The organism is Natronomonas amylolytica, from assembly GCF_037031205.1.
In the GTDB taxonomy this organism is placed as follows: domain Archaea; phylum Halobacteriota; class Halobacteria; order Halobacteriales; family Haloarculaceae; genus Natronomonas; species Natronomonas amylolytica.
Genome location: NZ_JAYEZM010000002.1, coordinates 115,344 through 225,838 on the forward strand (window position 1 = coordinate 115,344; position 110,495 = coordinate 225,838).

Sequence of the window (110,495 nt, forward strand, 5' to 3'; positions counted from 1 at the left end):
ATGGTTTCATCAGGAACGTAGGTGACTGCGAACTCCTTACGTTGAGTCCCCTCCAGAAGCCCGAAGTTACGAAGAGCGGTAAGGTACTTCGTCGCTGCTTCATTAATTGTTGATTCCGAGCGCTCCCGCAAATCCGCATAGCCCTCTTGAACCGATTTGATGAACTCGACGATATCTACTGCCTGAACTGAGAGGGTTCCACGCTCGAATTCAGGGAAGAGGAAATTCACCGTGACCAGACGGATGAAGGGGTCTTGAGCGAATTCATAGTAGAGACACCAGTCGGCGACGTCAGTACGGACATCCGCAGCCATAACCTGCATCAGCGGTGTTTCGGTGTATTCCTCTTTGTCGGGAATATGGCGACGAGTGACCTCGCGGAGGATGTTCGTCCGATACTCGTCGGTATTCTTGTTCAGTATGTTTTCCTCTACGACTCGGTGCTCCAGTTCTTCATACGAGCTACACTCAACGTAAGTCCGAAGGATACGCTTCGTTTCGTCGATATACGTACTGTGATGAGCAATCTTGGGGTCGATACTCTCCTCTGGTTCGTCCCCATCTCCGTCCTCCGATTCGATATGCTCGTTACTCATACGAATGCATCACGCGTTCTCCGATTTAAGCTCTGACTCCAGAGAGTAGTACGGTACTCGAAGCTGGTCGGTACAATATCCATATGCTTGCAAAAGTGTCGTGAGAAGTCTCCATTTCTCCGGCTCGATCTCGTCCTGCGTATATCCGTTCTCGTTAAGCAAGAACGATTCACCATCCCCTGGCTCCTGAAAGGAGTCCGAATCAGGTGCGCCTGAAATATTCGCTTCTGTTTCTGCTATGACCCCAGCAGTCCAGCCTTCGTCGAGTGTGCTAACAGAGAGGTCTTCTAACGCCTCTAGCGTGAGTTCGTCGTCACTCTTGATTTCCTCGATAGCAGCGGTAAGGCGGGATTCCATTTGCGGCCCGAAGGAGAACAACGAGATGGAGTCGTCAGGGAGTCGATCTGCTTCTGCTTTGCGTCCGACTTTGAATGCCAAGTCAATCTGAGCTTTTAGCTGTGTTTTCGGAGTTACTTCCGAGAGCCGAGCACGGCCAGTCTCCGATAAAACCCGGGACTCCCACCAGTCTTGGTTGTTCGACTCGCCGACTCGTTCTATCAGAAGCCGCGAAGCGACAAGATCCAGGAAGAAGTCGTCCTCTATCCCTACGTCATAGAGGGTCTCCTTGGTTGAAATGAATGCATCAACGATGGCGGTCGAGGTCATACGAGTCCCCACGATTGGGGAGGGTATAGAACCAGCGTCTCCAATTACTGGAGGATAGCCCGGTAGGTTAGTGGAATCGCCGGGTTGATACCGACTGACGGTGTCGAATTGGAACACACGATGGGTTCTGGGAATGAATTGACGGAGCTCTATGATTGTCTGTCTGTATTGTATGATTCGCTGCCGTCTGGGACGGATTCTGAATGGGAACTCGCGGTGAAGTCCGTACTGTTCGGGGGAGAACTATTAGCTGAAGATGCGTCGAGTTACGGGAAGCAGCAGAACGAACGAAACCTGGGTAGGCGGAAGGATTACGCGCGGCGGCATGGAAATGGAGATCGGGTTACTGACTTCTCGGCGATTTCAGTAGGAGAGCCAAGGCCGAAGGATCAGCGTTACGTGCCGTCTGGTGCGGTACTTCCGGTTGCCCCTACGTCTGGAGAAGTTCTTCCCGTAATAGTGTCTGAGGATGAGGTCGATTATGCGATTTCGTTACTCGCTGAGCTCCCGGCTGAGCCATCGGCTGACCGTCCCGGTGACGGTGTCGACGAACTGCTTAACCCAGATCGTGTTCGCCAGGCCCGGAAAAATATCGGTGGACGCACCGCGAGTAAGGAGACGACAGTATTGTTCGTGAGTGATACGCACCTTGGGTATGAGAATCGAGTAAAAACGGGGAGTGGGAGTACCGTATCGTGGGTTCGTGATATTTCGAGTCGAGAGACGTTCGAACGAATTCTACAGATTGCTACGGAACAGAGTGTTGATGCTATCATTCACACGGGAGATATCTTGGATCATGAAGTGGATGAAGCCACGCTGAGTACTACCGAATCGTTCCTCTCGGCGTTATCGGCGCTTGATATTCCGGTATACTGTATTATTGGGTCTCACGACCATAACTCGGCAGATCCACAGCATCCGAATTCTGTTGATGGAATTGCTTGGCTCAAAGAGCAAGTCAATCAAGGGCATCTCGTAGAGTTAACGACCGACCAGACGCCTGTAGCTGGTGGGCCGCTCGATGCGTATGGAATCTCCGCTGAGAATGTGGGTATCGATGACGTGGGGAAATACCACTCTCGGGAATGGTCTCCCTCCGATATCACGTTCGGTGTCGCGTCATCAGGGCCGAACGTGCTATGCCTGCATGATGGGTTCACGCCCTACCGTAGCTCCAAGGCCGATGTTGATTTGAATCACTTACTCGCGCAGGCACGGGTGTCTTTTGACTGTGTAGGCTCTGTTGAAATCCTCTTCTTTAGACATGTGTTCCCGTGAATCTACTGTACACTACACATGCATATTGAATGCGGATCGCTGGCTGTCACTCGGATAATCAAACATCAAATCTGTGTGAAAACCTTCGGGGTTAATCCGTTTTCAGAACCGAAGTATAGCAACTCATGACAGAGAACAACATTCCAGAAGATGCATACCGTAATGACCCTGTTTCTACCGATGAGGACGTTGCCCGACTCCGCCTCCAGCTCAAAGATCACTCTCTGGAGCAATTAGAGGCCATTGGGTTAGTCGAATGGGACAGAGAGGCCAACATCGTACGTAAAGGCCCAGATTTTGGAGATGAGAAATTGACTGAATAAAGGGGAAATACAGAGTGATACGTGGCCTCTCAAACTACCTGCAACAGTCGTTCGCTGAAGACTGCGGATTAAACCCGCCATGGTGCACAATGCCCAGATATTATCCTCCTGTGCGACAATCGGTTAATAATGAGAAGACAAGGACCGACAACGAAAGAAGAACTCCGTCAATCTCTGGATGAAATCATCCAACAGGCATATAATAATGGTGTAGACCTGAACGACGGTGCATATCCCCTTCAACATGATGATCAAGATACACCAGACTTTGAACTCATGCTCTTTCAACTGAAATCATAGCGCTTCGGAGCAGACACTCCGTCGCCTCACAGTGTGCGGTTTATCACTTGCACTGGTCGTTAGATTGCTTGGTCAAGATTGTGGACAATACACGCAAGTGCGAGTTCACGGAACTGCTTCCACCAGCGTCGTGAACGGACGAACGCGCCGTACTTCCGCTTGAGCGTTGAGTTAACTGTCTCTGATTGACTCCGTTGGCCGTAGAGGTCAGCGTCTAAGCGTGTATTCCATGCCTTGTGAAGCGATGTGAACTCACGATGCTTGATTAGTGGCCGAATCTCGTGTTGACGGGCAAGCCGTCTGATCTTCTGGTCGTCGTAGCCTTTGTCACCGAGCAGGATGTCGATAGTCTCGGGGTTGCGTTTGATCAACGAAGGAGCGATCTGGCTATCGTGTTTTCGTGTCGTCGTCACGTGTAGATCAAGGATTGCGTTCACTTTGGAATCGACTAGCAGTGTTACTTTGAGTTGCTGAATCGTGAGTTCGGCTCGTTTCGTGTAGTGTTTGGAAGCGTGACTGCGGTCGAATCCCGAAGCATCGATCCCCGCAACGCCATTGGTCGGGAGCAGTGATACAGAGAGATTGAGAAGCACTCGCCAGACAGCCATATCAAGTCTATCGAACGCTTTGCACAGTGTCGATGGGGCAGGCAGTTCAGTGAGATTGATCGCGTTCCGAATACGGGGCATCTCGATGAGTTCGTCGAGAAGTGTTCGATACGTCGTATCCTTTCGAACTTTGAGACACAGGAGAACGATGTGCTGATGGAGCGTGTAGTGTTGCTTCGAGAACTTCGAGGAGTATCGAGATACGGCACGTTGCGCTAACTGAAAGGCTTCCTCGACAAACCGGAGCAACCGAGACTTTGGGAGGGTCTGCATCTACTCAAGCTATCGACTGAACCTGTAACTCACTAAGGATTTCAACAGAGCCACTGTGTACTGATTGGCGACGAGCATCGACCGAAAAAGAAGGACTTCGATGATGGGTATACGTTCGAATCAGATGATGGGACACCGGTATTCTATACCGGGCCAGCGATACGGATTAGTGGACCGTACCGAGACCACGATGCGTTCGTGACGGAGCTTAGGATTTCTGCTGACGGAGTCACGGCGAAGCGGCATACAATATAACCGAAGCCGGACTGTTGGTGACTACAGAGACGATGCTAGGACGGCGTAGAGTAATTCTGACCAGTCCTCAACGAATCAGACTATCATAGCTCATTCTCGAAGTGCTCGTGTGCCCGATGGAGTGAGAATAATTCGGGGCGAACAACCACAGTTTGGGCACGATTGTCGTAATCAATCACACCGACTCCATCGTCTACCGAGAGTACCCCTAAGTGATTCTGGTGTAGTGCTACATAGCATGCGGTACGGTTCTGCCCGTCTGAGAGTCTATCTGCGAGGGTACTGACCGAGACTTCTGCCCCGACCTCGTACTCGGCGAGAAACTCCACAACACGGCGTCTGCGGTCGTTCGATAATACGTAATATGCATCATCAGAATCGATAGTCGACCTGTTCGACGAATCTTGCTTGGCGACGGTGTCTTTCAGCTTTTTGAGCAGTTGCATCGACTGATTCCTATCCGCAACTGCTCAAGGCGGTGGTATAAAGGCGGAGACCAGAACGATTTCTCACTCGCCCGACGCGACCATCTCATCTGTCGCACACACGGGACAGACTACTGCATTTTGGGCCTCGACATCAACCCCATGTCGAGGCGTTTTGCCACCAAGATGTGACCAACCTTGCTCGGTGATGTGAATGTATTCGTGAGCCATTCCTGGTTGCTTGACCATGTTCAACTCTTTCAGATTCGTTAGCGCGGTTCGGTGCCTCTCAGCATCGTACACCCCATCGATGCGTTCTTTAACGAGATGTTTGAGCATATGATAGTCGACGGGATCGTAGTAGGCGACGGTTTGGAGCATCACGCGTTCGACTGGTTTAGGTACTGAAGGCACACACGAGGCTCGTTCTGCTACGGTATCTATACGATGGGGCTAAAAATGTCAAAAACATGTTTTGTTTGTGCCTAGTTATAACGTAGGAATGGTGATACCTAACACGATGTCTGAGTTGGCCGATATCCATCCAACGATACAGCTAGATGAGACCGTGGAGCGGAAAAACGAGTCAGAACATCATTGGGCAATCAAAGCGGCTATTACGCATAGATTTCGCTCAGACCCAAGATATGTCGGTACTATTGAGACGGAAAAGAAAACGGCAGATTTGATTGGGGATGTCCGCTGCCAGCTCTCGGAGTCGCCGATAGATGTACCACGGCAATTCGTCGTCGAGGTGGAACGCTCTTCCTCGAATAAAGACCGACTTCGAGCCACAATCCAACATTTGCGCTTCGGATTTGACGTGTATTGGATTTTCACCGTTGACGCAACCGATGCGCGACGCCAAACAGAGTCACTCTTGGGAGAACATATGTCATCGCCCCCTTCCCTTGGGGTCGCTTCACTACCGGATGGCGAAATCTCTCTTGGCTCGCCAATTACCTGGGATGAGTTCGAGATTCCATCGCCATTTCTCGGTCAGCATGAATTCTACATACCGACGTATGACCGGGGTGTCGACTGTTTTGATCACGGGGACTTCCGGGTCGGCGACGAGGACGTGACGGTTTACAGCCGGCCCGAAAGAAATGGTGTGTACGTCTCTCGGCGTCTTGATGGGGGCCAACGGACACTCCCCTGTCAAGCACCATGGGATATGGATGAATTTCTTGAGGAATTGAGAAAGGGAGATATCAAACGGATATCCCCCGTTCGAGGAGCACCATAGTCAATCTGCTCAAGAGCCGGTACCGTGATGTACAAGATATAGTTGGATTACTGCCACAAAATAGAGAGACCGAAATAATCTCGTTATGCGCATCTATGTTCGCACTATGCCTACTCAGCGCGACAAAATTTGGTCTACAACATTGCGGTTGATAGAGTCTCAGCGGTCATTCACAGCGTCCGATATTCAAATAGAAATAGAGACAGAGCCACCGTCGAAAAGGACGGTACAAAATACTCTGGATGCGATGGAAACGCTAGGTTTTCTTCAGAGTGAGGGCGGTTCTGGAAGTGCACCAAAGGTTTTCTTTCCCCGAAAACCAGACTCAACGATTCAAGCTGGAGGTTATTCGCCCCGATCCAGTTCCACATCTAGCGTGTTTCCGTATCCTGGTGGAAAGGGTCACATCTCTGAGTGGATTATTGACTTGATGCCCCAGCACGATACCTATGTAGAGGTATTCGGTGGGGCAGCGGGTATTCTCTTCAATAAGCGTCGGTCAAAGTATGAAATCTACAACGACCATAACGAGGATTTGACACAATTCTTCTCGATTCTCCGTAACCGGGAGGAGGAACTTGCGGAGTGGCTTCAATCAGTTCCCTATTCGAGATCGCAGTACGAAGAGTGGGTAGCAGAATTTTATGACGGAGTACGGCCAGATGACCCTATTGAGCGAGCAGGCCGATTCTTTTCTATCCGCTATATGCAGTACATCGGAGTCTCATCATCACCGAACGGGTTCAAAACCAGAGCAAAGAGATCGCCCGCACGTACATTCGATAATGCTCGAAAACGAATCCATTCCCTAGCTCAGCGGTTCCGTGAAGTAACAGTCGAGAATCAGGGTTACCAAGCAATCCTAGAGAAGTACGACGATTCCTCTGTCGACGTTCTGTACTACCTAGATCCGCCTTACGTCGGGTCAGAGGGCCAATACGGAACTGAGTTTGAGTATCCGACCTTTGTCGACCAACTCCACAGCGTAGAGGGCGATTGGATGATGTCTTGTTCTCAAATCCCAGATGGTCTTGGTGACTACACGATTTTGGAGCGTACTGCCAGGCATCAGATGAAACGAAGCTCCGACGGTGTACGCGAAAAAGTCATCTGCAATTTTAACCCCAATGAACGAGTTCCCTTCATTACCGACAAAGGTACGTAATCGATATCCAGACGACCTCGCGGATCTGCAATATCTTCCGAATTTCATCGAATCGAGTAATGCTCGAATCACCTGCCAACAATCATGATTGACAACTCAGGGTCTATCGCCCCTACTGTAAGTCAGTTATAGTATCCCTGTGGAACCCAACCAATTCGGGCTTCATATAATATTTCTTTCATAGAGCGCTGGGTCGCGCTGCTCCCCAAGAAAGTACGCCCATTTTTCATATTCTGCATTGCATGATCCCCCAAACTTTGGGATGGTTTTGCCGACCATGCACGACCGATCGAGAGAGTATTGGGTGGTTTCGAGGAGTCAGCTGCTCAGATATTGGCTAAAAAACGATATATGAAAACTGTATACATTTGTAGCGGCCCAGGTAATGGGCTCGATGGGTGGTTTCAAGGCGCCTACGGCTCATTGCTTGTTTTATTCACGTTTTACTCTAGTGTGAAAACAACACAGTTTACGGAAGTAGCGAGATCGGCAGCTCAAAAAGTCCACAAAAGAGGTATCTGCGCTATAGGCGTGTTCAAATGTACTATCACTTCGGTAGTCAAGTTTTCAGCGACCTCCGACAGATTTTCCGAAGAATCGACGAGAAGATATTGATTGGTAATTATACCTACATGTGTTTCTAACGTCGGGATACCCCGACCATGATTCTTATCAGCCGATACAAATTCGCGTCAGATTGGGTGACGACTTCTGAGTCGAAGAGAGACTATTCGCTTGAATCTGTGCTTTGAGTAGACGCTGAGAGAGGAGTAACTCTTGGACATCTGCACCGGTCTTCGGGGCGAGTTGACCCCCTCCGTTTCGAGTCCAGCGGCCCGGAACCGAAGCCTCGTACTGGTGGGTCTTTCCCTCGACTAAGAGACCGACATCATCTAACCGACTCCTGTGCCGTTCGTACGATGACAGGGAGATATCGGCTTTCGAAAGAATCTCGGAGCGTTGCAGGGGAACCGCAGATCCGAACAGGGCACGCATCAGTTCTCGTGCAGACGGAGGTAGCCATGGATAGAGCTTCCGTGATGAGATACCACCTAACCCCTGCAGTAACGTCGATAGAGAGAGTGGGTTATTTGCTGGAGCGAGGGAATCAGCGGCGATCAACGCTTCTGCAATGTCGAACGGCGAGCACGTCAGAGATTTATGCGAGACATCACCAAACGCGTAGAGATAGGTTCGGGTGAGCGTCGACACATCGAGGTGACTCACCAAGTCTCGCTCTAGTCGGTCAAGCATTCCTTCAACGGTCTGCCGCAGACTCGCGTATGTATTCGCAGTCTGTACCTCGATCGGAATACAGATTCCCGTTTTCGTCCCCTTGGCGAACTGCCTACGGGGCGAGACTGAACGAAGTGTCTCGACGATATCCGCTCGGAAGCTCGTGACATCCGGGCCGACGATTACCCAGTTCGCACAGAGCGAAGCTTCCCGGTTGTTGCGATCAATCTCGACCGGCAGCCGATAGCCGAGTTTGTCACCATCCGTCTCCAATAGCATCCGAGAGGCGGAATTACCGCTATATGCCGCGTTTTTCGGAACCGTATTCTGAATGAAGTCGATGAACTTCTTATATCTCGCATCGTCGCGGGCCAACTGGTCGGTGTCCGGGAGTCGGATGTGGATCGTAAGGTCAAGTCCCGCGGTATCGTAGAGATTCGTGGCGGTAGCTAGTAGTCCGTGAGCCTCACAACACAACCTCTTCCAGACTGCTTGGCTGCTGCCCCTGGTACTGAGTCGACTGAGTAAGGAATCACCAACACGCCCGTACCGTGCCCGCAGGTTATCGTAATCCTGCTCGGCGTCCGACAGCCAGCCAAGTTGGCTACCGAGACGGAGAGTGTGGAGAGCCATTCCTCCCGAAAGGAGCGGATCGACTCGCGTAGGCGTCAGGATTTGGTCGAAGGCGTGGTTACTGAGTAAGGTAGCACCAAGACGCACGAGGGTAGGAACAGGGCCTCCCCATTGCACAGCCACATGTACCTCTTCGCCCGCCCGACCTAGGTACGTGGAACGTCCGTCAGGAAATTCCGAAATACGGTCATTGACGAGCGTGATACCTTCAGCGGACTGGCCAGCCGAGAGCCGATCTACCAGTTCCTGCTCACTCATCCAACAACCGACCGGCGATAGCTTGCGGGTGCTGGGCTGTCCGAAAACTCCGGCTGTGGCTTCGAGGCTGTCTTCGAAGGCCATACCCCCTTTAAAAGAGGTGGATGGATTCGCTCGTGACACTAGCCTTGTTTGCGGTTGAGGGGGGTCGAGGAACTGCCGCCGAGCTGGGATTGCTGGGGGTGGCGAACGTGAAGGTCTTCGGTCAATAACTCCTGAGCGAACCGACCTGAAGGAGTGAGACTCACCGAATTGTAGCGACCTCGCTCATCGACGGTCAGCAAACCGTGTTCTTGCTCTAGTTCACGATAGTACCGATCGATGGTACCAGCACTCAGGTCAAGCTCCTCCTCTGTCTTCAAATCTCGAACCTCCCGAGTGTATTTCTCTCCATCTGGGATTGCAGCGAGCAGTTGAATTCTTCCACCGGCTGGTTTGAACTGGCCAAGGATATCGAGGACTGCCTCGGGGTCAACATCCTCGTTGGATTCCTCAGAGTGGGGGTTCTGCGGGTGGGGAGTATTATTGCTCTCAGTAAGGTGGACATCTACCCATTCTGGGTGACGGTTTCTGAGGAACTCTTCGAACTGTGGTGGAACGATCAGCTCAATATCGGATGTTTTAGATAGTATACCGATGGTTTCGAGACCGCGTTCCCGCTGAGCGCGCTGGGTGTTCCGCCACACAGGGCCATCCAGAGAGAGGACGATGTGTGGAGTTTCTGTTCCGATTCCGATCAGTCGTACCGGCCCCGGCTCCAGTTCGTCGATATCAGAATTGAATTCGTCAGTTCCGGTTCCGATTCTGGTTAGTGTTCGGAGTGACGGTGGTTGATCATCCTCATCGGAATTGAGAGTTGGCCAATCTGCAGGAGATTTGTCACCCACACGAGCCGCGAATTTTGTAGCGGCGAAGGCGTACCAGCCGAATAGGGCTTCGACGTCGTATCGGTCGTCGAGAACTACAGGGATGACACCCTCGCGTTGTCGGCGGAGGAGTGCCGGGTCATACTGGTAGGATACTTCGCGGACGGCCTTGACCATCCAGGGGAGCATTTCTTCGAGTAGACTTGGAAGCCAGTCACGCCGTGCGGGCGTGATGTGCTTTTGGACGATATCTGGTTGGCTATCTGTCGCGTGCGGTGGTGCAAACCGAATCCCGCTTTGGGATTTTGCCCGCGACTCGTTCGTATTTTTGGAGGGCATATTGCAGTTGAAGAAACCACTCGGGGTATTTAACGGCACGTCAGACAAATGTTTAATATATATCATTTATTCCCGGAGTTTTAAATAGGGCTGCGTCAAGATTGTGGCGGTCTTCATGACCCAAAAGAAAGCGAATCACGGCCAAGAGAAGAATAGTTCACCAACCAAATCGGATCTCGGAGTCCGAGTCCCGTCGACAGTCTATGCGCAACTGGAAGCGCTCAAACAGTCGGGTATCGTGAATATGTATACAGAAGTCCGGGAAGGACTTCGTCAGTTCGGGCTCGACGAGGCGCATGACTGGCTCGGTGCCAATCCTGAGATGTACGCCATGGGGCTCGAAAAAGGGTTCACGCCTTCCAACCCCGAAGCTGTAGAAGAAGTCGATCCGGATGCGCTCAGAGCCTCGATTCCGGACGAGAGGAAGGAACCGACCCGCAATGACGCAGAGACGGTACACGAACAGCGGATATTGGATAATCTCCAGAGCATGCGTCAGTTCTCGGAGGTGGCTGACGAGTACTACTCCCGAGGAGAGTGGGGGGAGACGGCGTCTCTGACAGATGACGGACGTGAATTTGCGGAGTTGTTCGATCAAGGGTTCGGTCGTCAGCAGCGAGCATGCTACCGCAACGCGCTGTTATCAACGGCGACGTTCGGTACTCAGTACGATGTCACGTACGTCGAGGGCTACGTAATGGCAGATCCGCTGGGAACCCCCATCGCTCATGCCTGGGTAGAAGTCGACGATCGGGTCGTCGAGATGACCTTCCCGGAAGGCCCGAAGCCAGATTCCAACGCTGCGTATCTCGGCGTTGAATTCTCTCTTGATGAAGTGAAGTCGAAGGTGTTCGATGATGAAGTGGTCGAACCTCTCGTTCCCGATGAGCTTCAATTCCCAAAATAGATCCAAACGATCCACTTGAGTCTCCAAAAGAAAGACTACTAACCGCGATTATCCGGCACTAAATCTTGGTGGCGAAATGAAACCGGCAGCTCTTCTTTTGTTTCCATGTCTTCGACAATATAGGAGTATGCATCTGTAGCTCGACCGGTTTCTATATCGAGATCATCGCTGAGAATATCTACAACCTCGCAGACCCGCCCGTGGTATTGCGAATCAGGATCGCCAGAGCTGACATAGACCCATACTCGATCACCAATTGAGTAAGGTTCAGTTGGAGGTTGCGGGATATCTTCCATCAATGAATTTTGGCTCTACCAACTGTCTCAGTCCATCGCTCTGTTCGCACACCTGTTTTCAATATTGCCAATTTACGGTAGAACCGTCGGCCAAAGGTAGGTTAACCAGCATACGGGGACTGACTGAGAGTTGCCTTGAGAGAATATTCTTCGATCCCCTACATCGTTGTCCGATATCGGGCGAGGGCGTTCCTCTCTTCGATAAAAATTGAATGGCCAGACTAGTTAGAACGCTGGCGGTAGACGGTCTGCAGTTCGCCGTCTGCCACGTGTCCGACTGAGGGTTAAGGCGGTCTAGAAGAGATAATGTGATATGAATGAAATGAATGGAACGAGCGGGGCGAGTGAAACGCCTGTCCTCGCGCTGATTAACCAGAAGGGTGGCGTCGGCAAAACGACACTCACCGTCCACGTCGCAGGCGCGCTCGCCGCGCGCGGGCTGGATGTCCTCGTTGTTGACGCGGCGCCAGAAGGTGCGCTTACGTCGATTCTCGGCTACGATGTCGCCTACGAACCAAACCGAGACGTAACGCTCCATGAACTAATCCTCGAACCTATCGAGTACGCCGACCGTGTCGACGACATCATTGAGTCCGGCGAGGAATTTGATCTCTTACCAGCGAACGAACGCATGGTCGATAACACCGCAAAGTCACTCGAAGGAGAGCCGCGGGCCCGCGAGCGCCTTGAAATGGTGTTTGACACCATCGACGGCTACGATATCATCGTTGTCGACAACGCTCCGTCGGTGAATACGCTGACCGACAATGCGCTCATCGCCAGTGACAGCGTTCTCGTGCCACTCTACGCCGAAGCGCTCTCCGTTCAGGGCCTTGATCGTCTTCAGAAGCAAGTGCAAGGAATCGAGCAATATTACGGCGATGTTACGATTCTCGGGTTTGTCCTCAATCGCGTCGAGCAAAACAACCAGTCGGATGCGATGGTCGAACAAGTCCGAGTGAACTTCGGCAACGCCTTCGAGATTTTCGAGATTCGGAAGCGTGTCGCGCTGCAGCGTCCGCTTGCCAGCCAGCAGCGTTCTGTGTTCGCCGTTGAGGAATCGACAGATATGGAGGCCGTCTTAGAGAACATCGCTGCGCTCGCCAAACGTGAGCTGCTCAAGGAGGAGACTACCAATGTCTGATGGCGAGAAAAACGAGGAACTGGGTGAGACGACGGAGAAACTGGGTGGCATCGCTGGTCGGTTCGGAGATGATGCCGATACCACAGATACACAGGAAACAAACGAAATGACTGAAACGAGCGAAACGACGGGAACGCCGGTGCCGGGCGACGACGAGTTTCGCATCCGGGAGCATTGGAACGGGCGGACGGTCTACCTCCCTGACGGCGTCGTCGACGACCTCGACATCCGCTATCAAGAGCTTTCTTTAGAGTGGCAGAGGGAGTACGGCGAGCAGCTGCCGAAGAACGAGCGGTTCTATCCTGCGGTGGTGGAGGCAGCGCTTGAAGGCACGTCGGTTAGATCGTGTCTCGGGCTTGACGATCGGTAGCTTGCAGTATTGATATGCTAAAATGGGAGAATCAGGCTCTGTTAAAGCCTTTATCGACTGATTCGACCAGCGTGCTGAATGCAGTATCCGGAATCAGCAGGCCAGTCTTTAATCAAGGAGTTCCGTCTAAGCCAGTTGTACGTCCGCTTGCCGAGGAGATGAAGTCATGAACTCCTTCTTCGAATTGTCAATATTTTCTCGCCAGATTGAGACCGAGACAGAGGCAGACTGCGAGAAGCCCTGAGATGACGGCACAAACGCATATGTTGCTGCTGTTGGTAGGGGTTGGTACATGATTTTCTCGGTGAACCAAGAGGATGCAAAATTGGAGCGCCTTCCAGAAGAGGAATTCACGAAGCTCGATATTCTTGAACGGGAGGATCTTCAGGAGTGGGCGATTGAGGAGCCTCAGGTGCTTGGTGAGGAGTTACTGGTTATCACATCAGAGTATGCGAAATTTGCGGACTTGCGAGAACGACTCGATATTATGGCGATCGACCCGGATGGGAAATTGGTCGTTGCAGAATTGAAACGCGATAAAGCAGATCGGACAACCGACTTGCAGGCGATTAAATACGCCAGTTACTGTGCGACTCTTACTGCTGAGGAAGTTCAAAAGGACTATCGAGAATTCTGGAGTGATCGGAAAGACGACGATCTAACGCCGGAAGAGGTGGGAGAAACGTTCGCTGAGTTCCTGAATCAGAGCGTGATTGACGATGTACCGTACATGGATGATGGGTGGGCGAACTTCGAGCTTGACGACACGCCGCGGATTCTGCTGGTCGCGGGTAGTTTTGGGCCGGAAATCACATCGCCAGTCATGTGGCTGATTGAAGAATATGACATGGATATCACTTGCACCCGTATTCAAGCATACAAGCATCGCAATCGTGTAATTTTGAATAGCCAGCAAGTGATCCCGATTCCAGAGGCGGAAGAATATCTGACGAAACGCCGAGCGAAACAGGAGAAACAAAAACAGTCGTCAGTCACGTTCACGCTGCCTGCGCTATTAGATCGCGGCGTCTTGGAACCGGATGATATCGTCATCTTCGACGAGAGCAAAGTTCCTGAAGGAGCTGATCGTGAATGGGATTTAGATGACGACTACTGGCGGGCTCGCGTAACGGGGGAGACGGGTCAACAAAACAATCTTGAGTGGCTGCATAATGGAGAACTGTATTCGTTTACCGGGTTAACCAGAGAGATTCTCTACCAGCAGGTTGGACGGGACAAAAACGATCCACTTAACGGCTATGCGTATTGGACTCATCCTTCGTTTGATCACCGGACACTCCTCAGCCTCCGCGAAGCGGATGTGACCGGCGAAGACCGAACTAATGGGTAGATGCCTCTCCAACGGGTCGCACACACTACTACTCGCCACTCCGGATTGCTCAACACAGACAAGAAATGATAGAACCCCTTCGAATTCTCTATCAAACTTCTTCCAAGTGCGACGATATGAATCAAATCTTTCAGTAGCGACCGTGAGACGAGCCTATGACCAGTATTTGTGAATTCTTAGTGTGAAAGCTCTCTGTGAAATGCGACTGTGAATGATACGTCTCACAAGTCGTAACTCTTCGTGATTGCTGGTACAACTATCTGTTCGCATGCTTTAATGTCGATATGGTCGAAAACGGGAAAGAACCGTATCCGGACGTTATTGAAGAGACGACGATAGGCTGGCCGGACGACGATGAAGAACTTGATTTTGATGAAGACGCCGGCCCAGAGGAAGGCAAGGAGCCGTACCCAACCAACGATATGGAATAGTCATATCGATCTTACCTCTGATTGAACCGTTCGGGCAGACTAGCTTTCCCAAATGAAGGGCAGTATGAGCTCCGAATTTCGGAGGCATACCGTTGGATAGACGAGATTCGACATGGCCAATCCATTATACGTAGTTGAGGCTCTCGTCAAATCGGAAAACAGAGCAAATCTCTCCTTGAAGAATCTCTGGAATTACTATCGGACACCAAACCTATCGGGAGCAGTACTTATTTACATCCGGCGACGGCAGGATTCGTACCTTGGAACCATTAGAGCCAAATGAAGATATTGGTGAGCTATTGAATATTCAGTTTTCTTTGACTTTTCTTGACCAAGCGAGGGGGAGGGTCAGTGGTGCAACAAGCCGAGCGTTCGCCACCAACGAGACAGAAGAAGACGAAAAACGACTCCAGGAAGCTATCGATGAAGGGTGGGAAGTTGTCTATCTGTCAGGAGATGGTGAAATTGACAACAAAAATGGTGTTCCGACAGTAGCGCCCAGCAGTGATGCGGTCGATCTCGAAATTTGTGTATTCAAAAACGGGTGGGTATACCGTCAGCTTGAGTGGCTCCACGATGAGCAATTGGTCGAGTATGTAGAAGGCCGACAGGAGAACATTGATCAATTAACAGAAACGGTCACGGAAGCTATAACTGAGGAACTTGATGAGTGGCCGAAGGTCACACAAGTGACGAAGGACGGTGAACTGGTGCCAGGCAAATATACCTTCGAGAAAACGGGCTTCGTTGGTAGTGCGTCGGAAGCTGTCGCACACGCGTCTGGATATAACCGGGCAATCAAAGAGGTTCTACAAACTGAAGAATGACAATCATTACGCGGACATCACCGATCAGATCGGCGAACCCGTTATCACTACGGACTTAAAAAGCTGTAGGGCGAGTCTTTAAAAGTGACAAGTGGGGTATTCTGGGTGCAGTATGAAAGAAGAAACGAACCACGCTGATCAGTCAGCGCACGCAGACGAAGATATCGTATTGGAAGCACAGACACTTCGACGGCTGAATTCGATTCAAAAGGCTGACGAGAGCTGTGATGACGTTCTCACTCGGCTACTGGATAACGCGGTCAAGAATGTCCCCATCGAAGAGATCATGACAGACCTTCTCGACCAGTTCGAGGAGGCTGTAAGCATCAACGTCGAGCTCCCACCTCAGCACCCGAACCCAGGAAAAATGTTCATCTCGGTGCATACCGGAAACGTCGGGCTCGAAGAATACGTCTCGCTCTACGACGGCACAGAATCTCGTGCCGTAATCGAATCCAACGCCGGCGACCAATTCTGCCTCCTGTTCGACGTCATCGCCACCTGCGACGGGCCTAAAATGGAGACGATGAGCACGACGCCCATCTATGCGACCAACAGCATTCTCGGGACAGACTCGATCTCGCTCGACGAAGGACTCGACCAATTGCGATCAAAGATTGGAAAGCCCAGTGAAGAGCTCCGAGACCTCGTCAACGATTATTAGGTCGCCCATCCGTTTATAACGCAAAAATCGGTATTTTTGAAACGCTCAGTTATGGACACCTCGTGAGCACCGAAACGTCCAAGCTCTGTATATCCCTCGTGTCCCACAGGGTGTTTTCATCTGAAAAGTTTTGAATCAGCCTCAAGAACGAGCGTGCGAATAGTTCATCTTTGAGTCAGAACGCCTGATGAATCAATATCAAATGCCTGATTATCGTCATCAGTGGGATAATAGTGGACGTGGTTTTGGTCGGTTAGGAAATTGTTGTCCTCATAATCTAGCCATTACCTGTTTCGGCGGCAGATATGTCTAAAGAATAGGATTTCAACAGAGCCAAATATTACAATTTGAATCACGAGTTCTCACGACTCTCTATAAACATTGCCTTGGCAGACGATTCTCCTTTATTATATGAAAGAACCTTAGCCAAAATAATATCCCCTGTATCTATATCCTCGGGTATATCCTGGACAAATATCTTGAACCCCTCTACCTCACAAACAGCATCTCTTCCTCTTTGATGGTGGGGTGTTATATCAAACACACCCATCTTTCTAACATCTCCAATATCAACCGGTGGTGCACGTTTTGCTGCATCTTTATGCGCTTGTTGGGATTCTTCAATTTCAGTTAGATCTAATCCTCTTTCTATACCCCATGCGACTCCATTCTCATTTTGGGGCGAAAGACGCCAATACTGCACATTATCCTTCCTATCAAATATATTGTCTTTTATACCGTGGAATATGCTGTTGTCAATGTCCCTCGACAATTCTAGTCGAGGCTCAAGGTCAGACTTCTGCCCTATATAATCTATAGCACTCTCTTTCTCCTGTTGTGGCTCATCACTATAGAAATGTACATGGAACCTTCTATCTTCGGTTGTTAATGTTGCCCGCTCTGATCTTTCCTTATAGTATAAGATTTCTTCAATATCTACGAAAGGTATCTCGGCAGATAGTACCCACTCAGAACTCTTAGACAATTCTGATATTCTGTGACTTAGTGTAAATACTAAAATGCGCTTGTTGGTAACGATTATCCTAGAATAGTCGCTAAGATCTATATCCCAATCCCCACCTTCTTCGCTTTTTTCTATTACTTCACTTTTACCAGTATCATAGTCAATTTCTTTACTCATCTTCATCTCCGGTCTTGCTCTAAATATATAGTGTATTGTTTCTTCAGATATATTGTCTGATAATTTATTAATGAAATTATTGAATAGCTTATCTTCTAATATCGTTGGTTCTTGTTCTAAATGATCATTTCTACTATCCCCGTCAGATGATAAGATATTTTTCGATAATTTTGATAAAATACCTCCACTAGATTCATCTGATTTTTTATCTTGTAAGTAACCATCTAATGTCCCCTCGTAGTCACTATTCCTTCTTATATAGTATAGAGCATGTAATTTGTCAATATCTGCAGATTTACTCCTCGAATCTGATAAGAGCTCGTGCACCCTTTCTAACTCAGTATTATTCATGGTATTTTAACCGAGATCATTCACTTAACATTATTGGCGTATTCAGATTGATTCCTATACTGCCTCTATTAACCGATTCGTCCGGCGTCTGTGGGTTGGTTATGGTAGGGCCTTGTCGGCGACTGTTAAAGGTGCTGTAGGCTTACTCTGCCATGACGACCGTAATCGTGTAGGGGTAACCTTCATAGCGGAAATACTGCTCCGCGTGGCGAACTGAATCTGGGTCGTACTCGGAATAGGATTCGAACTCTTCTTGGATTTCGCGGAGGATTTCACCACCGAGGGGCTTCCCAACGAGAGCGGTACCACGGTCGTTTCTCGCTGTACTCGTCGGGGTTGTATATCTCTTCAATGACTTCCTCGTGCTTTTGACCCGCTTCTTGTAACCCATCAGCGACAGAGTCGAACGAAAGCAGGTTGGTCTCTTCGACCGGCGTAACCGGTACGTCTTCTGGGATTGGTTTCGTGAGTCCGATTTCCAAGACTCCGCTATCACCCCGTCAACGCCGAAACAGCCACCGAGTAGCGCGACCGTAAGGAGGGATAAACACTCACGCTGTTCCATACGACAATAATACAAATTGATATTTATTAACTGGGGAAATTTATTTATGCACCAGCGTGGGAATCGTTCACCAGCACGAAATACCGACGGATTTCGATACTAACCTATGGCATATACAGCGATTTACGAGGGTGAGGAACGGGGAGCGTTTGAAGTTCCTTTCCAGGAGGACGCGTACTGCATCGAATGTGGGGCGAGGATGCGTGTCTGGAGGGAAGCTGAAGATGGAACCGCCCGCCACTTCAAAGAAGTCGGGAATATGGGTGGCGGAGGTGGAGGCCACGCGGAGGGATGTGGCGGAGGTGAAAGCGACGATCACCAGAAGTGGAAGAACTTCGCCGCCGAGCGCCTGACCGAGGTGTTCGATAATGTCGCCGAGGTGTCCGTGGAGATGCCACTCGCGGCGCCAAAGACCGGCAAAGAACTCCGTTCAGCAGATGCTGCGGTGATGTTCGAGGAACGCGACAACCAGCTGGGAAGCGGGTTGGCTGTCGAAGTTCAACACAAGAACGAAAGCAAGGACATCGAGGCCACTACCCGAGACTACGTTGCACAGGATGCCGCCGTTGTCTGGCTTTCAGGCGACGACTTCCACGCAGACGGGTGTCGGTTGACTGAGGCTGACTTCAGGAAGCTTGCCGAACAGGCGGTGAGCATCTCGATGTTCAGGGATGAGAACCACAGAAGCGATTCTCGATTTACGGAATTTGAGATGCTGATGCACAAAATTCGGGTGGATCGGGAGTTGCTAAATGTCGAAGATTGCGACTATCACCTTGAACCCCGCGAGTCTCACGTACCCGCCACACTACCGCCCGAATGGCACGACGAAGAGGCACTCTCGATATGGCGATCCCAAGATTGGTCGTCGCTATTCAGCGGTTACGACTCCAAGGACTATATCGAGCGGTTCAGAGACCATTTCACGACCGAGGGGTGCCGTGCGACTGTCGAGTTTGAGTTGTTGGTTCCAGAGGAGAGTCTCCGGAAGTGGTACCGGAAGGGAGTCAAAGATAGTTCAACCAAAGGCAATCGATTCTACGTCACCTGCCCGAACTGTGAAAGCGTCTCCGGGCCATATAGCCCAATGATGTCCTCTGGTACCCGACAATGTAGCTGTGGCACTACGTTCAGGATCGATATCGATAATCACCGAGCAGGGAAAATCATCGAGTGACTTCGACAATCACAGTCGAACATGAGGACTGCACGTTCGGTATCCGAGACCACGACACCGGCGTCACGACGCAGGACAAACTCGAAGATCGAGGTACTGTTGGTGCTCGCAGATGCCCTCCCTGCCTACGAGGCGTCTGACGACGACCTCCTCGAAATGGCGACAGACATCTTTGTCGCCGACGACCACGAGAAGCAAGAGCTATTGCAGATACTGGTGCGGGATTTGGAATTAGTGGGAATCGACGACTGGGACGTCAACGATTCGGGCTGGGCTGACGACCTTCCAGACCTTAGCGAAGACGAGGACGATTCGGAGTGACCTCCAAACCGGCGTAACTTAGTTATCTCTGTATGCAGTCTGTATACACATGAGCACGTCCATCCGGGTTTCCGACGACACGAAGGAGATGCTGGAGCGGCTGAAACGGGAAGACGAGACGTTTGACGAACTCTTAGAACGCCTTGCACAGAGCGAGAAGCCCATCAACATCGGCGCGTGGAGCGAAGATCAGGCCGACCGCGCACGAGAGGCCGTAGAGCGCTCTCGGAAGAGCTTCGAGCGGTGACGTTCCTCGATTCCTCCGTCATAATCGATATGCTCGAAGGGGTGCCGGACGTCGTCGAATACGTCGAAGACCGCTCTCAACCCTACCTCACGTCCTCGGTCTGTGTCTTCGAGGTGATCAACGGACGAGTTGGGACGGGAGAGACGGACGTCGTCGATGTACGCCAGGAGTTCGGCGGTGTTCACTCAATCGACCTGAACGAGCAGATTGCCCTGGGGGCGGCCCGGCTCCAAGACCAGCTGATGGACGACGGGGAACGGATGGCTGCCCGTGACCTTCTCATCGCGGCGACCGCGCGGTCTACTGGGAGTGAACTTGTTGTCGCGGACACCGACTTCGAGACCCGATTTTTCACCGACATCATGGACGTCACGAACCTCCGAACAGAAGACTGAGGCCTGTTACTCACTCTCGTACTGTTTCTCGTTGTATTTCCTAAAGACCAGTCGGAGCTCCTACATCGACTAAATCAGGAATGGGATTATTCTAGACGCCGCGAGACTGAACCAGCCGTAAGACCGAGCCTGCATACAGAGTAAGTGATTCATCGAATGATAGCCGAGAAAAACGAGGTAGTTATGCTGAATACAGAGGCTTCATTCAGCACGATTGACTAGACCTATCACCGATAGACGGTTTCAATAAAGCCAGTCTATAATATTATCCCTGCATTTCTTTTGCTTTTTTGTAAGCATCAAACGCGACCAAAATAGCGATGATAGGATAAAAAACCGCCCCAACAACGCTTATCACAAATGTTGATCCACAGATAAATGCCACAATACCGCGTTTCCATAGTCCGAGATAGAAATGCCCGATTCCCGGTATTACACTCAGTACAAATGCTATCAAAGGCGAGTTCGCCATGCCCAAGATGTTGCTACTTAATAGTATAAAATTAATTAATCAAATGAAACCCATTTCAAGCAGGGCGCGGTCGAAGACCTGAGCCGACCTGGCCCACGGGACTTCTCCATCACCGAAGCCCATCTCCACTTCAACCAGTTCAACATCTACAACGACCGAACCACTATCTCGATAGATTTCTCACCATCTACCCCGCTCACAGCGAGCTCAGTTTGCATGATCTCGGCTCTCACCGAGATAAGGGATACGTTTATACCGAATTATTACCATATTTTATCCATGTTTGACCCGTTTGACTCGAAGGAAGAGCGAAAACGTCAGCAGGGACGGCGAAACCGGCTACGGGGCCAAATCGCGGAGGAACAAGCACGTGTGGACTACGAACTGAGCGGCTGGGAAACAGTAGACAACCACGAAGGATACGATTTCACCGCTCGTCGTCGAGATCCCTTCACTGGCGAAGTCCTCGAAGAGCGGAAAGTGGAGGTAAAATCAGGTAGTTCGGACCTCACGAAGCGCCAGCGAGAGGAGAAGCGTGGGAGCGATAACTACGAGGTTTACCGCATCGATCCGCCCTTCCTCTTCTGATTTTCCATTCTGTTGGCTGTACAAACGGATTACCCTTCCCTGAGGAAAGGGTACCACTTATTGAATATACTTTCAGCAACGGTTTTATTTTTGGTGGGCTCTGGCTGGCTGGTGTTATAAATGTCCCCCCAATAAGTCGTTTTTGTCTCCCCTTGAGTCATCCTCGGTGAAGACTTCGCTCCGTTTTTCGGTGGTATCTGTGGTGGTGTCTTGAGCCGTCCCTTGCCATTCGATTCCAGATTTTCTGTCGGTAGTGAAGTAGGACTTGTTCTGGATATCGTCTCGGCCTCGCAGTACTGTTGCCTCAATGTACCCTCCCTTGTCAACGACGTCGTCTGAGGTGATTTTGACCCAGAATTCGTCATCAACTTTTTTTGAGGTCTCGATATGAATGAGGTCGTGTCCTCGGTCGAGTGGATTTTTTGCTAATATTTTCTTGCCTCTCTTATTCGAGTGGATTTCGACTTTGAGGTAATCTTCAGTACGTGGTCGGTGTTTGCCTTTTTTGAGCGCTTTGGCACCATCATCTGTCTCCCTCACCCCGAGTACCATGTGATATTTGTTGTCATGGTTTGTTATAAAATCACGTGGAGGTGCTGATTGTCGGTAATCCTTTACCCCAGACTGTTGATGTTTTAGTTGCGTCCAGAATTGGTTGACCGGCAGAATAGTGGGTGTATGATTTTAGTGCGGCGTAATTGAGCTCGTATAAAAACTAACTGTGAGTCTGCAATACGTGGATGTAGTTCGGACTCGTTCCCCGGAACAGCGAAGAGGAGATAGGCGGATCAGATTCGGTATGAATCTGACTCGCCGTTGGAGTAATCTAAAGTCGTTTGCTTGTCGGAAGCGGTAGTGGCATCTTCCCACGCCTCTGCCCCTGTAGCGAGATCGTCCAGATCGCGCTCAAGCCGCTCGATATGCTCCGTTAGCTCTTCGGCGGAGAGTGTTCGTAGCCGGCGAAAAGCTGGGTCTATATCGGGGGTGATACCACCTCCACAATTGTCGGAACGCGTAGAAGCCAATCTGAATCCGAATTCGTGAGACGGGTTCTATCGGGGATCTTCTGGAATGCCCATCGGGATCGCGTATTCCATCGACTCAAACACCGGTTGATACCTTTTCATGAACCTCTCAATATACTCATCCTGAACATCTTCTACTTCACCACACTCACAACACCTTCTCATTACGTTCTCCGATCGGAAATCCCCATCAATGTATGGCACAAATGGTTCCTCACAGTCGTCGGAAAATTGACTATCACGATATCCAAAGAATAGGCATGAGGAACAATAGTTCGATCCGTACTCAGGAAGTCCGTCGCCACATCCTGGGCAGTATTCACCTTCTTGGATTCCTTCTAGGGTTTCTTCTTTCTCTCTCTTCGATAGTCCGGGCTGTTGATGGGCAAGTTGATTTTGAGTAACGTCTTCAGTAACCGGTGTACTTTCTACTGCTAACTCAAATACCGGTAGTGGTTGGTTTCCCCAACCTAACCGATGAGCGTGACTCCGAACGGCAGTCTCTCGCCATAGATTAATCCCATATTTGACGGTCTGATGACGTTCCCTTGCCGCCCACCAGAACACCTCCTCATCCTCCCGACGTCGGAACGAGATATAGTCCGCAAGGGCGACAGCGGTCACATCAGTAGCATATGCGACCATCGGGTTCTTTCGTGCCCCGATTGGATCTATGTCGGCCTCCTCCCGATTTTTGGGTTGCCTGAACAGATAGGGAACCGGCAGTTCACCCAAAGGTACTTTCTGGTTTCTGATTCGATCCAGTAAATCGAGACAGTCTGTACATACGTCAACGGGGCGATCGGGTATAGCAAGCCAGTCTCCGGCTAACTGGTAGTACTCATCAACTTGATCTCTGCTACTGAATTGGCTCTGAACGTGTTTCTGAAGATTTTGGTGTTGCTTCTGATTCTTTGGCAAGTTTGCGATTCGCCAATTAACCTCCGAATCACCAGCGATGTGTTCCCGAATTTGGTTTCTATTTGTCTGCCTACTTCGCTCTTTTCGATGAATTCCGGCGCCGCAAATCCAGCAGATGCTGCTGAATCCAGAGATAACTGCTTCCTCAATTCCTGTTCTGGCAAGGTCTCCGATGCTGTATTCGCTGTTCTTTACCGCTCGATGTATGTTGTCGGGGAGGCGGATTGAAGGAGTGTTCATGTGGCATGTGGCATAATTTGGTTAGCATCTCTGTGGCACCGACGTTTTGGGTTGTGGATTCGTTTTATCTGCTGCATATACGCGATTAGAGCCTCTTACTTGTAAATTTACCTAGGACAGTTTTATATACCCATAGCAATACATCAAGAGTGCCGCCGCTGGAAGTGCGGATTCCCGCCCGTTGGCGCGGGCGGGCCAGCACGGCCCCCCTTCTCGGGGGAAGCCGAGAACTCCGGGACATCACAACTGTCCCGGACTACACGAGATGACAGCATCAGACCACACAAGGCGTACGGGTAAAACCGTAACGCTGACGGCGGAAGTGCCGGCGGAGACGTCGGCTTCGACAGAGGTACAGCTAGAGGTCGATATAACAACTCGGAGGAAACGCTGCGAAGACGGCGGGGAATCCGAGCAGTCCGTAGCGTGCGAACCGGATACCGAGAAACCGCTGGAACAGCTGTTCGGTGAGTCGCAGAGCAGGAACGGAGGGGGTGACAACCGATGAGTACGACCAGCGCTCCCCGCATCAAGCTCTCGAAGCACTTTCGAGAGCGGTGGAGTGAGCGTAGGGATGGCCGCCTTCCGCGTGAGGCTGTCCGACTGGCCCCGAAGGTCGAACTGCTAAGCGGGAACGAAGAGGAGGATAACCGATGAGTACGACTGGTGCGTCCGCGCGGCACGGGAAGAGCGGCCTCGGCCCTCATCGCATCAAGCTCTCGAAGCACTTTCGAGAGCGGTGGAGCGAGCGTGGGGATAGCCGCCTTCCGCGTGAGGCTGTCCGACTGGCCCCAAAGGTCGAGTTAGTAGCAGCCGGTGACGGAGGTCGCTACGACGCAGAGGAGGTTCGCGTGTACGCACCCGGAGACAGTAGCCTCGAAGAGCCGCTGGCATTTCTCATCCGCGACCGAACTGCCGTGACGGTAACGCCCCTTCGGGAGGGCCTACGTCCGGTGGGAATGAAGCGCTGCGGCCAATGTGGGGGCGCCCACCTCTTCGTCGCTAACCGAGGTTGTCCGTACTGTTCGACAAGTATGCGCGGTATTCAGGAGGCAACATAACATGGCTAACATCAAAGCGGTTTGTGACGGGTGTACCGAGGAGTTCAATCCGAAGAAGAACGCGGCTTCGAAGAGAGCGATAACGCTCTCCGGTGCGGGAACCGGCGCAATGGCGGGGTCGAGTGTCGGCATCGCCGCCGGGCCGCTCGGTGCGATAGCGGGAACCGGGCCGGGAGCTGTCGTGGGTGCGATGGCGGGTCACTTCGTCGACGAAAAATGGGTGAAGTGCCCGCACTGTGACGAGACACAGCTGGTGTAGCTGAAACCCTCTTTCTCGTCTATCAATCGCGGCTTTTAGATATCGAATTCGCGCCGTACGCGCTCGGTGTGGCGATCGTCGCTCACGCGCCAGAGCCCTTGTGGCCAGAACGATTTCTCGTAGTCGAGTAGCTCGTTCACCGTCTCTGGCTCAACATCTATCGAGTCGTCATAGTCTTCGACGACATAGACATCAAGTGCTGGGCCGCCGCCCCAGTATTCGTCGCGGATATACTCGGTGTGAGCCATCGGCCCGACGCGTCCGGTTGCAGTATACCGACTCATCGAGTTGCGGTAAATCAGCAGCGAATCACCGGGTTCCATCCGTTCAAGATTGCGGCGGTTACGTTTCCAAGTTCCTTGTTCGGGATCGGTTCTGACACCCCAAACGCGAGCCGATTCTGGAAACGATTCCGGGCGCTCGTCCCATCCCGAGAGGTCGAGGGGCTCGGCGAGTGTCCGCTGGAAGGATGGCTCATCGACCGGAACCAACCAGAGACTCATGTGTCCTGCCTCAATCTGTGACATCAAAAATGATGTGCCCATAATACCGGCTTTTTGATATTCTAAACCCACGGAAGAACGTCTGATACATGGATTCATTGTCGTGATTCCGCCATTTGAGTTCCCCTACGGCATCTCTATGGGACGGTTTCTGAACGATTTCAAAGCACTAGTACATCTCCACATAACTGCTATCTCGGTTACGCGTCGCTGGAGCAGTACCGCGAGACCCGCGAGGAACCGCTCGAAACTGACTGGCATCCCTTCGACCTCCGGGCCGGCAAGCGCAACGCCGACGGCTCCATCGACCATTCGGTCGACGACGGCAAGGACGAGGCGTACTTCGAGGAGGCCCGCCGGAACGTCGAGCGCCTCGCCGAGAAGTACGACGCCGAGATGGCCCAGACGCTCGTGAAGGACGTCGACTCCTACGATGCCCAGCGCGTCGCGTGGCGCGCCCGAAACGACTACCCCGACGCCTTCGAGGCGTTCCATCGCAGCGTCTTCGACGCGCTCTGGGAGGAGGGCCGCGACATCGGCGACGTCGACGTCCTGAAGGACCTCGCGAGCGAGGCCGGCATCCCCGAGTCGTTCGTCGAGGAGACGCTGGCCGACGAATCCAGCGAAGCCGACCTCGAAGCCGCCTTCGAGAGCGCCCAGCAGACCGGAATAACGGGAGTCCCGACCTTCGTCTCCGAGGACGACCACGCCGCCCGCGGTGCCGTGCCGCCGGAGCAACTCCGGCGACTCGTCGAAGGCGCCTGACGCCGGATGGCGGCGGGGGATTTTTATACTGCCACCGGTTCTTGTGTCGTGCGAACGATGAACATGACGCTGCTGCATACCGACGACGGCGACCGATACGGGCAACTCCGACTCGACGGGACGCTCGTCGTCTACGACCGGGAGAACGCGAACGCGTGGGCGCGCGTCGCCTCCGCTACCGAGGTCCGAACCTAACACTCAACGCCGGTCGACTCCACCGAGATGTCCCACAGCCGTGCGGCCGTCTCCTCGTCGTACGAGCGGCCGCTGGAACGCTGTTCCTCCGGCGCTCCACGCATGTCGAGGAGGCCACCGGGGCCGACGTACTCGCCGCCGTCGATATCGTCGGCCGTCGCCGCGTACAGCATCGGCAGCGCGCCCTGTGCGGCCGACTGGGCGAACACCCGATTGAAGACGCCCATCAGCGCCTTCTTGAGCCGCGACCCCTCGGCTTCGGGGCCGCGATACTGGAGGTTCGTCGCCGCGAAGCCGGGATGGCAGGCCACGCTCGTCACCTCGTCGCCGTATCGACGGTCGAGTTCGTAGGCAAAGAGGACGTTCGCCAGTTTGCTCTGGGCGTAGGCGCCCCACTTGTCGTAGGAGGCCTCGCCGTGGAGGTCGTCGAAGTCGATTTCGCCGCGGGCGTGGACGCCGCTGGACTGGGTAACGACGCGCGGGCTCTCGGCGGCCCGGAGCGCGTCCAACAACAGGCTCGTCAGCGCGAAGTGGCCGAGGTGGTTGACGCCGAACTGCTGTTCGAAGCCGTCCTCCGTCTCGTCGCGCGGAATCGCCATCACGCCCGCGTTGTTACAGAGGACGTCGATTGCGTCGAGTTCCGCCTCGGCCGTCGCCGCGAACTCGCGTACGGAATCCAGCGACGCGAGGTCGAGTTCCCGCACCGAAAGCGAGGCGTCGGGGACGTCCCCGCGAACGTCGCTCGCGGCCGCGCCGCCGCGGTCGACGTCCCGGCACGCCAGCACGACGTGGGCGCCCTGCCGGGCGAACGCTCGGGTCGCTTCGAGGCCGAGGCCGCTGTTGGCGCCGGTGACGACGACCGTCTTGCCGGTGCAGTCGGGCATCTCGTCGGTGGTCCAGCCGGTCATATCGGGAGGTCGGCCGCCAGCGGGTTACGTCTTCGGAGACGGGAAACCGCCGCTGCCGATGTATAAACGGCGACTTCGCTCTCGTAACGCCCGCAGGGTATAGGCCCCCCGGGGACGAACCCCGAGCGAATGGCGGCGATTCAGACGCGCGAGTTGACGAAACGCTACGGCGACGTGGTCGCCCTCGACGCGCTCTCGCTTTCGGTCGACCGCGGCGAGTGCTACGGCTTTCTTGGCCCCAACGGCGCCGGGAAATCAACCACTATCAACATCCTCACCGGCCAGTTGGTGCCCGACGCCGGCGAGGCCCGCGTCGTCGGCGTCGACCCCGTCGAGACGCCCGTCGAGGCGCGCAAGCACGTCGGCATCCTCCCCGAGAGCGGCCGGCCCCCCTCGTTTCTGACCGTCCGCGAATACTTCGAGTTCGCGGCGGCGACGCGGGACCTCGACGACGCTACCGTCGAAAATCGGGTCGAGACGTGGGCCGAGCGACTCGAATTCGCCCACAAACTCGATACCCTCTGTACGGACCTCTCGCAGGGCGAACGTCAGAAGGTCCTCATCACGCAGGCGTTCCTCCACGAGCCCGAGGTGGTCTTCATCGACGAACCGCTGACGAACCTCGACCCCATCATGCAGGAGCGGGTCAAGCGCTTCTTCGAGACCTATCGTGAGGCCGGCAACACCCTCTTCCTGTCGACCCATTTCGTCGAGACTGCGGCCGAGGTCTGCACGCAGGTCGGCATCATCAATCGGGGCCACCTGCTGGAGGAGTTGCGGCCCCGCGGGATGGACGGCGACGAACTGCTCGACCGCTTCTTCCAGTCGGTCGACGAGGACATGGCCGCGGCCGAACTCACCCAGCAATGAGCCTCTCGACGCGCTACCTGCTCCGAATCATGGCCGTCGAGGAGTTCCGACTCCACGGCCGGCTGTTCGGCGGCCGCCGGTTCGCGCTGTTCCCGGTCTTCGTCGCGCTCGTGGCCGCCGGCACCGCCGCGTTCTTCGCGCTGGCGAACGCCGAAACGGGCCTGCTCGTGTCCGGACTGCACCTCGTCGTCGCCGCCCTCGGCCTGCAGGTCGGTACGGTCGGCCTCGTCGGCCGAGACGCCCTCGAAGACCTGCTCGGCGAGACGACGTTGCTGCTGTTTTCGGCTCGCACACTGCCCGTCTCCGCGAAGAAACTGCTCGTCGCCTTCCTCGTCAAGGACGTCGGCTACTACGCCGTCCTCTTCCTGCTGCCGCTGACGGTCGGTCTCGTCCCGCTGGTCGTGATGGCCGACCTGCCGGCCAGTCGCCTCCCGCTTCTGTTCCTGACGACCTCCGGGATGTTCGCCGTCGGCGTCGCGTCGAGTTTCGCGCTCGTCGGCATCCACACCCGCTCGCGGACGGCCGCCCTCGCTATCGCGCTGGGCACCATCGCCGCACTCGTCGTCGACAGCGGCCGCCTGCTCGTCTTCACGCCCTACGGCCTGCTGTCGGGAATTCGGCCGCTCACCGTCGTTGCCAGCCTCGCGCTCCCGCTCTGTCTCGGCGTCGTCGGCACCGCACTCTTCGAGTTCGACCGGCGGACGCCATCCCGGACGGCCGTCGACCGGTTTCGGGCGCTGCACGCGAAACTGGGTGGCGTCGACGAACAGGGCCTGCTCGCGAAATCGCTGCTGGACGTGGTGCGCTCGTCGGGCGGCCTCTGGAAGGTCGTCTTCTCGCAGGGGCTGGTCTTCGCCGTCCTCGCGGTACTGCTGGCCTACCTCCCCGACGTGGTGCCGGTCCGACCCGAACCCGGCCTCACCATCGCCGCCGTGCTCGCGTTGGGCTCGTTTACCACCTACAACTGGCTCTGCCAGTTCGACGATACGGCCTTCTACCTCCGGTTCCCCGTCTCCCTGCCCGCCGTCTTCCGGGCGAAACTGCTGGCGTTCTGCGGCCTCGCGCTGCCCGCGGGCTTTGCCTTCCTCGCGCTCGGGTCGGTCGTCTTCGGCACGGGGACGATGCTCGTCGGCATCGCGGTCTTCGCGCCGCTGTGTCTCTACGTCTTCGGCGTCACGGCCTACATCGCCGGCCTCGAACCGACCGAACTCCTCTTCGATACGCCCGTCTTCGCCGGGTTCACGCTGGCGATGATGGTCGTGCTCATCCCGCTGGTCGTCGCCGCCATCGCCTTCCAGTTGGCGCCGACGCGACTGGCGCTCGGCAGCGTCGCCTACGCCGTCCTCGCCGGCCTCGCCGGTCTCGGCTTCTATCGGCGTGCCGGCCGGCGGTGGGAGAAGAAGGCGCTGACCGGCGACGATTGAAAAGGGGGCCGGCTACCGGTTCAGCGTGTGGGTCGCCTCGCCACGAGCGTTGGCGGCGGCCTCGCCGACGGCCTCCGACAGCGTCGGATGGGTGTGAATCGTGGCGGCGATGTCCTCCAGTTGGGCGCCCATCTCGATGGCCAGTCCAACCTCGGCGATGAGTTCCGAGGCGTCGGGGCTGACGATTTGTGCGCCGAGGACGAACTTGGTTTCCTCGTCGGCGACGATGCGGACGAAGCCCTCGTCGGTGCCGAGCGTGAGCGCGCGGCCCGAGGCGCGCAGCGGCATCTCGCCGACGATGGGGTCGAAGCCCGCCTCCTCGGCCTCGCTTTCGGTCATGCCGACCGTCCCGATTTCGGGGTCGGTAAAGACCGCAGCGGGGACGGCCTGATAGTCGAGGGCGGCGGGTTCGCCGGCGATGACCTCCGCGGCGACGTGGCCCTCCTTGTAGGCCTTGTGTGCGAGCATCGGTTCGCCGGCGACATCGCCGACGGCGAAGATGTGCTCGACGTCGGTGCGGGCCTGATGGTCCGTCTCGAGGAAGCCGGCGTCGTTCGGTTCGAGGCCGGCGGCCTCGGAAGCGACCGTGTCGGTGACGGCCTGCCGGCCGACGGCGACCAGCACCTTGTCGGCGTCGTACTCGAAGGTCTCGCCGTCCTCGGTTTCGGTGGTGACCCGTGCCTGTCCGCCGACCTCCTCCCAGCCCTGTGCGGCCTCGCCAAAGGTGAATTCGACGCCCAACTCCTCGGCACGGCCGCGGACGATGCGCGTAACGTCGTCCTGATAGCCCGGCAGGATGTCGTCGAGCATCTCGACGACGGTCACCTCACAGCCGAGTTTGGCGAGGACCGTCGACAGTTCCATGCCGATGTAGCCGCCCCCGACGACGACCATCGAATCGGGGAGTTCGTCGAGGTCCAGCACGTCCTTCGAACTGAGGATGTGTTCGCCGTCGAACTCCAGTCCCGGCAGCTGAATCGGGCGGCTCCCGGTGGCGACGATGGCGTGTTCGAACTCGATGGTCTCGCTGCCCTGCCCCTCGCCGCCGTGGGCGACGCGGGCGGTGTTCTCGTCGACGAACTCCGCCCGTCCCTGCACGAGGTTGACGCCGTTGGCCTTACAGAGTTTCTCGACGCCGCTTGTCAGTTGGTCGACGACGCCGTCCTTCCAGCCGACCAGCCCCTTGAGGTCGACGTCCGCGCGGGCGTGGATGCCCATCGCCTCGGCGTTGTTGACCTCGTGGGCGAGGTTCGTTCCGTGAATCAGCGCCTTCGAGGGGATGCACCCGTCGTTGAGGCAGGTGCCGCCGTAGGCGTCCTTCTCGACGAGCGTGACGTCGAGTCCCAGTTGTCCGGCGCGAATCGCGGCGACGTAGCCGCCGGGGCCGCCACCGATAATCAATACCTCCGTCCCTGTTGCGATATCTCCGACGACCATTCGTTAGACAACCACTCGGCCGCCGGGGTTAAAAACTGGCAGGAATTGCCGTTGGGACTGCAAGCCCGGCCAACATCCCTGACCCGAACCGGACGTTTTGTGACCCCCGGACCCCCACAAGCAGTATGCTCATCGCCTTCGACTTCGACGGGACGCTCTCCGATTCGGAGATGACCGTCCTCCTCGGCGAGGAAGCCGGCGTCGCCGACGAGATCGACGAGATTACGGAGCGGGCCATGAACGACGAACTCTCCTACGCGGAGAGCCTCTACGAGCGGGCCGAACTGCTCGACGGCCTCCCCGAGGCGAAGGTCGAATCCGCCTTCGACCGCGTGCAGTTGCGCCCCGGCGCATCCGACGTCATCGCCGCCCTGCAGGAGGCGGGCCACCACGTCGCCATCCTCACCGGCGGCTTCGACCGCGGCGTCGCCAAGGCCCTCGAGGCCGAGGGCGTCTCGGTCGACACCATCGTCGCCAACCGCCTGCCGATGCGGAACGGGAAACTGACCGGCGACGCCGAGGGGCCGCTCATCGAGGGGACGAAGGACGACGCCCTCGACGACCTCGCCGCGGAGGTCGGCGTCGAGATGGCCGACACCGTCGCGGTCGGCGACGGCGCCAACGACCTGCCGATGCTGGAAGTCGCCGGCCTCGCTATCGGCTACGAACCCAAACCCGCGGTCGAACCGCACTGTGACGTCGTCGTCGAGTCGATGACGGACCTGCTGGAGTTGCTCGAAGCCAAGGGCGTCCTGTAGCGAGTCCTCCGGATGGTCCCCTGCGTCTGACGCGGTTTTATCTCGTCAGACGACCTACACGCGGCTATGGGAATTAAGGGAACGCTACTGTGGCCGTTCGCCAAAATCGCCGGGTGGGTCGACGACAACCCGCTGAGTGCGGTCGGTGTCGTCGTCGCCCTCGGGGCGGTGGCCGCGTTGCTCGTCTCTGCGAACCTCGTCCTGAGCGGTGGCGGACAGGCGATGACGGGAGGTACCGCCGCGACGGCCATCTCCGAAACCGTCCGCGCCCAACCGGCCTACGCCGTCATCGCGCTGGCCGGGATGGCCGTCTTCCTCTTCTACGACGGGTAAGTCAGGTCGCTTCCTCGATGGCCGCATCGAGGTCCGCGATGATGCCGTCGACGTCCTCCAGCCCGACCGACAGCCGCACGAGGTCGTCGGTGACGCCGCTTGCCTGCTTTTCCTCGTCGGTGAGTTGCTGGTGGGTCGTCGAGGCGGGGTGGATGATGAGCGTCTTCGCGTCGCCGACGTTCGCCAGCAGGCTGGCGAGGTCGGTCGATTCGGTGGTCTGCTTTGCGGCCTCGTAGCCCGCTTCGAGGCCGAAGGTTATCATGCCGCCGTAGCCGTCGAGATACTTCGAGGCGTTGTCGTGGGTTTCGTGGCTTTCGAGGCCGGGGTAGGTGACCCACGAGACTTCGGGGTGGTCGTCGAGGTACTCGGCGACGGCCATCGCGTTCTCGCAGTGTCGGTCCATCCGGAGCGGGAGCGTTTCGAGGCCCTGAATCGTCGTCCACGCGTCGAAGGGCGCCTGCTGGTTGCCGAGGTCGCGGAGGCCGCGGGTCCGGGCGGTGTAGGCGAAGGCCGCCTCGCCGAACGTCTCGGAGAAGTTGATGCCGTGGTAGGCGGGGTTCGGCTTCGCGATTTCGGGGAAGCGGTCGGCGTGCTCGTCCCACGGGAAGGAGCCGCCGTCGACGAGGATGCCGCCGATAGTGGTCCCGGAGCCGTGAATCCACTTGGTCGTGGAGTTCCAGACGAGGTCGGCACCGTGTTCGAGCGGGCGACAGAGTGCGGGCGTGGCGAAGGTGTTGTCGACGAACAGCGGGACGCCGTTGTCGTGGGCGATTTCCGCTAATCGTTCGAAGTCCGGCGTCACGAGGGCGGGGTTGCCGATGGTCTCACAGTGGACGAAGGCGGTGTCCTCGTCGATGGCGTCGGCGTAGGCCTCGTAATCGAGCGTGTCGACGAACCGGGTTTCGACGCCGCGGCGCTCGACGGTGTGGGTGAGGTAGGTGTAGGTCCCGCCGTACAGCGACGACGCCGAGACGATGTTGTCGCCCGCCGACGCGAGGACGAACGTCGCGAGGTCGAAAGAGGCCATCCCCGAGGCGGTGGCGATGGCGGCGACGCCGCCCTCCAGTGTCGCCAGCCGCTCTTCGAGGACGGCGTTGGTCGGGTTCATGATGCGCGAGTAGATGTTCCCCGGCTCCCGGAGCGCGAAGAGGTCCGCGGCGTGTTCGGCGTCCTCGAACTCGTAGGAGGTGGTCTGATAAATCGGTGGGGCACGAGCGCCCGTCGTCGGGTCGGCTTCCTGTCCTGCGTGCAGCGAGTCGGTGTGCAGGTCGTCTCTGTCGGCCATACCTGATTCGAGACGTGCCCGGGGATAAATACCGACCCTCGTGACAACGCTATCCGGAGTCTATGACGCGGTCATACGGATCGTTGTAGTCGCTTACCGGCGAGCGCCCGGTACAATCGGTGTCAGTCCGAAAAGAGGCTGGTGTGGACGGGCGCGAACTCGTCGCCGTCGTCGTCGCGTTCGACGGTGTCGGAGACGGCCTTCCCGCGGACGCCCGACGCGAGGAAGTCGTCGACGGGCGGGCCGACGCGGTCCGGTTCGACGAGGAAGGCGTCGTGGCCGTGGTCCGAATCGATGACGTGGTGGGCGGTGGCGGTGTCGCTGGCGCGGAACGCCTCCGCGAGCGACTCGGATTGTTCGGTCGTGAAGTGCCAGTCGCCGGTAAAGGAGACGAGCAGGGCCTCGCCGTCGAAGGCGGCCAGCGCGTCGGCGTCGCTCTCGTAGCCCGAGGCGAGGTCGTAGTTGTCCATCGCCCGCGTGAGGTAGAGATAGGAGTTGGCGTCGAACCGCTGGGCGAACTTCTCGCCCTGATAGTCGAGGTAGGACTCGACCTCGCGATAGGGGAAGAAGCCGGCGGCGGGGTCCGAGGGGAACGTATCGCGACCGGCGTCCATCCCGGCGGAGCGGCGGCCGAACTTGTCCTCCATCGAGGACTTCGAGAGGTACATGACGTGGCCGAGTTGGCGGGCCAGCGCCAGCCCGTGAGTCGGTGGGTCGCACTCGTCGCCGTAGTAGTCGCCGCCGTTCCAGTCGGGGTCGGTCGTTATCGAGCGGCGGGCGATGGCATCCAGCGCGAGACACTGGGGGTCCAGTCGCGCGGCCGCGGCGATGACGATGACGCGGTCGGCGTGGTCCGGGTGGCGTTTCGCCCAGTCGAGGGCGTTCATGCCGCCGACCGACCCGCCGATGACGGCGTGCAGGTTCGGAATCCCCAACTCGTCGAGCAGGCGGCGCTGGGCGCGCGTCCAGTCGCCGACCGTGACGGCGGGGAAGTCGGTCCCCCACGGTTCGCCCGTCTCGGGGTTGATGGTCGCCGGCCCCGAGGAGCCATAGCAGGACCCGGGGATGTTCGCGCAGACGACGAAGTACTCGGTGGTGTCGACGGCCTTGCCGGGGCCGACGATGTCGTCCCACCACGCGTGGGCCTGCCCCGCGGTGTCCGCGCGGCGGCGCGACCCGGCGACGTGGGCGCTGCCGGTCAGGGCGTGGCAGACGAGGACGGCGTTGTCGCCGGTAAACTCGCCGTAGGTCTCGTAGGCGATTTTCAGGTCCGGAATCGACTCGCCGCACTCGAAGGTGAACTCGCCGAGGGAGACTGTCTCCTGTGTCATAGTACGCTATCCAGATCCGCGATGATGTCGTCGACGTTCTCGACGCCGACCGAGAGCCGAATCAGGTCGGGCGTGACGCCGCTTGCGCGCTGTTCCTCCTCGGTCAACTGGGCGTGGGTCGTCGATGCGGGATGGATGACGAGCGTCCGTGCGTCACCGATGTTGGCGAGGAACTTCGCTACTTCGGTGTCCTCACAGACGCGCTTGCCGGCCTCGTAGCCGCCTTCGGGGCCGAAGGCAATCATGCCGCCGTAGCCCCCCTCCAGATATTTCGAGGCGTTGTCGTGGGTCTCGTGGTTTTCGAGGCCGGGATAGGTGACCCACGCGACTTCGGGATGGTCGTCGAGATACTCGGCGACTGTCCGTGCGTTCTCACAGTGGCGTTCCATCCGCAACTGGAGGGTCTCGACGCCCTGGAGGGTCGCCCACGCGTCGAAGGGCGATTGCTGGTCGCCCAGCGTGCGGGTCGCGCGCTGGCGGGTGGCCATCGTAAAGGCGCGGTCGCCGAACCGCTCGGTGAAGACGACGCCGTCGAAGGCGGGGTTCGGGCCGCCGATTTCGGGATACTTCTCCGGATACTCCGCGAAGGGAAAGGAGCCGTCGTCGACGAGGATGCCGCCCAGCGTCGTCCCGGAGCCGTGAATCCACTTGGTCGTCGAGTTCCAGACGATGTCGGCGCCGTGTTCGAGCGGCCGACACAGCGCCGGGGTCGCGAAGGTGTTGTCGACGACCAGCGGGACGCCGTGGTCGTGGGCCACGTCGGCGATGTCCTCCAGCGGCGGCGTCACCAGCGAGGGGTTGCCGACCGTCTCACAGTGGACGTAGGCGGTATCGGCGTCGATGGCCTCGGCGTAGGCTTGCGGGTCGAGGGTGTCGACGAAGCGGGCTTCGATGCCGCGGCGGCCGGCGGTGTGGGTGAGGTAGGTGTGGGTGCCGCCGTAGATGGAGGACGCCGACACGACGTTGTCGCCGTCCTCGGCGAGGACGAGCGTCGCGGCGTCGAGCGCGCCCATGCCCGAGGCGGTCGCGAGGGCGTCGGTACCGCCCTCAAGCGAGGCCAGTCGCTCCTCGAGCGCGCGGACGGTCGGGTTGGCGATACGAGAGTAGACGTTGCCATCGTCCTCCAGCGCGTACCGAGAGGCCGCGATATCGGCGTCCGGGAACTCGTAGGAGGTCGTCTGATAGATCGGCGGCGCGGCGGCGCCCGTCTCGGGGTCCGGCCCCTGCCCGACGTGCAGACACCGGGTACCGAACCCGAGGCCGTCGCCCCCTCGCTGCTGCTCGTCGTTACTCATGTATGGTATGCATATCGCTCGAATCTTCTATAACCGCGAGTTACGGCAAGAATTGCTTACCGTGGGAGGAAAGCGCACACGGTGCTGTGGGTTGCAAGCACGACTGTTCGGGTCGCGCTCCGAAGAAGAACCGGGACTCGTGATTTAAACGTTGTCGGGGGTTTCGGCGTCGTCCTCGACGGCGCGTTTCATGGACTCGCGGCGTGCCTTGGCGTCTCGGCCCGTGCAGTCGAGCAGGAAGTCGTTTTTCGCGTTGTTGGCGTCCTCGGCCGCGTCGACGTCGCCGGTTTCCATGAGGTCTTCGAGGTCACGCTCGACGAAATCGACGGCGAGTTTGTCCTTCTTGCCGGAGTATTCGACGGCACCGGCGACGACCTTCTCGAAGACGGGGTTGTCGGGGTCGCCGACGACGTGGAGGTCGCTGCCGTTGAACTCCTCTGTACCCGTAATCTCGCCGAACGTTTCCTCGATTTTCGCTTCGAGGTCGGGGACTCGTTCTTCGAGGTACTCCCCACGACGCATCTTGTACTCTTCCATGGGCGTCCTATCGTGAGCCGACGGTATACCGTTTTCGAGGTGGGAGGACTACTCGCCGTCCTCGACCAGCCACGCCCCACACTCGGGACAGGGGTCGCCGTCGCGATACGACGATTCCGCATCGACCGTGAAATCACACGCCGGACAGACGATGGTTCCTTCGGGGACCGTGATGCCGGCCAGTCGGTCCTCGTCGCTTGCCGACTCGGATTCGACGGCCGACGCCGGGTCGGCGTCGGCGCCCGCCGCGTCGCCGTCCTCGGGGTCGGTCGCCGGCTCGTGAGCGGCCACCACGTCCTCGTCGTCGGGCCACTCGCCGGGGTCGCGTTCCGGTTCGTCGTCGTCGGTCAGGATCTCGGCGTCCTCCTCCTCGGGGTCGCGGTCCTCGATGGCCGGTTCCTCTTCCTCGTCCGGGCTCTCGGCGAGTTCGTCGACCGCGGCCGCGGCCGCGGCGTCGGCGTCGGTCCCGTCGGCTTCCTCGTCGTCGAGGACCTCGGCGTCTTCCTCGCCCATGCTTCGGTCGACGACGCCGTCGAAGGCACTGCCCTCGCTCCCGCCCTCGGGGCTATCGGCACCAGCGCCGCCGTCGATATCGGCCGTCGTCGCGCCCTCGTCGATGTCTACCTCCTCGGAGTCGACGACGGCTGTGACTTCGGTCGTCTCCGAAACGACGCGCTCCTTGCCACAGCGCGTACACTCCTCTATCTCGCGGACGGTCGTGACGACCTCGCTGCCCTGCTCTTGGCGCTCCGTTTCGGTTCCGGTCGGCTCGAAGGCGTGGCCGAGTATCGAACATTTGAGTCCCATTGGGGGAGTGTGCCCGTGTGGAGGGCATAAAGGTTGATACGGACGGGTGTCGACCCATCGGCGAGCGGTCTCGCCGCGGCGAACGGTTAAGACGCACCCGGGCCAAGGCCGTCGTATGCAGGCAAAGCGGGAGTACCGGGACCGCGACGAGGCCGAGGTCGCGGTGCTCGATGCGCTCGTCGACCGAAGCGAGGAGGGGATGACGGTCTTCGAACTCCGCTCGGGCGTCGACGTCGACATCGATATCGACGACCTCGAAACCGCGCTCGCGGACCTCAAGGAGGCGGGCCTCATCGACGTCGAAAACGACGACGAGGCGATGCGCATCTACCCCGACGACCGCGTCGTTCCCGAACCGACCAACGACGACGACGAGGACGGCCCCTCGATTCTCGACCGACTCCGCGAGAAACTCGGGTTCTGACGCCCGAATTCGCGGCTGTTTTACCGCGCCGCCGCCTTTCGTCCCACAATGACTGTCGTCGAGGACATCCACGCTGCCCACGACGCGACGTTCACCGAGCGCGGCGGGCGACGCGTCGCCGCCCACTACGGCCGTCCCGAGCGCGTTCACCGCGCGGTCCGGAACGTCGTCGGCGTTATGGAGATGGGCTACGGCGTCGTCGAAGTCACCGGCGACGACCGCGTCGAGTTTGTCGACAACGCCGTCACGAACCGGGTCCCCGCCGCGGACGGGCAGGGCGTCTACGCCCTCCTCCTCGACCCGCAGGGCGCCATCGAGACCGATATCTACGTCTACAACGCCGGCGAGAAACTGCTCTGTTTCACGCCGCCCCAGCAGGCCGAATCGTTGGCCGACGAGTGGGCCGAAAAGACGTTCATTCAGGACGTCGAGGTCCGCGTCGCCACCGACGATTTCGGCGTCTTCGGCGTCCACGGTCCGAAGGCCACCGAGAAGATAGCCTCGGTGCTCACGGGCCCGGGGTCGCCCGACGAACCCCTTTCCTTCGTCCGTGGCACCCTCGGCGACTGGGGCGTCACCGTCGTCCGTACCGACGACCTCACCGGCGAGGAGGGCTACGAGGTCATCTGTGCGGCCGAGGACGCCGAAGACGTCTTCGACGCGCTCATCAACCACGGCCTCAACGCCGCGCCCTTCGGCTACGAGACCTACGAGAACCTGACGCTGGAGGCCGGCACGCCGCTTTTCGACACGGAACTCGAAGGCAACGTCCCGAACGTCCTCGGCCTCCGGAACGCGCTGGACTTCGAAAAAGGGTGTTACGTCGGCCAGGAGGTCGTCTCCAAGATCGAAAATCAGGGTCGCCCCTCCCGACAACTGGTCGGCCTCCGTCCCGAGGCGGTCCCCGAGGCCGGCGCCGCCGTCTTCGACGGCGATAGCCACGTCGGTGAAATCACGCGCGCGAGCGACTGCCCCACTATCGACGGCCCAGCGGCGCTCGCGCTGGTGGAGTTCGGTCTCGATAGCGAGGAACTCACGACGCGCGTGGACGGCGAAGAAATCGACGCCGAGGTCGCCGAACTGCCCTTCGTCGAGGGGTCGGCACAGTCGCGGCGACTGCCGCAGTACTGATTACTCCTCGTCGGTGTCGGTCGGGGCGTAGTAGTATTCGCCCTGCTTCTTCTGCTCGCGGTCCTTCTGTGACCCGGGCTTGTTGATGCGCGGTCGGCCGGTCCGCTCGTCGCGGCGGAAGGTGACATCGAGGTTCGAGAGGAACGTGTTCATCCCCTCGCGCATGCCCATCGGCCGGCCGGCGTGGCCGTGTTCGGCGGGCGTCCCCTCGAAGACCTGCAGGCGGTCGGCCAGCAGGTCGATCATGTAGATGTCGTGGTCGATGACCATCGCCGTCTTGTCGTGGGTTTCGGTGTAGCGCCGAATCGCACGCGTCGCGAGGACGCGCTGTTCGACGTCGAGGTGGGCGGAGGGTTCGTCCAGCAGGTAGAGGTCGGCGTCCTTCGAGAGACACGCCGCGATGGCGACCCGCTGGCGCTCGCCGCCGGAGAGGTCCGGCAGGTTCTGCTCCATGATGCGCTCCAACTGGAGCGGCTGGGCGATTTCGGTGTTCCAGTAAGAGGTGCCGAAATCGTCCGTGATGGACCGCAAAAAGGAGTCGACCCGCATCGGCTGGTCGATTTCGACGTACTGCGGTTTATACGAGATGTCGAGGTCGGCGTCGAAGGCACCCTCCTCGGGTTCGAGGCGGCCGGCGAGTATCTTCGCGAAGGTCGACTTCCCGATGCCGTTGGGGCCGACGATGCCCAGCACCTCGTTGTTCCGAATCTCGCCGCCGTCGATGTCGAGGTTGAACTCGCCGTCCCCGTAGGTCTTGGTCATGTCGGGGTACTCGACGAGGGTGTCACCGCGCGTCGCCGTCCGGGGGGCGTGTTCCTCGAACTCGATGGCCTCCGGACGGATGCGCATGTTCTCGTTTTCGAGGTAGCCCTCGAGGTACTGGTTGATGCCGCCCTTCGTGGACTTCGGCGGCGTGATGACACCGAAGGCGCCGGGCTCACCGTAGGCGACGTGGAGGGCGTCGGCCAGCAGGTCCAGCACCGCGAGGTCGTGTTCGACGACCAGCATCGAGCGGCCCTCCTCGGAGAGTTCCTGAATCAGCCGTGCGGCCGTCACGCGCTGGCCGATGTCGAGATACGGCGTGATTTCGTCGAGGAAGTAGAAGTCGGCGTCCCGGACGACCGTCGCCGCGATGGCGACCCGCTGGAGTTCGCCGCCCGACAGCGTGTCGATGGGCTGGTCGACGACGGGTTCGATACCGAGCCGTTCGACGATTTCGTCGGCGACGCCGCGTTCGTCGACGCCGTCGAGCAGTTCCTGTGTCTTGCCGTCGAACTGCTCGGGAATCTTGTCGACGTATTGCGGTTTGCGGGCGACGGTCACGTCGCCCTCCCGGAGGTCTTCGAGGTAATCCTGCAGGGCCGTCCCGCGGTACTCGTCGAGGACGGTCTCCCAGCTCGGCTCGTCGTTAAAATCGCCGAGGTTCGGCGTGATTTCGCCGGCCAAGATACGAACGGCCGTCGTCTTCCCGATGCCGTTCGGTCCGAGAATACCCGTGACCCGACCCTCCTGTGGGGCCGGCAGGCCGTACAGCGAGAAGGCGTTCTCGCCGTAGCGGTGGGTCGGCTCCTCCTCGAGTTCCTGCGGGAGATTGATGATCTCGATGGCGTCGAACGGGCACTTCTCGACGCAGATACCGCAGGTTTCGCCCAGACACAGCTCCTCGGAGATGGATATCTGGTCGGGGCCGCCCGCATACAGGTCGTCGTCATCGTAGCGTTCCTCGCGAGTGACGATACACTCCTCGCCGGTCCGGTTCGGGGGGCAGTAGTTCGCACACTCGTAGTTACACCGGTCCGGCTGACACCGGTCGAGGTCGACGACGGCGATGCTGTCGTCCGCCATCAGAGGCTCGCTCCGGTTTCGAGCAGGATTGCCCAGCAGACGAACCAGAGCGCGAAGGTCATGAACGCCACGTACAGGTAATCCTTCGCGCCGAAATCCTCGATGTCGAGCTCGAGGCCCGCCATCTCCAGTACCCGCAGCAGGGGGAACTGGACGATGATGGCGGCCGCGAGGACGTAGACGCCGAGCGTATCGCTCGCGCCGCTGGCCACCATCGACGAGACGACGGCGGCGACGACACCAGCGAGACACGCGACCGCGGTGACGGTCACACCACGGACATGCGCTGCTCGACGTTCGGCCGTATCCGTTGCCATGTTCATGCGTCCGCGAGCCGTCGTCAAAAGCCGTTCGTTCCCGTGACGTCGAATTCCTCGATTCTCGGACTCTCCTCAATCTTTATACGGTTGGATACCGTTCATTTCGGTACAGATGGCCGATTCTGACGGGGAAGAACTTACCGACCTTCCGCCCAGCGCGAAGCTCGTGTACAAGGTGCTTGAGTACAACGGGCCGATGACCCAGAAGGACATCGTCGAGGAGTCCATGCTCTCGGCTCGAACGGTCCGCTACGCGCTCGAACGGCTCGAAGACATCGAAATCGTCTCCGAGGACGTCTACTTCGCCGACGCACGACAGAACCTCTACGAGCTCGAAACCCCCGTAGAGGCCGCCGCCGACGGCGGGACGGATGCCGCCTGTTGTGACGACTAACACCCACTTTTTGCACGGCCGCTCGCCACCGGCGAGCGGCCGGCAAAAACGTGGGGAAAATATGCGCGCCTCCTTCCTGCCGCGAGCCGAAGGCTCGCGTTAGTCAGTCGGCGCTACGGCGACTCGCTTCGCTCGTCGCCGAGAACCGCTTCGAGGGGGTTCTTCGAACCCCCTCTCGCGGATGCTTTTATATATTGAATGGCCTGCGCTACGTCGCGTAGTAGTTAGTGTCCGACTGAGAGACTACGAGGCCGGCGTACATCAACCAACTGAACCAACCGTTTTATAGCATCCGCCGAGTAGGGCGTTTGAAAAACGCCCCCGAGGCGGTTCCCGCTGGCGACCGATAGCGAGACGCGACCGTAGGGAGCGTCTCGAAAAGGCGAACGGCGAACGAAGTGAGCCGTGAGCCAAGGGAGCCAGCGTAGCGCGCACGGACTGACGCGAGCCGAAGGCTCGCAGAAGGAGCGGGTTGCGGGCTCTGCCCGCAACCGCATGGACGTGACGGCGGAGCCGTCACGCAGCGCGCATATTTCCCCCACGTTTTTGCCTGACCGAGCGCGCCGGAGGCGCGCGAGGGAAGTGCAAAAAGTGGCTGCGTCTACTGCGGAACCACGGTGATCTGCTTGCCGCGGTCGATGGCGGCTTCGAGTTCGTCGGCGATGGCCGAGCCACGGGAGACCTGAATCTCGCCGCCGCGGGAGACGGTGGCGGTAAAGAGGTACTCGCCGTCGGCCTGCACCTCGACGGTGTCGCCGTGATAGTCGTCCAGCGGGATGATGACGTGGCGACTGGTCACGTCGGGGGTGACGATGTCGCCCTGCTGGCCACCGGAGGCACCGCTTGTGGTGCCGGACTTGCCGCCGGGGCGCTCGTCGAAGGTCTTGACGTCGATATCGATGCCGAGGCGGTCCTCGATCTGGTTGATGCGGCCGCCGCCCTTGCCGATGACATACGAGATGTCGTCGTCCTCGACGTAGACGACGGCGGTGTTGCTGCCTTTGAGTTCGACGTCGACGTGGCCGTTGGCGACCGAGCGGACCTCCCGCTCGATTTCCTGTTTCGCGACGCGTTCGACGCCGGTTTCGCTGCCTTCCTCGCCTTCGGCACCTTCCAGCGGGACGGTGACGACCTGCCGGTTGAAGGTGTAGATTTCGTAGGCGGGTTCGCCGGTCTCCCAGTCCTCGATGACGATGACGGGGCGGGCGAGGTCCTCCTCGACGAGGCCGTGGGGGACCTTCACCTCGGTCGTCACGTCGTAGACGGTGTGGACGTCGCCCTCCTCGATGTAGACGACGGTGTCGACGACCTGCGGAATCATGCCGAGTTCGACCCGGCCGACGAGGCGCTGGAGGGCGTCGATGGCGCGGGTGGCGTGGACGACGCCGATCATGCCGACGCCGGCCAGTCGCATGTCCGCGAAGGTCTCGAAGTCCGAGGTCTTGCGGACCTCGTCGTAGATGGTGTAGTCCGGCCGGACCATCAGCAGGGAGTCGGCGGTGTTCTCCATCGACCCGCCCAGTTCGGTGTACTGGGTAATCTCGGGACCGACCTGCAGGTCACGGGGCTTTTCCATCGTCTTGACGGCGAAGCCCTCGTCGTTGAGGAACTCGGCGACGGCCTGTGCGAACGTCGATTTTCCGGCGCCGGGTGCACCCGAGATGAGGACGCCGCGCTGGTGTTCGGTGAAGCGCTCGCGCAGGTCGTCGGCGTGCTCGTAGTCGTCGAGGTCGGTCTTGACGATGGGACGGACGGCGGTAATCTCGATGGCGTCCGCGAAGGGCGGTTCGGCGACGGCGATACGCATGTCCTCGATTTGGGCGATGGTCATGCCCGGATGGGAGAGTTCGATGAAGCCGTCGTTCGAGGACCGTGCGGTGTCGATGATGTCGTTGGCGTAGGTGCGCATCTCCTCCTCGGTCAGGGCCTCCCCGCCGATTTTCTCGTAGGCCATGTCGCCGATTGCGCCGCGTTTGGCCATCGGCCGGACGCCGGTCTTGAGGTGGACCGACATCGTCTTCTCGTCGAAGTAGGACTTGATGGCGAGTTCGGTCTCGTCCTCGGTTCGGGGTTCGACGTAGTCGACGTCCAGTCCTTTCGCGCGGGCGACCTCGGCCTGCACGACGTCGCTGGTCAGCAGAATCGCGCCGTGTTCCTCGGCGAGGTCCCGAATGAGGGCGTCGATTTCGCCCTCCTCGGCCTCCCGCTTCTCGACTGCTTCGGGCCGTCGGCCGACGTACTCGACCGTAATCGTCCCCTCGTCGGCGAGGTCGGCGAGTCGCTGTAGCTCTTCGAGGCCGTCCCAGCCGCTGTCGCGGCCGGCGTTGGCCTGTGCCTCCAGTTCACCGACGACCGCCTCCGCGATGTATACGGTGCCGCTAAAGCCGTCGGCATCGACGCGTTCCGACACGCGGCCGTCGATGACCGCGCTCGTGTCCGGCAGAATCTCCATATCAGAACTGGGTCCCGAACGCGTATAAAAACCGTGATGGGCGTGCGAACAGCCGTCATGCGACCACGAGTCTCAAGTCGCTGGCTGTCGACGCGCCGGTATGTCCCTCGCCGAGTTGACCCGCGACCTCGTCGCCATCCCCAGCCACGACGAGGAACGCGAGGCGGGCGCTTTCGTCGCTGACTGGCTCCGCGAGCATACTGATGCCGCCGTCGTCCACACCGATGCGGGAAACGTCATCGCCCGGCGGAACGAGGGTGCCGACACCTCGCTGGCACTGGTCGGCCACCACGACGTGGTGCCGCCGGACGACGACCAGACCGACGCCGATGGCTACGTCGTCACCGAACGTGACGGACGCCTCTACGGCCGCGGCGCCGCCGACATGAAGGGCAGTCTCGCCGCGGCGATGGTCGCCTTTCGCGATGCGGCCCCCGACTGTGAACTCGTCTTCGCCTCCTTCGCGGGCGAGGAGCAGGGCGGCGTCGGCTGCCGGGCCGCCATCGAGAACGGCTTCGCGCCGGATTACGCCATCGTCGGCGAGGGGTCGACGGGCTATTCGGCGGAGGGGGCCACCGACGTGGCCGTCGCCCACAAGGGCCGTCGCGGGGCGACGGTCACCGCCGAGGGCGAGGCCGCCCACGCCAGCGAACCCGAGGCCGGCGAGAACGCCATCTACCGGGCGGCAGACGCCGTCGATATCGTTCGTCACTTGCCGGCGCCCGATACGAGCGTGCTCGGCCACGAACTCTCCGGAAGCGTCGTCGTCACCGAAATCGAGGGCGGCAGCGGCTGGAACGTCATCCCCGAGGCCTGCGAGTTCACCGTCGACGAACGGACCGTTCCCGGCGAGCGGGCGGAGTTAGAGCAGGTCGAATCCGTCCCCGGCGTCTCGCTGGCCATCGACCAGGACCTGCCGCCGATGGCCTGCGACGACGCCGACTTCGCCGGGGCGGTGATGGAGGCCGCCGACGCCGCACAGGACGCCACGCCAGAGCAGGTCGTCAAACCCCATGCCACCGACGCCGGCTGGCTGGCCAACCGCGCGGGAACGACCTGTGTCGTCTGTGGCGCCGCCGAACCCGGCGAGGCACATACTGCGAGCGAGAGCGTCTCCCTCGACGTCGTCGAGCGGTGTGCGGACATCTATCGGCACGTCGCCGAGCGCGCGCCGTCGTGGTAGGCGCCCCGGGACTGCCTATCCTGCTTCCGTGACTTGATGTTTTCGCGGCACTCAGTATCGCCCATGGCAACCGACCAATCGTCGGTCCCCGAGGCCTACGACGACTTGCTCGAACAGTACGGGCGAGCGACGTACCTCGGCGACGCGAACATGGTCCTCTCGTGGGACCAGGAAGTGATGATGCCCGAGGGCGGCACGCCCGCCCGAGCGAAACAGCGCGGCGCCGTCTCCGCGGTCCAGCACGACCTGCTCGTTGACGACGACATGGGCGAGTGGCTGGACGAACTCGAAGCCGCCGACCTGCCCGCCGAGGAGTCGGCAGTCGTCCGCGAAATCCGTCGCCAGTACGAGCGGAAGGCCCGCGTGCCGACCGATCTCGTCGAGGAAATCAGCGAGGCCACCTCCGACGCCCACCCCGTCTGGCAGGAAGCCAGAGAGGAGGACGACTGGTCGACGTTCGCGCCGACCGTCGAGCGCCTGCTGGACCTCAAACGGGAGTACGCCAACCACATCGATTCCTCGGCGGACACCTACGAGGTTCTGTTCGCGGATTACGAGCCCTACATCGACCTCGACACCGCCGAGGAAATCCTCGAACAGCTCCGGGAGACGCTGGTGCCGCTCATCGACGAGGTCCGCGAGTCGGACGTCGACCTCTACGACGTCGAGGGGACCTACCCCGAGGACCAGCAACTCGGCCTCACTCGCGAGGCGCTGGAGACGCTGGGCTACGACTTCGAGCGCGGCCGTCTCGACACCGCGCCCCATCCGTTCTCCTCGGGCACGCAGTTCGACGCGCGCGTGACCACGCGCTTCGACGAATCGGACCCCCTCGATTCGCTCGGCTCGACCATCCACGAGTTCGGCCACGCCACCTACACGCAGGGGCTCCGCGATGATGCCTACGGCTCCCCGCTGGGCGAGCACCGCGGCCTGACCGTCCACGAATCCCAGTCGCGACTCTGGGAGAACCACGTCGGCCGCTCGCGTGCCTTCTGGGACTTCTTCGTCCCGCAGTTCAACGACCACCACGGCACCGACCTCACGCCGGAGCAGGCCTACGAGGCCGCCAATCAGGTCTACGAGGACAACCTCATCCGGGTCGAGGCCGACGAACTCACCTACCACCTCCACATCATCCTCCGGTTCGAAATCGAGCGTGACCTGCTGGCCGGCGACCTCGACGTCGAGGAAGTGCCGGCCGTCTGGAACGACAAGATGGAGGAGTACCTCGGCATCCGCCCCGAAACCGACGCCGAGGGCTGTCTGCAGGACATCCACTGGAGCCACGGCTCCTTCGGCTACTTCCCGACCTATTCGCTGGGCAGCGTCCTCGCGGCCCAACTCCACGCGGCCGCCGAAGACGACATCGACGACCTCGACGGCAAGGTCCGCGCCGGCGAGTTCGAGGACCTCCACACGTGGCTGACCGACAACGTCCACAGGCACGGCCAGCGCTACACGACCGACGACCTGATTCAGGAAGCCACTGGCGAGTCCTTCACCGCCGATTACTTCCTCGAGTACGCCGAGTCGAAGTTCGGCGACCTCTACGACCTCGACCGATAGAACGCTCTCCCATTTTTAAGCGACGTTAGCTTCGGAACAGCCGGTAGGCACCCATCCCGACGGCGACCTGTTTTTCCTCGCCGTCGGGCGTCTCGCTCATCACCTCGATATACGAGACGCCGACGCTGCCGCCGGCCCGGATGACCTCGGCGGTCGCCGTGAGGTCGCCGGTGGCCGGCCGGAGGTAGTTGACGTTGAGGTTGATGGTCGAGAGGTCGTCCTCCAGCGGGTCGGTGAGATAGGGCCGGAGGGCGATGCCGCCGACCACGTCGATGAGCGTCGAGGCGACGCCGCCCTGTATCGTCGGCGGGTCGGTCGGGTTGGTGAGTTTGTCGTCGAAGGGGATGGTCGCGACCAGCCGTCCGATGTCGAACTCCTCGACGGTAAAGCCGAGCCACGAGAGGAACTGGTGTTCGGATTCGAGGTACTCCTGCAGCATGGCGACGGCCTCGTCGGGCACGTCGTGTGGCTCTACGTCCGTCATGTGGCTTCGTGCCAACCGCGGCGGCTTGTATGCTGGGGTGGCCCCACCTCGTTTCGGGACCCCTGCTCCCCCGTCAACCCGTGGTCTCAAGTAATCGGGCCTTTTCATGGTATGTGTGAGCAAACCAGAACCCGGTTTCGATGCCGAGGCGCTCGCGGCGGGACTGGAGACGTTCGGCGGCGATTCCGAGGAGCGACGGGCGGTCGCTCGTCACGCCCGCGACCTCGCGGACAGCGGCCGCTACGAGGCCGACACCGACGTACCGCTGACGCCCGAGCACGTCGTCGTCCAGTTGGCCGACGCACCCGCGGGCGGCCCGGCCGAGCGATGGAACTGGTGGCTCGGCTCGCTGGAGTTCGCCTACGGGGGCTACGCCGAGTTCCAGTTGCGCCGCTGGGGCGCCGCTGGCCGGGAATAGCGCAAGGTACGGGCTCGGCCCGCGCCCATCCCGCCTGTTTTTCCGTGCGGAGCCTCTATTGTCGAGTGTATGGGCTTCGGAAGTTACGACGAATCCGAGCAGAAGGATCAGAACGTCGAGGCGGACGAGGACGCCGCGGTCAACGTCCACGAGAACGACCACGAGGGCGAGGTCGAATTCGAGTTCGAGGAAAGCGAGGAATCGCTCATCGACAAACTGCAGGACATGAAGGACGACTGACGGTCGTCTCGACAGGAACCACTGCTTCCCGTTCGTTTTCGCAGGCATGCAGCGGCGTCGAATAGTCGCTTCTCTCGACCAGTCTATCGACCCCACTGTCGCTCACCCGAGTCGAATCCCGGCCGCTGAGATTCGATGTCAGGGGTTTTGGCCTCGTGTGCCTACGTGTCCGTATGACGTTCGTGGTCCCGTTCGACGGGCAGGAACTCGCCGAGACCGCGCTCGTTCGTGCAAAGGAGTTCAACACCGTCCTGAACGAGCGGATAGTCGCAGTGTCGGTTATTCCGAAGGACAACCCCGAATACGCCAGAGTGCGGGGCTGGATTCGGAAAGGCGAACCGTTCGACCTCAAGACAATCGTCGCCAAACTCCACGAACAGGTGCTCGAACTGGCGCCCGAGGCCAACTTCAGACACACCGTCGTCAGTCGCTACGCGCCGACCGGAACGATAGCCTCCCAACTGCGCCGCCACGCCGAACAGGAGGACGCGTCGATGGTGTTCATCGGCAGCGAGAACGCCGGCCGCGTCGTCTCGACGGTGAGCAGCGTGGGGAACAACGTGGCGAGCGACGAGGACTACGACGTGGTCATCATCCGCAACCGGACGCCGTCGAAGATCGCCAAGATACGGAACAACTCGCCGCACCGGCGGCAGAAATCGGACTTCTACCTCCCCCGGTGATTCCTTCGGTGGCCCCGAACCGACGAAGGGAAACCACCCAAGCGAGTAGACGCTGGTAGTGAACCTGCAGTTCCTCGGCGGTGCCGGCGAGGTCGGCCGCAGCGCGATTCTCGTCAACGACTCGCTGCTGCTCGATTTCGGCATGAAGACCGCCGACCCGCCGCAGTACCCCGTCGGCGGCCTCCGAGGCGGCGGGCCCGCCCCCGACGCCGTCGTCGTCAGCCACGGACACCTCGACCACGTCGGGTCGATTCCGGCCCTGCTGTCCGGCGACGCTCGCCCGCCGATTCACTGGACGCCGCCGACCGAAGAACTGGCGCTGACGCTGGCCCGCGATACCCTGAAACTCCACGGCGGCACGCCGCGGTGTCCGTTTACCGAGGAGGACGTTCGCCGAGTCACGGAAGTCGCCGAACGCCACGGCTACCGCGAGACGTTCGAGGCCGCCGGCCACGAGGTGACCTTCTTCAATGCCGGCCACATCCCGGGTAGCGCCCACGTCCTCGTCGACGATGGCGAGACGCGCCTGCTCTATACGGGCGACTTCCACACCGAGAATCAACGTCTCGTCTCCGGTACGACGGCCCGCCCCGACGCCGACATCGTTATCACCGAATCGACCTACGCCGACGTGGAACACGACCCCCGAGACGGGGTCGAGGAGCGGTTCGTCGAGAGCGTCAAGACGACGCTGTGGGAGGGCGGCACCGTCGTCGTCCCCGCCTTCGCCATCGGCCGGACGCAGGAACTGATGCTGGTCTGTGCGGCCCACGACATCGACTGCTACGTCGACGGGATGGGCAAGGACGTCACGCGCATGATTCGTCAGTACCCCGAGTTCCTCCGTGACGGCGAGGCGATGCGCCGCGCGAAATCCAACGCCCGCTTCGTGACCGGCCGCGATGGTCAACGCAAACGCATCGCCGACCAGCAGACCGTCATCATCACCACCGCCGGGATGCTCTCGGGCGGCCCCGCGATGACCTACATCCCCGAAATCTACGCCAACCCGGTCAACAAGATATGTTTCTCGGGCTATCAGGTCGAGGGTACCCCCGGCCGGCAGTTGCTGGAGACGGGCAGCGCCGAAATCGACGACCGGCATCTCCGCGTCAGCGCACAGGTCGAGAGCTACGACTTCTCCGCCCACGCCGACAGCGGCGGTCTGCGGGACTTCTTGAGCGACTACGAGGACACGCCGCTGCTGGTCAATCACGGCGATTCCTGCGAGTGGTTCGCCGAGCAGTTGCGCGACGAGGGCCACGACGCGATAGCCCCCGAGTTGGGCGAGACGGTCGACGTCTGAAACTCGATTCACGATACCACGCCCCAAAGTGCGACTTAAGCCGTTCCAGCCCCAAATATCGGTAATGACGAACCGTCCGCTGTCCGCCGGGTCGACGCTTCTGGTCGACCTCGACGGCGTCGTCGCCGACCAGCTCCCGCGGCTCTGTACTTACCTCAACGACGAGCTGGACCTCGGCGTCGAACCCAGCGACATCGACGACTGGAGCTACGACGTGCCCGGCATCGACGGCCACGTCGGGACGGTCATCACCGAGTTGATGACCGACCGCCCGGAGTGGTACTTCGGCGGCATGGACCCGACGCCGGGCGTCGCCGACGCGCTCGGCGACCTCCGCTCGGAGTACCGCGTCGAAATCGCGACCCACCGCGTGCCCGAGACCCACGACGTCTCGAAGGCGTGGCTCGACGACCACGGCATCCCCTACGACGACTTCCACGAGCAGGTACCTTCGGACAAGGGCGCGGTGCCGGGCGACGCGCTCATCGACGATTATCACGGCAACGTCGCCAACGCCCTCGAAGCGGGCAAGACGGGCTTTCTGATGCGGCAGCCGTACAGCGACCCGACGGCCTGCGACGGCGCCCACGTCGTCGACTCGTGGGCCGACGTGCGCGGCCTCCTGCTGTAGCTCCCGGGTTTTTCCCCCTCCCGCCACAAGGCGGTGTATGGACACCTTCGATATCGGCGGCGAGTTGACCGTCCGACGACTTGGCTTCGGCGCGATGCGCATCACCGGCGAGGACATCATCGGCGAACATGACGACGTAGAGCAATGTCGCGAGGTCCTCCGCGAGGCGGCCGACCGCGTCGACCTCATCGACACCGCCGACTCATACGGCCCCGGCGTCTCCGAACGCCTCATCGGCGAGACGCTGGCGCCCTACGACGATGTGGTCGTCGCGACGAAGGGCGGTCTGCTCCGGTCGCCGGACGGCGAGTGGATTCCCCGCGGCGACCCGGAGTACCTCCGCAACGCCCTGCTGTGTAGCCTCGACAGGCTCCGGGTCGACACCATCGACCTCTACCAGCACCACCGTCCGGACCCCGACGTCGACTACGAGGAGACCATCACGACGCTGGCCGAACTGAAGGACGACGGCTTCATCGACCACGTCGGCGTCTCGAACGTCAGCGTCGAGCAACTGGAGACGGCACGGGACCACGTCGAGGTCGCGACTGTCCAGAACCACTACAACGTCGAGACGCGGGACACCGACCGCGTCGACGGCGACGGCCGCCGCGTCCTGGAGGCCTGCGAGGCCAACGACATCGGCTTCATCCCGTATTTCCCGCTTGCGGCCGGCGACCTCGATTCAGTCGAGGGCATCGACGAAATTGCCGACGCTCACGACGCGACGAAACAGCAGATTGCGCTGGCGTGGCTGCTGGAGCGCTCGCCCGTGATGTTGCCGATTCCCGGTACCTCCAGCGTCGAGCATTTAAAAGAGAACGTCGCCGCGGCCGACATCGACCTCACTGACGAGGAGGTCGCGCGACTCACGTGACGTGGCCGTCGTGGGGCCGCCCGCGCGGGCCTGCCCCCGAGTTGCCGCCCTATCGTCGTCAGTCCTGAACCTGTGCCGCTTCGACCTTCTCGGCGTGGTCCTCCAGTTCGGCGGCGAGTTGGCGGGCCTCGTCGGCCGAAAGGCGGACCGTGTCGGCGTGAGCCTGCAGATGCTCCAGTTGCGTGTTGTCGAGTTCGAGTTGCAGCGAGACGTGGTCGGGGTCCTGTCGAGGGCTGGTGACGTTGAGGACGGCGTAGGCCTCCTCCTCGAAGTCGTGGCCCTCGGCCTCGCCGTCGAGCAAATCGAGCGTCGTGAAGGCGTTGACCTTCATGATGCGGTCGGCCATGTGGGACGGAAGGCGGCAGGACGGGGTAAGCGTGACGCCCGGGCGGTGCTCGGCGAGCGTCGTTTATAGGTGCGGTCGCCCCCGTGACGCTGGGCTTTTCTACGCGCACGCCCACGAACGAGACATGACATCCGTCGAGGCCAAGCGGGAGGCCGCAATCGAGGACCTGCGGGAGTTCGATAGCGTCCTCATCGCGTTCTCGGGGGGCGTCGACTCCTCGGTGGTCGCCGCGCTGGCTCACGAGGCACTCGGTGACGACGCCGTCGCCTGCACCGCCAAAAGCGAGACGCTGCCCGACGCCGAACTGACGGAAGCCAATCGGATTACCGACGAGATCGGCATCCGACACGAGACGGTCTCCTTCTCGGAGTTGGACAGCGACGAGTTCGTCGAAAACGACGGCGACCGATGCTATCACTGTCGGTCGATGCGGCTGGGAAAGATGTTCGAGAAGGCCCGCGAACTCGATATCGGCGTGGTCTGCGACGGGACGAACGCCTCGGACCCCGGTGAGGGCCACCGCCCCGGCCTCCGTGCGGTCGAGGAGTTGAACGCCTATTCGCCACTTTTGGAACACGGCATCACGAAGGAGGAGGTCCGCGAAATCGCCCGCCACTACGACCTCTCGGTCGCGGATAAGCCGTCGATGGCGTGTCTCTCCTCGCGGATTCCGACGGGACTGGAGGTCACCGAGGAGAAACTCTCGCGCATCGAGAAGGCCGAGACGCTGCTCCGGACGTGGGGCTTCGAGCAGTTCCGCGTGCGGGACCACGACGGTCTCGCGCGCATCGAGGTGGGGGAGGCCGAACTGGAGCGGGCGCTGGACCCCGATTTCGCGGCGGCCGCGCGCGAACACCTCACGGATATCGGCTTCGACCACGTCACGCTGGATTTGGAGGGGTACCGGACGGGGAGCGTCTCGCCGGAAGAGACCGCTGACAACGTGCTGGACGCCCACTACCCGACGAGCGACGACTGACGCCGAGAGCGCCTCCGCCCGTCCGAGCGGCGAAACGGTTCAATGATATGGCACGGGTGATGACGTCTCCTATGGTTCCCACGCCGGTTCGGCGTCGGTCGTGGCTCCTCGTCGTCGGGTTCGGGGCGCTGTTGTTGGTCGCCGGCGTCTGGAATTTCGTCGCCGAGATAACGACCCACTCGCGTACTGCCGGGCACGTCGCCGCCTTCCTCCTCGATGGCGTTCCGGCGCTCGTTCTCATCTACGCCGGATACTGGCTTTCGAGAAGCGACTTCGACCCGGACGCACGACTCCGCATCAGCGGCTGGAGCCTCACGGGCGGGGCCGTCTTCGGTGGTACCATCGGCGCGACCATCGTCGTTCGACTCTTCGAGAACCGTCCCATCGGCGAACCGGCGTTTCCCCTGCTGGTCGCCCTCGGCGTGGGAAGTCTCGCCGGGTTCGCCGCGGGGTACTACAACGCCCGAACCCGGGCGGAGACCGAACAGGCCCAGTCGATGCGCGACGCGTTCGCCTTCGTCAACGACCTCATCAGACACGACCTTCGAAACGACCTGACGGTCATCAGCGGCTACGCCGACCTAATCGAAGACGAGGATTCCGACATCATCTCCGAGAAGGCCGAGGAGGCACTCACCCGAATCGAGGTCTCGCGGGCCATCTCGGAGACGCTGGTTGAGGGCGACACCAGCGGGTCCATCGATTTGGCCGGCGTCACCGCGGAGGTCGCCGAACGCATCGACGACACCTACGACGTGACCGTGACGACCGACCTCCCGGAGCAGGCGCGGGTGACGGCCAACCCCGGCATCCGGTCGGTCGTCGACAACCTGCTCGAAAACGCCGCCGAGCACAACACTGCGGAGGACCCCCGCGCCCACGTCACGATAGACCGCGATGACGAGACCGTCCGACTCGCCGTTCGCGATAACGGGGCGGGCGTTCCCGAGGACCGACAGGAGGGGCTCTTCGAGGCGCGGACCTCCGCATCCCGCGGCGGGCTCGCACTCGCGAAGGCGCTCACCGACCGGTACGGCGGCCACATTCGCTACGAGGGCGGCGACGCCGGCGGGTCGAACTTCGTCGTCGAACTCCCGCGAGCGGACGCTGTGACAACTGCATAGACCGGTCGGTTCTATCGGCCGTCTTCGCCGAGCGTGCCGGCTATCGCTTCCAGTTCGACCTTGGTGAACGCGCTGCCGTCGGCGTCCTCTCCCTCGTCCAGTCCCGTCCGTCGGCGGATGTCGGCCCGCATCGTCGTCTTCGATGGCCGTCCGCTATCGACGCTTCCACCGACGGCTTCGACGATGGCGGCGAGTTCCTCCTTCGTGAACTGGGCGGACACCTCGCGCTTGAACCGGCCGACGGACGCGCGAATCCCGTTTCGTAACTCGTGGACGGTCGGACTCATACCCGGACCGACGCCGAACGGTTCCCTATACCTTCGGGTTCCGAGGGTCGCCGTCGATGAGCCTCCTCGCCCGCGCGGCGCTTCCCATAGCCTTTGACCGTGGGCCTCCTGGTTTCGGTATGGACCCCGCCGACAATCATCAGAGTTGGGCCGACCGGTCCGGGGAGTTCTCGCCGGAGTATTACGCCCAGATCGGCCCCAACGAGGTGAGCGAGACCCTCGCCGAGGTGTTCGACCACTACGTCGAGACGGACGCCGCGGTGCTCGAACTCGGGTGTAGTTCCGGCCGCCATCTCGCGCATCTCCGCTCGCAGGGCTACGAGAACCTCACCGGCATCGACATCAACGACGAATCATTCGAGGTCATGGCCGACGTCTTCCCGGAACTCGCCGAGACGGGCACCTTCCATACGGGCGCCATCGAGGAGGTCCTCCCGGAGTTCGAGGACGATGCCTTCGACGTCGTCTACTCCGTCGAGACGCTCCAGCACGTCCACCCGGACAACGAGTGGGTCTTCGACGACGTCGTCCGCGTCACGGACGACCTGCTCATCACGGCCGAAAACGAGGGCAACAGCCCGAATCGCGGCCGCGGCGACGCCGAAGTGAGCTACGTCAACGACGACTTCCCGCTGTATCACCGCAACTGGAAGGACGTGTTCTCCGAGCGTGGCCTCGCGCAACTGCTCAAGGAACCCGGGAAACGCGACACGGTGCGGGTCTTTCGGGTGCTGTGACTCCGGGGTCGACCACTACACCCACGGCCGCTCGTTTTCTCGAACCACGCGCAGGCCCTCGCCTTCTCCGACGAACTCGTTGACGCCGCAGTTGTCCTGATGGTGTCGCTTCAGGCCCTCGTAAAGCGGGAGGTCCTTCGCGTACCCGAGCATGACGTGCAACGGCCCGCCGTGGGTGACGACGAGGACGGTCTCGTCGTCGTGGGCCGAGACGACCTGACTCAACCGGTGGGTGACGCGGTCGGCAACGTCGCGGAGCGATTCACCGCCTTCGGGGACGGCCATCGACGCCTCGTAGGCGGCCTCGCCCAGCGAGAACTTCGGGAACCGTTCCTGTACCTCGCCGTATTCGAGGCCCTGATAGACGCCGATGTCCCGCTCGCGCCAGTGGGGTTCGTGGGTGGCCTCGAACTCGGCATCGAAGGCCTCCAGAATCAGGGCGGCCGTCTCGCGGGTGCGGTCGAGGTCGGACGCGTAGACGGCGTCGATGGCGTACTCGTCGGCGAGCCACTCGCCGGCCGCGCGGGCCTGCTCGCGCCCCGTCTCGTTGAGCAACGTGGGCGCCCAGCCCTGCATCCGGCCGGTCCGGTTCCACTCGGTTTCGCCGTGCCGGACGGCGACGACGCGTGTCATTGGGTGGCCGTACTTCGTCGGGGGCAATGAGCCTTCGGCCATCGTTGCCGGCCGTCGTTCCGTTCTCGATGCGAGTGTGGCCGGCCTGCTCCGGGCGGAATCGATGCAGTATCGACGGCGAAACCGGGCGGCGTGATTACCGCTTGACCCAGCGCAACACGAGCAGCGTTCCTTCGAAGAGGCCGATCATCGTCGCCGCGACGATGATGGGCGCCATCCCCGTCGGGTCCGGGCTGAACAGGAACGCGATGCCGAGGAACGCACCCCAGAAGTAGAGGCGCTTGTCGGCCATCCACCGGCGGGTGGTCAGCCCCATCATGATGGCGAGCATGATGAACAGCGGAATCTGGAACACCGCCGCGAACAGCCCCATCATGAGGACGATGAGGTCGAACGTCTGGGTCAGGCCGAAGGCGATGGTCGCCGCGTCCTGCGAGTAGGTGAGGAAGTACGTGAAAATCGCCGGGAGGACGAGGAAGTACGCGAAGAGGACGCCGACGCCCGCCAAGACGAGGCTGGCGGGCACCGACGCGAGGTAGTATCGGCGCTCGTGTTCGTAGAGACCGGGCCGCATGAACAGGTAGGTCTGGTAGACGAACACAGGCAGCGCGATGACGAAGCCGCCCAGCGTGGCGACTTTCAACCGTGCGAGGATGAGCCCCAGCGGGTGGTAGACCCGGGGGCGGGCGACGTCGCCGCCCGGCAGCACCGAGTACCACAGGAAGTTGATGATGAACTCCGCGAAGGGGAAGATGATACCGGAGATGACGGCCATGACGACGATGACGATGCCGAGGCGGTAGACCATCTCCTCGATGTGGTCCGCGAGCGGCATCTCCTCGTCGCTGGCAGGGCCGTCGCCGACGAGTCCCTCGTCGACGTCGTGGCTCCCCTCCGGCGTCTCGGCCATGTGTTCCGGTCGGCACCCGCTGTTTGTAAGCCTTCTCCTAGCCACTCGTAGCCCACTTTTTGCACGCTCCGGCGGTTCGGCGCGCAAGGCGCCGAACCCGCCTCCGCGGCAAAAACGTGGAGAAAATATGCGCGCGTACTCCTTCCGCGCCCTTCGGGCGCTCCAGTCCGTGCGCGCTACGGCGCCTCACTCCGTTCGGCGCCGCGAACCGCCTCGGGGGTGACCTACGGACACCCCCTCGGCGGATGCCACTACCGGCTTCTTGTCAAGTCAGTTGTAGTTCTGTTCTACCCTGGAGGTTCGAGTTACCACCCTATTCCGGCCGGACACAGTAACAACGTAGTGAGTGTCCGCCGAGCGGGGCGTTCGAAGAACGCCCCCGAGGCGGTTCGCCGGACGAGGGCCCGTGGCCCGAGTCCGGTAGCGGGCGACGACTAACGCCGAGCGAAGCGAGGCGGCTGGAGGAGCACGCGCATATTTTCCCCAGTTTTTGCCGAGAACCGGGGTCGCGCCCCGAAGCGGGCGCGACCCGCGTTCTCGTGCAAAAAGTGGAAGCGAAAAGGTTGATAACTGCGAGCAGACAACCTTCCGGCGTGTCTAGTGCCGTCGACGACGATGTGAAGCGGACGGTCGCGGAGGGGCGACAACACCTCGGGACGCTCCTGCGGGGCCTCCAGAAGCATCTGCAGAAGGTCTTTATCGTCTTTCTGATCGGCTTTATCGGGACGTTCACGGTCCTGCGGCTCTACGTCTGGGAGATCCTCAAGCGGGACCTCAACGCCCACCCCGACATCGTCGTCGTCGCCATCACGCCCTTCGAGGTCATCCTCCTGCAGGCGAAGATCGGCCTCGTCGCGGGCGTCATCTTCGCCATCCCACCGATACTCTATCTGAGCCGCGATTCGCTCAAGGCACGGGGCCGCTGGCCGGAGAACCTGCCGCGCTGGAAGGCCATCGGCTTCGCCCTCGCCAGCGCGGCGCTGTTCGTCGGCGGCATCGCCTACGCCTACTTCCTCTTCTTCCCGCTGATGTTCGCGTTCCTCGCGGACAACGCCGTCGGCGCCGGCTTCCAGCCCACCTACTCCATCTCGATGTGGGCGCAGTTCATCTTCCTGCTGTCGATGTCCTTCGGGCTGGCGGCCCAGTTGCCGCTGGTGATGAGTTCGCTGTCCTACAGCGGCATCGTGAAATACGAAACCTTCCGCGACAAGTGGAAGTACGCCGTCATCGCCATCTTCGTCTTCGGCGCGCTCTTCTCGCCGCCGGACCCCTTCACGCAGATTATGTGGGCGGTGCCGCTCGTCACCCTCTACGGTATCTCGCTGTACATCTCGAAAATCGTCGTCACCACGAAACGCTCCAGCGACTCCATCGACATCCCCGGGACCGCCCGCGAGCGGTGGAACGCCGTCGCCGGCCTCTTCGTCGTCGGCGTCGCGCTGGTCTATGCTTTCTACACCTACGGCGGCTACGAACTCGTCAATAGCGTGCTCGCCGCCGTCGACTCCAGCTATCGGTTCCTGCCGGCCGGCGGCGCCTACGAGGTCGCCGAGACGACCTACATCGGCGTCCTCGGCGTGATATACGGCCTCATCTTCGCCGTCGTCGGCCTCGGGTACTTCGTCTACGACGGCCTCGAAGAACCCACCGGCAACCAGTATGCGGTTCCCGGCGGTACCCTCGGGGACCCCGCCGACATCGACCTCTCGCAACTCGACGAGGCTGGCATCCGCGCGGCGCCCGCCGCCGCCTTCGCCCGCCTCGAAGAGGAGGAGGCCCTCGGCCTCGCCAGCGAGGCGATGGACGAGGACGACCCCGAGCGCGCACAGGCCATCCTCGACCGCTTCGACGACGTGAACCCGCCGGAGGGCGACGTTTCGCCCAAAGAACACGGCGTGGGAGGCGACGAGGCGGCGGCCGAGGGCGGCGCCGCTGCCGGGGCGGCCGCCGGCGAGGCCGACGAGGAGGAGGGCGGTATCCTCGCGCGGCGCTCCGCCGGCATCCTCGACGCCTTCAGCGAGGACGAAATCGACGAGGACGACGTGGGCGGCTACGCCTACGATATCGCCTTCGTCGCCGACAGCCTCACCTCGAAGGCGTTCGTCCTCGTGGGCGTCTTCATGGCGGTCATGGCCATCACCTTCGGCGTCCTCTATCAGGGCGGCATCGGCCGACTCAGCGACCAGTTCGTCAGCCGGATGCCCTCCGAGTTCGCGGCCGAGCAGGTCTCTATCGTCACGCTCCATCCCGTCGAGGCGCTCATCTTCATGATAAAGGTCTCGGTCATCGCGGGCGCGGTCGCCACGCTCCCGCTGGTGCTCTATTATGCGTGGCCGGCGCTGAAGCAACGCGGCCTCGCTCGCGGCGACCGCCGGGTCCTCCTGGTGTGGGGCGGCACCCTGCTGTTCGGGTTGACCGTCGGGAGCATCGTCGGCTTCATCTACGTCGCGCCGGCGGTCATCTCGTGGCTCGCCGCCGACGTGCTCGGGGCGAACATGATTATCGCCTACCGCATCAGCAACTACGGCTGGATGATCTTCTTCCTCACCGCCGGCATCGGTATCCTCGCGGTCATCCCCGTCTCGATGTTCCTCTTCCACCGCGGGAACATCGTTCCCTACTCCGTGATGCGGAACCGCTGGCGGGAGTTCACCATCGCCGTCCTCGCGATGGGGGCGTTCTTCTCCCCGCGCGGCGTCTTCACGATGTTCCTGCTCGGCATCCCCGTCGTCGCCGCCTACCTGTTCGGCCTGGGGACGCTGTGGGCCTACACGCTCGGCGGCCGACGGACCTTCGAGCCCGCCGAAGGCGCGGACTAGACGACCGCTTCGAACGGTCGGCGCCGCGGCTCGAACGCGACTCGGCACGAGTTAGCTGATTCGCGAACGCTCGGTTATCCGGCGTATGTACTTCCTAACAAAGCAGTCGTGTTCCGTATGGTATGGCATGGTCTCCCTGAGAGCACTCCTCGTCAACGCCATCGTCGGGCTCATAATCCTGGTCGTCGCCAACGCCATCGGTCTGGGCGTCGAAATATCGCTTATCACGCTCCTGATCTGTGCGATACTCGGCGTGCCCGGGGCGATACTCGTCATCCTGCTCGCATTGCTCGATATCGCTTTCGCGGCGTCGATTGCCCCCCTGTTCCTCGGGTAGGTCGCCGCCGCCGCTCGATGTTCGCACGGCTACAGCAAAGGCGCTCCTTCGCGCCTATATGCCTCAGGTGCTCCCTAGATAAGTGTCCAGGAAGAACTTCGAGTCGTATATACCGCCGTGCGCGTAATCGGGGGATATGCCCAAGATAAGCGTCGAGATTCCGCAGGAACTGCTCGACGACCTCGACGACCACGTCGGGGATGACGGCAAGTACGTCAACCGGAGTGACGCCATCCGCGCGTCGATTCGCAAGAACCTCGACATCATCGACGAAATCGACGCCCGCCACGGCCGCTTGGAGGACGATGAGTAGCGCCCACGCACGTCAGCCGTCGCTTCCGGCCGGAGCGGTCGCGCTGACCGCGATGTTCGTCACCGCACTCGTCACCTCGCAGGTGACCGCCTCGAAGTTGCTGCTGTTCGAGTCGCCGGTCGGCTTGCCGGTGACGGGGACCGACCTCGTGTTGCCCGGCGCGGCGCTGGCCTACGCGCTGACCTTCCTCGCGACCGACTGCTACACCGAGTTGTACGGCAAACGCGCCGGGCAGGTGCTCGTCAACGTCGGGTTCCTGATGAACTTCCTGTTGCTCGCGCTGGTGTACAGTACCATCGCCGCGCCCGCGGTTCCCGGCCAGCCAATCGACCCCGCCTCCTTCGCGGCGGTGCTCGGACAGAGCGGCCCGCTGGTGGTCGCCAGCCTCACGGCGTATCTCGTCAGCCAGAACTACGACGTCGTCGTCTTCCACAAACTCAAGGAACTCACCGACGGCGAGATGCTCTGGCTCCGCAACATCGCCTCGACGGGGACGAGTCAGGCCATCGACACGGTCCTCTTCGTCGGGTTGGGGTTCTACGTCCTGCCGCAGGTCGGCTTCGGAGCGACCTACGAGGTCGGGTTCGTCCTCTCGCTCATCGTCGGCCAGTACGCCCTGAAACTCCTCATCGCGCTGCTGGACACGCCCTTCGTCTACCTAATTACTGGTGCGATTCGCCGCTCGAAAGCGGACGGTACCACCGCCTGAGACGCAGGAACGCTTTTGTTCCCGTATGCGGATGTCACGTCCATGCTGGCCCTCCAGTTCGGCGTCCCCGGCGGCCCGGAGTTGCTCATCATCTTCCTGATACTGTTCCTCCTCGGTGTGCCGATACTGCTCGTCGTGCTGTTCCTGTTGAGCAGAAACGGCGGAAACGACCGCATCGAGGAACTGGAAGCCCGTGTCGAGGAACTCGAAGACGAACTCGAAGAGGAGCGTTCGCGTTAGTCGACTCGCTCGGCGAAGCCGTACCGCGGCTTCACGTCGGTGACGGTCACCTCGACTGTCTCACCCGCCTCGGTACCCGAGACGAACAGCGTGTAGCCGTCGACCTTGGCGATGCCGTCGCCCTCGCTACCGACGTCCTCGATGTCGACCTCGAGAACGTTGCCCTCGCGGACGGGTGCCGTGATGCGGCTCTTGGCGACCATGAACAGTTCCGACGAGGAGTCCCGGGAGGCCTTCGGGTGGATGGTCCGGACGTACTCGAACTCCTCGTCGATGTCGGCCCGGAGGTCGTCGGTATCGGGCCCCTCGAAGACCTTCGCGACGAAGTCGCCGCCCGGCGCCAGCAGTTCGAGGCTGGTCTCGAAGGCCATCCGCGCGAGATGGACCGAGCGGGCGTGGTCCAGCGAGTACTCGCCGGTCATGTTCGGCGCCATGTCGGAGACCACGACATCTGCCTCACCCACGAGGTCGATGACCTTCTCCTGTGTTTCTTCTTCGGTCATGTCGCCGCGGACGGTCTCGACGCCGTCGATGGGTTTGATGCGCTGGAGGTCGACGCCGACGACCGACCCCTCGTCGCCGGCCAGTTCCGTGGCGACCTGCAGCCACCCGCCGGGTGCCGCACCGAGGTCGACGACGGTGTTGCCGGGATTGATGAGGTTGGCCTCCTCGTCGAGTTGCTTCAACTTGTAGGCCGCACGGGAGCGGTAGCCCTCCTGTTTCGCCCGGTTGTAGTAGTCGTCCTTACGCGTCATGCTTGCCTCGCCGGTATCGCTGGGGTCCCGCCCGGCGTTCGCGGGAGGAAAACGTTCGTTGCATGTGCATGAAAAGACGGTCGACGCGGATAGGCGTATCGCACCGGTACGACGAGAGGGTCAGCGCGCCGTGATATCGAGGCCCTCGGCGATGAGTTCGTGGGAGCGAAGCGCGTCCTCATGGCTGTCGTGAACGTGCTGTATCATCACCTCGTCGACGCCGACGCGGTCGGCGAGTTGCTCCAAGAGCCCTGAAACCGTCTCCGGACTGCCCGAAATCGCCCGCGGCCACTCGTTCTCGCCGAGCGTGGCGGGCGTCGGTTCCGGCACGTCGCCGAGTTCGTCGATGGCCTCCTCGATGGACGGGCGGGTCCCGACGACGCCGCGCTGCATCCGCTTGTAGGTCGCCTCGGCGACCGACCGGAGTCGCGCGGCCTCCTCGTCGGTGTCGGCGGCGACGGCGTTGACGGCAATCATCCCCTGTGGCTCGTCGATACTCCCGCCAAGTTCCGAGGGCTGGAAAGTCTCGCGGTACTTCTCGAAGGCGTGGGTCGCGAACTGCGGGCGGATGAAGGCCGCAAAGCAGAAGCGCAGGCCGAGTTCGCCCGCGATGGCCGCACTGGAGGGACTGGAGCCGAGCACCCACGGCACGGGCTCGTCGGCGCCCGAGCGAGGAATCTCGATGTCGCTGTAGGCGTGCTCGTCGGGATAGTCGTCGTAGAGGTGGTTGATGACGGCCGTTATCTTCTCGGCGTGGTCCTCGTCGGGGTTCTGGACGTGGCGGTCCGTCCCGAGCGCGCGGTCGACCGCGGGCGAGCCGTTGGCCCGGCCCAACCCGGCGTCGATGCGGCCGGGGGCGAGCGCGTCCAGGACGCCGAACTGCTCGGCGACTTTAAAAGGGCTGTAGTGGTTGAGCAGGACCGCGCCCGACCCGAGGCGAATCGAGTCGGTTTCGGCGGCGAGATGGCCGAGCAGGACCTCGGGGGTCGTCCCAGCGAGCGTGTCGGCCATGCCGTGGTGTTCGGCGACCCAGAACCGCTCGAATCCGAGCCGTTCGGCCTGCTGGGCGGCTTCGACGGTGTTGGCGTACGCATCCGTCGCGGTGCCGTCGTCGGGAACCGGAGAGAGGTCGACAGCGGAGAGCTTCATACCCGGAGTCGGGGACTGATACGGGTTATTGTAACGATTTACCGGTCATCGCCGATGCAGGGCTGGCGATGACCGGTAAAGGACTACAACAATCCGTATAAGGGAGATAACGGTTGGGCTACCAGCAGGTGCTTATCCGTCCTCTGGCTCGATACGGGCCAGCCGCATCGCGTTGCCCGTCACGCCGAGGCTCATGCCCATATCGCCGACCACGACGGCGACGGCGACGCTGACCAGTCCCAGCGGCACGCCCAGCGCGAGCAGGAACTTCACGGCGAGGCTCGCCCAGATGTTCTGTCGGATGACGCCGTTGGCGGTGTGCGACAGGCCATAGAGGTACGGCAGCTTGCCGATATCGTCGCCCATCAGCGCGATGTCGGCCGTTTCGAGAGCGGTGTCGGTGCCCGCCGCGCCCATCGCGATGCCGACCTCGGCGGTCGCCAGCGCGGGCGCGTCGTTGATGCCGTCGCCGACCATCGCGACCTCGCCGTAGTCGGTCTGCAGTTCCTCGACGGCCTCGACCTTCCCCTCGGGCAGGAGTTCGGCGCGGTACTCGTCGACGCCGACCTCCTCGGCGATGGCTCGGGCGGTGCCCTCGTTGTCGCCGGTCAACATTACGACGTGTTCGACGCCCATCTCGTGGAGGCGCTCGACGGCCCGCTTCGAGGCCGGCCGCACCTCGTCGGCGATGGCGACCGCACCCAGCAGTTCCGTCTCGGTCCCGACGACCACGACGGTTTTGCCCTCCCGTTCCAGTTCGGCGAGCGTGCCGTCGTCGAACGTCGCTTTGCTGTCTCGCAGCTTTCCTTCCGACACCGCCCCGCCGTCGGTTCGCTGGCCCCGGTCGAATCCGAAGCCCAACTCCTCGAAGAGCGCGGGCTTGCCGGCGTAGTAGGTCTCGCCGTCCAACTCGCCGCGGATGCCCTTGCCAGTCAGGCTCTCGAAGCCCTCGGCGGTCGGAACGTCGGCCACGCCCGCCTCCTCGGCGCGGGCGCGAATCGCGTTGGCGATGGGGTGTTCGCTCCGCCGTTCGAGGCCGGCGGCATAGCGGAGCAGCGTCGCCTCGTCGGTGTCGCCGACCGGCACGACGTCGGTGACGGCGAGTTCGCCCTTCGTGAGCGTGCCGGTCTTGTCGAGGGCGATGGCGTCGACCTCGCCCATCGCCTCGAGGTGGTTGCCGCCCTTGATGAGGACGCCGTTCTTGGCGGCGCTGGTGACCCCCGAGACGACCGAGACGGGCGTCGAGATGACGAACGCGCAGGGACAGGCGATAACCAAGAGGGTAAGCCCGCGAATGAACCACGTCGTCCAGTCGCCGACGAAGGTGATGGCGTAGCCGGCGACGCCGACCGAAAACGGCTCCGAGATGACGAGCGACGGAATCGCGGCGGTCAAGATTGCCAGCACGACCACCGTGGGCGTGTAGTAGCCCGCAAAGCGGTCGACGAACTGCTCGGTGTCGGTCTTCTTCGCCTGTGCGCCCTGCACCATCTCGATGATGTGGGAAAGCGTCGAATCGCCTGACGTCGAGGTGACCTCGATTTCGAGGTAGCCCTCCTCGTTGATGGTGCCGGCGTAGACCTCGTCGTCGACGGTCTTGTCGACGGGGACGCTCTCGCCGGTAATCGGCGACTGGTCGACGGCGCTTTCGCCCTCGACGACCACGCCGTCGAGCGGAATCTTGTCGCCGGGCCGGACGATTACGGTCTCGCCGATATCGACCTCGTCGGCGGGGACGGTCACCTCCTCGCCATCCCGCTGGACGGTGGCCTCGTCGGGCGACAGCTCCATCAGCTCCCGTAGCGAATCCCGCGCCCGGTCCATCGCGTAGTCCTCGAGCAGTTCCGCGATGCTGAAAAGCACCGCCAGCGTTGCGGCCTCGACGAAGTAGCCGATGCCGGTGGCGGCGATGATGGCCGTCCCCATCAGGAGGTCGATGTCGAGGCTCCGGTTCTTCGCCGAGTAGTAGCCGCTCCGGATGACCGGCAGGCCGCTCGCGACGACGGCGGCGAGAAAGAGCACGTCGGCCAGCGCCAGCGGATAGCCGAGGACGCTCGCCACGCCGACGTTCGCGCCCGTGAGGACGAACTCGAAGAGCAGGCCGACGGTCACGAAGACCGCACCGACCCACGTCTTGAGCGCTCGTGGACTCGTCCACACTTCGGACGGAGGGGCGACCTCGACGCCCGCCTCGGCGCCGCCCGCCTCGTCACCGGCCTCGGCGTCGGCGTCCGCATCGGACCCACCGACTACCTCGTAGCCGGCGCTTTCGACGGCGTCGATTACCTCGCGTTCGCCCACGCGGTCGGGGTCGTAGGTGATCGAGGCCGTGCCGGTCGTCGGCTGGAGAGTTACGTCGACGATGCCGTCGACGCGCTGGAGGCTCTTGTCGACTTTTTTTGCACAGGTCGGGCAGTCCATCTCGGGGACAGCAAAGCGGGCGGTGAGTTCCCGTCCCTGACCGCCCCCGGGGTTTCCTCCCGTCGCATCCGCGTCATCAGTCATTACGTGGCGGTTCGGCCCTCGACTCGATAAGCCTTCGTTGGAATATTCCAAAGCTGACGAGCGACCGGGGCGGCCCTTGCTACAGTGGCATCGAGGCGTCCGCCGTGAACTGCGTCTCGGAGACGTGCTGTTTCGCCAACTGCTCTTCGGCCCGCCGGAGCCGGTAGGTAAGCGTCGACCGCGGGACGCCGAGGTGGTCGGCGAGTTCACCGACGTCGACCTCGCGGGGCGACTCGTAGTAGCCGTGCTCGACGGCGGCCCGGAGAGCGGCCTCCTGTTCGGGCGAAAGGTCGTTCGACGCGCCGGCGGCCTCACCCGCTGGCGTGGCGGTGTCGGCTGTTCGCAGCATCTCGGTTCGGGCACAATCGCCGACCGCGGCTTCGAGGCTCTCGAAGAAGGCGGCCACGTCGCCCTCGCCGGAGTGGATGACCCGCCACGTGTAGTGGCGGCCCTCGTGGCGCGTCTCGAAGAGGACGCCGTCGCCGAGGTGGTCGCGGGCGATGTGCGGGACCGACGCGCAGGTGGGTGTCCGTTCCCAATCCGAATAGAGGACGAGCGTGTCGTCGCTGTGGTCGAGGACGCGCGTGGTCTGGGTGGCGCCGCAGTCGCCCGTCGCGAGACAGTCGGCGTAGTAGTCGCTGTTGAGGAAGGCCGCCTCGATGGCGTCGAGTGCCTCGGGCGTGCCGGTGGCGTGGTCGACACGCCAGAGGCGCTCCGCGGTCGCGTGCAGCGACAGCGACCGAATCCGGGCGTCCGGGTGCTCGGCGAGCGTGTCGGCCACCCGGTTGCACCCCGGCTCGTATTCGAGAGCGAAGACGAGTTCGCGCATACACTTCTCTTGGGGTTGGCACGACAAAATCTATCGCCTCGTCTCGTGGGCGTGGTCGGATGTGGATACCGCGCTTCACCACGGGGCTTGTTTATAAATCGAGCGTGGCGACCTCCTGACCGCGAACACATAGAAAGCCCTCGGCGCGCTGGCGGTCGCTGAGGGGGATATCCTCCCTTCGGTCGGATAGAGCCCCCTCAGCGACTATATAAACGCCAGCGCACCTCGCCCTTTCATTCCACCAGGAGAGCAAGCTCTCCTGAGCCCTCGTTCGCTCCCTCCGGTCGCTCACGAGGACGCCAGGGACCGCACAGCCCTGCCCCGGGTCGCGAGGGTCGCCGAGGGCGACCACTCGCTCCCGGCCAACTGACTCTTATAAATGGCGCGCGCTGGCCGACCCCGCGAACGATAGTGAGCGGGGGTCTGGCTAGCCAGCGCGCGAGGGACGACTGAGCGAACGAAGTGAGCGAAGGAGTCGGTTGGGGAGGCGTGTGGCTGCGGTCGCGGTTCCTGGCGGACTCGAAGGGCGAAGTGGTTCGAGAGAGCAAAGCTCTCTCGTCATCACGAAAGGCGCTCCGCGCCTTTCGGACGACCGGGTGGCGCTTGCATGGTCGTCTGAGCGGCCACTATCCGAGCGACCGAAGGGAGCGAGGATATGCCGCTCAGCGACCGCCAGCCGGCTGAGGGCTTCGGAGATGTTGCGGTCGAAGCAGTCGTCACGCTTGGATTATAATAAATCGAGCGCAGAGCCTAGCCGGCTGAGGGCTTCGAGGATGACACGCTTGGGTCAAACTACAATTTAAAAAGAAACGTCACACGATTAGCCCACTCACAAGCCTCCTCACGCAAGCGAACGGTTTTTGGGCGGACCACCCCGACGGAAGCGTATGGCAGACGACGAAACCCACGCTGACGAGGGCACCCCTGCCGGGACGGACGAAATCCGACCCGATGGCGGGGCGAAGGGAGCCGACGACGTTGCCCTCGACCCGTGGGGCTCGTCGACGGTCGACGACTACCGGAAACTGTTCGAGCAGTTCGGCATTGAGGAGTTCGACGACGTCCTCCCCGAGGTGCCGACGCCGCACTACCTGATGCGCCGCGGGGTCATCTTCGGCCACCGCGATTACCGACCCGTCGCCGAGGCGATGCGCAACGACGACCCCTTCGCCGCGCTGTCGGGGTTCATGCCGACCGGCGACCCCCACATCGGCCACAAACTCGTCTTCGACGAACTCATCTGGCACCAACAGCAGGGCGGCGACGCCTACGGCCTCATCGCCGACATGGAGGCGCATGCGGCCCGCGACATCCCGTGGGACGAAATCGACGAGCACACCGAGAGCTACCTGCTGTCGCTCATCGCCCTGGGCTTCGACCCCGAGGAGGGCGAAATCTATCGGCAGTCGACCAACCGCGACGTTCAGGACCTCGCCTTCGAACTCGGGACGCAGGCGAACTTCTCGGAGTTGGGCGCCATCTACGACTTCGACGGCGAGACCGAGGTCTCCTACATGCAGTCGGTCGTCACCCAAATGGCCGACATCCTCTATCCCCAACTCGACGAACCGAAGCCGACGGTCATCCCCGTCGGCCCCGACCAGGACCCCCACATGCGGCTGGCCCGCGATTTGGCCGGCCGGATGCGCTACTTCAAGGTGACCGAGGCCTACGCGAGCTTCGAACTCGACGACGGGGAACGCGAACTCGTCGGTCGCGCCTACGAGGCGCTGGCCGAGGACGCTGAACGTGGCAGCGGCCACGCAGACCCCGAGACCGACGTTCGCTGTACCGATGCCGCCGACTGGCTCGAAGACGAATCGCCCGACCATCCGGCGCTGTGGGAGGCCGTCGAAAAGCTCCGGTCGGGCGGCAAGGAGCCGCTTCGGCCCCGCGTGCGCTTCCTCGACCGCAACGCGACCGAAGAGGCTTTCGAGGCGCTCATCGACGCAGTCGACGGCGAAAAGCGCGTCTACGAGGGCCACATCGACAGTTTCGACCTCGACGCCGAGGCCGCCGAGGAACTCGCCCGCGAGGTCGAGGTCGACCACGGCGGCTACGGCTTCCTGCCGCCGTCGTCGATATATCACCGCTTTATGACCGGCCTCACCGGTGGGAAGATGTCCTCCTCGGAGCCGGCCAGCCACATCAGCCTGCTGGACGACCCCGAAGACGGCTACGACAAGGTCAAGGCCGCGACGACCGGCGGCCGCGAGACCGCCGAGAAACAGCGCGAACTGGGCGGCAAGGCCGACGAGTGTCCGGTCTACGAACTCTACGCGTACCTGCTGGCGAACGACGATGACGACTTCGCCGCCGAGGTCTACGAGGAGTGTGTCACCGGCGAGCGACTCTGCGGCGGCTGCAAGGAGCAGGCTGCCGAGTTGATGAAGGAGTTCCTCGAAGAGCACCAGGAAAAGCGCGAGGAGGCACGCGAACTGCTGGAAGCCGCCGATATCGAACTCGACAGTCCGCGAAAGTAGGCGTCAGCGGGACCGCGCGACGTGTTACGCCGCCAGCAGTTCTTCGAGACCGTCGAGGCCCGGCGTCGTGGGTGCGTCGTTGCCGGGCAGTTCTGGAACCTCGTCGTCGGGGAGTTCGGGCGCTTCGCCGCCGCCCGGAGCGTCGGTTTCGCAGGCATCCTGCGGGTTCTGGGCCGAGTCGGGGCTCACGTCGCATTCGACGCCGCCGGAGACGCTCTCGCCGTTGGCCGCGCCTTCGCCGTCGACGCCGACGGAGACGCCGTCCTGTGAGGCCGAGACCTCGCCGCCACCGGCGACGCTGCCTTGGTCGCTTTCGACGCTCACGGAGCCGTCGCCACCGCCGCCGTCACCGCCGATTTCGGGCTCTTCGACCTCGGGTACCTCGTCGGTCACGTTGACCCCGTCTCCGATACCGTCGGTGAGGTCGTCGGTGTCGCCGAGGTCGTCGGTGACGTCCGTCGCGTCGTCCAGTCCGGCCGCGGCGGCCGACCCCGCAAACGTCGTCGCCACGCAGAGTGCGATCAGAACCGATACGAGCGTCCGTGCTGTGAGCCGTGTACTCATACAACACTCCGGGAAAGATATGATAAGTAGAAGGGCGTTACTCGGGACATTGCCGGTATTTTAAATAAGGCGGTGGAGCGTCACCGACCCGTGGGTCGGTTCCGCGACTCGTGGCGCTACGGGTTCGTATCCGGGTCGAACTCGGTCAGTTCGGAGTCGGCCGCTTCGGGGTCGTCCACGTCGTCGCTGACCCGCTCGTAGGTCGCCCGGTAGCGGGCGAGTTTCCGGTAGAGCGCATAGAAGAACACGCCGTCGTAGACGACGACGAAGCCGACGAAGATGACGAAGACGGGGATGGAGACGAACGCGCCCACCACGACGGGAACGATGCCGACGAGGATGTTGTAGGTGCCGTGGATGAACGCGGCGATGAGCAGGCCCTTGGCGACGATGGGACCGGCGTTCTCGGGATTGAACCGTGCGAGGCCGAGGTAGTAGCCGGCGAACGCCGAGTAGATGACGTGGCCCGGGCCGGCGAGGCTACGGACGGCCGTAATCTCGCCGCCCGCATCCAGCGTCTGGAAGAACGCGGCGGCGAATTCGGCGGCGCTTTGGGTGACGACGGCGCTCGGGCCGCTGATGTTCTGGGTGATGTAGAGGACGTTCTCGATGGAGGCGAAGCCGAGGCCGGCGACGGCGCCGTACACCGCGCCGTCGATGACCGAGTCGAACCGGTCGTCGCGGTAGGCGTGGAGGCGAACCGCCAGCAGTTTCACCGCCTCCTCGCCGGGGCCGACGATGAGGTAGTAGAACAGCACCATCACGAGCAACTGGAGGCCGGGCACGGGGCCGACGGCGGCGACGATGCCGCCGGCACCGAAGCCGAACAGTCCCTTGAAGGTGGTGTTGATGATGGCCGCGAAGCCGGCAAAGAGGACGGCGAGCACGAACGTCGCCGCCAGCAACGACGGTGGCTCGTCGGTCGTGATGTCGGTGGTGTAGATGTACAGCGCCAGCAGGGCGGCCGGCACCACCGAGAGCGCGACCAACGCGAGGATAAAGGGGTTGGCAAAGAGGTGTGCCGCCGCGCCGCCACCCAGAATCAGGAGGAAGATGAACACGCCCAGCGCGACGAGCAACGCCCGCCCGGCCCTGAGCACGCCCTGATGTGTCTTCACCGCCAACCGGTCGAGTCGACTCCGCGGTTCCCACGAGGCCACGTCGTAGAGGTCCTCCGACTCGTCGGCCCGAGCCTCCACCGGGTCTTTCATACCCGTATTGTGCCCGGCGGACTCCTAACGTTTTGGCCCGAGGTGAGCGGCGCACTGAATCCCATAATACAACATTATGTCCTTCAGGGGTAGGTTGAAATACGACAATCGACCACATCGGTCCATGACGCGTTATAGTGCCAGCCGGGGTATTCTCTACTCCGCGCCGCCGGGCCCGAGCGGGAACCGCGGAAACGAGGACGCGAACGAGGACGCCAGCACCGAGGAACCGACCGCCGAAGCCGAGACCGACGCGACCGCCGACGCGACTGCGGACGACTGAAGAACCCCCGGCGTTCCAAGCCGGGACGCTTTCGGCCCCGGCCTTCGAACGAGGGGTATGCACTTCGACCAGCGAACCCAGCAGGCGATGCGGGAGTTCGGCCTCTCGACGGAGGAGATCGCCGAGATCTCCGAGGCCGTCGTCGCGGCGACCGCCGAGGACGCCGACGCCCTCGAAGCCTTCTTCGCCGACCTCGATACCGTCTACTCCGATATGGAACTGGCCCACTCCGCCAGCGAGTTCCCGGAACACGGCCTCGAATACGTCGACCTCTACACCCACGCCGACGACCTCCGGGGCTACATCAAGTTCGATGGCTGGGGCGCCTACGTCGAGGGCGGTCGCGTCCTCTCGGAGTCGGTCGTCGAACTCACGCTCGGCCCGACCGTCGACGACCGCGTTCGCTTCGCCGCCGACCGCGACGAGCTATGACCGACCGCGACAGCGTCCGCGTCCGCGGCATCTACACGACCGCGCTCACCGAACTGCTCCGCGAGGAATACGACGTGGTTCAGGCCTCCCCGCCCATCCGCGAACGCTTCGACGCCGACTTCGAGGCCGCCCCGGCGGATGTGACCCTCCGAACGACGGACGACCGGCAGGGCGTCGGCGTCTCCGGCGAGGCCGAGGCCGTTGCCGACGTCTGCAACCGGCTCTCGGACCTCGCGCTGGATACATTCGTCTGGGAGAATCCTGCCCCGCAGGGTGCGGTCTTTCAGGGCGTCGTCGACGAGACGCTCGGCTCCGGTGCCGTCGTCGATCTGGGCGAGACCGACGGCTGGCTCCCCTACGACCGCACCGAGGGCTACGTCGAGGAGGGCGATACCTACCGCGTGCAGGTCGCGATTCCGAAACCGCCGTGGGACGACGACCGCCCGTCGCTGGCGACCGACCTCCGGGTGCCCGGCGGTCTCGTGGAGTTGCGCCGCGACGGCACCCCCGACCGCGGCGAGACGGCCCGCATGGCCGATCTCCTGCCGGTCGACCCGGCCGACGGCTGGACTCCGAAGTGGTCCCGGACCGCCGACGACGCCTCGCTGGACGCGATGGCCGACGCACTGGAAGCGGCCAACGACCGGGCCGAGGAACTGATGAGCGCCGTCGCCGACTTCGACGCCGACGACGCACCCGGTCGTATCGTCGCCCCCGAGGCCGGCACGTGGGTCTGGTTCGGCCGCGAGGCCCGCTTCGCCCTCGACGAGCATCGCCGCGACGTCGAGACGACGATGCCCGGCCACCACCGCGTCAAGGCCGCCACCGACCGCGCCAGCGCCGCCGTCGACTTCGCCGAGGCGCTCTGCGAGCCAAGCGGGGAATTCCCCTTCGACGTGACGACCCGCCAGTTCGGCCCTCAGGAGGGCGACACCCTCGCCATCAGCCACGGCAAACCCGACGGCCGGAACATCGTCCTCGGGCGTGGCGAGGTAGTCGACTGGGACCCCGAGGGTTCGATCACCCTCGAACGCGAGATGACCGGCGGCGGCACCTACGACGCGCTGGGCGTCGACCGCCACGCCGGCGACATCGCCCGCACCACCTTCGTCGAAGGCCGCTGGTGGTACGCCACCGTTTATAAAAGCGAGGACGGAACTCGCCGCGGCACCTACGTCAACGTCTGTACGCCCGTCGAGATATTCCCCCACGCCGTCCGCTACGTCGACCTCCACGTCGACGTGGTCAAAGGGCCGGACGGCGAGGTCCGCCGCGTCGACGACGACGAACTCGACGAGGCGGTCGAGATCGGGCAGATCGCCGAAGACCTGGCTGACCGTGCCCGGACGGTCGCGGCATCCATCGAAAACGCCCTTTGAGAAAGCGACTCTCGTGTCCTACTCTTCGCGGAAGCCGACGCGCTCGGCGTCCGCGGTCGCCCGGTCGGCCGCCTCGTCGAGGTCGAACTCCGCCACGATGTCGCCGTCTCGGACCAGCGGTTCCATGAGCGGGTCGCCGCCTGCGGGGCTGCCCTCGTCGGCAAGTGCGATGTGGTGGCCACCGTCGGGCGTGCGGTAGACCTCCTTCTTGCCCGAGAGTTTGCCCTTCTTGGCGGCGGGTTCGCCCTCGACTTCGACGATGTCGAGCGCGAAATCCAGCGGGTCGGCGTTGGAGATGTGGCTGCCGACGCCGAAGCCGTCGACGACGTCCTCGAGTTCGCGGATGGTCTCGGGCGTGATGCCCCCGCTGACGAAGATGTCGACGTCCTCGTGGCCCTCGGCGTCGAGTTTCCAGCGGGTCTCCTTGATGATGTGGCGGAAGTCGCCGCGCCGGGAGCCGGTGGTGTCGAGGCGGACGCTGTCGAAGCCCAGTTCGGCCGCACGCAGGGCTTCGTCGGTCTCGTCGTCGTAGGTATCACACAGCGCGATTCGGGGGACATCCTCGTCGACGGCCTCGTCGAAGGCCTGCCACGCCTCCTCCTGATTGCCGTGGCCGAAGCAGATCATGAGCGCGTGAGGCATCGTCCCGGAGGCCTCGCCGTCGACGAACTCCTCGGCGGCGACGTACGAGAAGCCGTCGAGGCCGGCCAGCATCGCCGAGCGGTCGACGACGCCGCCGATGGAGGGGTGGACGTGCCGGGCGCCGAAACTCAGAAGCGAGGTCTCGGGCGCCGCTCGGCGGGCCTCCAGCGCCGCCGTCGCGATGCCCGATGCGTGGGAGAGAAAGCCCAAAAGCGCGGTTTCGAGCCGGCAGAACTCCAGATACGGCCCCTCGATGCGCATGACTGGGCCGCCGTCGAACAGCGTCCCTTCGGGAATCGCGTCGGCGTCGAGGTCGTAGCCCGAAAGGAGGTTCGCGGCGTCTTTCAGTCCCGCGAAGAGGTCGAACTCGCCGGTCGGGAACTGGTCCCGGGTGACCTCCGCGACGACCGTCGGGTTCCGGCCGGCGTGTTCCAGTGCCTCCTCGGTCCGCAGGAAATACGCGTCCGTCGCCCGCCCCTCGACGATGGCGGATTCCGGGACGATGTCGAACATACCGGCCCATCGGCGCGCGCAGCGAAAAAGGTAGCCGTTATGCGCTGGCCTCGACCATGCCCGCGGGCGCGTACACGTCGTCCAGTTCCGCCCGCTCCGGCGCCTTCACGACGGTGAAACTGGTGCCGTCGCGGCGAATCCAGACCGCGCCGCGGAACCGCTCGTCCTCGCCGAAGCGCCAGACCTCGGCGTCGCCGCGGGTTTCGACCCGCTGGCCGCCCCAGAACTCGAAGACCTGCTCGTAGCCGTCGCCGAACTCGGTGGCGTTGGCCCGGTCGTTGAACGTCACGTTCCAGACGAAGGCCGTCCGGTCGTCGTCGGCGTAGGCCTGAAGCCGGTCGGCGTGCCAGCCCTCGGCGTAACGCACGTCGTAGGTGAAGGGCCGCTGGCGGTCGAGGCCGCCGTCGCCGGCGTTGATGAATTCGCCGCGGTCGATGACGCCGGTACTGGTGGAATCGGCGTAGACCGTGTAGGCGAACATCGACGCCAGTCCGCTCTGGCCGACCTCCGCGTAGTCGGGGCCCCCCTCGGTCCGCACGCGCTCCCAGTCGGCGTCGCTGCGGTCGGTCACCGTCGCGTTGCCGTAGGCGTCGGTGTCGTAGGTCGCGGGATAGATGACCTCGGCGGCCGTCGACGGGTGGTCGTCGTGCATCGCGTCGATGGCGTCCCAGCCGCCGCGCTCGCGGTGGTGGGCGATGAAGGAGGGCCCCTCGGCGTAGGGGAAGAAGCCGGCGAAGTAGATGCCCCAGTGGAACCCCGAACCGGTCGCCCCGCCGGAGCCGCCGCCGGTGCCGACACACTGCCACTCGCCGCTCTCACAGCGGTCCTCGTAGTCGTGCTGGACCGACATGGCCTCGCCCTCGATGAGGCCGTTGCGGGCGTTGACCGAATCCAGCGTCGCGGGGCCGAGCGATTCGAGGCCGAACCGCTGGTCCTGTAGCGCGTGGACGAGTTCGTGGGCGAGGGTGTACTCGTTGGCCAGCGTCGCCGGGTCCTGTCCGCTGACGAGAACGAGTCGGCCGGTCCCCGGCTGATAGAAGCCAAGGACGTTGTCGCCGCGGTTGCCGCTCCGGACGTCGACGACGTCTTCGTCGGGGCCGACGAGGAACAGCGCCTCGAACTGGGCGTTGTCAAGCCGCCGAGTCCCCTCGCTGGGTTCGGTCCAGACGTCGTCGCTTTCCTCGCGGAACTCCCCGCGCGTCTGGAGTTCGACCTCGATGTCCTCCTCGAATTCGAGGCCACGGAGGAGTTGCACCCGCGCCATCGCTCGCGAGAGGACGGCCTCCGTCTCGGATTCGGTGAGGCCGTTCGAGGCGTTGATATCGAGCGTCTCGTTGTGCCAGTAGCCGTCGTAGTAGCCGAGGTGGTCGGTTTCGGGGGGGTCGGCGGTCGACGGCTCCGCCGAAGACGGCTGGTAGCCGACCGAACAGCCGGCCAGCGCCAACAGGACGGCGAGCGCGATAGCCGCCATCGGGCGTCGGTTCATCGCCCGAACGGACGGACGACGCGGACAAAAAGCCACGGCCGCCGTCCGGGACTGCCGGAACTTCGCTTTCGACGGGAGTCCGCGTGCGGCAACCGCGCCCGGGGTAACGGTTTTGCGCCTTCTGTCCGAAGTCCCCGATATGCAACTCGACCCCGACAGCACCGCCGTCGTCGTCGTGGACATGCAGAACGGCTTCTGCCACCCCGACGGCTCGCTGTATGCGCCCAACAGCGAGGACGCCATCGAGCCGTGCGCCGAGACCGTCGAGGCGGCCCGCGAGGCCGGCGCGTCGGTCGTCTTCACCCGGGACGTCCACCCGCCCGAACAGTTCGAGGGCAACCACTACTACGACGAGTTCGACCGCTGGGGCGAACACGTCGTCGAGGGGTCGTGGGAGGCCGAACTCGTCGCGGAACTCGATCCCGAGGACGACGACCTCGTCGTCGTGAAACACACCTACGATGCGTTCTATCAGACGGAACTGGAGGGGTGGCTGGAGAGCCACAACATCGAGGACCTCGTCATCTGCGGGACGCTGGCGAACGTCTGTGTCCTCCATACCGCCGGGTCGGCTGGCCTCCGGGATTACCGCCCCATCCTGCTGGAGGATGCCGTCGGCAGTATCGAGGCCGAGCACCGCGAGTACGCGCTGGAGCACGCCGACTGGCTGTTCGGCGAGGTCCACGCCCGCGAGGACATCGAATTCGCCTGACTCGGCGGCCCCTTTTTATGGTGTCAGTCGCGAGACCGACACCCACTGCACGCCCTCGCCGTCGACCAGCGCGTAGACCATCTCCTTTCGGACGCCGTGGGCGAGTCGGACGTCCAGCGCGAGGTCCCGCGGCGAGAGCACTTCATCGGCCGGCAACACCCGAATCAGCAACTCTGAGTGGCCCAGTTCCTCGACGCTCTCGACGTCGGCGTAGGTTCGGAAGTCGGCGCCGAATTTGAAGCCGGTCTTGGGGACCAGCCCTCGCTCGCGGAGTTCGCGATAGACGGTGAGTCGGCGGTCGAACCGCTCGCCCTCGACGGTCCGGCCGCGGTCGACGAGCGCCTCGGCGCCGCCCTCGACGTGCAGGTAGCCCGTCTCTGCGAGGTAGGCGGCCTCCAGCAGCGACAACTGGAGGGTATCGTCGTCCCGGTCCATCCGCTGGCCGTAGAACCCCTGCTCGTAGAGGTCGCTCGGCGGGTCCCAGCAGAGCACGCGGTCCTCCAGCAGGTGGCCCTGTGTGGCGCCGTCGAAGGCCATGCTACTGCTTCCGGAGACGGGTTCGTCGCCGGTGTCGAGATACGTGATCTCGCTTTCCTCGTCGACGACGGCGAGGACGACGTCGCCGAGCGAACGGAGGGGAATCGACGCGCGCTCGCCGACGACGCTGACGCGGTGCTCGATGGTGTCGTCCCAGGGGCCGTCCCCGCGGGGATGGACGACGAAATCGATGTCCGAGGGCTCGTCGACCCAGCCTTCGCGGGCCGGCGAGAGGTAGAACCCGCGGTCCCGCAAATCCCGGTAGACGAGGAAGTCGACGACGACCTCCTCGTTGGCGGCGAGGAACGCGGCGAAGTCCTGTCCGTCGACCGCATCGAGGTCGCCCCGGTAGAGGAGGTGGGCGGCTTCGACCCGCGAGAGGACGACGCCGTCGCCCCGCGGTCGGCCGTAGCCTCGCGAATCGTAGTAGCGCTCGCGGGCATTGGCGCCGACCTCGACGGTGCCGTCGGTGAGGTGGCCCTGCATGGGCAGTCCTCACGGCCCCGGTCGTATAGCCGCTACGGTCGGCCGAAAGCGCGAGTGGCGTCTACCGCCTACACCTCGCAGGTGGCGTCGAGACACCGCCGGCCGTTGGCGGTCTCGAAGACGGGCAGGCCACACTCGCAGTCGTCGACGATGCGGCCGTCGGGAATCGCAAACCCCGTCTCGCAGTCCGGATACGCCTCACACCCGGCGATGAGGCCGCCCCGCCGGAGGACCTCGAGGGCGCCGCCACATTCCGGGCAGTTCCACTCGCGGTCGAAGCGGTCGGCGACCGCCTCCCTGAGGGAGCCACAGTCGTAGTCCAGACACAACTCGAAGGTCTCGCCGCGGTCGGCGCTGAACGTCGGCAGGCCGCACTCGCAGGTCGCGTCGGTGACGCTGGCGCCGTTCGGCAGTCCGAAGGCGGCCTCGCAGTCGAGACAGGCCACCTCGCCTGCGGTTCGGACGAGTCGGCCGCCGCAGCGACAGTCGCCGACGGGGATGCCGGCACGGCTGATGTCGTGTTCGCGGAGGGTCACCTCGCCGTCCTCGGCGGGCTCGATCTGCAGGGTCTCGTCGCCGTCGGTCGCGACGACCCACAGCGGGTCGGCCGTCACCGAGAGGTCGGCGGGACGGGTGAGCCACGCGACGGGCTGGTAGCCGTCGGCGTCGTGGACGAGGACGGTATCGTCGGGCTTGATGAGTACGTGAACCCAGCCGCGCTGGGTGCGGTCGCGACGGCCGGTAGCGTGGACGATGCAGTCGCCGGTGATGGTGCGAATCGACACGGGGGCGCTGGCCGCGGCTTCGTATATAAACGTCCGGAGAATCAGGCGGCGGAAACGCTCTCGGCGAGGCTCAACAGTTCGGTGGCGTCGACGTCGTCGACGTCTTTGCCGAGGACGAGTCGCTGGCGGGGACGGCCGATGTCTTTCGGAATCTTCTCGGTGTCGATGAGGCCGACGTCTTCGAGTTGCCGCTTCTCGCGGGAGAACTTGGCCTTGCTGCCGACGCCGGTGGATTCGCCCCAGTTGCCGAGTTCGTAGAACTGCACCTCGTTTTTCGCACCCATCAGGATGCTGAGACGGACGGGGTCGACCGACGTCTCGTCGCTGCGTGTGGCGGCGGCCTGACCGAGGGCGGTCTCGACGTCGGCTCGCATCTCCGACCCGAGGTCGTCGCCGAGTTGGTCGAGCATTCCGGAGTAGGCGGGCGTGCGGAAGGACACCTCGGCGGCATCGGCGTACTGCTGTTCGAGGGATTCGCCGGTGCCGGTGACGAACGCCTCGTCGTCGGTCGTCAGGACGGTCAGGTTCGATTCGTCGACGCCGGTAATCGCCGTGACGTCGTCGTCGGCGACGATGAAGGAGGGAAGGTGACCCTCCCGCTGTCGTACGCTGACGGTGCCCCGTTCGATGTGGTCGACGAGATACGAGGCGACCAGAAACCGGCGGCGAACCGCTTTCGCGGTTTCGGCGTCGGTCAGAATCCGAATCTCGCCCTCGGACCCGTGCTCCTCCAGCGCATACAGAATATCGGTGAAATCCGAGACCCGCGAAGACGTAACGAACACGTCCGAATCGGCCGCGAAACCCTCCGCATAGGCCGAGACGCGTTCACTATCGATGTTCCGTAAGGACATACCTCTAGACACGTCGATACCTGAGTTAAATCTTCGGCAAAAAGCTCGTGCTTGAATTATAATGCTCTCGGATACGCGGCCGAACCCTAGCCGGTCGCTTCGAAGTATTGCCCAGTGATTCGACGGGCAGACTTATATGCGGAACTGGGATAGGCTGAACCGATGACTGGTGTCGTCTTCGAATCGCTTTCGTCGCCACCGCGGATTCGTATCGCGGACGCCGTCGGCCACGAGCAGACCTATATTTATATCGATGAACCATCTGAACTGACACCTACGTCGGCGTCATTCCCATTCCGTGTCACCGATGCTGTCGAGGCAACGCTCTCAGGGTTCGAGATTCGGGGACGAATACATTCGTTCGTTCGAGATTCCTCTGGTCGGATGCTTTTCAGCACTGACCACGAATGCGAACAATCGCTGCCGGCCGACGACTACTATCTCGAACTCACTACCGCTATGAAGCTGTACGTCGAGACATCCAGCAGTATCTCCATCAAGGCCGACTCCGAGCGGTTGCAGGTCTCCTTCGACGGTCCGACGCGCGTGACCTTCGGATCCCGGTCTCCCCGTAATCGGCCCCCGGAGACCGTCACGACGACCGAGGATCCAGAGGACCTGATGACTGCGCTATCGTGTCTGGGCGAGGGAATCTTGGCGGATTCACCAGACCGGTCGTACCCGACTATCCGAGGCCACCCTCCGGAGATAGCTATCGGCTCGGAACTCGATGTCCCTGACAGCATCGATCCACACGATTCCGACATCGTGTTCGAACTCCCACCACGGGTCGATGCCTTGTATCCCGCTGTCCCGCTGGTCTACTACCTCGATGCGGCCATCGAAACGGGCGAAAACCCACGACTTGTCGCCGACGGCGAGACTGTCTATGAGACCACCGTTGAGGAACTCTCATCGGCGGTCAAGGACCTCCTGCCGCACGTCTTCATGCTCGACTGTCTCGCCCGTCAGGCGGGGTTTTATCCGTTCGATATCGGTGCCCACGAACACGTCGCCGATGATCTGCCGTTCGATCCTGCGGACTACTACGACCGGTCGACGGCCGAGCAACTTCGGGCGTATTTGGAGGTACCGTTCGAGACGTTAGAACCGCATCTCCCGCAGTGGTCGGTCACCGCCCACGTTGAGCCGGCTATCGAGCACGTCACGGCGATGCCGTATCTCGCGGCCCAACTCGCGTTCGTCGACTGTGTGACGTATCCGCGGGTGTCCGGTGACGAAGCCCGTAAAGCCAGCCTTAAGGCCTTTGTCGATGGCGATCACCCAACCAGAGCGACGACGGACGTCTTCGACGAGGAGGCATCGTTTGTCGACCTTTCGACCGACTCCCGGACGCGGTCCGACATCTGGGTCGGCGACGACATCCCGCTTCGGGCGAACAAGTTCCTCGCAGAGGGCTACCGGAACCGCCATCAGCGTGAACCGCTCGAAACGACGACCATCACGGTAACCATCGTCTGCAACGAGTCGTGGATGGACGGTGAGGCGGCCGCTGTCGAAGAACTCTACGGTGCCCGCGAAGAGTTACCCTTCGAGATCCGGACTCACGAGCGGTTGGGTCGTGAGGAACTGGCGGACGTCCTCCGGCGGGAGACCGATTTCTTCCATTATATCGGCCACGCAGAATCACGAGGATTGAAATGTACTGATGGCTTTCTCGATATCGAAACGCTCCCATCGGTCGGTGCGGATGCCTTCTTCCTCAACGCCTGCCAGTCCTATCAACAGGCCGCTGCCTTCGTCGAATCCGGAGCAATTGGCGGTATCGCTACGCTTAGCGATGTCATCAACGAACCAGCGATGACTGTCGGTCGGACGACTGCCCGTCTGCTAAACCAAGGCTTTTCGCTCCGCGATGCGCTCTTCATTGCGAGAGAGCGTTCTTTTACTGGCGGACAGTATCTGACAGTCGGCGACGACAGTGCCACGGTTACACAGCCAGAATCCCCCTTCCCGAACCGGTGTATCATTGACGAGAGGGTCTCTGGGTATAGTTTGTATTGGATACCTTACACGAACCAATACGGACTCGGTTCGGTAGCGACTCCGCATATCGAATCCGAAGGGACGCGATACCTCGCTGGTACTTTGATTGGTCCCTACGACCTCTCTCGGCAGGAACTCCGCGAATTTCTCGAACTCCAGGACGTGCCCGTCGAGTTCGAGGGCGAGTTCTACTGGGCCTCAGAACTGGCTGACGAACTACAATAGCCGTCGAGCGGCTCAGACGACGTGCTCGGTGTCGTACGAGCCCAGCACGCGCACCCAGCCGTTTTCGGCGAGGCCGCGCAACTCCTCGATGGCTTCCTGCGTCCGTTCCTCGTAGAGGCCGGCCGCGAAGTCGATATGGAAGATGTAGTCGCCGAGGCGTTCGCCGCTGGGGCGGGATTCGACGCGAGAGAGGTTGATATCCCGGTCGGCGAACGGTTCGAGCATCTCCAGCAGGAGGCCGGGGTAGTTGGTGTTCGGGTAGACGATGACCGTGGACTTGCCGCCGGCATCGGAGCGTTCGGTCTCGGGTGCCAGCACGACGAAGCGCGTGGCGTTGGAGGTGCTGTCCTGTATGTCCTCTGCGAGGACCTGCAGGTCGTCGCCGGCGTTCTCCGGGTGGCCAATGGCGGCGACCGTGGAATCCTCGCGTGCGCGCTCGACGCCGCGGGCCGTCGAGGCGACGGCTTCGGTCTTGGCGCTCGGATACTCCTCGGCGAGATACTCGCGACACTGCGCCAGCGCTTGGGGGTGGCTGGCGACGGTCTCGAACTCGCTGTTCTGGGCGAGTAAGGCGTGTTTGATCGGCGTGACGATTTCGCGGACGACGGCGACGTTGCGGTCCGCCAGCGCGTCCAGCGATTCGGTGACCGACCCCTCGATGCTGTTCTCGATGGGGACGACACCGCGTTCGTACTCGCCGCCGGCGACGCCCTCGACGATGCTGGTCACCGACTCGACGAAATCTATCTCGTCGGCGACCGCCTGCGTCGCGCGATGGGAGTACGTTCCTTCGGGACCGAGCGTGAGGGCCTTCATCGATTCACGGTAGATGGGGAGGTATGAAAAGGGCGTCGGGGACGTGGTCTGACCGCAGGGAGGACCACGATTGCGAGCGGTGAGCGAAGCGAACCGCGAGCAGGGGCGAGACACCGACCGAAGGGAGGTGTCTCGTTACGCGAACGGCGAGCACAGCGAGCCGTGAGCGCGGGGCTGTAGGCGATTGAAGCGAGGACCACGATGGCGAACGGCGCCGACTTTTAAATATCGCCGACGGAAAGGCCAGCCATGAATCGTACCTCCCTCGACGCGTGTGACGCGGCGTCGTACGCGGGTGTCGAGCGATGGTGCCTCGGCGAGGCGCTGGAGGCCGACGCGGTGGCCATCAACCACTACGTCGTCGCACCGGGCGAGCGCATCGCGGGCCTGCACGCACATGCCGACCAAGAGGAGGTGTTCGTCGTGTTGTCGGGTGAGGCGACCTTCGAGACGCTGGACGGAAAACGGACGGTCGGTGAGGGAGCGGTAGTCCGATTCGCGCCCGGCGAGTTCCAGTCCTGCGCGAACCAAGCCGATGAGCGACTCGTCGTCCTCGCGGTCGGCGCGCCTGCGGGAACCGACGAACTCCGTGTTCCGGTCGCCTGTCACGACTGCGAGGCCGAGACGATGGCACTCGAATTCGCCGCTGGAGCGGAGCGACTGGTCTGTCCGGACTGCGACGCCGAGCGGACGCCCGAATGCTCCGACTGCGGCGGTGACGAACTGCGCGCGGAACTGGTCGATGGTCGTCCCGCCAGCGTCTGTCAGGTCTGTGGTGCAACCACTCCTGCCAGATAGCCCGCCCTGCGTCGACTTTTATATGCTCGCCCGTCGGAACGCCGACATGGACCGCGATAGGGCTCTACTCGGGGGTGTCGGCGTTCTGGCCGCCGCGCTGGCGCTCGCGTACGCGTTCGTCCTCGACCTCGTCGGTGTTCCGCCGACGCCCGGCGTGGCCTACGGGTCGATACTGGTGGCTGCGGCGGTCGCAGTCGTCCCCTTCGCCGTCGGCGTCGGGACGGCCTATCTCGCCGCCCGCCACGGCGTCGCGGCACCGCTGTTGCTCGTCGGGGTCTTCGCCGTCCTCCCCGGCGCGCTCGGCTGGCACGGCGGCGAACTGCTGGTCGGAATCTTCGTCATGGGCCCGTTCGTCGTGGTGGCCGGCCTCGCCGAACTGCTCGTCCGGGCCCGAGTCGGCCGGCTGTGGAATCCGCCCTCGGAGGCGGCTTTCCGTGCGCTTTCGGTCGGCGTGATGGCGGCCGTCGTCTACTTCGGCGTGTTCACGCTTCGGGCGGTCCTCCCGCTGTGGCGCATCGAGACCGGGGCCCCACAGGTGCTTCCGCAGTCGGTCGATATCCTGCTCACCCTGTGGTACGTCCTCGGCATCGCGCTCGTGCTCGTCGGCGTGCCCGTCGCGCTGAATCGGCGGTTCGGCCTCGTCGCGCCGCTTTTCGGACTCGCCGCCTACCTGCTCGTCGACCTCGCGTATCTCCAGCCGTTGGTCGCCGATGGGTCCGAACTCGTGGTCTCCCTGCTCGTGGTCGTGTTGCCCCTACTGGCGGCTGTTCTCGCTGGCGCTGGGGCTGTTGAGTGGCGGATTCGAGAGCGACGCGGGGAATACGACGAAGTCGACGAGGAAGGCGGTGAGGGTGGCGAGGGCGGCGGACTCACACTCGAAGGCGGTCTCTTCGGCGACCGCGTGTAGCGATTTTCGGGGTTTAACCCGGGGTTTCGCCCCGCTGACATCGGTGTTACTTGGTATCCCTATTGTCGGCGAACGAATATATAGGTACCATCTCCAACCAAGTAACGTAATGAAACCAGCTATCGAAATGACTGCTGTATCGCCTGCCAACCGCGCCACGCTGCCCGGGGTGGTCGCCTGATGTTCGAGAGTGCGGGTGCCGACGTCGTGTTCCTCATCGCGCGCGTCCTCTTCGGCGGCGTCCTCGCGTTCATGGGGCTCAACCACTTCATGAACGCCGAGGACATGACCGGCTACGCCCAGTTCAAGGGCCTGCCGGCGCCGAAGGCCTCGGTTCTCGGTAGCGGCGGACTGCTGGTCTTCGGTGGCCTCTCGCTTATCACCGGTATCCTCCCGGCCATCGGCGCGGGCGCTCTCGCCCTGTTCCTCGTCGTCTCCGCGGTCACGATGCACGACTTCTGGAACCTGGAGGGTGAGGAGGCCCAAAACGAGATGACCGCGTTCCTCAAGAACATCTACGGTGCCGGCGCCGCGCTGGCGTTCCTCGCCGTCGCGAACGCCGCGTGGCCCTACGCGGTCAACGTCGGCCTGTAAGCGGTCCGACGCACACGCGACCTGTCCTCTTTATAAACGAACGACGCTCCCGAGTAGTTGTCCGAGCGGTTGCACCGTCTCGGCGGCCGGCGTCGTCAGCCGGATGTCGGAGTCGTGGTCGACCTCGTAGAACTTGATTTCGAGGTCGAAGGTTCCGTCCTCGTTGATAGGCACCGCCTCCCGCTGGCCCGTCGGGTCGTGGCGCGCCCACGCGTACTCGCCGGCGTGGGCGGGGTCGGTCCGGCCGCGAATCTCGTAGCGGTCGGGTCGCTGTTCGACCGCCTGTCCCGCCAGCGGATAGCCGCGGTCGACCCATGCGCCGAATCCCTCGTCGATGGCGTAGGTATCGACGTAGCCGTTCTCGATGAGCGTGGCGCCGCGCATCGCCGAGAGGTGGTGCGGACAGCCACAGTAGGTGACGATGCGGGTGTCGGTCGAGCGGTCCGCAAGCGGGTCCTCGCCCTCTCGACCGTCCGGCGCGGGACTGAGGACGGCCTCGGCGATGTGGGCCCGCTCGTAGGCGGTCGGGCTTCGGGCGTCGGCGAAGACCGCGTCGTCCGCGCGATACCACTCGATGGCGTCGTCGATGGGTACCAACGGCACCTCGACGCCGTCGTCGGTGCTCGTCGTCTCGTAGCCGTATTCGTTGGCGGCTTCCGGGGACTCGCCGCCGAAACACCCCGCGGTCGCGGCCACGCCGGCAGCGAGGCCGGTTCGGAGGAACGTTCGCCGGTCCATACGGTCGCTAACGCGTGGGCGGGCAAAACGGTTCTCACGAACACCGCCTCGCGAACGTAGCCCCACGCCACCAACGAGCGATACCGTTTTGCGTCGGTCGCTCCTGCGGCCGGATATGCAACGCCGTGCGTTCCTCGCGGGAACGGCCGGCCTCGCTGGCGCCGTTGCCGGCTGCAGCATGCGGTCGGTACGCGACGACCGGGTCTCGGCGTCCGGCGACATCGCCGTCCGCATCGACGGGGAGCCCCTCGACCTCACGGCCGACCGCTTCCAGTCGGAACACGCCGACGAGGCCATCGCCTTCCACCTCCACGAGGGCGACGACGACTGGTACATGGAGGGCGACGACCGCGTCACCGTCGGCGAGGGACTCGACCTGCTCCCGAATTTCGCCTACGACCGCGAGGGCGGCTATCGCCGCCTCGCCATCGACGACGCCAGTTACGACGCGTCGTCGGCCGGCACGGAACTTGCCGCCTTCGTCGACGACAGCGTCGTCGACCCGAGCGCCTACCGACTGCAGGACGGCGACGCGTTGCTCGTCGCCATCACGACGACCGGGAGCCAACAGCCCGCCGTCGAGGGCGACCAACTCTCGGCGTCCGGCGACCTTGGCATCCGCATCGACGGCGACCCATTCGACCTCACCGCGGACCGCTTCCAGTCGGAACACGCCGACGAGGCCATCGCCTTCCACCTCCACGAGGGCGACGGCAAGTGGTACATGGAGGGCGACGACCGCGTCACCGTCGGCGAGGGACTCGACCTGCTCCCGAATTTCGCCTACGACCGCGCGGAGGGCTTCCACGCCCTCACCATCGACGGGACCGCCTACGACCAGCGCGATGCTGGCACCGACTTCGCCTTCTCCGTCGACGACGCGCTCGTCGACCCGACGGCGTGGGAACCCGAAGACGGCGAGACTATCCGGGTCGACGTGACGACTGGCGGCTAACGAACCGCGAGTCGGCCGGCGGTCTTTTGGTCCCCGCCGTTCGAACGCCGGTCGTGACGCTGCTGGACGAGCTTTCGGGCTACGAGTTCGAGGACGCGGTCGCCTCGCTGTTCCGCGCCCACGGCTACGATGACGTGCAGGTCGCCACTCGCGTCGCCGACGAGGGACGCGACATCACGATGTACGACGGCGACACCGCCTACGTCGTCGAGTGCAAGCACACCGGGGCCGTCTCCCGGCCGGTCGTCCAGAAACTCCATTCGGCCGTCGCCACCTTCGACCACGACGGCCCGAAACGCGGCATGGTCGTCACCTCGGGCCGCTTTACCGACCCCGCCGAGGAGTACGCCGAGCGCCTCGAACGCCGCGGGGACCCACACCCCATCGACCTCGTCGACGGGCAGGACCTCCGCGACCTCGGCGAGGCGGTCGGGATGGACCTCTACAACGGTCGCATCGAAATCGTCTGCGAGGAGACCCTCCCCGTCGGCGACCCCGAGACGGTGCTGGTCGACGTCTTCGAGGACGTCGACAACGCCCCCTCTCGAAGCGACCTCCCGGCGCCTGACTACGACGTGCGCTATCGGCCGATTGTCGACTTCGAGGCGGTCACCCGCACCACCTTCGAGACCAGCGTCGGCGTCATCCACCGCATCGACCGTCGGGACCACCTCGTCGTGGCGGCCGACCGCGGCGGCCCCCGACTCGCCTCGGACCTCGTCGACATCACGGGTGTCGAAACGGAGCCCCTCGAAACCGCCCGACAGCGCCACGGCGGCGAGGCCAAACGCTTCGCCCGAACCGAAACCGAGTACCGCGAGTGGGCGACCGAACGGCTCTGTGACCTGCTGGAGACGACGGTCACCTACACCGGCGACAACAACGTCACCTACCACAAGGACTGCCGTCCCTCCCCGAGTGACGTGTCCGTCCGGCGGGTCGACCCGCTCTACGTCCCCCGGGTCGACGCCGGCGTCGAGTTAGGCGAGTACACCCACCGCTACGCGTACGCCGCCGCCGGCAATCGCTATGTGACCCGCGAAGACGGGGTTCGCCGCTGTGTCCACTGTGACACCGCCGGCGCCGAGGCCGCCACCTACACCTACTGCGAGAACTGCGGTAGCATCAACTGTGAGACCCACACCGAGGAAGAACGCCTCACCGGCGACCCGGTCTGTACCGGCTGTGCGGTCACGGGGGAGTTCTTCTTCGCCACGAAGTACTTCTTCGACGAGGCGAACCGCGAGACGTTCCGCGAGGAGTACGAGGCCATGCCCTTCTACCGCAAACCGCTGGAGAACCCACAGCTCGCGGCGGGCGCTGCCGTCGCGCTGGTGCTCCTCTTGCTATTGCTCGTCGGGTTGTTCGTCTAACACCCGAACGTCGGGTTTCGTTATGCAGGAACCCGGTAAACCGCGTGGACGTAATCGCAAGTGCACCGATAGCGATAAGCACTCGAATGACGGACGCTAGAACCATGCGTCCTGCCCGGTTTGTCACCCTCTGTTTTCTGTACAGTGGGGTGGTGCTGCTGGCTCAGTACGTGGTCGTCTATCGATTTCGGCTAACCGTTGGCGGGCTTGCCCAACTCGGCGTCGGACTGTCCATACTGGCCGCTGGCCTCGTCCGGTTGTGGTACCCGGAGGAGGAGCGTCAGAATCCGGCAGAATGGGGGCTATTCACGTACGGTATGGCCGTTCTCGCGTTCTTTCTCACCGGGATACTGCTCGCCCAGTTGCTCCTGTTTTGACCGCCGCCGACTGACACGTGGCCCACCTGTCCTGAATCGGCTCCTGCCCGCTATTCGCCCTCGGGCGTCAGCGAGACGAACTCCAGTCCCTTCTCGGCCAGCAGTGCCTCGGCGCGGTCGGTGACCGAGGGCGCCACCAGCACGCCGCGAACCTCGGCGTCGGCGTGCAGGTCCCGCCGGAGCGCCTCGACGTAGCGGTCCAGTTGCCCGACCGCGTCGGGGCCGACACGCCGGCGTTTCAATTCGAGGACGACCGTCCGCCCGGCGTCGTCCTCGCCGTAGACGTCGACGGCGCCGGCGGGGGTCTCCCGTTCGGTCGCCAGCGGCGTGAAGCCGGCCTCGACGAGTCCCGGCTCCGAGAGGATTCGCTCCTTGAGGTCGGCCTCGGTACCGACCACTTCGAGGGACTGGGGGTCCGAGCCGGCGAAGGCGGCAGCGTGGGCGACCGACGAGAAGCGAACGACCAGCGACTCCTCGGGCGTCGAGCGGTGGCTCTCGACGACGAGCGTGTCGCCTTCAGCGTGTTCGCGGTTCGCTCCGCTCTCCGCTCGCTCGTCCGTGGCGCGTGGCGCCACGCGGCAGCTGTGTTCGCATCCGGGCGGCTGCCAGTTGACCGGCTGTTGGCCCTCGTCGGTGTGGACCAGCGCCGCGCCGTCGGGTTTGAGCATGAGGTGGCGGTCGCCGGGGCCGAGTTCCGAGGCCGCCCGGCCCTCGTAGTCGACGGTACAGCGCCCGAACAGCGTCACGAGGGCGTCGCGGTCGAGGCCGTTCCGGACGAGTTCGGCGGCTTCGACGGGCGTGGGCTCGGTGTGGGTACGCGCGGCTGCTGGGTTGGGTTCCGACTCCCGTTTGCCGCCGTCCGTCGACTCGTCGTTCGACACGGCCGAGCGTAGTGGCGTCGGGCGTTTAAGCGTCGCGTTCGCCGGCCGCCGCGGTCGAGGCCGAATCCTCGACGAGCCAGACGACGGTGCCGCGGTCGGCGTCCAACCATCGGAGGGCGCGGGCGACGGCCGGGCCGTCGAGGCCGCTGGTATCCCGGACGGCCCGGGCGCCGGCCAGCCACCCGCGGAGGTAGGCCGCGTCCCGTCGGCCGTCGTAGCCGACCAGCGCGCCGGTGGGGCGGCCGTCGCCGCGTTCGACCGGAAAGGCGAGGTAGGTCCGCACCGCGAACTCGGGGTCGACGACGAACAGCGCCTCGTGTTCCAGCGGGTCGACCCGCCGGCAGACCTCGGCGAAGGTGAGGCCGGTCGCTATCGGGTCTGGGTCGACCGCCTGGTCGTGGGCCTCGTCGAGTCGGCCGCCCTGCGGGTCGAGGAGGTCGGCGGCGCGGTCGGCGGCCCACGCGTCGTCGGGCGGGCCGCCGAACGGCGTTTCGGGAGTGATGTCGTCGGGAGCGAGCCCCCAGTGTGCGTAGTGGCAGTCGTAGCCGTCGCGGTCGTAGGCGACGAGGACGCGGTGGCCCATCGTGGGCCGTCTGGCCGCGCCTTCGGTCATAAACCCGCGGTCAGGCGTAGCCGTCGGGGGTCTCGATGTCGCGCCCCCGGTGCGAGCCGATGCCCTGCAGGACCTCGATGGCCCGCATGAAGTCCTCGGAGGTAATCTGGCCGACGAAGCGGCCGTCCTCGACGACGAGCACGCGGTCGCTTTTCGACTCGCCGAGGGCCTGCATCGCCTCGAAGGCGTCGGCCTCGGGGGCGACGCTCGGCGGTGCGGGCCCCATCACGTCGGCGACGGTGGTCGAATCCCGTTTCGCGGGGGCGACGTTCCGGACCGTATTCAGCGTCACGAGGCCGGTGACGGTGCCCTTCTCCATCACGGGGTAGGCGACCGTCCGCTCGGTGACGACGCGGTCGAGGAACTCGGCGACGGTCGTCTCGGGGGTGACCGTCCGCACGTCCGTCGACATGAGGTCGCGGGCGGTCATGTCGGCCAGCAGGTCACGCATGACGGTCGCGCGGGATTCGGCGCCGGCGGCGACGTAGACGAACATCGCCACGAGCAACAGGATGGGCGCAAAGGCGAGGACGGCGAGGACGGCCAGCAGGATGGCCATCCCCTTGCCGACGGAGGCGGCGGTCCGTGTGGCCTCGGCGTAGGGTCGCGAGCGGGCCAGCAGCGCCCGGAGGACGCGGCCGCCGTCCATGGGAAACGCCGGCAGCATGTTGAAGACGGCGAGCGTGAGGTTGATGACCGCCAGCCAGCCGATGACGAAGACCAGGACGGGTTGGGCGGGGACGATGAACAGCAGGCCGTAGCAGGCGGCGGCGACGAGGAGGCTCATCGCGGGGCCGGCCAACGCGACGTAGAACTCGACGTTCCAGTCCTCCGGGAGGTCCTCCATGCGGGCCATCCCGCCGAATATCCACAGCGTGATGGAGGTGATGGTGATGTTGTAGCGCCGGGCCGTCCACGAGTGGCCGAGTTCGTGCAGCAGGACGCCGACGAACAGGCCGAGCGCCGCGGCGATACCGATGACGATCGGCGTGTTGCCGGTCTGCAACAGCGCGATGTCGACCTCGTGTGGCGAGATGCCCGCGACGAAGCCGGCGTAGGCGGCCAGCTGTGCCGGACGGCTGATGAGCCACGCGAGGACGGGCAGGAATATCAGGAACGTGATGTTGAGTCGGATGGGGATGCCGGTGATCGTGCCGACGTGGAAGTTACGCATTGGTGGGACGTATATTGAAAAGGGGCCGAAGCCGTGTAGTTATTCGTGCTCGTCGGCGCCGGGGGCGTTCCGCTTGACGCCGTCGACGGCGTCCTGTGCGGCGCTTCGGGAGGCGTAGCCCTCGCCGGAGTCGGCGATGATGTTCCCGTTGCGGTGGCGCAGCCGCCAGCGCCACTCCTCGCCCGCGTCCTCGTAGATTTCGAAGGCCGCCCGGCCGATGTCGAGGACGTCGGCGTCGGGGGCGTACTTCTGTATCCGCTCGATTGCATCTCTGGCGCCGGACCTGTCGTTGTAGCCCTCGCCGGAGTCGGCGATGATGTTTCCGTTGTCGTGGCGGAGTCGCCAGCGGTACTCCCCGCGGTTGTCCTCGTAGAGTTCGAAGGTTGCGCTCATGGGCTCTCCTCGATGTCCGCATCGCTCGCGTTGGTTCGGACGCTGTCGATGCCCTGTCGTGCCTTCTGTCGGCTGGCGTAGCCCTGCCCGGAGTCGGCGAGGATGTTGCCGTTCTCGTGGACGAGCCGCCAGCGCCACTTGCCGCCCCTGTCGCGGTAGACCTCGAAGCCGGCGGGGTCGATTTTGAGGTAGTCGCCCGCGGCCGCGTGGTCGCGGACGCCGTTCATGGCCCGCTTCGCGTTCGACTTGGAGGCGTAGCCCTCGCCGGAATCGGCGAGGATGTTGCCGTTGTCGTGAACCAGCCGCCAGCGGTACTCGCCGGCGTTGTCCTCGTAGAGTTCGAAGGCGGCCTGACTCTCGTACTCGATGGGCTCGGTTTCGACTGCCTCGACGGCCTCCTCGGGGTCGTCGGGTTCGATGAGGCGCACCTCGGCGCCCAGCGCGTTCCGCATCACGCTGTGCATCCCCTGCTGGCACTTCTGTCGGCTGGCGTACGCCTCGCCGGAGTCGGCGATGATGTTGCCGTTGTAGTGGCGGAGCCGCCAGCGGTGGCCGCCGGCCCGGTCCTCGAAGAGTTCGAAGCGGGCCTTCGACTGCCGGAGGGCTTCGAGTTCGGCCGCGCTCGCCTCGGCGGCCGCCCGCGCCTCCTCGTGTTCCTCGCGCGTGCTGGCGAGTTCTTCGCGGGTTTCGGCGGCTTCACGCTCCCGTTCCTCGCGGACCACGCGTTCGCTCTCCGGTTCGGTTTCGGCCCGCGAGAGCATCGGCACCAGCACCGCGCCCGCCGCGATGACGACCAACCCGAGGACGTAGAGGCCGATGACGCCGGTGTTGCCCGTCGCGAAGGTCCAGCCGGCCGGATAGACGGTCACGAACCACACGAGTGCGAGCAGACAGAGGGCCATACCCCCGTAGGTCAGATACGTCGCCAACCGTCGGAGCGGCAACCGAAGCGCGACGCCGCCGAGAATGAGCGGGATGCCGCCGGCCGCCAGTACGATGCCCGCCTGCCTGACCGTCCAGAACGTCGCCGGGTCGTTGACGGAGGGCCGCTGAGTCACGAGCATCGAACTGTAGAGGAACAGCGCGACGCCAACCACGCTGGCGAGGAAGCCGACCACGAACAGCCAGTAGCCGTACACCTCGTCGTCGGTACCGGGTTCGGTGATGCGCTCGCGGTAGAACCCCGTGAGCGCACCGTCGTTGCGCTGTTGTTTTGCCATACTACTAAACTTCTCTGGGATAAGACATAAAGGTTCCCACAGTTCAGAAAAACCGGGATGAAACTGAGCTATAGAGCTTGAAAACTGGCTTACGGCGGCCACCTCCTCTTAAAAGTAGATTGATATATTCTGTATATATGATAGGTGTTAGTATATGCCTAACCGCGTTGCAGCCGATACTATCGGTTTCGACGGGAGGGACCGGACGCTACGGAACGTTTGAACGAACCCGAAAACGGGGAACGAACGAAGGTCTACTTGCCGCGACGGCTGTCCGAGCGGAGGCTCGGGCGGGTGTGTTCGGTGCCCTTGCCGCGCTTCTGCTGGCCACGGCCGCGCTGGCCGGCGGAGGTGCGGCCACGGAAGGCCCGACCGCGCTGGCTGTCGTTGCAGATCCAGTTGAGGTCGTCGTCGTTCTGGATGGCGCCGTGTTCGGGGTCGAGCAGGATTACCTCGAACCACTTCTGGGAGCCGTCCTCACCGACCCAGTAGCTGTTGAGGACCCGCAGGTTGCGGAACTTCCGGGAGGAACGCTCCTCGGCGATGCGCTGGAGGTTCTTCCGGCGGGTAATCTTGTTGACACCCTGCCGCTTCGACCGGCGACCGGCCTTGAAGCGCTGTTTGCGAGCGGTACCTTTGCGGACCGACACCCGAGCGACGACGACGCCCTGCTTGGCCTTGTAGCCGAGCGAACGGGCCTTGTCGAGGCGGGTGGGGCGTTCGACGCGCTCGATGGCGCCCTGGTCGCGCCACTCCTGCTGGCGCTGCCACTGTAGTTCCGCGAGCTTTCCGTCCTTGGGCGTCTGCCACGCCTCTCGGATGTGCGAATAGAAGCTTCGTGCCATTGTGTTTCACCACGGGCGTTGCGTGGTTCAATCCCCGCCGCGGCGACGCCGCAACGGGAATCACATCCCGACCTGCGTAGACAGGTGCCCGCTGGTGCCCGTCGTCCAGCGAGTTGTCGATATTTCCCCACGACATCGGTTAAGGGCTTCGAAAGCCGTCGGTCCGGGCGCTCTCGCACCTATCGCCCAGCGACGGCGATGAACCCGAGCGACTCCCCCGACGCGACGTCAATCTCGACTCTCCGCAGTCGACCCACTCAGCCGTGACCACTTCGATTCTATATCGTAGAATCCAGTTTATAGTGGACTCGACACGGCTATCCTCGAACACACGAAAACACTCGCAAATGGCCGAAAAGACGCGTCTCAGGCGAAATTACGGGCTGTCTCGAATTCGTCTTCGACGAGCGCGCCCGCGAGGGCCGCGCGGTCGATTTCGGGGGTCTCGTGTGGATACTTTCGCTCGAAATAGCCGACGATGTTGTCGACGTCCCGTTCGAGCAGTTCCTCGCTGTTCTCGTGTTCGGTCGGCACCGACTGCGGCCAATCGAAGACGGTCACCCCCTCACTGGAGACGAAGACGTTGTACTCGCTCATGTCGGCGTGGACGTAGCCCTCCCGGTAGGCGGTCGCCATCTCCTCGAGAATCAGATCGAGGACGCCGACGACCTGCTCGGATTCCAGTTTCGCCTGCGAGAGTTCGACGCCGTCGAGTTTCTCCATCACCAGCGCGTGTCGGTTCTGGTCGACGGGCCGGGGAACCGACACCTCGGGATACAGCGTTTCGAGGGCCTCGTACTCCCGTTCGGCCGCCTTCCGGGCGGTGTAGAACCACGAGCGGTGTTCCTTGTCGGCGGTGTACTCCCGTTCCTTCTGGACCTCCCGGAAGTTGGTGTACCCCTCGCGGTGGTATTTCAGCGCCAGCGGCTGGAACGACCGGGCCTCGTAGACGTCGCTTTCCTTGCCCACGCCCAGGGGTGCGCCGACGCCGTCGATGGTGTCCCGCTCCGAGAAGGTCCGCAACGCGAGCGCGTCGTACCCTTCGAAGGTGAGTCGATAGCCGGTATACTGGATGGTCTTCCGTTCGACGAGTTCGCGGTCCATACAGCGGTCGATGCGGTAGGTGACCTCCTCCTCGTCGAGCCGGGAGAACTTGGGGAGTTTCCCCTCGCTGACCCACCGCGAAAACCGCATCCCGTGTTCGATGCCGGAGAGCAGATGGAAATCCCCCTCCTCCAACTCGGCCATCTGCGCAGCGACGTTCTGAACCATCTCAGCGGGTTCTAGCGTCCGAACCCTCAAAAGCACCTCGCGTCGGGGATGGGCAGGAATAAACTGTATATGACGATATAAAATTCGCTTCGTCAGCACACTCTCCCGAACTGCCGGAGCAAGCGAGAACGCGGAACTCAGCCCTGCTCGTGGTCGATTCCGAGCAGGTCGTCCGCGAGCGATTCGAGTTCTGCCCGGACGGCCAGCGCCGAAAGCCAGCGGTCGGGCAGCGCGTCGCCCCCGAATCGGGCGCCTGCGAGCGCGCCGGTCACCGCGGCGATGGTGTCGGTATCGCCACCCATCATCACGGCGTCGACGATCGCGTCCTCGGCACTCGTGGCCGTCAGGCCGTGATAGAGCCCGGCCTGCAGTGTCGTGACGACGTATCCGGAGTTCTGGAGGTCGATGCTATCTCCGCTGTCCCGGTAGGCGAGTACCTCGACCGCTGCGGCCTCGATTTCCGCCGGAAGGTCGTCGAGCGAATCGAGGGCAGCGTCCAGCGGCCGGTCGTTGCCGCCCAGCGTCTCGGCGAGAACGTCGTTGAACAGCACACAGCCCCACTGACACCGGGGGTCGGCGTGGGTAATCGCCGCCGACTCTCGACTGACCGCCCGGCGGCGGTCGGGATCGTCGCGGTAGGCCACGGCGTAGGGTGCACAGCGCATGAGGCTGCCGTTGCCAGCGTTGTTTCCTCGGGGCTGGCCTCCCATTCGTTGTGACCGGCCTCGTTCCACGGTTCACCGTTCTCGATGCGCCGGAGAGCGTTGCTGGTCATGATGCCGATGTCGAACGGCCCGGAGCGTTTCCACTCGACGAAGCGCTCGGCGATATCCGCCGGGTCGAACCCGCCGTTCTCGGCGAGGCTCCGGGCGATACGGAGGGCCATATCGGTGTCGTCGGTGACCGTCCCGGCGGGTTGGCCGTGGGTGCCGTCGGCCAGCATCTCGGTGACGCGGCCGTGTCGTCGCTCGATTGCGTCCGGCGAGGCGAACTCGACCGGCCGGCCGAGCGCGTCCCCGCAGGCGAGCCCCAGCAGTACCCCGCGTGCGCGTGTGTGGTTTCTCATCGTGGGGGGCCTTGCGGGCCGAGCGTCAAACTCCTGTTGCTGATTCGGGTCGATTTTACCGTTTTCAGAGGATAGGCCGCTTGGCTACCCCGTCTTGGACGCGTCTCCGATTTCTCGCCGCGATGGATTTGATATAGTGGTATATGATTTATATTGGATCCGCCGCGACTCACGGTTTTCACCGTATCTATCGCTCGGTTCGGCGTATCGGTGCCGGAACGGTGGTTTTTCGGGTGGTTCGACCTCGTACTGCAACCTCCTGAACGGGCGTTCGGCGACGAGACGGCTGGACCGCTCGCGACCCGGCGTACGAGCGAACGGTTTAGGAGGGTCGACACCCGAGAGGTGGTCGTGCGACTGGAGAACTCCTACATTCCCGTGGAGGGCGTCGGCGAGGCGACCGAGCGACAGCTCTGGGAGGCGGGCGCTCGGACGTGGGAGGCCTTCGAGCCCTCGCTGTGCGGGCCGACGACGGCCGACCGCATCGAATCGTTCATCGAGACCGCCCGGCCACGGCTCGATTCGGGCGATTCGGCCTTCTTCGACCGGCAACTGCCCTCCTCCGAGCAGTGGCGGCTCTACGAGGACTTCCGCGACGAGGCCTGCTTTTTCGACATCGAGACGACCGGCCTGAACCACACTCACGACGACGTGACCTGCGTGACGTTCCACCGGGGCGGCGACACCGAGACGCTCGTCCGCGGCGACGACCTCACCCGCGAGAACGTCCGCGAGTTGCTGGATGCGCCGCTTCTGGTGACGTTCAACGGCGCGCGCTTCGACGTGCCGTTCCTCGAGGAATCGTTCGACCTCTCAATCGACGCGCCGCATCTCGACCTGATGTACCCCTGCAAGCGGGCCGACCTCACGGGCGGGCTGAAGACCATCGAGACCGAGGTCGGCATCCAGCGGGACCGCCCGGACCTCTCCGGGAAGGACGCGGTACGCCTCTGGCGGGAGCACGAACGCGGCGTCGACGGGTCGCTCGAGACGCTCATCTCCTACAATCGCGAGGACACGGTCAACATGCAGACGGTCGCCGACCGGACCGTCGAACGGCTCGACGAGCGCCTCCTGCCGTAGCCGGCGGGTCTCGCGGTTCCCTTTTGCGCTCGGGCGCAATCGCTTTCCCTCCCGCTGTCCAAGCGCGGCTATGGACTGGCGGCTCATCCCCGAGGAGATGCACGACGGCCCGATGGCGATGGCCTTCGACGAGGTGGCCGCCGAAACCGTCGCGTCGGGCGGCCCCGCGACGGTTCGGCTCTATCGCTGGCTGCCGAGCACGCTCTCGCTGGGCTACGGCACCGACCCCGACGTCGTCGACTGGGACTTTTGCGAGGCCAACAACATCACCGTCACTCGCCGACCGACCGGCGGCGGCGCCATCTACCACGACACGACGGGCGACGTGGCCTACTCGATTATCGCACCGGCCGACGAGTACCCCGGCGACGTCACCGAGTGCTATCGGGAGTTCATGCAACCCATTCTGGGCGCATTCGACGCCTGCGACATCGACGTCTCCTTCGCCGATGCGGAACGCGAGGCCATCTGGTCGCCCGCCTGCTATCTCCGCGCCATCGACCCCGTCCACGACCTCACGGGCCCCGACGGCCGGAAAATCGCCGGCAACGCCCAGTACCGGACCCGCGATGCCATCGTCCAGCACGGGTCGCTGACCTTCGACGCCGACGCCGAGAAGCACCTCGGCTGTTTCGAGGACCCGCCGGTTACCACCGAGGAATTCGAGGCGCGGGTCTGCGGCGCCGTCGAGTCGGTCGACTACGAGGAGACGGTCGAGACTGGCCTCGGCGCCTTCGGTGGCTACGACCTCCAGCGCTCGCGACTCGTCGCCGAACTCGAAGACGCGCTGGCCGGGTGGGCCGGCGCCGAGACGGGCGAGTGGACCGACGCGGAACGCGAGCGCGCCAAGGAAATCTCGGGCGGGAAGTACCGCGCCGACGCGTGGGTCAGAGAGCGGACGGACCCGCTGGACTGAGGCGCGCCCCCGCTTCCGGGAAACTACTTTTTAGGTCTCGTATCGAGTTCGCGGTATGGCCGCCGTGTCGGACCTGAAGCGCCGGACGGGCGTCGGCGCTGGCGGAATCTTGCTGTACGTCGTCTGTGTCGCCGCCGGCGTGGCCGTCGCCGGGAGGTACGGACAGATCGACTGGACCGATGGGAACCCGCTGGTGTTCCTCGCCGGCCTGCTTTACGCGGTGGGTCTCCTCGGCGTCGTGTCGGCGGTTTCGAACTTCCCGCGTCACCTGCTCGTGGCCGTGGGCCGACGCCGCGGCGCGACCGACGGACTGACGGCCGTCACCGGAACCGTCGAGCCGACCGGCGGCACGCTGACCGCGCCACTACACGACGCGCCGGCCGTCTGCTATACGTATCGTATCCTCGACGAGACGGACGACGATGGGGACACGTCGGCCGACGAGCAGGACGACGAGCAAAACGATGACGAACTCGACGAAGCGAACTGGTCGCTCGCGACGATGGGCGAAAACGGCGTTCGGTTCACCGTCTACGCCGACGGCGGCACCGAACGCGTTCGGGTGGACCCGACAGCTGCCGCCTACCACATCGACGACCGGACCGAGGTCGTAGTCGAGACCGGCGAACACCCCTCCGGCGGGGCCGAGGCGCTCCGCCAAGAGGCCGACATCGCGCCCGCGCCCCGCGATTCCGGCCGGCGCTATCAGGAGGCGACGCTCGCGCCGGGCGAGGAGGCGTTCGTCCTCGGCCGCGCGAGGTCCGAGGGTGGCCTCCGCATCGCCGACGGCACCCCCTTCGTCGTCGCCGACGCCGACTACCCCTCACGGCTCCGGGGCCGCGTCACGGTCGGCTTCGTCGCCGGGGTTCCGGTGAGCGCGCTCGGGTTCGCCGCGATGCTGTTCGCCGCCGGGGCGCTGTAACCGCCGGCGGGCGGGGACGAATCCTTTTTGCGGGAACCGGCCACAGGCACGCCCATGACTTCGGTCCCCGACGGCGCGGAATCGGTCGCCATCGATGCCTGCCTGCGCGGTGGCCGGTATCTCCGCGCGGCCTTCCGTGACGGCCAGACGGACGCCGACCACTCCGCGACGGACGTGAAATCGAGCGCCGACGTCGAATCGGAGACGCGGATGCTTGAGGTCCTGACGGACGCCTTTCCCGACCACACCATCGACGCCGAGGAATCCGGCCGCCACGCTGGCGACGACCGGTATCGCTGGATCGTCGACCCGCTCGACGGGACGAACAACTTCGAGGCGGGTCTGCCCTCCTTCGCGGCGGCGGTCACCCTGTTGGTCGACGGCGAGGCGGAACTGGGCGTCGTCCACGTCCCGACCACCGACGAGCTGTACGTCGCCCGACGCGGTGACGGCCTCCGGTACGACGGCACGCCCGTCGACGGCACGGAGGCGTCGGCCCTGACCACCGAGTCGGCGACGGTGATGTCGGTCATCGGCCACGGCGTCAAGGCGGACGCGGCGGCCAGCGCCGTCTCGGAGACCATCAATCGCGGCATCGAGGACGCCTGCAAGCGGCGAATCGAAAGCTGGAGTCCGACCGTTCACTGGGGCCTGCTCGCCCGCGGGCGCATCGACGGGGCAGTCTGTTATCGCCCGGACGCCGAGGAGCAGGCCCTCGGCGAGTTATTCGTCGATGTCGTCGGCCACGAGACGGCCAGCGGCGAGGAGTGGTTCGTCGCGGCCCGAACAGACGCGCTGTGTGACCGCCTCGCCACGATAGCCGCCGACGCGGTTTGAAGGGCGACTCCGCTGGCGGCCGCCGAGGCGTGCCCACGAGATTCAAGTCACGGCCCCCGGTAGACGCCGCTAGTGTCCGTTACGTTCGACCTCTTCGGCACGCTCGTCGACGCCGAGATGCCCGCCGACCCCGCCGCGGCCGTCGCCCGCGAGTTGCGCGAGCGGGACGTGGCGGTCCCCGACGACTTCGGCGAGGCGTACCGCGAGGTCCACATCGACGCGCCGCCGGGGGCCGAGGTACCGCTTCCGGCACACGTCTCGGCGGCGCTCGCATCCCGAAACGTCGACGCGCCGAACAATGCCGCACGCCGGGCCGTCGTCGCGGCCTTCGACCCCGACGTCGAGCGCTGTCCCGGCGCCGAGGCGGCCATCGAGGTGGCGAGGGCGGCCGGCCCGGTCGGCGTCTGCTCGAACTGTAGCGTCCCCGAGTTGGTCCGCCGGACGCTGATCCGCGCGGACCTGAAGGGCGCCTTCGACGGCGTCGTCACGAGCGTCGGTTGCGGGTGGCGGAAGCCGGACCCCCGCGCGTTCGAGGCGGCCGCCCGACGCCTCGATGTTGAACCCTCCGAACTCGTCCACGTCGGCGACGACCCCGAAACCGACGGCGGCGTCCGTGAGGTGGGCGGCCGGTTCGTCGACGTGGCGGAGACGCCGCTGTCCGAGTTCGACCCGGAGGTGATGCAGTGAGCACGGCGGGGCTTGCTGTCGTTATCGCCGCCGCTCTCGCGCTGGCGCTCGACTGGACCATGCGAGAGCCGCCCGCGGAATACCATCCGGTGACGCTCTTCGGCCGGATAATCGAGTCCGTCGACCGGGAGTATCGCCGGCCGCGGCTCGCCGGCGCGCTGCTGGCGCTCCTCTTGCCGGCCGCGGCGGCGCTCGCCGTCTACGGTCTCCTGTGGGTGATGCCGCCCATCGTGACCGGTGTCGTCGCCGGCCTCCTGCTGTGGTCGATGTCGAGTTTCCGCCTCCTGCTCGATATCGTGGGTCGCGCCATCGAGGAAAGCGAGACGGATATCGAGTCGGCCCGCGAGGTGCTGCCGGCGCTGGTGGGGCGGGACGTCGGGGAGCTATCGTCCGACCTCGTCCGGAGCGCGGCGGTCGAAAGCGCCGCCGAGAACCTCTCGGACGGCCTCGTCGCGCCGCTTCTGGCGTTCGGGGCTTTGGCTGTGGTCTCCCTGCCGGCGGCGGGCGCCGCGGCGGCCTACGTCAAGGCGGTCAACACGATGGATTCGATGCTCGGCTACCCCGGCGCTTTCGGGTGGGGCAGCGCCCGCCTCGACGACCTCGTGATGTTCGTCCCCGCGCGGGTGACGGCGCTGCTGCTAGCGCTCGTCATGGGCGCGCCGGACGCGTGGTGGCGCGCCCGTCGCTACGCCCGCAAGACCGACTCGCCCAACGCCGGGTGGCCGATGGGGACGATGGCGGCGGCACTGAACGTCCGCCTCGAAAAGCGGGGCGTCTACACGCTCAACGAGGTGGCCGACTACCCCTCGGTCGCCGACGGCGACGACGCGCTGGTGGCGGTCACCCGCGTCGGACTCGTAAGTTACACGCTGGTCGCGCTCGTCGGCGTGATACGGTGGCTCTAACCGAACTCGTTCCGGCCGTCCGCGGCGGCATCGCCTTCCTCACGCGACTGCCCGTCGAGACCAGCGAGGACGACTGGCTTCGCTTTCAGGCGACGCCCGCGGTCTTCCCGCTCGTCGCCTACCTCATCGGCATCCTCGTCGCGATTCCGTTCCTCCTCATCGATGGCCACGCCGCGGCGTTCGTCTTCCTGCTCGCGCTCGTTGCCGTCGCCGGCATCAACCACATGGACGGCATCGCCGACCTCGGTGACGCCGCCGCGATTCACGACGCCGACGAGCGCCGCCGCGCGCTCAAGGACACGACGACGGGCGTCGGCGGCACGGTCGCCGTCGCGGTCGTCGTCGCCGGCCTCGCGCTGGCGGGCCTCGCGCTGGCGTCGATGCCCTATCAAGCGGCCGTCGCGCTGGTCGTCGCCAGCGAGGTCGGCGCGAAACTCGGCATGGCGACGGTGGCCTGTCTCGGCACCGCGAGCCACGAGGGCCTCGGTTCGGGGTTCACGCGCAACGCCGACCGGGCGCTCCTGCTCGGCCCGGCGCTGGTCGCCCTGCCGGCCGCCCTCCTGACGGGCTTTTCACCGGCCGCGCTCATCGCCGTCCTCGCGGGGCCGGCCGTCGCCGTCGCCCTCGTTCGGTGGGCCGACGACGCCCTCGGTGGCGTCAACGGCGACGTCTTCGGCGCGACGAACGAACTCGGCCGCGTCGTCGCGCTGCATGTGGGGGTGTTCGTATGGATGCGCTTCTGATGTGCGGCGGACAGGGGACCCGTCTTGACCGCGGCGAGAAACCGCTGTTCGAGGTCGGCGGCCGGCCGATGGTCGACCGCGTGCTGGCGGCGCTTCGGGAGAGTCGCATCGAGACGGTCCACGCCGTCACCTCGCCGCACGCTCCCGAGACGGCCGAGCATCTGGACGGGCGCGTTCCCCGCATCGAGACGGCCGGCGAGGGCTACGTCGAAGACTTAACCGCGGCACTGGAGGACGTCGAGTTGCCGGTCCTGACGGTCGTTGCCGACCTTCCGCTGTTGACCGGCGAGGTGGTCGACGAGGCACTCGACGCCCACGAAGCCGGTCCGCTGACCGTCTGTGTCCCCACGTCGCTGAAAGATGTCCTCGGCGTCAGCGCCGATACGACCCGCGCCCACGGCGGCCACGAACTCGCGCCGACGGGGCTCAACGTCGTCGGCGCCGACGACGGGGCCGACGAAACCCTCCACATCAGCTACGACGCCCGACTGGCGGTCAACGTCAATCGTCCCGCCGACGCCGCGGTTGCGGAGGTGCTCGCGGATGGACCCTGAGAGCGTCGCCGACGCCGAACGGGTTCCGCACGGCTCCAGCGACGACCCCGACGTGCTGGATTTGAGCGCGAACATCAACCCCCGCGTGCCAGAGGGCTCTCGGGCCGTCTACGAGGCGGCCTTCGACGACGCCCGGTCGTATCCCAACGACGGCTATCCCGACTTCCGCGATGCCGCCGCCGACTACGTCGGCTGTGACGCCGAGTCGGTCGTCCCGACGGCGGGCGGCCTCGCCGCGATTCGCCTCGCCATCGGCGTCGTCGTCTCGCCGGGCGACAGCGTCCTCGTCCCCTATCCATCCTTCGGCGAGTACGCCCGCGAGGTCGAACTGGCGGGTGGCAACCCCACACTCGTTCGCCACGACGAACTGCTGGATGCCGACCCCACGGACCACGCGATGGCCGTCGTCTGCGCGCCGAACAACCCGACCGGCGAGTTACCACCTGCGGACGAACTGGCCGCCTTCGCCGACCGGTGTGCGGCCTCGGGAACGGTCCTGCTCGCCGACGAGGCTTTCCTCGGCTTCACCGACCGCGCGTCGCTGGCCGGTCGCGAGGGGGTCGTCGCCGCCCGCTCGCTGACCAAACTGTTCGGCCTGCCCGGCCTTCGCGCTGGTTTTGCGGTCGCCTCCGGCGAACTGCTCGAACGCCTCCAGACCGCCCGCCGCGCGTGGTCGGTCGGCGGCCCCGCGGCCGCCGTCGGCGCCCACGCGATGCGGGATGCGGCCTTTATAAGCGAGACGCGCGAACGCGTCCGAGAGGAGCGCGCCTATCTCCGCGAAGGACTCGAAGCGCGGGGATTCGAGGTCTACCCCTCCGATGCGCCCTTCCTGCTCTGCAATATCGACGAGGACCCGTCGGACCTCCTTTCGGCCTGCCACGAGCGCGGGGTCGTGTTGCGCGATGCGACGACGTTCCGGGGCCTCGCATGCCACGTCAGAATCGCCGTCCGAGACCGCGAGGCGACCGACGAACTGTTCGAGGCGCTCGACGAGGTGTGGTGATGTTCGAGTACGAACGGACCGAGGACAGACTCACGCTTCGTCGGCCGGGGACACGGTGGCTCTCGAACGGCTTCGACGGCGGCTACCACGAGGCCGAGGCCGCCCACAACCTCACGGTGCCGGAGGGGTTCGACCGGACCGATCTCGGTACATACGCCGCCGAACGTCTCGGCGACCGGCCGCCGGGGCCAACCCTTTTAACGGGCGTCAGCCAGCGGCACGCCCGCGGCGCCCGCTGCGGCCCCGTCGAGGCGGTGGCGACGGTCGGCCTCTCGAATCCGGCGGTGCTGCCGGTCGAGGGCGACGCCGAAGCGGGTGCACACGAACCCACGGCCGACGGCTGGCGGCCGGGCACGGTCAACGTCTTCGTCGGCACGAGGCGGGCCCTCGACGACGGCGCCCTCGCCGGCCTGCTGGCGACCGCGGTCGAGGCCAAGACGGCGACGCTGCTGGCGGCGGCGGACATCCCGGGCACCACCAGCGACGCCGTCGTCGTCGGGTCGGACCCCGAGGGATCGCCGTCGACGTTCGCCGGCAGCGCGACCGAGGTCGGCGACGCCGCCCGCGCCTGCGTCCGGGACGCCGTGCTGGCGAGTCTCGATGCACGCTACGACGGTGACGACCCGCCGACGCCCGAGGCGGCCCGCTACGGGCTGACGACGACGCGGGAGCCGTCGGGCTTCGAGCCGTAGCTATCGTTCGACGGACCTGCCGGTCGGCCGCCTCTCAGACGTCCCACGTGATGCTCGTCCAGATTAGTAACTCGGGCCCCGATGTGGTGGGCTTTTACGCAATCCTTAATAGAACTATACACCTATTTTAATATATGAGCGTCGTCAGCGTCTCGATGCCGGAATCACTGCTGGAGCGCCTCGACGAGTTCGCCGAGGAACACGGCTACACCGGCCGCAGCGAGGTCGTCCGCGAGGCCTCCCGGAACCTCCTCAGCGAGTTCGAGGACAAGCAACTGGAGGGCCGCGAGTTGATGAGCACCGTCACCGTCGTCTTCGACCACGAGACTTCCAGCGCCGAAGAGCGGATGATGCAGGTGCGCCACGAACACGAGGACCTGGTCGTCTCGAACGTCCACAACCACGTCGGCGACCACTACTGCATGGAACTGTTCGTCCTCGAAGGCGAACTCGACGAGATATCGACCTTCGTCGGGAAGATCCGCGCGACCAGCGACGTGCTGTCGGTCGACTACTCGGTCATTCCGGTCGACGAAAGCGAGGTGCCGCTGACCGAATGACCCCGACCGACCCACAGCCACCGGGAAAGGGCCGCACGCCCGAAGCCCACGACATCGAACCCGCCGTGCCCGAGGAGTTCGGCCTCACGCAGGTCTGGTGGGGCGACGGCAAGGGCAAGACCACCGCCGCCCTCGGCATGGCCTTCCGCGCGGCGGGCCACGGCTACCGCGTCCACCTCCTCCAGTTCATGAAGGGCGGCGCCGACAGCGTCGAGGACGTCCGCGGCGAGTACAACGCCATCGCCGCCATGCCCGGCCTCACCTACGAGAACCTGGGCCACTACGGCTGGCACGCGATGAACGACGGCACCGAGGAACGCGACCACGCCGCCGAGGCACAGGCGGGCTTCGACCGGGCCCGGGAACTCGTCGACGCGGCCCGCGAGGCCGACCTCTCGACGCCCTTCCCGCTGGACGGCGACGCCGACGACGGGATGCACATGCTCGTGTTGGACGAGGTGCTCTACGCGGCCGACCGCGGTCTCGTCGCGCCCGAGGAGGTGGTCGACCTCGTCGAGGCGGCACCCGACGGCCTCGAACTCGTCCTTACCGGGAGCCACGAGCGCCCAGACTACCTCGTCGAGGCGGCGGACCTCGTCACGAACGTCAGCAAGGAGAAACACCCAATCGACGCCGGCCAGCGCGCCCGGAAGGGCACCGAATACTGACCGACTCGAGCGGTCGGAAAACGCCGGAAGACGGCCGTCTGACGGGCGGACGACACGGGCACAAGACACATTATACACCCCCTCCGAACGACGGATGGAGGATGGGTCGGCGCACGCTCCTTCCCCTCATGCGCCTTCCCCTCTCGTGTCGTGAACTGCCGAGCAGCGTGTCAAGCAGCGTGCCGAGCGTGACGACGCCCTGACTGCAACCACCTGAACAGGGACCGGTGCGGAGCTATTTATCGCTCCGAGACGACGTGCCTCCATGACCGAGGACTCGCTGTTTCCCGATGGCTTTCTGATTCCCATCTCCGGCCTGCTGGCGGTCGTCTTGGCGGTGCTTGCGGGTGCCAGCGCGCCCGCGGCGTTCGCGGGCGATATCGTCGGAATCGCCGGCGTCGTCGTCTTCGGCGGCGGCAGTATCGCCCTGATGGTCTTCCGCTACCGGCACGGCAAGCGACGGGAGGCGGCCGCCGAGGGCGGGGCCGGCCCCGACGAGGAGTAGCGGAACGCCCCTGACAGCTATGGTTGAGGCGACCGATAGTGACGTATGAACGTACGAGGACGGCTCTATCTGGCGGGGGCTATCGGCGCCTCGATATCCTACATCTTCAACGTGTTGGCCTTCACCGGCGAATTCGACGTGATTCGATGGAGCGTGTTCGTGGTGCTGTTCCTCCTCGTTTTCGTCGGCTTCGAGAAACTCATCGCGTGGACGGAACCGCCGGAATCCGACTGATGTACTCACGAACACATCTCTCGCCTGATTCGGTCGGAACGCGCTGAAAGCACGGGATGAAGCAGTCGGTAGAGTTCGTAGACCGATTCGACAGTATCGAGGGACTACCTATTACAAGGTCTCGGCCGCGTCAACGTGGTCTTTCGCCCCGCTCAGCACCGAGTGGAGGTCGTCTGGCACCTTCTCTAATTCGCGGAGGGTCTCCCCGTATCGCTTGTTTCCGTCCTCTGAATACGAGAAGCGACGATACAGATCCGTTACTGCGTCAAGCACGTCTCCTGTCGTCTCGTGGTGCTGGAGAAGGTAAATCACAGGCGTCATATCATCGTCTCTGAGGTCCCTCTCAACGTCGCGGATGTCTTTCAATAGAAGACGCCGCGCGCGGTACGTGCGGAGGTCGCGACGGAGTCGCTGTTCTGCTTCGACGTTCGGGTCGGTTACGATAGCGGCTATGTCTGCAAACGCATCGATATCGCGGGACCGGTATGCATAGATTTGTGTGGCTGCTTCGTGACGCCGATGTTCGTCTTCGGTATCCGCCATGGAGGCAAACAGCCGCTGTTCGACCAGGGGAATCTGGAACAGGGCAGTGAAGTAATCGCGCAACCGGTCGCGGATTTCGTTGCGTGCGTCTGGAGGGGAGTGTTCAGCGAGTAGAACTGCCGAAAACCCCGCGTTGACCGTAAGGCCGATTCTGGCTCGGGGAGAGAGATCTTGTGTGTCTATGATATCGTCGAGAACATTGATACTTGCATCGAGCCCCGTGAGTAGTCGCTTCAATGAATCTCCGAGTGGCCGGTCAAGCTCGTGAGCGTAGGCGCTACAGACCGGTACTGTCCGGAGCGATTTCCGTCCCGTCTCCCAGTCGTTGACGACACTGCGCAGATGCGTATGAATCTCTGCGGTCGTTTCGATCGGAAGTTCTTCTTGTAGTCGCTCTTCGCGACCCGCTACGTCCTCAGCAAGAGTAGCGTAAATCTGACCGATTTCATCTGAATTTACCAAATCCCCAACCACGCTGATGCGTACTGTTCGTTAATGTCGTATAGGTGTGGTTTTTGGGGAAATATTGGCGAGATAATTCGTTTGATCTGTACGACCGATTCATTAGCTGGATTCAATAACGTGGATGGGAACAAAACGCCGCTGGGCGACGCCACGACGCGCTGTTTATACGTCCAGCCCCACCGCGCCGAGGTCGATGTCGCCGACCAGTTCCGCGGCCCGCTCGTACGGTGAGTCCGGCCGCCCCTCCGTTTCGGGTCGAACGCGCCCCGCCGATTTATAAATCGCATCCACGAACGCCTCGCGAGCGACCCGGTTCTCGAAGAGGGCGTGGAGGTACGTGCCGAAGGCGTCGCCGACGGCGGCGCCGTCGTCGGCGAAGGGGCGTTCGGCCTCGCCGACCAGTCGGCTCTCGCCCATGTGTATCTCGTAGCCCGAAACGGGTCCCGTGGCACCCGAAAGCGGGCCACAGCCCGAGAGGTCGCGCTCGACGGCCTCGACGGTCTTGTCGGGCGAAAAGCGGGTCGCGATGGGCAGGAGGCCGACGCCGTCGACGGCCTCGGTGTCGCCCGTCGATTCCACGGCGGCGTTGGTCAGGCGCTCGCCGAGCAGTTGGTAGCCGCCACAGAGGCCGACGACGGGGCCCTCGAAGGCGCGTAGCTGTTTATAAAGGCCGGCGTCTCGTGCCGCGATGGCGTCGTCGACGGTGTTCTTGGTACCCGTCAGGAGGACAGCGTCGGCCGACTCCAGCGACGCGTCCAGCGGGACGAAGCGCACGCGGACGCCGGGGACGCGCGCCAGCGGTTCGACGTCGGTGACGTTCGAGGCCCGCGGGAACCGCGGGACGGCGACGGTGACGCTCCGGTCCTCGCTGACGCCGTCGTCGGCGCCCCACACGTCTGCCTCGCCGGCCGCCGGCAGGGAGACGCTGTCCTCCTCGGGGAGGCCGGGGTCGTCGTAGGGGAGGACGCCGAGGACGGGGACGCCGGTGCGGTCCTCGAAGCTATCGAGGCCGTCCCTCAGGAGGGCGCGGTCGCCGCGGAACTTCGTGATGACGGCGCCGGCGACCCGCTCGCGGACGTCATCGGGGAGGAGTTCGAGCGTGCCGACCAGCGAGGCGAAGACGCCGCCGCGTTCGATGTCGGCGACGAGGAGGATGTCGGCGCCTCCCGGCTCCGCCGCTCGGCCATTCCGGCGCGTCTCCGACGCGCCGCGGCCAGCAAACCGTGCCGTTTCCAGATTCGCCAAATCGCGGTGATGGAGGTTGATTTCGGCGATAGAGCCGGCGCCCTCGGCGATGACGACGTCGTGGTCGCGAGCCAGTCGGTCGTGGGCGGCCTCGGCGGCCTCGCGGGCGCGGTCCCAGTGTGTTTCGTAGTAGTCGCCCGCGGCGAAATGGCCGACCGCCTCGCCGTCGACGACGAGTTGAGATTCGCCCTCGCCGCGGGGTTTGAGGAGGACGGGATTGTGGTCGGTCGTCGCCGGGATTCCGGCCGCGCGGGCCTGCACGTACTGGGAGACGCCGATTTCGCCGAACCCGTCGCCGGTCGCCCGCGCGACTGCGCGGGCGTTGTTGGACATGTTCTGGGCCTTGAACGGCGCGACGTCGACGCCGCGGTCGGCGAGCAACCGACAGAGGCCGGCGGCGACCGTCGACTTGCCGACGTGGCTGGCCGTGCCGGCGACGAGCAGGGTTCGGGCGCGTGTCACGCCTGCTCACAGGGATGGGACTCAAATACCGCTTACGAGTCGCGAGCAACGCAACGACGCGCGGCCGAAACGTGCCTCAGAACGACTCGTCGGGCTGTTCGATGGCCGACGAAAGGCCCTCGCGTTCGGTCCGGCCGGCGAGGTGGTCCTGTTCGCCGTCGGACTCCCGCCGGTCGGTCCCCTGCTGTTCGTCGGTTACCGACTCGTCGCCGGTCACCTCGACGAACAGGGACTGTAACTCCTCGGCGCTCGTCTCGGATGCGTTCGTGCTCATCGGACCTTCCTCCACGTCGACAAACGAGGCGGACGATGAAGGGGGCTATGCCTAATCCTATTGGCATCCCCCGTGGTGGGTCCGTCGGCGGTTCGCCGAACGGCGGGGCGCGACGGGGAACGCGGGAGGAACGTTTATCCGAGTGACCTCCCGACATACGACCGATGGACGACGGGGGCGACGCCGAACTCGAAGCGTGGGTCGAAAATCAGGAGACCTTCGAACCGCCGGCGGAGTTCGTCGACGGCGCAAACGTCTCCGACCCCGATATCTACGACGCCTTCGAGACCAACTGGCCCGACTGCTGGGAACGGGCCGCCGAGTTGCTCGACTGGGACCGCCGCTGGGAGGCGGTGCTGGACGAATCGGACGCACCCCGCTACCGCTGGTTCGTCGACGGGAAACTCAACGCCGCCTACAACTGCATCGACCGACACGTCGAGGCCGGCCGGAAGAACCACGCCGCCCTCCGCTGGGTCGGCAAGCGCGGCGAGACCGAGACCTACACCTACGGGGACTTGCAACGGGAGACGGAGGCCTTCGCCGCCGCCCTCCGGGATTTGGGCGTCGGCGAGGACGACGTCGTCACTCTCTATCTCCCGATGATTCCGGAGTTGCCGGTCGCCATGTTGGCGTGTGCCCGCATCGGCGCGCCGCACTCGGTCGTCTTCGCGGGCTTTTCGGCGGACGCCCTCGCGACGCGGATGGACAACGCCGACTCCGAATATCTGGTCACCTGCGACGGCTACTACCGCCGCGGCGACGCCCTCAATCACAAGGGCAAGGCCGACCGCGCGGTCCGGCGGCTCGACCACGACGCCGAAACCGTGGTCGTCGACCGCCTCGGCGGCGGCCTCCCCCACTCGCTGTCCGACGACCAGCACGACTACGACACGCTCGTCGAGGACCACCGCAACGCCGAGGTCGCCCCGGTCGCCCGCGACAGCGAGGACGACCTCTTCGTGATGTACACCTCGGGGACGACGGGCGAACCGAAGGCCGTCCGCCACACGACGGGCGGCTACCTCTCCCACGTCGCCTGGACCAGCCACGCCGTCCTCGACATCAAGCCCTCCGACACCTACTGGTGTTCGGCCGACATCGGCTGGATTACCGGCCACTCCTACATCGTCTACGGCCCGCTCGCCTTGGGCGCGACGACGGTGATGTACGAGGGGACGCCGGACTACCCCGAGAAGGACCGCATCTGGGAACTCGTCGAGCGGTACGACGTGGACGTCTTTTATACTGCGCCCACGGCGGTCCGGGCGTTCATGAAGTGGGGCACCGACCATCCCAACGAACACGACCTATCGAGTCTGCGCCTGCTGGGGACGGTCGGCGAGCCCATCAACCCCCGTGCGTGGCGGTGGTACTACGACAACATCGGCGGCGGCGACTGCCCGGTCGTCGACACGTGGTGGCAGGCCGAAACCGGCGGGATGATGGTGACGACGCTGCCCGCCGTCTCGACGATGAAGCCCGGCTCTGCGGGCCCGCCGCTGCCCGGCATCGACGCGAAGGTCGTCGACGCCGACGGCGAGGAAGTAGAGCCCGGCGAAGCCGGCTATCTCGTCGTCGAGAAGCCGTGGCCCGGCATGCTGCGGGGGCTGGCCGGCGAGGACGACCGCTTCATTCCCGAATACTGGGCGACGTACTCGGACCCCGACGAGGACGAGTGGGTCTACTTCGCGGGCGACGGCGCGAAACTCGACGAGGACGGCTACATCACCCTGCTCGGCCGCGTGGACGACGTCATCAACGTGGGCGACCACCGCATCGGGACGATGGAGGTCGAATCGGCCATCGTCGGGTGCGAGGGCGTCGCCGAGGCCGCCGTCGTCGGGACGGCCGGCGAACTCATCGCCTACGTCAGCACCGAACGGGATAGCGCCGGCGATGCGGACCTCCGGCGGGCCGTCACCGAGGGCGTCGCCGAGGCCATCGGCGAGGTGGCCGTCCCCGACCACGTCGTCTTCACGCCTGAACTCCCGAAGACCCGCTCGGGCAAGATCATGCGCCGCCTGCTGGAGGACATCGCCACCGGCGCGGAGTTGGGCGACATCAGCGCTCTGCGGAACCCCGAAATCGTCGGCGAACTGCGGGCCCGCCTCGCCGGCGAGACCCGCTCGTACCTCGAACCCGAGGACTGATTTCGCTTCTCACGACAGAGGCGAAATTACGGTCGAATCGGCTGTTAGGTCGTTGCTGTTCCGTTCGTGGCCATCTACCGAATCCATCTCGATTAGTTACCGATTCGGCCTTCGATGGTC

General features: G+C 63.1%; 118 protein-coding genes and 3 pseudogenes (1 of these 121 only partly in view). 69 read left to right on the forward strand and 52 right to left on the reverse strand.

Annotated elements, in window-relative coordinates:
• On the reverse strand, window positions 1–596 hold the 5' portion of the coding sequence (locus U5914_RS03540; RefSeq protein WP_336134216.1) for a BrxA family protein. The gene continues 217 nt to the left of window position 1, outside the view; only the first 596 of its 813 coding nucleotides appear in the window; its start codon is at window positions 594–596; its stop codon lies beyond the left edge, outside the window.
• 9 nt (window positions 597–605) lie between these two features.
• Window positions 606–1,262: a BrxE family protein gene (locus U5914_RS03545; protein ID WP_336134218.1), complete on the reverse strand. Its 657-nt coding sequence runs from the start codon at window positions 1,260–1,262 to the stop codon at window positions 606–608.
• Between the two features lie 459 nt (window positions 1,263–1,721).
• Between U5914_RS03545 and U5914_RS03550 the strand changes: the two genes are divergently transcribed.
• Both U5914_RS03550 and U5914_RS03555 read left to right on the forward strand, forming a co-directional pair.
• A complete protein-coding gene (locus U5914_RS03550) occupies window positions 1,722–2,543 on the forward strand; it encodes a metallophosphoesterase (protein WP_336134219.1) in 822 nt (273 codons plus the stop codon).
• A gap of 125 nt (window positions 2,544–2,668) precedes the next feature.
• A complete protein-coding gene (locus tag U5914_RS03555) occupies window positions 2,669–2,866 on the forward strand; it encodes a hypothetical protein (RefSeq protein WP_256309249.1) in 198 nt (65 codons plus the stop codon).
• A gap of 359 nt (window positions 2,867–3,225) precedes the next feature.
• On the opposite strand, the gene U5914_RS03560 is transcribed toward U5914_RS03555, so the two are convergent.
• The 3 genes from U5914_RS03560 to U5914_RS03570 all read right to left on the reverse strand — a co-directional run bounded on the left by U5914_RS03560 (window position 3,226) and on the right by U5914_RS03570 (window position 5,108).
• Window positions 3,226–4,047, reverse strand: a complete 822-nt coding sequence (locus tag U5914_RS03560; protein WP_256309246.1) for an IS5 family transposase — start codon at window positions 4,045–4,047, stop codon at window positions 3,226–3,228.
• 338 nt (window positions 4,048–4,385) lie between these two features.
• Window positions 4,386–4,748, reverse strand: a complete 363-nt coding sequence (locus U5914_RS03565) for a DUF7344 domain-containing protein (protein ID WP_336134220.1) — start codon at window positions 4,746–4,748, stop codon at window positions 4,386–4,388.
• Between the two features lie 63 nt (window positions 4,749–4,811).
• A complete protein-coding gene (locus tag U5914_RS03570) occupies window positions 4,812–5,108 on the reverse strand; it encodes a hypothetical protein (RefSeq protein ID WP_336134222.1) in 297 nt (98 codons plus the stop codon).
• A gap of 139 nt (window positions 5,109–5,247) precedes the next feature.
• Here U5914_RS03570 and U5914_RS03575 point away from each other — a divergent pair, with 139 nt between their 5' ends.
• Together U5914_RS03575 and U5914_RS03580 are read left to right on the forward strand one after the other, a co-directional pair.
• The gene (locus U5914_RS03575) at window positions 5,248–5,976 is read left to right on the forward strand and encodes a hypothetical protein (protein WP_336134223.1); all 729 of its coding nucleotides are present in this window, start codon (window positions 5,248–5,250) and stop codon (window positions 5,974–5,976) included.
• A 247-nt stretch (window positions 5,977–6,223) separates the two neighbouring features.
• Window positions 6,224–7,141: a DNA adenine methylase gene (locus tag U5914_RS03580; RefSeq protein ID WP_336134633.1), complete on the forward strand. Its 918-nt coding sequence runs from the start codon at window positions 6,224–6,226 to the stop codon at window positions 7,139–7,141.
• Window positions 7,142–7,813: 672 nt separating this feature from the next.
• Here the strand turns inward: U5914_RS03580 and U5914_RS03585 are convergent.
• The gene (locus tag U5914_RS03585) at window positions 7,814–9,352 is read right to left on the reverse strand and encodes a hypothetical protein (protein WP_336134224.1); all 1,539 of its coding nucleotides are present in this window, start codon (window positions 9,350–9,352) and stop codon (window positions 7,814–7,816) included.
• 38 nt (window positions 9,353–9,390) lie between these two features.
• Window positions 9,391–10,311 carry a hypothetical protein gene (locus U5914_RS03590; protein ID WP_336134225.1) on the reverse strand — a complete coding sequence of 307 codons (921 nt, stop codon included), beginning with the start codon at window positions 10,309–10,311 and terminating at the stop codon, window positions 9,391–9,393.
• Window positions 10,312–10,588: 277 nt separating this feature from the next.
• On the opposite strand from U5914_RS03590, the gene U5914_RS03595 reads away from it, so the two are divergent.
• Window positions 10,589–11,380: a hypothetical protein gene (locus tag U5914_RS03595; protein WP_336134228.1), complete on the forward strand. Its 792-nt coding sequence runs from the start codon at window positions 10,589–10,591 to the stop codon at window positions 11,378–11,380.
• A 38-nt stretch (window positions 11,381–11,418) separates the two neighbouring features.
• On the opposite strand, the gene U5914_RS03600 is transcribed toward U5914_RS03595, so the two are convergent.
• Complete coding sequence (locus U5914_RS03600; RefSeq protein ID WP_336134229.1) at window positions 11,419–11,676, reverse strand: DUF8139 family protein; 258 nt, start codon at window positions 11,674–11,676, stop codon at window positions 11,419–11,421.
• 313 nt (window positions 11,677–11,989) lie between these two features.
• On the opposite strand from U5914_RS03600, the gene U5914_RS03605 reads away from it, so the two are divergent.
• The 6 genes from U5914_RS03605 (at window position 11,990) to U5914_RS03630 (ending at window position 16,463) form a co-directional block, all read left to right on the forward strand.
• Complete coding sequence (locus tag U5914_RS03605) at window positions 11,990–12,820, forward strand: ParA family protein (RefSeq protein WP_336134230.1); 831 nt, start codon at window positions 11,990–11,992, stop codon at window positions 12,818–12,820.
• Entirely contained in the window at window positions 12,813–13,190 is a 378-nt protein-coding gene (locus U5914_RS03610) for a DUF8160 family protein (protein WP_336134232.1), read from the forward strand. Before U5914_RS03605 ends, U5914_RS03610 begins: the two co-directional genes overlap by 8 nt.
• A 292-nt stretch (window positions 13,191–13,482) precedes the next feature.
• Window positions 13,483–14,541 (forward strand): DUF91 domain-containing protein, encoded by a 1,059-nt coding sequence (locus tag U5914_RS03615; protein ID WP_336134234.1) that lies wholly within the window; start codon window positions 13,483–13,485, stop codon window positions 14,539–14,541.
• A gap of 284 nt (window positions 14,542–14,825) precedes the next feature.
• On the forward strand, window positions 14,826–14,972 hold the full coding sequence (locus U5914_RS03620) for a hypothetical protein (RefSeq protein ID WP_336134236.1): 147 nt from the start codon (window positions 14,826–14,828) through the stop codon (window positions 14,970–14,972).
• 260 nt (window positions 14,973–15,232) lie between these two features.
• Entirely contained in the window at window positions 15,233–15,799 is a 567-nt protein-coding gene (locus U5914_RS03625) for a hypothetical protein (RefSeq protein WP_336134237.1), read from the forward strand.
• 112 nt (window positions 15,800–15,911) lie between these two features.
• Window positions 15,912–16,463, forward strand: a complete 552-nt coding sequence (locus tag U5914_RS03630) for a hypothetical protein (RefSeq protein ID WP_336134239.1) — start codon at window positions 15,912–15,914, stop codon at window positions 16,461–16,463.
• Between the two features lie 352 nt (window positions 16,464–16,815).
• On the opposite strand, the gene U5914_RS03635 is transcribed toward U5914_RS03630, so the two are convergent.
• Together U5914_RS03635 and U5914_RS03640 are read right to left on the reverse strand one after the other, a co-directional pair.
• A complete protein-coding gene (locus U5914_RS03635; RefSeq protein ID WP_336134240.1) occupies window positions 16,816–17,955 on the reverse strand; it encodes a hypothetical protein in 1,140 nt (379 codons plus the stop codon).
• 142 nt (window positions 17,956–18,097) lie between these two features.
• Window positions 18,098–18,346: a hypothetical protein gene (locus tag U5914_RS03640; RefSeq protein WP_336134241.1), complete on the reverse strand. Its 249-nt coding sequence runs from the start codon at window positions 18,344–18,346 to the stop codon at window positions 18,098–18,100.
• Window positions 18,347–18,626: 280 nt separating this feature from the next.
• Here U5914_RS03640 and U5914_RS03645 point away from each other — a divergent pair, with 280 nt between their 5' ends.
• The 4 genes from U5914_RS03645 to U5914_RS03660 all read left to right on the forward strand — a co-directional run bounded on the left by U5914_RS03645 (window position 18,627) and on the right by U5914_RS03660 (window position 20,660).
• Complete coding sequence (locus tag U5914_RS03645) at window positions 18,627–19,697, forward strand: hypothetical protein (protein WP_336134242.1); 1,071 nt, start codon at window positions 18,627–18,629, stop codon at window positions 19,695–19,697.
• A gap of 102 nt (window positions 19,698–19,799) precedes the next feature.
• Window positions 19,800–20,018 carry a hypothetical protein gene (locus U5914_RS03650; RefSeq protein WP_336134243.1) on the forward strand — a complete coding sequence of 73 codons (219 nt, stop codon included), beginning with the start codon at window positions 19,800–19,802 and terminating at the stop codon, window positions 20,016–20,018.
• A 49-nt stretch (window positions 20,019–20,067) separates the two neighbouring features.
• Window positions 20,068–20,265 carry a DUF7557 family protein gene (locus U5914_RS03655; RefSeq protein WP_336134244.1) on the forward strand — a complete coding sequence of 66 codons (198 nt, stop codon included), beginning with the start codon at window positions 20,068–20,070 and terminating at the stop codon, window positions 20,263–20,265.
• A complete protein-coding gene (locus U5914_RS03660; protein ID WP_336134246.1) occupies window positions 20,262–20,660 on the forward strand; it encodes a PIN domain-containing protein in 399 nt (132 codons plus the stop codon). Before U5914_RS03655 ends, U5914_RS03660 begins: the two co-directional genes overlap by 4 nt.
• 265 nt (window positions 20,661–20,925) lie before the next feature.
• Here U5914_RS03660 and U5914_RS03665 read toward each other — a convergent pair whose 3' ends face one another.
• Window positions 20,926–21,132, reverse strand: coding sequence for a hypothetical protein (locus tag U5914_RS03665; RefSeq protein ID WP_336134248.1), 207 nt, complete (start codon window positions 21,130–21,132; stop codon window positions 20,926–20,928).
• A gap of 372 nt (window positions 21,133–21,504) precedes the next feature.
• On the opposite strand from U5914_RS03665, the gene U5914_RS03670 reads away from it, so the two are divergent.
• Window positions 21,505–21,720: a hypothetical protein gene (locus U5914_RS03670; protein WP_336134250.1), complete on the forward strand. Its 216-nt coding sequence runs from the start codon at window positions 21,505–21,507 to the stop codon at window positions 21,718–21,720.
• A gap of 114 nt (window positions 21,721–21,834) precedes the next feature.
• Here the strand turns inward: U5914_RS03670 and U5914_RS03675 are convergent, their stop codons facing one another.
• Together U5914_RS03675 and U5914_RS03680 are read right to left on the reverse strand one after the other, a co-directional pair.
• Window positions 21,835–22,272 carry a hypothetical protein gene (locus U5914_RS03675; RefSeq protein ID WP_336134251.1) on the reverse strand — a complete coding sequence of 146 codons (438 nt, stop codon included), beginning with the start codon at window positions 22,270–22,272 and terminating at the stop codon, window positions 21,835–21,837.
• 500 nt (window positions 22,273–22,772) lie between these two features.
• A complete protein-coding gene (locus U5914_RS03680) occupies window positions 22,773–23,906 on the reverse strand; it encodes a hypothetical protein (protein ID WP_336134252.1) in 1,134 nt (377 codons plus the stop codon).
• Between the two features lie 1,062 nt (window positions 23,907–24,968).
• On the opposite strand from U5914_RS03680, the gene U5914_RS03685 reads away from it, so the two are divergent.
• The gene (locus tag U5914_RS03685) at window positions 24,969–25,226 is read left to right on the forward strand and encodes a hypothetical protein (protein WP_336134254.1); all 258 of its coding nucleotides are present in this window, start codon (window positions 24,969–24,971) and stop codon (window positions 25,224–25,226) included.
• Between the two features lie 35 nt (window positions 25,227–25,261).
• Here the strand turns inward: U5914_RS03685 and U5914_RS03690 are convergent, their stop codons facing one another.
• Complete coding sequence (locus U5914_RS03690; RefSeq protein ID WP_336134255.1) at window positions 25,262–25,828, reverse strand: hypothetical protein; 567 nt, start codon at window positions 25,826–25,828, stop codon at window positions 25,262–25,264.
• A gap of 90 nt (window positions 25,829–25,918) precedes the next feature.
• Between U5914_RS03690 and U5914_RS03695 the strand changes: the two are divergent.
• Together U5914_RS03695 and U5914_RS03700 are read left to right on the forward strand one after the other, a co-directional pair.
• A pseudogene (locus U5914_RS03695) lies at window positions 25,919–26,494 on the forward strand (DsbA family oxidoreductase); the annotation flags it as partial.
• 63 nt (window positions 26,495–26,557) lie between these two features.
• Entirely contained in the window at window positions 26,558–26,689 is a 132-nt protein-coding gene (locus U5914_RS03700; protein WP_336134257.1) for a hypothetical protein, read from the forward strand.
• On the opposite strand, the gene U5914_RS03705 is transcribed toward U5914_RS03700, so the two are convergent.
• Window positions 26,686–27,597, reverse strand: a complete 912-nt coding sequence (locus U5914_RS03705; RefSeq protein ID WP_336134258.1) for an oxidoreductase — start codon at window positions 27,595–27,597, stop codon at window positions 26,686–26,688. The genes U5914_RS03700 and U5914_RS03705 overlap by 4 nt on opposite strands.
• A 129-nt stretch (window positions 27,598–27,726) precedes the next feature.
• Here U5914_RS03705 and U5914_RS03710 point away from each other — a divergent pair, with 129 nt between their 5' ends.
• On the forward strand, window positions 27,727–28,467 hold the full coding sequence (locus U5914_RS03710) for an ABC transporter ATP-binding protein (RefSeq protein ID WP_336134259.1): 741 nt from the start codon (window positions 27,727–27,729) through the stop codon (window positions 28,465–28,467).
• The gene (locus U5914_RS03715) at window positions 28,464–29,891 is read left to right on the forward strand and encodes a hypothetical protein (protein WP_336134260.1); all 1,428 of its coding nucleotides are present in this window, start codon (window positions 28,464–28,466) and stop codon (window positions 29,889–29,891) included. The genes U5914_RS03710 and U5914_RS03715 overlap by 4 nt, the downstream gene beginning before the upstream one ends.
• Before the next feature lie 12 nt (window positions 29,892–29,903).
• On the opposite strand, the gene lpdA is transcribed toward U5914_RS03715, so the two are convergent.
• The gene (gene lpdA / locus U5914_RS03720) at window positions 29,904–31,328 is read right to left on the reverse strand and encodes a dihydrolipoyl dehydrogenase (protein WP_336134261.1); all 1,425 of its coding nucleotides are present in this window, start codon (window positions 31,326–31,328) and stop codon (window positions 29,904–29,906) included.
• A 125-nt stretch (window positions 31,329–31,453) separates the two neighbouring features.
• Here lpdA and serB point away from each other — a divergent pair, with 125 nt between their 5' ends.
• Window positions 31,454–32,086 carry a phosphoserine phosphatase SerB gene (gene serB / locus U5914_RS03725; RefSeq protein ID WP_336134263.1) on the forward strand — a complete coding sequence of 211 codons (633 nt, stop codon included), beginning with the start codon at window positions 31,454–31,456 and terminating at the stop codon, window positions 32,084–32,086.
• A gap of 66 nt (window positions 32,087–32,152) precedes the next feature.
• Window positions 32,153–32,419, forward strand: coding sequence for a hypothetical protein (locus U5914_RS03730; RefSeq protein ID WP_336134264.1), 267 nt, complete (start codon window positions 32,153–32,155; stop codon window positions 32,417–32,419).
• Between the two features lies 1 nt (window position 32,420).
• Here the strand turns inward: U5914_RS03730 and U5914_RS03735 are convergent, their stop codons facing one another.
• From U5914_RS03735 to U5914_RS03755, 5 genes are all read right to left on the reverse strand, one after another.
• Window positions 32,421–33,704 (reverse strand): O-acetylhomoserine aminocarboxypropyltransferase/cysteine synthase family protein, encoded by a 1,284-nt coding sequence (locus U5914_RS03735; protein ID WP_336134265.1) that lies wholly within the window; start codon window positions 33,702–33,704, stop codon window positions 32,421–32,423.
• Window positions 33,705–33,826: 122 nt separating this feature from the next.
• The gene (gene metX, locus U5914_RS03740; RefSeq protein ID WP_336134267.1) at window positions 33,827–35,035 is read right to left on the reverse strand and encodes a homoserine O-acetyltransferase MetX; all 1,209 of its coding nucleotides are present in this window, start codon (window positions 35,033–35,035) and stop codon (window positions 33,827–33,829) included.
• Window positions 35,032–36,330, reverse strand: coding sequence for an O-acetylhomoserine aminocarboxypropyltransferase/cysteine synthase family protein (locus U5914_RS03745; RefSeq protein ID WP_336134269.1), 1,299 nt, complete (start codon window positions 36,328–36,330; stop codon window positions 35,032–35,034). Before U5914_RS03745 ends, metX begins: the two co-directional genes overlap by 4 nt.
• Window positions 36,331–36,474: 144 nt before the next feature.
• Entirely contained in the window at window positions 36,475–36,867 is a 393-nt protein-coding gene (locus U5914_RS03750; protein WP_336134270.1) for a DUF5611 family protein, read from the reverse strand.
• 48 nt (window positions 36,868–36,915) lie between these two features.
• Window positions 36,916–37,674: a DUF7093 family protein gene (locus tag U5914_RS03755; protein WP_336134271.1), complete on the reverse strand. Its 759-nt coding sequence runs from the start codon at window positions 37,672–37,674 to the stop codon at window positions 36,916–36,918.
• Window positions 37,675–37,789: 115 nt separating this feature from the next.
• On the opposite strand from U5914_RS03755, the gene U5914_RS03760 reads away from it, so the two are divergent.
• Both U5914_RS03760 and ygfZ read left to right on the forward strand, forming a co-directional pair.
• Window positions 37,790–38,098 (forward strand): DUF6432 family protein, encoded by a 309-nt coding sequence (locus U5914_RS03760; RefSeq protein ID WP_336134273.1) that lies wholly within the window; start codon window positions 37,790–37,792, stop codon window positions 38,096–38,098.
• Window positions 38,099–38,146: 48 nt separating this feature from the next.
• Window positions 38,147–39,229, forward strand: a complete 1,083-nt coding sequence (gene ygfZ, locus U5914_RS03765) for a CAF17-like 4Fe-4S cluster assembly/insertion protein YgfZ (RefSeq protein WP_336134275.1) — start codon at window positions 38,147–38,149, stop codon at window positions 39,227–39,229.
• Here the strand turns inward: ygfZ and U5914_RS03770 are convergent, their stop codons facing one another.
• Together U5914_RS03770 and U5914_RS03775 are read right to left on the reverse strand one after the other, a co-directional pair.
• Window positions 39,230–41,074, reverse strand: coding sequence for a ribosome biogenesis/translation initiation ATPase RLI (locus tag U5914_RS03770; protein WP_336134277.1), 1,845 nt, complete (start codon window positions 41,072–41,074; stop codon window positions 39,230–39,232).
• Window positions 41,074–41,391, reverse strand: a complete 318-nt coding sequence (locus U5914_RS03775; RefSeq protein ID WP_336134278.1) for an EMC6-like membrane protein — start codon at window positions 41,389–41,391, stop codon at window positions 41,074–41,076. Before U5914_RS03775 ends, U5914_RS03770 begins: the two co-directional genes overlap by 1 nt.
• Before the next feature lie 115 nt (window positions 41,392–41,506).
• On the opposite strand from U5914_RS03775, the gene U5914_RS03780 reads away from it, so the two are divergent.
• Window positions 41,507–41,788: a helix-turn-helix domain-containing protein gene (locus U5914_RS03780; RefSeq protein WP_336134279.1), complete on the forward strand. Its 282-nt coding sequence runs from the start codon at window positions 41,507–41,509 to the stop codon at window positions 41,786–41,788.
• Window positions 41,789–42,389: 601 nt separating this feature from the next.
• Here the strand turns inward: U5914_RS03780 and U5914_RS03785 are convergent.
• A complete protein-coding gene (locus tag U5914_RS03785; protein ID WP_336134280.1) occupies window positions 42,390–44,240 on the reverse strand; it encodes a PINc/VapC family ATPase in 1,851 nt (616 codons plus the stop codon).
• A 100-nt stretch (window positions 44,241–44,340) separates the two neighbouring features.
• Between U5914_RS03785 and U5914_RS03790 the strand changes: the two genes are divergently transcribed.
• Both U5914_RS03790 and U5914_RS03795 read left to right on the forward strand, forming a co-directional pair.
• The gene (locus U5914_RS03790) at window positions 44,341–45,423 is read left to right on the forward strand and encodes a M20 family metallopeptidase (RefSeq protein WP_336134281.1); all 1,083 of its coding nucleotides are present in this window, start codon (window positions 44,341–44,343) and stop codon (window positions 45,421–45,423) included.
• A gap of 63 nt (window positions 45,424–45,486) precedes the next feature.
• Window positions 45,487–46,992: a carboxypeptidase M32 gene (locus U5914_RS03795; RefSeq protein WP_336134283.1), complete on the forward strand. Its 1,506-nt coding sequence runs from the start codon at window positions 45,487–45,489 to the stop codon at window positions 46,990–46,992.
• Between the two features lie 25 nt (window positions 46,993–47,017).
• Here the strand turns inward: U5914_RS03795 and U5914_RS03800 are convergent, their stop codons facing one another.
• Window positions 47,018–47,476, reverse strand: coding sequence for a PaaI family thioesterase (locus U5914_RS03800; protein ID WP_336134285.1), 459 nt, complete (start codon window positions 47,474–47,476; stop codon window positions 47,018–47,020).
• Between the two features lie 115 nt (window positions 47,477–47,591).
• On the opposite strand from U5914_RS03800, the gene U5914_RS03805 reads away from it, so the two are divergent.
• From U5914_RS03805 to U5914_RS03830, 6 genes are all read left to right on the forward strand, one after another.
• Complete coding sequence (locus U5914_RS03805; protein WP_336134287.1) at window positions 47,592–47,894, forward strand: WNWW family protein; 303 nt, start codon at window positions 47,592–47,594, stop codon at window positions 47,892–47,894.
• A 69-nt stretch (window positions 47,895–47,963) separates the two neighbouring features.
• Window positions 47,964–48,134 (forward strand): DUF5786 family protein, encoded by a 171-nt coding sequence (locus U5914_RS03810; protein ID WP_178290204.1) that lies wholly within the window; start codon window positions 47,964–47,966, stop codon window positions 48,132–48,134.
• Window positions 48,135–48,307: 173 nt separating this feature from the next.
• Window positions 48,308–48,817: a universal stress protein gene (locus U5914_RS03815; protein WP_336134290.1), complete on the forward strand. Its 510-nt coding sequence runs from the start codon at window positions 48,308–48,310 to the stop codon at window positions 48,815–48,817.
• Between the two features lie 58 nt (window positions 48,818–48,875).
• Complete coding sequence (locus U5914_RS03820; RefSeq protein WP_336134291.1) at window positions 48,876–50,123, forward strand: MBL fold metallo-hydrolase; 1,248 nt, start codon at window positions 48,876–48,878, stop codon at window positions 50,121–50,123.
• Window positions 50,124–50,187: 64 nt separating this feature from the next.
• Window positions 50,188–50,754, forward strand: coding sequence for a 5' nucleotidase, NT5C type (locus U5914_RS03825; RefSeq protein WP_336134292.1), 567 nt, complete (start codon window positions 50,188–50,190; stop codon window positions 50,752–50,754).
• Between the two features lie 37 nt (window positions 50,755–50,791).
• Window positions 50,792–51,631, forward strand: a complete 840-nt coding sequence (locus U5914_RS03830; RefSeq protein WP_336134293.1) for an aldo/keto reductase — start codon at window positions 50,792–50,794, stop codon at window positions 51,629–51,631.
• 58 nt (window positions 51,632–51,689) lie between these two features.
• On the opposite strand, the gene U5914_RS03835 is transcribed toward U5914_RS03830, so the two are convergent.
• Complete coding sequence (locus U5914_RS03835) at window positions 51,690–51,977, reverse strand: DUF6360 family protein (RefSeq protein WP_336134295.1); 288 nt, start codon at window positions 51,975–51,977, stop codon at window positions 51,690–51,692.
• Between the two features lie 124 nt (window positions 51,978–52,101).
• On the opposite strand from U5914_RS03835, the gene larE reads away from it, so the two are divergent.
• The gene (gene larE / locus U5914_RS03840) at window positions 52,102–52,956 is read left to right on the forward strand and encodes an ATP-dependent sacrificial sulfur transferase LarE (protein WP_336134296.1); all 855 of its coding nucleotides are present in this window, start codon (window positions 52,102–52,104) and stop codon (window positions 52,954–52,956) included.
• A gap of 71 nt (window positions 52,957–53,027) precedes the next feature.
• Window positions 53,028–54,080 (forward strand): ATP-binding protein, encoded by a 1,053-nt coding sequence (locus U5914_RS03845; protein ID WP_336134297.1) that lies wholly within the window; start codon window positions 53,028–53,030, stop codon window positions 54,078–54,080.
• 11 nt (window positions 54,081–54,091) lie between these two features.
• Here U5914_RS03845 and U5914_RS03850 read toward each other — a convergent pair whose 3' ends face one another.
• Window positions 54,092–54,367 (reverse strand): hypothetical protein, encoded by a 276-nt coding sequence (locus U5914_RS03850; protein WP_336134298.1) that lies wholly within the window; start codon window positions 54,365–54,367, stop codon window positions 54,092–54,094.
• A gap of 119 nt (window positions 54,368–54,486) precedes the next feature.
• Here U5914_RS03850 and U5914_RS03855 point away from each other — a divergent pair, with 119 nt between their 5' ends.
• Entirely contained in the window at window positions 54,487–55,104 is a 618-nt protein-coding gene (locus tag U5914_RS03855; protein ID WP_336134299.1) for a class I SAM-dependent methyltransferase, read from the forward strand.
• 15 nt (window positions 55,105–55,119) lie between these two features.
• Here U5914_RS03855 and U5914_RS03860 read toward each other — a convergent pair whose 3' ends face one another.
• Together U5914_RS03860 and tatC are read right to left on the reverse strand one after the other, a co-directional pair.
• Complete coding sequence (locus tag U5914_RS03860; protein ID WP_336134300.1) at window positions 55,120–55,737, reverse strand: histidine phosphatase family protein; 618 nt, start codon at window positions 55,735–55,737, stop codon at window positions 55,120–55,122.
• 136 nt (window positions 55,738–55,873) lie between these two features.
• Entirely contained in the window at window positions 55,874–56,647 is a 774-nt protein-coding gene (tatC, locus tag U5914_RS03865) for a twin-arginine translocase subunit TatC (RefSeq protein WP_336134301.1), read from the reverse strand.
• A 593-nt stretch (window positions 56,648–57,240) separates the two neighbouring features.
• On the opposite strand from tatC, the gene U5914_RS03870 reads away from it, so the two are divergent.
• From U5914_RS03870 to U5914_RS03890, 5 genes are all read left to right on the forward strand, one after another.
• Window positions 57,241–59,466 carry a twin-arginine translocase subunit TatC gene (locus tag U5914_RS03870; RefSeq protein WP_336134303.1) on the forward strand — a complete coding sequence of 742 codons (2,226 nt, stop codon included), beginning with the start codon at window positions 57,241–57,243 and terminating at the stop codon, window positions 59,464–59,466.
• A gap of 127 nt (window positions 59,467–59,593) precedes the next feature.
• Entirely contained in the window at window positions 59,594–59,803 is a 210-nt protein-coding gene (locus tag U5914_RS03875; RefSeq protein ID WP_336134304.1) for a pro-sigmaK processing inhibitor BofA family protein, read from the forward strand.
• 136 nt (window positions 59,804–59,939) lie between these two features.
• Window positions 59,940–60,116, forward strand: a complete 177-nt coding sequence (locus U5914_RS03880; RefSeq protein WP_178290222.1) for a ribbon-helix-helix protein, CopG family — start codon at window positions 59,940–59,942, stop codon at window positions 60,114–60,116.
• A complete protein-coding gene (locus tag U5914_RS03885) occupies window positions 60,109–60,825 on the forward strand; it encodes a queuosine precursor transporter (RefSeq protein ID WP_336134307.1) in 717 nt (238 codons plus the stop codon). Before U5914_RS03880 ends, U5914_RS03885 begins: the two co-directional genes overlap by 8 nt.
• A 42-nt stretch (window positions 60,826–60,867) precedes the next feature.
• Window positions 60,868–61,065 (forward strand): hypothetical protein, encoded by a 198-nt coding sequence (locus U5914_RS03890; RefSeq protein WP_336134308.1) that lies wholly within the window; start codon window positions 60,868–60,870, stop codon window positions 61,063–61,065.
• Here the strand turns inward: U5914_RS03890 and U5914_RS03895 are convergent.
• From U5914_RS03895 to U5914_RS03910, 4 genes are all read right to left on the reverse strand, one after another.
• Window positions 61,062–61,820, reverse strand: a complete 759-nt coding sequence (locus U5914_RS03895) for a 23S rRNA (uridine(2552)-2'-O)-methyltransferase (RefSeq protein ID WP_336134310.1) — start codon at window positions 61,818–61,820, stop codon at window positions 61,062–61,064. The genes U5914_RS03890 and U5914_RS03895 overlap by 4 nt on opposite strands.
• 120 nt (window positions 61,821–61,940) lie before the next feature.
• Window positions 61,941–62,969, reverse strand: coding sequence for an LLM class flavin-dependent oxidoreductase (locus U5914_RS03900; RefSeq protein WP_336134312.1), 1,029 nt, complete (start codon window positions 62,967–62,969; stop codon window positions 61,941–61,943).
• 132 nt (window positions 62,970–63,101) lie between these two features.
• Window positions 63,102–65,474 (reverse strand): heavy metal translocating P-type ATPase, encoded by a 2,373-nt coding sequence (locus U5914_RS03905; protein ID WP_336134314.1) that lies wholly within the window; start codon window positions 65,472–65,474, stop codon window positions 63,102–63,104.
• Window positions 65,475–65,553: 79 nt separating this feature from the next.
• The gene (locus tag U5914_RS03910) at window positions 65,554–66,303 is read right to left on the reverse strand and encodes a helix-turn-helix domain-containing protein (RefSeq protein WP_336134315.1); all 750 of its coding nucleotides are present in this window, start codon (window positions 66,301–66,303) and stop codon (window positions 65,554–65,556) included.
• A gap of 887 nt (window positions 66,304–67,190) precedes the next feature.
• Between U5914_RS03910 and U5914_RS03915 the strand changes: the two genes are divergently transcribed.
• Window positions 67,191–68,786, forward strand: coding sequence for a tryptophan--tRNA ligase (locus U5914_RS03915; protein ID WP_336134316.1), 1,596 nt, complete (start codon window positions 67,191–67,193; stop codon window positions 68,784–68,786).
• A 24-nt stretch (window positions 68,787–68,810) separates the two neighbouring features.
• Here U5914_RS03915 and U5914_RS03920 read toward each other — a convergent pair whose 3' ends face one another.
• Both U5914_RS03920 and U5914_RS03925 read right to left on the reverse strand, forming a co-directional pair.
• Window positions 68,811–69,350, reverse strand: a complete 540-nt coding sequence (locus tag U5914_RS03920) for a hypothetical protein (RefSeq protein WP_336134318.1) — start codon at window positions 69,348–69,350, stop codon at window positions 68,811–68,813.
• Window positions 69,351–69,466: 116 nt separating this feature from the next.
• Complete coding sequence (locus tag U5914_RS03925; protein ID WP_336134320.1) at window positions 69,467–70,561, reverse strand: PrsW family intramembrane metalloprotease; 1,095 nt, start codon at window positions 70,559–70,561, stop codon at window positions 69,467–69,469.
• A 124-nt stretch (window positions 70,562–70,685) separates the two neighbouring features.
• Between U5914_RS03925 and U5914_RS03930 the strand changes: the two genes are divergently transcribed.
• Genes U5914_RS03930 through U5914_RS03940 form a run of 3 tightly spaced genes read left to right on the forward strand, consistent with a single transcriptional unit; the run spans window position 70,686 to window position 72,655 of the window.
• Window positions 70,686–70,844 carry a hypothetical protein gene (locus U5914_RS03930; protein ID WP_336134322.1) on the forward strand — a complete coding sequence of 53 codons (159 nt, stop codon included), beginning with the start codon at window positions 70,686–70,688 and terminating at the stop codon, window positions 70,842–70,844.
• A 57-nt stretch (window positions 70,845–70,901) separates the two neighbouring features.
• Window positions 70,902–71,276 carry a DUF7532 family protein gene (locus U5914_RS03935; protein WP_336134323.1) on the forward strand — a complete coding sequence of 125 codons (375 nt, stop codon included), beginning with the start codon at window positions 70,902–70,904 and terminating at the stop codon, window positions 71,274–71,276.
• Window positions 71,273–72,655 carry a ribonuclease FAU-1 family protein gene (locus U5914_RS03940; RefSeq protein WP_336134324.1) on the forward strand — a complete coding sequence of 461 codons (1,383 nt, stop codon included), beginning with the start codon at window positions 71,273–71,275 and terminating at the stop codon, window positions 72,653–72,655. Before U5914_RS03935 ends, U5914_RS03940 begins: the two co-directional genes overlap by 4 nt.
• A gap of 18 nt (window positions 72,656–72,673) precedes the next feature.
• Here the strand turns inward: U5914_RS03940 and U5914_RS03945 are convergent, their stop codons facing one another.
• Both U5914_RS03945 and U5914_RS03950 read right to left on the reverse strand, forming a co-directional pair.
• Window positions 72,674–73,810, reverse strand: a complete 1,137-nt coding sequence (locus U5914_RS03945) for a nicotinate phosphoribosyltransferase (protein ID WP_336134325.1) — start codon at window positions 73,808–73,810, stop codon at window positions 72,674–72,676.
• Window positions 73,811–73,847: 37 nt separating this feature from the next.
• Window positions 73,848–75,296: an Hvo_1808 family surface protein gene (locus U5914_RS03950; protein ID WP_336134326.1), complete on the reverse strand. Its 1,449-nt coding sequence runs from the start codon at window positions 75,294–75,296 to the stop codon at window positions 73,848–73,850.
• 139 nt (window positions 75,297–75,435) lie between these two features.
• Here U5914_RS03950 and U5914_RS03955 point away from each other — a divergent pair, with 139 nt between their 5' ends.
• The gene (locus U5914_RS03955) at window positions 75,436–76,008 is read left to right on the forward strand and encodes a cysteine hydrolase family protein (protein WP_336134328.1); all 573 of its coding nucleotides are present in this window, start codon (window positions 75,436–75,438) and stop codon (window positions 76,006–76,008) included.
• A 15-nt stretch (window positions 76,009–76,023) separates the two neighbouring features.
• Here the strand turns inward: U5914_RS03955 and endA are convergent, their stop codons facing one another.
• The 3 genes from endA to U5914_RS03970 form a co-directional block, all read right to left on the reverse strand.
• The gene (gene endA, locus U5914_RS03960; RefSeq protein WP_336134330.1) at window positions 76,024–77,031 is read right to left on the reverse strand and encodes a tRNA-intron lyase; all 1,008 of its coding nucleotides are present in this window, start codon (window positions 77,029–77,031) and stop codon (window positions 76,024–76,026) included.
• 68 nt (window positions 77,032–77,099) lie between these two features.
• Entirely contained in the window at window positions 77,100–77,816 is a 717-nt protein-coding gene (locus U5914_RS03965; protein WP_336134332.1) for a DUF91 domain-containing protein, read from the reverse strand.
• Window positions 77,817–77,857: 41 nt separating this feature from the next.
• Entirely contained in the window at window positions 77,858–78,670 is an 813-nt protein-coding gene (locus U5914_RS03970) for a transcriptional regulator TbsP domain-containing protein (protein ID WP_336134333.1), read from the reverse strand.
• 162 nt (window positions 78,671–78,832) lie between these two features.
• Between U5914_RS03970 and U5914_RS03975 the strand changes: the two genes are divergently transcribed.
• A complete protein-coding gene (locus U5914_RS03975; protein WP_336134334.1) occupies window positions 78,833–80,902 on the forward strand; it encodes a hypothetical protein in 2,070 nt (689 codons plus the stop codon).
• A gap of 12 nt (window positions 80,903–80,914) precedes the next feature.
• On the opposite strand, the gene pheA is transcribed toward U5914_RS03975, so the two are convergent.
• Window positions 80,915–81,718, reverse strand: a complete 804-nt coding sequence (pheA, locus tag U5914_RS03980; protein ID WP_336134336.1) for a prephenate dehydratase — start codon at window positions 81,716–81,718, stop codon at window positions 80,915–80,917.
• Window positions 81,719–81,967: 249 nt separating this feature from the next.
• Here pheA and U5914_RS03985 point away from each other — a divergent pair, with 249 nt between their 5' ends.
• The 3 genes from U5914_RS03985 (at window position 81,968) to U5914_RS03995 (ending at window position 84,017) form a co-directional block, all read left to right on the forward strand.
• Window positions 81,968–82,516 carry a cupin domain-containing protein gene (locus U5914_RS03985; protein WP_336134338.1) on the forward strand — a complete coding sequence of 183 codons (549 nt, stop codon included), beginning with the start codon at window positions 81,968–81,970 and terminating at the stop codon, window positions 82,514–82,516.
• A 46-nt stretch (window positions 82,517–82,562) separates the two neighbouring features.
• Entirely contained in the window at window positions 82,563–83,423 is an 861-nt protein-coding gene (locus U5914_RS03990) for a hypothetical protein (protein WP_336134339.1), read from the forward strand.
• 180 nt (window positions 83,424–83,603) lie between these two features.
• Window positions 83,604–84,017, forward strand: a complete 414-nt coding sequence (locus U5914_RS03995; RefSeq protein WP_418766739.1) for a DoxX family protein — start codon at window positions 83,604–83,606, stop codon at window positions 84,015–84,017.
• A 30-nt stretch (window positions 84,018–84,047) separates the two neighbouring features.
• Here the strand turns inward: U5914_RS03995 and U5914_RS04000 are convergent, their stop codons facing one another.
• Window positions 84,048–84,755: a rhodanese-like domain-containing protein gene (locus U5914_RS04000; RefSeq protein WP_336134340.1), complete on the reverse strand. Its 708-nt coding sequence runs from the start codon at window positions 84,753–84,755 to the stop codon at window positions 84,048–84,050.
• A 115-nt stretch (window positions 84,756–84,870) separates the two neighbouring features.
• Between U5914_RS04000 and U5914_RS04005 the strand changes: the two genes are divergently transcribed.
• From U5914_RS04005 to U5914_RS04015, 3 genes are all read left to right on the forward strand, one after another.
• Window positions 84,871–85,710, forward strand: a complete 840-nt coding sequence (locus tag U5914_RS04005; RefSeq protein WP_336134342.1) for a hypothetical protein — start codon at window positions 84,871–84,873, stop codon at window positions 85,708–85,710.
• A 53-nt stretch (window positions 85,711–85,763) separates the two neighbouring features.
• Window positions 85,764–87,083 (forward strand): restriction endonuclease, encoded by a 1,320-nt coding sequence (locus U5914_RS04010; RefSeq protein ID WP_336134344.1) that lies wholly within the window; start codon window positions 85,764–85,766, stop codon window positions 87,081–87,083.
• Window positions 87,084–87,169: 86 nt separating this feature from the next.
• Window positions 87,170–87,460 carry a hypothetical protein gene (locus U5914_RS04015; RefSeq protein WP_336134345.1) on the forward strand — a complete coding sequence of 97 codons (291 nt, stop codon included), beginning with the start codon at window positions 87,170–87,172 and terminating at the stop codon, window positions 87,458–87,460.
• Window positions 87,461–87,510: 50 nt separating this feature from the next.
• Here U5914_RS04015 and nucS read toward each other — a convergent pair whose 3' ends face one another.
• From nucS to U5914_RS16850, 7 genes and pseudogenes are all read right to left on the reverse strand, one after another.
• Entirely contained in the window at window positions 87,511–88,341 is an 831-nt protein-coding gene (gene nucS / locus U5914_RS04020; protein ID WP_336134347.1) for an endonuclease NucS, read from the reverse strand.
• 25 nt (window positions 88,342–88,366) lie between these two features.
• The gene (locus U5914_RS04025) at window positions 88,367–88,924 is read right to left on the reverse strand and encodes a DUF6735 family protein (protein ID WP_336134348.1); all 558 of its coding nucleotides are present in this window, start codon (window positions 88,922–88,924) and stop codon (window positions 88,367–88,369) included.
• 40 nt (window positions 88,925–88,964) lie between these two features.
• Complete coding sequence (locus tag U5914_RS04030) at window positions 88,965–90,128, reverse strand: site-2 protease family protein (RefSeq protein ID WP_336134350.1); 1,164 nt, start codon at window positions 90,126–90,128, stop codon at window positions 88,965–88,967.
• Between the two features lie 39 nt (window positions 90,129–90,167).
• Window positions 90,168–91,741, reverse strand: a pseudogene (locus U5914_RS04040) (HVO_2922 family protein).
• 254 nt (window positions 91,742–91,995) lie between these two features.
• Window positions 91,996–92,586 (reverse strand): 50S ribosomal protein L15e, encoded by a 591-nt coding sequence (locus tag U5914_RS04045; protein WP_336134354.1) that lies wholly within the window; start codon window positions 92,584–92,586, stop codon window positions 91,996–91,998.
• A gap of 366 nt (window positions 92,587–92,952) precedes the next feature.
• A complete protein-coding gene (locus U5914_RS04050) occupies window positions 92,953–93,858 on the reverse strand; it encodes a serine/threonine-protein kinase RIO2 (protein WP_336134355.1) in 906 nt (301 codons plus the stop codon).
• A gap of 137 nt (window positions 93,859–93,995) precedes the next feature.
• Window positions 93,996–94,924: pseudogene (locus U5914_RS16850) on the reverse strand (ADP-ribosylglycohydrolase family protein).
• 351 nt (window positions 94,925–95,275) lie between these two features.
• Between U5914_RS16850 and U5914_RS04065 the strand changes: the two are divergent.
• The 14 genes from U5914_RS04065 (at window position 95,276) to U5914_RS04130 (ending at window position 105,233) form a co-directional block, all read left to right on the forward strand.
• Complete coding sequence (locus U5914_RS04065) at window positions 95,276–96,007, forward strand: ribonuclease H-like domain-containing protein (RefSeq protein ID WP_336134359.1); 732 nt, start codon at window positions 95,276–95,278, stop codon at window positions 96,005–96,007.
• 70 nt (window positions 96,008–96,077) lie between these two features.
• On the forward strand, window positions 96,078–96,923 hold the full coding sequence (locus U5914_RS04070) for a lipoate--protein ligase family protein (RefSeq protein ID WP_336134361.1): 846 nt from the start codon (window positions 96,078–96,080) through the stop codon (window positions 96,921–96,923).
• Between the two features lie 55 nt (window positions 96,924–96,978).
• On the forward strand, window positions 96,979–97,845 hold the full coding sequence (locus U5914_RS04075) for a GIDE domain-containing protein (RefSeq protein WP_336134362.1): 867 nt from the start codon (window positions 96,979–96,981) through the stop codon (window positions 97,843–97,845).
• Window positions 97,846–97,899: 54 nt separating this feature from the next.
• Window positions 97,900–98,682, forward strand: a complete 783-nt coding sequence (locus U5914_RS04080; RefSeq protein ID WP_336134364.1) for an inositol monophosphatase family protein — start codon at window positions 97,900–97,902, stop codon at window positions 98,680–98,682.
• A 72-nt stretch (window positions 98,683–98,754) separates the two neighbouring features.
• Window positions 98,755–99,369 carry an HAD family hydrolase gene (locus U5914_RS04085; RefSeq protein WP_336134366.1) on the forward strand — a complete coding sequence of 205 codons (615 nt, stop codon included), beginning with the start codon at window positions 98,755–98,757 and terminating at the stop codon, window positions 99,367–99,369.
• Window positions 99,366–100,274, forward strand: coding sequence for an adenosylcobinamide-phosphate synthase CbiB (gene cbiB, locus U5914_RS04090; RefSeq protein ID WP_336134367.1), 909 nt, complete (start codon window positions 99,366–99,368; stop codon window positions 100,272–100,274). Before U5914_RS04085 ends, cbiB begins: the two co-directional genes overlap by 4 nt.
• Window positions 100,265–101,017, forward strand: a complete 753-nt coding sequence (gene cobS / locus U5914_RS04095; protein ID WP_336134368.1) for an adenosylcobinamide-GDP ribazoletransferase — start codon at window positions 100,265–100,267, stop codon at window positions 101,015–101,017. The genes cbiB and cobS overlap by 10 nt, the downstream gene beginning before the upstream one ends.
• Window positions 101,017–101,571 (forward strand): NTP transferase domain-containing protein, encoded by a 555-nt coding sequence (locus tag U5914_RS04100; RefSeq protein WP_336134635.1) that lies wholly within the window; start codon window positions 101,017–101,019, stop codon window positions 101,569–101,571. The genes cobS and U5914_RS04100 overlap by 1 nt, the downstream gene beginning before the upstream one ends.
• The gene (gene cobD, locus U5914_RS04105) at window positions 101,561–102,574 is read left to right on the forward strand and encodes a threonine-phosphate decarboxylase CobD (RefSeq protein ID WP_336134369.1); all 1,014 of its coding nucleotides are present in this window, start codon (window positions 101,561–101,563) and stop codon (window positions 102,572–102,574) included. The genes U5914_RS04100 and cobD overlap by 11 nt, the downstream gene beginning before the upstream one ends.
• Window positions 102,574–103,266, forward strand: a complete 693-nt coding sequence (locus U5914_RS04110; RefSeq protein ID WP_336134370.1) for an adenosylcobinamide amidohydrolase — start codon at window positions 102,574–102,576, stop codon at window positions 103,264–103,266. The genes cobD and U5914_RS04110 overlap by 1 nt, the downstream gene beginning before the upstream one ends.
• Before the next feature lie 134 nt (window positions 103,267–103,400).
• Entirely contained in the window at window positions 103,401–103,826 is a 426-nt protein-coding gene (nikR, locus tag U5914_RS04115; RefSeq protein ID WP_336134372.1) for a nickel-responsive transcriptional regulator NikR, read from the forward strand.
• On the forward strand, window positions 103,823–104,494 hold the full coding sequence (locus U5914_RS04120) for a cob(I)yrinic acid a,c-diamide adenosyltransferase (protein ID WP_336134374.1): 672 nt from the start codon (window positions 103,823–103,825) through the stop codon (window positions 104,492–104,494). Before nikR ends, U5914_RS04120 begins: the two co-directional genes overlap by 4 nt.
• Before the next feature lie 265 nt (window positions 104,495–104,759).
• On the forward strand, window positions 104,760–104,999 hold the full coding sequence (locus U5914_RS04125) for a hypothetical protein (protein WP_336134376.1): 240 nt from the start codon (window positions 104,760–104,762) through the stop codon (window positions 104,997–104,999).
• Window positions 105,000–105,044: 45 nt separating this feature from the next.
• Window positions 105,045–105,233: a hypothetical protein gene (locus U5914_RS04130; protein ID WP_336134378.1), complete on the forward strand. Its 189-nt coding sequence runs from the start codon at window positions 105,045–105,047 to the stop codon at window positions 105,231–105,233.
• A 111-nt stretch (window positions 105,234–105,344) separates the two neighbouring features.
• Here the strand turns inward: U5914_RS04130 and U5914_RS04135 are convergent, their stop codons facing one another.
• The 3 genes from U5914_RS04135 to U5914_RS04145 form a co-directional block, all read right to left on the reverse strand.
• Window positions 105,345–106,250 (reverse strand): hypothetical protein, encoded by a 906-nt coding sequence (locus U5914_RS04135; protein ID WP_336134380.1) that lies wholly within the window; start codon window positions 106,248–106,250, stop codon window positions 105,345–105,347.
• Between the two features lie 153 nt (window positions 106,251–106,403).
• The gene (locus U5914_RS04140) at window positions 106,404–107,948 is read right to left on the reverse strand and encodes a cobyric acid synthase (RefSeq protein WP_336134382.1); all 1,545 of its coding nucleotides are present in this window, start codon (window positions 107,946–107,948) and stop codon (window positions 106,404–106,406) included.
• Window positions 107,949–108,024: 76 nt separating this feature from the next.
• Entirely contained in the window at window positions 108,025–108,222 is a 198-nt protein-coding gene (locus U5914_RS04145; RefSeq protein WP_336134384.1) for a hypothetical protein, read from the reverse strand.
• Window positions 108,223–108,386: 164 nt separating this feature from the next.
• Between U5914_RS04145 and acs the strand changes: the two genes are divergently transcribed.
• Window positions 108,387–110,375, forward strand: a complete 1,989-nt coding sequence (gene acs / locus U5914_RS04150) for an acetate--CoA ligase (RefSeq protein ID WP_336134385.1) — start codon at window positions 108,387–108,389, stop codon at window positions 110,373–110,375.
• The last annotated feature ends 120 nt before the right edge of the window (window positions 110,376–110,495 follow it).

Excerpts from the sequence above, each read along its gene's own strand:
- U5914_RS03545 (WP_336134218.1), bottom strand. The coding sequence starts at position 1,262 with ATGACCTCGACCGCCATCGTTGATGCATTCATTTCAACCAAGGAGACC.
- U5914_RS03555 (WP_256309249.1), top strand. The coding sequence starts at position 2,669 with ATGACAGAGAACAACATTCCAGAAGATGCATACCGTAATGACCCTGTT.
- U5914_RS03560 (WP_256309246.1), bottom strand. The coding sequence starts at position 4,047 with ATGCAGACCCTCCCAAAGTCTCGGTTGCTCCGGTTTGTCGAGGAAGCC.
- U5914_RS03565 (WP_336134220.1), bottom strand. The coding sequence starts at position 4,748 with ATGCAACTGCTCAAAAAGCTGAAAGACACCGTCGCCAAGCAAGATTCG.
- U5914_RS03570 (WP_336134222.1), bottom strand. The coding sequence starts at position 5,108 with ATGCTCCAAACCGTCGCCTACTACGATCCCGTCGACTATCATATGCTC.
- U5914_RS03575 (WP_336134223.1), top strand. The coding sequence starts at position 5,248 with ATGTCTGAGTTGGCCGATATCCATCCAACGATACAGCTAGATGAGACC.
- U5914_RS03580 (WP_336134633.1), top strand. The coding sequence starts at position 6,224 with ATGGAAACGCTAGGTTTTCTTCAGAGTGAGGGCGGTTCTGGAAGTGCA.
- U5914_RS03585 (WP_336134224.1), bottom strand. The coding sequence starts at position 9,352 with ATGGCCTTCGAAGACAGCCTCGAAGCCACAGCCGGAGTTTTCGGACAG.
- U5914_RS03590 (WP_336134225.1), bottom strand. The coding sequence starts at position 10,311 with ATGGTCAAGGCCGTCCGCGAAGTATCCTACCAGTATGACCCGGCACTC.
- U5914_RS03595 (WP_336134228.1), top strand. The coding sequence starts at position 10,589 with ATGACCCAAAAGAAAGCGAATCACGGCCAAGAGAAGAATAGTTCACCA.
- U5914_RS03600 (WP_336134229.1), bottom strand. The coding sequence starts at position 11,676 with ATGGAAGATATCCCGCAACCTCCAACTGAACCTTACTCAATTGGTGAT.
- U5914_RS03605 (WP_336134230.1), top strand. The coding sequence starts at position 11,990 with ATGAATGAAATGAATGGAACGAGCGGGGCGAGTGAAACGCCTGTCCTC.
- U5914_RS03610 (WP_336134232.1), top strand. The coding sequence starts at position 12,813 with ATGTCTGATGGCGAGAAAAACGAGGAACTGGGTGAGACGACGGAGAAA.
- U5914_RS03615 (WP_336134234.1), top strand. The coding sequence starts at position 13,483 with ATGATTTTCTCGGTGAACCAAGAGGATGCAAAATTGGAGCGCCTTCCA.
- U5914_RS03620 (WP_336134236.1), top strand. The coding sequence starts at position 14,826 with ATGGTCGAAAACGGGAAAGAACCGTATCCGGACGTTATTGAAGAGACG.
- U5914_RS03630 (WP_336134239.1), top strand. The coding sequence starts at position 15,912 with ATGAAAGAAGAAACGAACCACGCTGATCAGTCAGCGCACGCAGACGAA.
- U5914_RS03635 (WP_336134240.1), bottom strand. The coding sequence starts at position 17,955 with ATGAATAATACTGAGTTAGAAAGGGTGCACGAGCTCTTATCAGATTCG.
- U5914_RS03640 (WP_336134241.1), bottom strand. The coding sequence starts at position 18,346 with ATGGGTTACAAGAAGCGGGTCAAAAGCACGAGGAAGTCATTGAAGAGA.
- U5914_RS03645 (WP_336134242.1), top strand. The coding sequence starts at position 18,627 with ATGGCATATACAGCGATTTACGAGGGTGAGGAACGGGGAGCGTTTGAA.
- U5914_RS03655 (WP_336134244.1), top strand. The coding sequence starts at position 20,068 with ATGAGCACGTCCATCCGGGTTTCCGACGACACGAAGGAGATGCTGGAG.
- U5914_RS03665 (WP_336134248.1), bottom strand. The coding sequence starts at position 21,132 with ATGGCGAACTCGCCTTTGATAGCATTTGTACTGAGTGTAATACCGGGA.
- U5914_RS03675 (WP_336134251.1), bottom strand. The coding sequence starts at position 22,272 with ATGGTACTCGGGGTGAGGGAGACAGATGATGGTGCCAAAGCGCTCAAA.
- U5914_RS03680 (WP_336134252.1), bottom strand. The coding sequence starts at position 23,906 with ATGAACACTCCTTCAATCCGCCTCCCCGACAACATACATCGAGCGGTA.
- U5914_RS03685 (WP_336134254.1), top strand. The coding sequence starts at position 24,969 with ATGGCTAACATCAAAGCGGTTTGTGACGGGTGTACCGAGGAGTTCAAT.
- U5914_RS03690 (WP_336134255.1), bottom strand. The coding sequence starts at position 25,828 with ATGAATCCATGTATCAGACGTTCTTCCGTGGGTTTAGAATATCAAAAA.
- U5914_RS03700 (WP_336134257.1), top strand. The coding sequence starts at position 26,558 with ATGACGCTGCTGCATACCGACGACGGCGACCGATACGGGCAACTCCGA.
- U5914_RS03705 (WP_336134258.1), bottom strand. The coding sequence starts at position 27,597 with ATGACCGGCTGGACCACCGACGAGATGCCCGACTGCACCGGCAAGACG.
- U5914_RS03710 (WP_336134259.1), top strand. The coding sequence starts at position 27,727 with ATGGCGGCGATTCAGACGCGCGAGTTGACGAAACGCTACGGCGACGTG.
- U5914_RS03715 (WP_336134260.1), top strand. The coding sequence starts at position 28,464 with ATGAGCCTCTCGACGCGCTACCTGCTCCGAATCATGGCCGTCGAGGAG.
- lpdA (WP_336134261.1), bottom strand. The coding sequence starts at position 31,328 with ATGGTCGTCGGAGATATCGCAACAGGGACGGAGGTATTGATTATCGGT.
- serB (WP_336134263.1), top strand. The coding sequence starts at position 31,454 with ATGCTCATCGCCTTCGACTTCGACGGGACGCTCTCCGATTCGGAGATG.
- U5914_RS03730 (WP_336134264.1), top strand. The coding sequence starts at position 32,153 with ATGGGAATTAAGGGAACGCTACTGTGGCCGTTCGCCAAAATCGCCGGG.
- U5914_RS03735 (WP_336134265.1), bottom strand. The coding sequence starts at position 33,704 with ATGGCCGACAGAGACGACCTGCACACCGACTCGCTGCACGCAGGACAG.
- metX (WP_336134267.1), bottom strand. The coding sequence starts at position 35,035 with ATGACACAGGAGACAGTCTCCCTCGGCGAGTTCACCTTCGAGTGCGGC.
- U5914_RS03745 (WP_336134269.1), bottom strand. The coding sequence starts at position 36,330 with ATGAGTAACGACGAGCAGCAGCGAGGGGGCGACGGCCTCGGGTTCGGT.
- U5914_RS03750 (WP_336134270.1), bottom strand. The coding sequence starts at position 36,867 with ATGGAAGAGTACAAGATGCGTCGTGGGGAGTACCTCGAAGAACGAGTC.
- U5914_RS03755 (WP_336134271.1), bottom strand. The coding sequence starts at position 37,674 with ATGGGACTCAAATGTTCGATACTCGGCCACGCCTTCGAGCCGACCGGA.
- U5914_RS03760 (WP_336134273.1), top strand. The coding sequence starts at position 37,790 with ATGCAGGCAAAGCGGGAGTACCGGGACCGCGACGAGGCCGAGGTCGCG.
- ygfZ (WP_336134275.1), top strand. The coding sequence starts at position 38,147 with ATGACTGTCGTCGAGGACATCCACGCTGCCCACGACGCGACGTTCACC.
- U5914_RS03770 (WP_336134277.1), bottom strand. The coding sequence starts at position 41,074 with ATGGCGGACGACAGCATCGCCGTCGTCGACCTCGACCGGTGTCAGCCG.
- U5914_RS03775 (WP_336134278.1), bottom strand. The coding sequence starts at position 41,391 with ATGGCAACGGATACGGCCGAACGTCGAGCAGCGCATGTCCGTGGTGTG.
- U5914_RS03780 (WP_336134279.1), top strand. The coding sequence starts at position 41,507 with ATGGCCGATTCTGACGGGGAAGAACTTACCGACCTTCCGCCCAGCGCG.
- U5914_RS03785 (WP_336134280.1), bottom strand. The coding sequence starts at position 44,240 with ATGGAGATTCTGCCGGACACGAGCGCGGTCATCGACGGCCGCGTGTCG.
- U5914_RS03790 (WP_336134281.1), top strand. The coding sequence starts at position 44,341 with ATGTCCCTCGCCGAGTTGACCCGCGACCTCGTCGCCATCCCCAGCCAC.
- U5914_RS03795 (WP_336134283.1), top strand. The coding sequence starts at position 45,487 with ATGGCAACCGACCAATCGTCGGTCCCCGAGGCCTACGACGACTTGCTC.
- U5914_RS03800 (WP_336134285.1), bottom strand. The coding sequence starts at position 47,476 with ATGACGGACGTAGAGCCACACGACGTGCCCGACGAGGCCGTCGCCATG.
- U5914_RS03810 (WP_178290204.1), top strand. The coding sequence starts at position 47,964 with ATGGGCTTCGGAAGTTACGACGAATCCGAGCAGAAGGATCAGAACGTC.
- U5914_RS03815 (WP_336134290.1), top strand. The coding sequence starts at position 48,308 with ATGACGTTCGTGGTCCCGTTCGACGGGCAGGAACTCGCCGAGACCGCG.
- U5914_RS03825 (WP_336134292.1), top strand. The coding sequence starts at position 50,188 with ATGACGAACCGTCCGCTGTCCGCCGGGTCGACGCTTCTGGTCGACCTC.
- U5914_RS03830 (WP_336134293.1), top strand. The coding sequence starts at position 50,792 with ATGGACACCTTCGATATCGGCGGCGAGTTGACCGTCCGACGACTTGGC.
- U5914_RS03835 (WP_336134295.1), bottom strand. The coding sequence starts at position 51,977 with ATGGCCGACCGCATCATGAAGGTCAACGCCTTCACGACGCTCGATTTG.
- larE (WP_336134296.1), top strand. The coding sequence starts at position 52,102 with ATGACATCCGTCGAGGCCAAGCGGGAGGCCGCAATCGAGGACCTGCGG.
- U5914_RS03845 (WP_336134297.1), top strand. The coding sequence starts at position 53,028 with ATGGTTCCCACGCCGGTTCGGCGTCGGTCGTGGCTCCTCGTCGTCGGG.
- U5914_RS03850 (WP_336134298.1), bottom strand. The coding sequence starts at position 54,367 with ATGAGTCCGACCGTCCACGAGTTACGAAACGGGATTCGCGCGTCCGTC.
- U5914_RS03855 (WP_336134299.1), top strand. The coding sequence starts at position 54,487 with ATGGACCCCGCCGACAATCATCAGAGTTGGGCCGACCGGTCCGGGGAG.
- U5914_RS03860 (WP_336134300.1), bottom strand. The coding sequence starts at position 55,737 with ATGACACGCGTCGTCGCCGTCCGGCACGGCGAAACCGAGTGGAACCGG.
- tatC (WP_336134301.1), bottom strand. The coding sequence starts at position 56,647 with ATGGCCGAGACGCCGGAGGGGAGCCACGACGTCGACGAGGGACTCGTC.
- U5914_RS03875 (WP_336134304.1), top strand. The coding sequence starts at position 59,594 with ATGGTCTCCCTGAGAGCACTCCTCGTCAACGCCATCGTCGGGCTCATA.
- U5914_RS03880 (WP_178290222.1), top strand. The coding sequence starts at position 59,940 with ATGCCCAAGATAAGCGTCGAGATTCCGCAGGAACTGCTCGACGACCTC.
- U5914_RS03885 (WP_336134307.1), top strand. The coding sequence starts at position 60,109 with ATGAGTAGCGCCCACGCACGTCAGCCGTCGCTTCCGGCCGGAGCGGTC.
- U5914_RS03890 (WP_336134308.1), top strand. The coding sequence starts at position 60,868 with ATGCTGGCCCTCCAGTTCGGCGTCCCCGGCGGCCCGGAGTTGCTCATC.
- U5914_RS03895 (WP_336134310.1), bottom strand. The coding sequence starts at position 61,820 with ATGACGCGTAAGGACGACTACTACAACCGGGCGAAACAGGAGGGCTAC.
- U5914_RS03900 (WP_336134312.1), bottom strand. The coding sequence starts at position 62,969 with ATGAAGCTCTCCGCTGTCGACCTCTCTCCGGTTCCCGACGACGGCACC.
- U5914_RS03905 (WP_336134314.1), bottom strand. The coding sequence starts at position 65,474 with ATGACTGATGACGCGGATGCGACGGGAGGAAACCCCGGGGGCGGTCAG.
- U5914_RS03910 (WP_336134315.1), bottom strand. The coding sequence starts at position 66,303 with ATGCGCGAACTCGTCTTCGCTCTCGAATACGAGCCGGGGTGCAACCGG.
- U5914_RS03915 (WP_336134316.1), top strand. The coding sequence starts at position 67,191 with ATGGCAGACGACGAAACCCACGCTGACGAGGGCACCCCTGCCGGGACG.
- U5914_RS03920 (WP_336134318.1), bottom strand. The coding sequence starts at position 69,350 with ATGAGTACACGGCTCACAGCACGGACGCTCGTATCGGTTCTGATCGCA.
- U5914_RS03925 (WP_336134320.1), bottom strand. The coding sequence starts at position 70,561 with ATGAAAGACCCGGTGGAGGCTCGGGCCGACGAGTCGGAGGACCTCTAC.
- U5914_RS03930 (WP_336134322.1), top strand. The coding sequence starts at position 70,686 with ATGACGCGTTATAGTGCCAGCCGGGGTATTCTCTACTCCGCGCCGCCG.
- U5914_RS03935 (WP_336134323.1), top strand. The coding sequence starts at position 70,902 with ATGCACTTCGACCAGCGAACCCAGCAGGCGATGCGGGAGTTCGGCCTC.
- U5914_RS03940 (WP_336134324.1), top strand. The coding sequence starts at position 71,273 with ATGACCGACCGCGACAGCGTCCGCGTCCGCGGCATCTACACGACCGCG.
- U5914_RS03945 (WP_336134325.1), bottom strand. The coding sequence starts at position 73,810 with ATGTTCGACATCGTCCCGGAATCCGCCATCGTCGAGGGGCGGGCGACG.
- U5914_RS03950 (WP_336134326.1), bottom strand. The coding sequence starts at position 75,296 with ATGAACCGACGCCCGATGGCGGCTATCGCGCTCGCCGTCCTGTTGGCG.
- U5914_RS03955 (WP_336134328.1), top strand. The coding sequence starts at position 75,436 with ATGCAACTCGACCCCGACAGCACCGCCGTCGTCGTCGTGGACATGCAG.
- endA (WP_336134330.1), bottom strand. The coding sequence starts at position 77,031 with ATGCAGGGCCACCTCACCGACGGCACCGTCGAGGTCGGCGCCAATGCC.
- U5914_RS03970 (WP_336134333.1), bottom strand. The coding sequence starts at position 78,670 with ATGTCCTTACGGAACATCGATAGTGAACGCGTCTCGGCCTATGCGGAG.
- U5914_RS03975 (WP_336134334.1), top strand. The coding sequence starts at position 78,833 with ATGACTGGTGTCGTCTTCGAATCGCTTTCGTCGCCACCGCGGATTCGT.
- pheA (WP_336134336.1), bottom strand. The coding sequence starts at position 81,718 with ATGAAGGCCCTCACGCTCGGTCCCGAAGGAACGTACTCCCATCGCGCG.
- U5914_RS03985 (WP_336134338.1), top strand. The coding sequence starts at position 81,968 with ATGAATCGTACCTCCCTCGACGCGTGTGACGCGGCGTCGTACGCGGGT.
- U5914_RS03990 (WP_336134339.1), top strand. The coding sequence starts at position 82,563 with ATGGACCGCGATAGGGCTCTACTCGGGGGTGTCGGCGTTCTGGCCGCC.
- U5914_RS03995 (WP_418766739.1), top strand. The coding sequence starts at position 83,604 with ATGTTCGAGAGTGCGGGTGCCGACGTCGTGTTCCTCATCGCGCGCGTC.
- U5914_RS04000 (WP_336134340.1), bottom strand. The coding sequence starts at position 84,755 with ATGGACCGGCGAACGTTCCTCCGAACCGGCCTCGCTGCCGGCGTGGCC.
- U5914_RS04005 (WP_336134342.1), top strand. The coding sequence starts at position 84,871 with ATGCAACGCCGTGCGTTCCTCGCGGGAACGGCCGGCCTCGCTGGCGCC.
- U5914_RS04015 (WP_336134345.1), top strand. The coding sequence starts at position 87,170 with ATGACGGACGCTAGAACCATGCGTCCTGCCCGGTTTGTCACCCTCTGT.
- U5914_RS04025 (WP_336134348.1), bottom strand. The coding sequence starts at position 88,924 with ATGGGCCACCGCGTCCTCGTCGCCTACGACCGCGACGGCTACGACTGC.
- U5914_RS04030 (WP_336134350.1), bottom strand. The coding sequence starts at position 90,128 with ATGCGTAACTTCCACGTCGGCACGATCACCGGCATCCCCATCCGACTC.
- U5914_RS04045 (WP_336134354.1), bottom strand. The coding sequence starts at position 92,586 with ATGGCACGAAGCTTCTATTCGCACATCCGAGAGGCGTGGCAGACGCCC.
- U5914_RS04050 (WP_336134355.1), bottom strand. The coding sequence starts at position 93,858 with ATGGTTCAGAACGTCGCTGCGCAGATGGCCGAGTTGGAGGAGGGGGAT.
- U5914_RS04070 (WP_336134361.1), top strand. The coding sequence starts at position 96,078 with ATGGACTGGCGGCTCATCCCCGAGGAGATGCACGACGGCCCGATGGCG.
- U5914_RS04075 (WP_336134362.1), top strand. The coding sequence starts at position 96,979 with ATGGCCGCCGTGTCGGACCTGAAGCGCCGGACGGGCGTCGGCGCTGGC.
- U5914_RS04080 (WP_336134364.1), top strand. The coding sequence starts at position 97,900 with ATGACTTCGGTCCCCGACGGCGCGGAATCGGTCGCCATCGATGCCTGC.
- U5914_RS04100 (WP_336134635.1), top strand. The coding sequence starts at position 101,017 with ATGTGCGGCGGACAGGGGACCCGTCTTGACCGCGGCGAGAAACCGCTG.
- cobD (WP_336134369.1), top strand. The coding sequence starts at position 101,561 with ATGGACCCTGAGAGCGTCGCCGACGCCGAACGGGTTCCGCACGGCTCC.
- U5914_RS04110 (WP_336134370.1), top strand. The coding sequence starts at position 102,574 with ATGTTCGAGTACGAACGGACCGAGGACAGACTCACGCTTCGTCGGCCG.
- nikR (WP_336134372.1), top strand. The coding sequence starts at position 103,401 with ATGAGCGTCGTCAGCGTCTCGATGCCGGAATCACTGCTGGAGCGCCTC.
- U5914_RS04120 (WP_336134374.1), top strand. The coding sequence starts at position 103,823 with ATGACCCCGACCGACCCACAGCCACCGGGAAAGGGCCGCACGCCCGAA.
- U5914_RS04125 (WP_336134376.1), top strand. The coding sequence starts at position 104,760 with ATGACCGAGGACTCGCTGTTTCCCGATGGCTTTCTGATTCCCATCTCC.
- U5914_RS04130 (WP_336134378.1), top strand. The coding sequence starts at position 105,045 with ATGAACGTACGAGGACGGCTCTATCTGGCGGGGGCTATCGGCGCCTCG.
- U5914_RS04145 (WP_336134384.1), bottom strand. The coding sequence starts at position 108,222 with ATGAGCACGAACGCATCCGAGACGAGCGCCGAGGAGTTACAGTCCCTG.
- acs (WP_336134385.1), top strand. The coding sequence starts at position 108,387 with ATGGACGACGGGGGCGACGCCGAACTCGAAGCGTGGGTCGAAAATCAG.